Annotated in this window: 103 protein-coding genes, 2 pseudogenes and 1 riboswitch (2 of these 106 cut by a window edge); of the genes and pseudogenes, 69 read left to right on the top strand and 36 right to left on the bottom strand. The window is 36.1% G+C overall.

All coding sequences use genetic code 11. The features are described from left to right. Window positions 1-428 carry the 3' portion of a precorrin-2 dehydrogenase/sirohydrochlorin ferrochelatase family protein gene (locus MKX78_RS12180; protein ID WP_341051108.1) on the top strand. Its footprint begins 178 nt before the window's first position, so the window shows 428 of its 606 coding nt (coding positions 179-606); its start codon lies off the left edge, out of view; the stop codon is at window positions 426-428. 940 nt (window positions 429-1,368) lie between these two features. On the opposite strand, the gene MKX78_RS12175 is transcribed toward MKX78_RS12180, so the two are convergent. Continuing rightward, window positions 1,369-2,622, bottom strand: coding sequence for a cytochrome P450 family protein (locus tag MKX78_RS12175; RefSeq protein ID WP_341051107.1), 1,254 nt, complete (start codon window positions 2,620-2,622; stop codon window positions 1,369-1,371). 198 nt (window positions 2,623-2,820) lie between these two features. On the opposite strand from MKX78_RS12175, the gene MKX78_RS12170 reads away from it, so the two are divergent. The 3 genes from MKX78_RS12170 to MKX78_RS12160 all read left to right on the top strand — a co-directional run bounded on the left by MKX78_RS12170 (window position 2,821) and on the right by MKX78_RS12160 (window position 6,569). Next, window positions 2,821-3,369, top strand: coding sequence for a PadR family transcriptional regulator (locus MKX78_RS12170; RefSeq protein WP_341051106.1), 549 nt, complete (start codon window positions 2,821-2,823; stop codon window positions 3,367-3,369). Window positions 3,370-3,535: 166 nt separating this feature from the next. After that, entirely contained in the window at window positions 3,536-3,661 is a 126-nt protein-coding gene (locus tag MKX78_RS12165; protein WP_341051104.1) for a hypothetical protein, read from the top strand. Between the two features lie 619 nt (window positions 3,662-4,280). Next, on the top strand, window positions 4,281-6,569 hold the full coding sequence (locus tag MKX78_RS12160; protein WP_341051102.1) for a peptidase G2 autoproteolytic cleavage domain-containing protein: 2,289 nt from the start codon (window positions 4,281-4,283) through the stop codon (window positions 6,567-6,569). Window positions 6,570-7,284: 715 nt separating this feature from the next. On the opposite strand, the gene MKX78_RS12155 is transcribed toward MKX78_RS12160, so the two are convergent. Then, window positions 7,285-8,688, bottom strand: a complete 1,404-nt coding sequence (locus MKX78_RS12155; protein ID WP_341051100.1) for a sigma-54 interaction domain-containing protein — start codon at window positions 8,686-8,688, stop codon at window positions 7,285-7,287. A 261-nt stretch (window positions 8,689-8,949) separates the two neighbouring features. Between MKX78_RS12155 and ahlS the strand changes: the two genes are divergently transcribed. The 4 genes from ahlS (at window position 8,950) to MKX78_RS12135 (ending at window position 13,720) form a co-directional block, all read left to right on the top strand. After that, entirely contained in the window at window positions 8,950-9,798 is an 849-nt protein-coding gene (gene ahlS, locus MKX78_RS12150; RefSeq protein WP_341051098.1) for an AhlS family quorum-quenching N-acyl homoserine lactonase, read from the top strand. An 89-nt stretch (window positions 9,799-9,887) separates the two neighbouring features. Beyond that, window positions 9,888-11,336 (top strand): aldehyde dehydrogenase family protein, encoded by a 1,449-nt coding sequence (locus MKX78_RS12145; RefSeq protein WP_341051096.1) that lies wholly within the window; start codon window positions 9,888-9,890, stop codon window positions 11,334-11,336. A 23-nt stretch (window positions 11,337-11,359) separates the two neighbouring features. Continuing rightward, window positions 11,360-12,484, top strand: coding sequence for a zinc-dependent alcohol dehydrogenase family protein (locus MKX78_RS12140; protein ID WP_341051094.1), 1,125 nt, complete (start codon window positions 11,360-11,362; stop codon window positions 12,482-12,484). 1,008 nt (window positions 12,485-13,492) lie between these two features. Continuing rightward, a complete protein-coding gene (locus MKX78_RS12135; RefSeq protein WP_341051091.1) occupies window positions 13,493-13,720 on the top strand; it encodes a hypothetical protein in 228 nt (75 codons plus the stop codon). A gap of 394 nt (window positions 13,721-14,114) precedes the next feature. On the opposite strand, the pseudogene MKX78_RS12130 reads toward MKX78_RS12135, so the two are convergent. Then, window positions 14,115-14,294, bottom strand: a pseudogene (locus MKX78_RS12130) (Tn3 family transposase); the annotation flags it as partial. Between the two features lie 438 nt (window positions 14,295-14,732). On the opposite strand from MKX78_RS12130, the gene MKX78_RS12125 reads away from it, so the two are divergent. The 4 genes from MKX78_RS12125 (at window position 14,733) to MKX78_RS12110 (ending at window position 16,887) form a co-directional block, all read left to right on the top strand. Then, window positions 14,733-14,912: a DUF6440 family protein gene (locus MKX78_RS12125; protein WP_307313880.1), complete on the top strand. Its 180-nt coding sequence runs from the start codon at window positions 14,733-14,735 to the stop codon at window positions 14,910-14,912. A gap of 221 nt (window positions 14,913-15,133) precedes the next feature. Then, window positions 15,134-15,640: a GNAT family N-acetyltransferase gene (locus MKX78_RS12120; RefSeq protein ID WP_341051090.1), complete on the top strand. Its 507-nt coding sequence runs from the start codon at window positions 15,134-15,136 to the stop codon at window positions 15,638-15,640. Between the two features lie 214 nt (window positions 15,641-15,854). Then, complete coding sequence (locus MKX78_RS12115) at window positions 15,855-16,175, top strand: PadR family transcriptional regulator (protein ID WP_224936458.1); 321 nt, start codon at window positions 15,855-15,857, stop codon at window positions 16,173-16,175. Beyond that, on the top strand, window positions 16,168-16,887 hold the full coding sequence (locus tag MKX78_RS12110; RefSeq protein WP_341051088.1) for a DUF2812 domain-containing protein: 720 nt from the start codon (window positions 16,168-16,170) through the stop codon (window positions 16,885-16,887). The genes MKX78_RS12115 and MKX78_RS12110 overlap by 8 nt, the downstream gene beginning before the upstream one ends. 96 nt (window positions 16,888-16,983) lie before the next feature. On the opposite strand, the gene MKX78_RS12105 is transcribed toward MKX78_RS12110, so the two are convergent. After that, window positions 16,984-18,168, bottom strand: a complete 1,185-nt coding sequence (locus tag MKX78_RS12105; RefSeq protein ID WP_224936456.1) for a NupC/NupG family nucleoside CNT transporter — start codon at window positions 18,166-18,168, stop codon at window positions 16,984-16,986. A gap of 239 nt (window positions 18,169-18,407) precedes the next feature. On the opposite strand from MKX78_RS12105, the gene MKX78_RS12100 reads away from it, so the two are divergent. The 15 genes from MKX78_RS12100 (at window position 18,408) to MKX78_RS12030 (ending at window position 35,740) form a co-directional block, all read left to right on the top strand. Then, a complete protein-coding gene (locus MKX78_RS12100) occupies window positions 18,408-20,099 on the top strand; it encodes a methyl-accepting chemotaxis protein (RefSeq protein WP_341051085.1) in 1,692 nt (563 codons plus the stop codon). 290 nt (window positions 20,100-20,389) lie between these two features. After that, complete coding sequence (locus tag MKX78_RS12095) at window positions 20,390-20,806, top strand: PaaI family thioesterase (RefSeq protein ID WP_341051083.1); 417 nt, start codon at window positions 20,390-20,392, stop codon at window positions 20,804-20,806. A 387-nt stretch (window positions 20,807-21,193) separates the two neighbouring features. After that, a complete protein-coding gene (locus MKX78_RS12090; RefSeq protein WP_341051080.1) occupies window positions 21,194-23,314 on the top strand; it encodes an acetate--CoA ligase family protein in 2,121 nt (706 codons plus the stop codon). A gap of 19 nt (window positions 23,315-23,333) precedes the next feature. Beyond that, entirely contained in the window at window positions 23,334-24,569 is a 1,236-nt protein-coding gene (locus MKX78_RS12085) for an acyl-CoA dehydrogenase family protein (protein ID WP_341051078.1), read from the top strand. Window positions 24,570-24,599: 30 nt separating this feature from the next. After that, window positions 24,600-25,364: an SDR family NAD(P)-dependent oxidoreductase gene (locus tag MKX78_RS12080; protein WP_095373281.1), complete on the top strand. Its 765-nt coding sequence runs from the start codon at window positions 24,600-24,602 to the stop codon at window positions 25,362-25,364. A 25-nt stretch (window positions 25,365-25,389) separates the two neighbouring features. Further along, window positions 25,390-26,184, top strand: coding sequence for an enoyl-CoA hydratase-related protein (locus MKX78_RS12075; protein ID WP_341051076.1), 795 nt, complete (start codon window positions 25,390-25,392; stop codon window positions 26,182-26,184). A 12-nt stretch (window positions 26,185-26,196) separates the two neighbouring features. Beyond that, on the top strand, window positions 26,197-26,955 hold the full coding sequence (locus MKX78_RS12070; protein ID WP_340974903.1) for an SDR family NAD(P)-dependent oxidoreductase: 759 nt from the start codon (window positions 26,197-26,199) through the stop codon (window positions 26,953-26,955). A 108-nt stretch (window positions 26,956-27,063) separates the two neighbouring features. After that, on the top strand, window positions 27,064-27,819 hold the full coding sequence (locus MKX78_RS12065) for a carboxymuconolactone decarboxylase family protein (protein WP_341051074.1): 756 nt from the start codon (window positions 27,064-27,066) through the stop codon (window positions 27,817-27,819). Window positions 27,820-27,930: 111 nt separating this feature from the next. Continuing rightward, complete coding sequence (locus MKX78_RS12060) at window positions 27,931-28,992, top strand: LLM class flavin-dependent oxidoreductase (RefSeq protein ID WP_341051072.1); 1,062 nt, start codon at window positions 27,931-27,933, stop codon at window positions 28,990-28,992. Window positions 28,993-29,032: 40 nt separating this feature from the next. Next, window positions 29,033-30,088, top strand: coding sequence for a TRAP transporter substrate-binding protein (locus MKX78_RS12055; protein ID WP_341051070.1), 1,056 nt, complete (start codon window positions 29,033-29,035; stop codon window positions 30,086-30,088). Window positions 30,089-30,159: 71 nt separating this feature from the next. Beyond that, complete coding sequence (locus MKX78_RS12050; RefSeq protein ID WP_341051068.1) at window positions 30,160-30,630, top strand: TRAP transporter small permease; 471 nt, start codon at window positions 30,160-30,162, stop codon at window positions 30,628-30,630. Between the two features lie 13 nt (window positions 30,631-30,643). Continuing rightward, a complete protein-coding gene (locus MKX78_RS12045; RefSeq protein ID WP_341051066.1) occupies window positions 30,644-31,951 on the top strand; it encodes a TRAP transporter large permease in 1,308 nt (435 codons plus the stop codon). A gap of 146 nt (window positions 31,952-32,097) precedes the next feature. Continuing rightward, window positions 32,098-33,039 carry a phosphotriesterase family protein gene (locus tag MKX78_RS12040; RefSeq protein ID WP_341051064.1) on the top strand — a complete coding sequence of 314 codons (942 nt, stop codon included), beginning with the start codon at window positions 32,098-32,100 and terminating at the stop codon, window positions 33,037-33,039. A 58-nt stretch (window positions 33,040-33,097) separates the two neighbouring features. Further along, window positions 33,098-35,017, top strand: coding sequence for a sigma 54-interacting transcriptional regulator (locus tag MKX78_RS12035; protein WP_341051062.1), 1,920 nt, complete (start codon window positions 33,098-33,100; stop codon window positions 35,015-35,017). 171 nt (window positions 35,018-35,188) lie between these two features. After that, the gene (locus MKX78_RS12030) at window positions 35,189-35,740 is read left to right on the top strand and encodes an NADPH-dependent FMN reductase (protein ID WP_095373291.1); all 552 of its coding nucleotides are present in this window, start codon (window positions 35,189-35,191) and stop codon (window positions 35,738-35,740) included. A gap of 625 nt (window positions 35,741-36,365) precedes the next feature. Here the strand turns inward: MKX78_RS12030 and MKX78_RS12025 are convergent. The 4 genes from MKX78_RS12025 to MKX78_RS12010 all read right to left on the bottom strand — a co-directional run bounded on the left by MKX78_RS12025 (window position 36,366) and on the right by MKX78_RS12010 (window position 40,619). Further along, entirely contained in the window at window positions 36,366-37,460 is a 1,095-nt protein-coding gene (locus MKX78_RS12025) for a tyrosine-type recombinase/integrase (protein ID WP_341051058.1), read from the bottom strand. Between the two features lie 658 nt (window positions 37,461-38,118). Then, window positions 38,119-38,610: a 3-isopropylmalate dehydratase small subunit gene (locus tag MKX78_RS12020; protein WP_251161622.1), complete on the bottom strand. Its 492-nt coding sequence runs from the start codon at window positions 38,608-38,610 to the stop codon at window positions 38,119-38,121. Continuing rightward, window positions 38,607-39,851 carry a 3-isopropylmalate dehydratase large subunit gene (locus MKX78_RS12015; protein ID WP_341051055.1) on the bottom strand — a complete coding sequence of 415 codons (1,245 nt, stop codon included), beginning with the start codon at window positions 39,849-39,851 and terminating at the stop codon, window positions 38,607-38,609. Before MKX78_RS12015 ends, MKX78_RS12020 begins: the two co-directional genes overlap by 4 nt. Window positions 39,852-39,857: 6 nt before the next feature. Beyond that, the gene (locus tag MKX78_RS12010) at window positions 39,858-40,619 is read right to left on the bottom strand and encodes an IclR family transcriptional regulator (protein WP_307313937.1); all 762 of its coding nucleotides are present in this window, start codon (window positions 40,617-40,619) and stop codon (window positions 39,858-39,860) included. Between the two features lie 226 nt (window positions 40,620-40,845). Here MKX78_RS12010 and MKX78_RS12005 point away from each other — a divergent pair, with 226 nt between their 5' ends. From MKX78_RS12005 to MKX78_RS11900, 22 genes are all read left to right on the top strand, one after another. Next, complete coding sequence (locus MKX78_RS12005) at window positions 40,846-42,168, top strand: MmgE/PrpD family protein (protein ID WP_341051052.1); 1,323 nt, start codon at window positions 40,846-40,848, stop codon at window positions 42,166-42,168. A 127-nt stretch (window positions 42,169-42,295) separates the two neighbouring features. Continuing rightward, on the top strand, window positions 42,296-43,678 hold the full coding sequence (locus MKX78_RS12000; protein WP_341051050.1) for an FAD-dependent oxidoreductase: 1,383 nt from the start codon (window positions 42,296-42,298) through the stop codon (window positions 43,676-43,678). Beyond that, window positions 43,675-44,385 (top strand): isochorismatase family protein, encoded by a 711-nt coding sequence (locus tag MKX78_RS11995; protein WP_341051048.1) that lies wholly within the window; start codon window positions 43,675-43,677, stop codon window positions 44,383-44,385. Before MKX78_RS12000 ends, MKX78_RS11995 begins: the two co-directional genes overlap by 4 nt. Next, window positions 44,375-45,757, top strand: coding sequence for a dihydroorotase (locus tag MKX78_RS11990; protein ID WP_340974870.1), 1,383 nt, complete (start codon window positions 44,375-44,377; stop codon window positions 45,755-45,757). The genes MKX78_RS11995 and MKX78_RS11990 overlap by 11 nt, the downstream gene beginning before the upstream one ends. A gap of 21 nt (window positions 45,758-45,778) precedes the next feature. Continuing rightward, window positions 45,779-46,981 (top strand): ABC transporter substrate-binding protein, encoded by a 1,203-nt coding sequence (locus MKX78_RS11985; protein WP_341051046.1) that lies wholly within the window; start codon window positions 45,779-45,781, stop codon window positions 46,979-46,981. A 209-nt stretch (window positions 46,982-47,190) separates the two neighbouring features. Then, a complete protein-coding gene (locus MKX78_RS11980; RefSeq protein WP_191811574.1) occupies window positions 47,191-48,060 on the top strand; it encodes a branched-chain amino acid ABC transporter permease in 870 nt (289 codons plus the stop codon). Further along, on the top strand, window positions 48,057-49,070 hold the full coding sequence (locus tag MKX78_RS11975; RefSeq protein WP_341051043.1) for a branched-chain amino acid ABC transporter permease: 1,014 nt from the start codon (window positions 48,057-48,059) through the stop codon (window positions 49,068-49,070). Before MKX78_RS11980 ends, MKX78_RS11975 begins: the two co-directional genes overlap by 4 nt. After that, window positions 49,042-49,770, top strand: coding sequence for an ABC transporter ATP-binding protein (locus MKX78_RS11970; protein WP_341051041.1), 729 nt, complete (start codon window positions 49,042-49,044; stop codon window positions 49,768-49,770). The genes MKX78_RS11975 and MKX78_RS11970 overlap by 29 nt, the downstream gene beginning before the upstream one ends. Beyond that, window positions 49,770-50,480, top strand: a complete 711-nt coding sequence (locus MKX78_RS11965; protein WP_307314796.1) for an ABC transporter ATP-binding protein — start codon at window positions 49,770-49,772, stop codon at window positions 50,478-50,480. Before MKX78_RS11970 ends, MKX78_RS11965 begins: the two co-directional genes overlap by 1 nt. Window positions 50,481-50,526: 46 nt before the next feature. Beyond that, on the top strand, window positions 50,527-51,264 hold the full coding sequence (locus MKX78_RS11960; RefSeq protein WP_341051039.1) for an IclR family transcriptional regulator: 738 nt from the start codon (window positions 50,527-50,529) through the stop codon (window positions 51,262-51,264). 20 nt (window positions 51,265-51,284) lie between these two features. Next, window positions 51,285-52,613: an MmgE/PrpD family protein gene (locus MKX78_RS11955; protein ID WP_341051037.1), complete on the top strand. Its 1,329-nt coding sequence runs from the start codon at window positions 51,285-51,287 to the stop codon at window positions 52,611-52,613. Window positions 52,614-52,649: 36 nt separating this feature from the next. Next, on the top strand, window positions 52,650-53,861 hold the full coding sequence (locus tag MKX78_RS11950) for a CaiB/BaiF CoA transferase family protein (protein ID WP_307313966.1): 1,212 nt from the start codon (window positions 52,650-52,652) through the stop codon (window positions 53,859-53,861). Window positions 53,862-53,873: 12 nt separating this feature from the next. Then, complete coding sequence (locus MKX78_RS11945; RefSeq protein ID WP_341051035.1) at window positions 53,874-54,812, top strand: hydroxymethylglutaryl-CoA lyase; 939 nt, start codon at window positions 53,874-53,876, stop codon at window positions 54,810-54,812. Between the two features lie 441 nt (window positions 54,813-55,253). Next, window positions 55,254-55,358: riboswitch (SAM riboswitch) on the top strand. A gap of 163 nt (window positions 55,359-55,521) precedes the next feature. Further along, window positions 55,522-56,241 carry a phosphoadenylyl-sulfate reductase gene (locus MKX78_RS11940; protein WP_328199409.1) on the top strand — a complete coding sequence of 240 codons (720 nt, stop codon included), beginning with the start codon at window positions 55,522-55,524 and terminating at the stop codon, window positions 56,239-56,241. A gap of 14 nt (window positions 56,242-56,255) precedes the next feature. Next, entirely contained in the window at window positions 56,256-57,410 is a 1,155-nt protein-coding gene (gene sat / locus MKX78_RS11935) for a sulfate adenylyltransferase (protein WP_341051033.1), read from the top strand. 6 nt (window positions 57,411-57,416) lie between these two features. Beyond that, entirely contained in the window at window positions 57,417-58,022 is a 606-nt protein-coding gene (gene cysC, locus MKX78_RS11930; RefSeq protein ID WP_341051031.1) for an adenylyl-sulfate kinase, read from the top strand. Window positions 58,023-58,025: 3 nt separating this feature from the next. Further along, entirely contained in the window at window positions 58,026-59,657 is a 1,632-nt protein-coding gene (locus MKX78_RS11925) for a nitrite/sulfite reductase (protein ID WP_341051029.1), read from the top strand. Beyond that, window positions 59,641-59,844: a DUF3906 family protein gene (locus MKX78_RS11920; protein WP_095373296.1), complete on the top strand. Its 204-nt coding sequence runs from the start codon at window positions 59,641-59,643 to the stop codon at window positions 59,842-59,844. The genes MKX78_RS11925 and MKX78_RS11920 overlap by 17 nt, the downstream gene beginning before the upstream one ends. A gap of 13 nt (window positions 59,845-59,857) precedes the next feature. After that, window positions 59,858-60,634, top strand: a complete 777-nt coding sequence (gene cobA, locus MKX78_RS11915; protein WP_341051027.1) for a uroporphyrinogen-III C-methyltransferase — start codon at window positions 59,858-59,860, stop codon at window positions 60,632-60,634. Beyond that, the gene (locus tag MKX78_RS11910) at window positions 60,631-61,344 is read left to right on the top strand and encodes a sirohydrochlorin chelatase (protein ID WP_341051026.1); all 714 of its coding nucleotides are present in this window, start codon (window positions 60,631-60,633) and stop codon (window positions 61,342-61,344) included. The genes cobA and MKX78_RS11910 overlap by 4 nt, the downstream gene beginning before the upstream one ends. A 19-nt stretch (window positions 61,345-61,363) precedes the next feature. Then, on the top strand, window positions 61,364-61,996 hold the full coding sequence (locus MKX78_RS11905; protein ID WP_341051024.1) for an NAD(P)-dependent oxidoreductase: 633 nt from the start codon (window positions 61,364-61,366) through the stop codon (window positions 61,994-61,996). A gap of 45 nt (window positions 61,997-62,041) precedes the next feature. After that, window positions 62,042-62,923, top strand: a complete 882-nt coding sequence (locus MKX78_RS11900; protein WP_341051022.1) for a sulfite exporter TauE/SafE family protein — start codon at window positions 62,042-62,044, stop codon at window positions 62,921-62,923. A gap of 43 nt (window positions 62,924-62,966) precedes the next feature. On the opposite strand, the gene MKX78_RS11895 is transcribed toward MKX78_RS11900, so the two are convergent. Together MKX78_RS11895 and MKX78_RS11890 are read right to left on the bottom strand one after the other, a co-directional pair. Continuing rightward, complete coding sequence (locus MKX78_RS11895) at window positions 62,967-63,254, bottom strand: SoxR reducing system RseC family protein (RefSeq protein ID WP_095373301.1); 288 nt, start codon at window positions 63,252-63,254, stop codon at window positions 62,967-62,969. An 826-nt stretch (window positions 63,255-64,080) separates the two neighbouring features. Then, window positions 64,081-64,968, bottom strand: a complete 888-nt coding sequence (locus tag MKX78_RS11890; protein WP_095373302.1) for a LysR family transcriptional regulator — start codon at window positions 64,966-64,968, stop codon at window positions 64,081-64,083. A gap of 125 nt (window positions 64,969-65,093) precedes the next feature. Between MKX78_RS11890 and MKX78_RS11885 the strand changes: the two genes are divergently transcribed. From MKX78_RS11885 to MKX78_RS11875, 3 genes and pseudogenes are all read left to right on the top strand, one after another. Further along, window positions 65,094-66,137, top strand: a complete 1,044-nt coding sequence (locus MKX78_RS11885) for an aspartate-semialdehyde dehydrogenase (protein WP_322909322.1) — start codon at window positions 65,094-65,096, stop codon at window positions 66,135-66,137. Between the two features lie 207 nt (window positions 66,138-66,344). After that, window positions 66,345-66,773 (top strand): annotated as a pseudogene (locus MKX78_RS11880) (DMT family transporter); the annotation flags it as partial. Between the two features lie 946 nt (window positions 66,774-67,719). Further along, the gene (locus MKX78_RS11875; protein ID WP_095373304.1) at window positions 67,720-69,057 is read left to right on the top strand and encodes an FAD-dependent oxidoreductase; all 1,338 of its coding nucleotides are present in this window, start codon (window positions 67,720-67,722) and stop codon (window positions 69,055-69,057) included. Window positions 69,058-69,104: 47 nt separating this feature from the next. On the opposite strand, the gene katG is transcribed toward MKX78_RS11875, so the two are convergent. After that, on the bottom strand, window positions 69,105-71,330 hold the full coding sequence (katG, locus tag MKX78_RS11870) for a catalase/peroxidase HPI (RefSeq protein WP_095373305.1): 2,226 nt from the start codon (window positions 71,328-71,330) through the stop codon (window positions 69,105-69,107). Between the two features lie 424 nt (window positions 71,331-71,754). On the opposite strand from katG, the gene MKX78_RS11865 reads away from it, so the two are divergent. The 9 genes from MKX78_RS11865 to MKX78_RS11825 all read left to right on the top strand — a co-directional run bounded on the left by MKX78_RS11865 (window position 71,755) and on the right by MKX78_RS11825 (window position 82,524). Further along, a complete protein-coding gene (locus MKX78_RS11865) occupies window positions 71,755-72,357 on the top strand; it encodes a hypothetical protein (protein ID WP_095373306.1) in 603 nt (200 codons plus the stop codon). 118 nt (window positions 72,358-72,475) lie between these two features. Next, complete coding sequence (locus MKX78_RS11860) at window positions 72,476-73,015, top strand: short-chain dehydrogenase (RefSeq protein WP_341051019.1); 540 nt, start codon at window positions 72,476-72,478, stop codon at window positions 73,013-73,015. A gap of 151 nt (window positions 73,016-73,166) precedes the next feature. Beyond that, on the top strand, window positions 73,167-74,876 hold the full coding sequence (locus tag MKX78_RS11855) for a sigma-54 interaction domain-containing protein (protein ID WP_157733987.1): 1,710 nt from the start codon (window positions 73,167-73,169) through the stop codon (window positions 74,874-74,876). A gap of 229 nt (window positions 74,877-75,105) precedes the next feature. Next, on the top strand, window positions 75,106-76,188 hold the full coding sequence (locus MKX78_RS11850) for a DUF917 domain-containing protein (protein WP_341051017.1): 1,083 nt from the start codon (window positions 75,106-75,108) through the stop codon (window positions 76,186-76,188). Next, window positions 76,185-77,735, top strand: a complete 1,551-nt coding sequence (locus MKX78_RS11845) for a hydantoinase/oxoprolinase N-terminal domain-containing protein (RefSeq protein WP_095373310.1) — start codon at window positions 76,185-76,187, stop codon at window positions 77,733-77,735. The genes MKX78_RS11850 and MKX78_RS11845 overlap by 4 nt, the downstream gene beginning before the upstream one ends. A 28-nt stretch (window positions 77,736-77,763) precedes the next feature. Then, window positions 77,764-78,492 carry an aspartate/glutamate racemase family protein gene (locus MKX78_RS11840; protein WP_095373692.1) on the top strand — a complete coding sequence of 243 codons (729 nt, stop codon included), beginning with the start codon at window positions 77,764-77,766 and terminating at the stop codon, window positions 78,490-78,492. Between the two features lie 16 nt (window positions 78,493-78,508). Then, window positions 78,509-79,819, top strand: a complete 1,311-nt coding sequence (locus MKX78_RS11835; protein ID WP_341051014.1) for a purine-cytosine permease family protein — start codon at window positions 78,509-78,511, stop codon at window positions 79,817-79,819. Window positions 79,820-79,849: 30 nt separating this feature from the next. Beyond that, window positions 79,850-80,944, top strand: coding sequence for a DUF917 domain-containing protein (locus tag MKX78_RS11830; protein WP_307314022.1), 1,095 nt, complete (start codon window positions 79,850-79,852; stop codon window positions 80,942-80,944). After that, window positions 80,944-82,524: a hydantoinase/oxoprolinase N-terminal domain-containing protein gene (locus tag MKX78_RS11825; protein ID WP_095373693.1), complete on the top strand. Its 1,581-nt coding sequence runs from the start codon at window positions 80,944-80,946 to the stop codon at window positions 82,522-82,524. The genes MKX78_RS11830 and MKX78_RS11825 overlap by 1 nt, the downstream gene beginning before the upstream one ends. A gap of 852 nt (window positions 82,525-83,376) precedes the next feature. On the opposite strand, the gene MKX78_RS11820 is transcribed toward MKX78_RS11825, so the two are convergent. The 8 genes from MKX78_RS11820 to MKX78_RS11785 form a co-directional block, all read right to left on the bottom strand. Further along, the gene (locus MKX78_RS11820; protein ID WP_341051012.1) at window positions 83,377-83,850 is read right to left on the bottom strand and encodes a staygreen family protein; all 474 of its coding nucleotides are present in this window, start codon (window positions 83,848-83,850) and stop codon (window positions 83,377-83,379) included. Between the two features lie 202 nt (window positions 83,851-84,052). Continuing rightward, on the bottom strand, window positions 84,053-84,814 hold the full coding sequence (locus MKX78_RS11815) for a hypothetical protein (protein WP_095373314.1): 762 nt from the start codon (window positions 84,812-84,814) through the stop codon (window positions 84,053-84,055). Window positions 84,815-84,888: 74 nt separating this feature from the next. Then, a complete protein-coding gene (locus tag MKX78_RS11810) occupies window positions 84,889-85,281 on the bottom strand; it encodes a helix-turn-helix transcriptional regulator (RefSeq protein WP_095373315.1) in 393 nt (130 codons plus the stop codon). Between the two features lie 33 nt (window positions 85,282-85,314). Continuing rightward, window positions 85,315-85,932, bottom strand: coding sequence for a DUF2812 domain-containing protein (locus tag MKX78_RS11805; RefSeq protein ID WP_095373316.1), 618 nt, complete (start codon window positions 85,930-85,932; stop codon window positions 85,315-85,317). Window positions 85,933-85,945: 13 nt separating this feature from the next. Then, window positions 85,946-86,269 (bottom strand): PadR family transcriptional regulator, encoded by a 324-nt coding sequence (locus tag MKX78_RS11800; protein WP_095373317.1) that lies wholly within the window; start codon window positions 86,267-86,269, stop codon window positions 85,946-85,948. Window positions 86,270-86,515: 246 nt separating this feature from the next. Continuing rightward, window positions 86,516-87,487, bottom strand: coding sequence for an NAD(P)H-dependent flavin oxidoreductase (locus tag MKX78_RS11795; protein ID WP_095373318.1), 972 nt, complete (start codon window positions 87,485-87,487; stop codon window positions 86,516-86,518). Between the two features lie 178 nt (window positions 87,488-87,665). Beyond that, entirely contained in the window at window positions 87,666-88,619 is a 954-nt protein-coding gene (locus tag MKX78_RS11790; protein WP_322909314.1) for an alpha/beta hydrolase, read from the bottom strand. A 13-nt stretch (window positions 88,620-88,632) separates the two neighbouring features. Next, window positions 88,633-90,276, bottom strand: a complete 1,644-nt coding sequence (locus MKX78_RS11785) for a flavin-containing monooxygenase (protein WP_341051009.1) — start codon at window positions 90,274-90,276, stop codon at window positions 88,633-88,635. Between the two features lie 345 nt (window positions 90,277-90,621). Between MKX78_RS11785 and MKX78_RS11780 the strand changes: the two genes are divergently transcribed. Beyond that, window positions 90,622-91,164: a DUF402 domain-containing protein gene (locus tag MKX78_RS11780; protein WP_341051007.1), complete on the top strand. Its 543-nt coding sequence runs from the start codon at window positions 90,622-90,624 to the stop codon at window positions 91,162-91,164. A gap of 287 nt (window positions 91,165-91,451) precedes the next feature. Here MKX78_RS11780 and parC read toward each other — a convergent pair whose 3' ends face one another. The 3 genes from parC to MKX78_RS11765 form a co-directional block, all read right to left on the bottom strand. After that, on the bottom strand, window positions 91,452-93,884 hold the full coding sequence (parC, locus tag MKX78_RS11775; protein ID WP_307314039.1) for a DNA topoisomerase IV subunit A: 2,433 nt from the start codon (window positions 93,882-93,884) through the stop codon (window positions 91,452-91,454). Next, complete coding sequence (gene parE / locus MKX78_RS11770) at window positions 93,881-95,857, bottom strand: DNA topoisomerase IV subunit B (RefSeq protein WP_307314041.1); 1,977 nt, start codon at window positions 95,855-95,857, stop codon at window positions 93,881-93,883. The genes parC and parE overlap by 4 nt, the downstream gene beginning before the upstream one ends. A 329-nt stretch (window positions 95,858-96,186) precedes the next feature. Beyond that, window positions 96,187-96,600, bottom strand: a complete 414-nt coding sequence (locus MKX78_RS11765) for a CoA-binding protein (protein WP_095373322.1) — start codon at window positions 96,598-96,600, stop codon at window positions 96,187-96,189. 314 nt (window positions 96,601-96,914) lie between these two features. On the opposite strand from MKX78_RS11765, the gene plsY reads away from it, so the two are divergent. Further along, window positions 96,915-97,517: a glycerol-3-phosphate 1-O-acyltransferase PlsY gene (plsY, locus tag MKX78_RS11760; RefSeq protein WP_341051005.1), complete on the top strand. Its 603-nt coding sequence runs from the start codon at window positions 96,915-96,917 to the stop codon at window positions 97,515-97,517. Between the two features lie 375 nt (window positions 97,518-97,892). Beyond that, complete coding sequence (locus MKX78_RS11755) at window positions 97,893-99,002, top strand: ATP-binding protein (RefSeq protein WP_095373324.1); 1,110 nt, start codon at window positions 97,893-97,895, stop codon at window positions 99,000-99,002. Between the two features lie 87 nt (window positions 99,003-99,089). Here MKX78_RS11755 and brnQ (MKX78_RS11750) read toward each other — a convergent pair whose 3' ends face one another. Both brnQ (MKX78_RS11750) and brnQ (MKX78_RS11745) read right to left on the bottom strand, forming a co-directional pair. Continuing rightward, window positions 99,090-100,436, bottom strand: a complete 1,347-nt coding sequence (gene brnQ, locus MKX78_RS11750) for a branched-chain amino acid transport system II carrier protein (RefSeq protein ID WP_341051003.1) — start codon at window positions 100,434-100,436, stop codon at window positions 99,090-99,092. A 383-nt stretch (window positions 100,437-100,819) separates the two neighbouring features. Then, complete coding sequence (brnQ, locus tag MKX78_RS11745) at window positions 100,820-102,166, bottom strand: branched-chain amino acid transport system II carrier protein (RefSeq protein WP_341051001.1); 1,347 nt, start codon at window positions 102,164-102,166, stop codon at window positions 100,820-100,822. A 368-nt stretch (window positions 102,167-102,534) separates the two neighbouring features. On the opposite strand from brnQ (MKX78_RS11745), the gene MKX78_RS11740 reads away from it, so the two are divergent. Beyond that, complete coding sequence (locus tag MKX78_RS11740; protein WP_095373327.1) at window positions 102,535-103,194, top strand: GntR family transcriptional regulator; 660 nt, start codon at window positions 102,535-102,537, stop codon at window positions 103,192-103,194. Between the two features lie 87 nt (window positions 103,195-103,281). After that, entirely contained in the window at window positions 103,282-103,572 is a 291-nt protein-coding gene (locus tag MKX78_RS11735; RefSeq protein WP_307314045.1) for a HesB/YadR/YfhF family protein, read from the top strand. Between the two features lie 39 nt (window positions 103,573-103,611). Here MKX78_RS11735 and MKX78_RS11730 read toward each other — a convergent pair whose 3' ends face one another. From MKX78_RS11730 to MKX78_RS11685, 10 genes are all read right to left on the bottom strand, one after another. After that, window positions 103,612-103,905, bottom strand: coding sequence for a hypothetical protein (locus MKX78_RS11730; protein WP_341050998.1), 294 nt, complete (start codon window positions 103,903-103,905; stop codon window positions 103,612-103,614). Window positions 103,906-103,922: 17 nt separating this feature from the next. Further along, window positions 103,923-104,339, bottom strand: a complete 417-nt coding sequence (locus MKX78_RS11725; protein WP_095373329.1) for an acyl-CoA thioesterase — start codon at window positions 104,337-104,339, stop codon at window positions 103,923-103,925. Continuing rightward, complete coding sequence (locus tag MKX78_RS11720; protein WP_341050996.1) at window positions 104,308-104,592, bottom strand: hypothetical protein; 285 nt, start codon at window positions 104,590-104,592, stop codon at window positions 104,308-104,310. The genes MKX78_RS11725 and MKX78_RS11720 overlap by 32 nt, the downstream gene beginning before the upstream one ends. Window positions 104,593-104,679: 87 nt before the next feature. Continuing rightward, on the bottom strand, window positions 104,680-106,641 hold the full coding sequence (locus MKX78_RS11715; protein ID WP_341050994.1) for an AAA family ATPase: 1,962 nt from the start codon (window positions 106,639-106,641) through the stop codon (window positions 104,680-104,682). 127 nt (window positions 106,642-106,768) lie between these two features. Beyond that, window positions 106,769-106,912, bottom strand: a complete 144-nt coding sequence (locus tag MKX78_RS11710) for an acid-soluble spore protein N (RefSeq protein ID WP_095373331.1) — start codon at window positions 106,910-106,912, stop codon at window positions 106,769-106,771. A 60-nt stretch (window positions 106,913-106,972) separates the two neighbouring features. Next, window positions 106,973-107,110 carry an FbpB family small basic protein gene (locus MKX78_RS11705; protein ID WP_095373332.1) on the bottom strand — a complete coding sequence of 46 codons (138 nt, stop codon included), beginning with the start codon at window positions 107,108-107,110 and terminating at the stop codon, window positions 106,973-106,975. Window positions 107,111-107,232: 122 nt separating this feature from the next. Continuing rightward, window positions 107,233-107,724: a TlpA disulfide reductase family protein gene (locus tag MKX78_RS11700; RefSeq protein ID WP_095373333.1), complete on the bottom strand. Its 492-nt coding sequence runs from the start codon at window positions 107,722-107,724 to the stop codon at window positions 107,233-107,235. Between the two features lie 30 nt (window positions 107,725-107,754). Further along, window positions 107,755-108,171, bottom strand: a complete 417-nt coding sequence (locus MKX78_RS11695; RefSeq protein ID WP_307314054.1) for a hypothetical protein — start codon at window positions 108,169-108,171, stop codon at window positions 107,755-107,757. A gap of 201 nt (window positions 108,172-108,372) precedes the next feature. Continuing rightward, window positions 108,373-111,081 carry an aconitate hydratase AcnA gene (gene acnA / locus MKX78_RS11690; RefSeq protein WP_095373335.1) on the bottom strand — a complete coding sequence of 903 codons (2,709 nt, stop codon included), beginning with the start codon at window positions 111,079-111,081 and terminating at the stop codon, window positions 108,373-108,375. A gap of 324 nt (window positions 111,082-111,405) precedes the next feature. Next, window positions 111,406-111,666: a hypothetical protein gene (locus tag MKX78_RS11685; protein WP_095373336.1), complete on the bottom strand. Its 261-nt coding sequence runs from the start codon at window positions 111,664-111,666 to the stop codon at window positions 111,406-111,408. 119 nt (window positions 111,667-111,785) lie between these two features. Between MKX78_RS11685 and MKX78_RS11680 the strand changes: the two genes are divergently transcribed. Both MKX78_RS11680 and MKX78_RS11675 read left to right on the top strand, forming a co-directional pair. Further along, on the top strand, window positions 111,786-111,929 hold the full coding sequence (locus MKX78_RS11680) for a small acid-soluble spore protein P (RefSeq protein ID WP_224936401.1): 144 nt from the start codon (window positions 111,786-111,788) through the stop codon (window positions 111,927-111,929). Window positions 111,930-112,249: 320 nt separating this feature from the next. Then, on the top strand, window positions 112,250-112,555 hold the full coding sequence (locus tag MKX78_RS11675; RefSeq protein ID WP_307314059.1) for an Hsp20/alpha crystallin family protein: 306 nt from the start codon (window positions 112,250-112,252) through the stop codon (window positions 112,553-112,555). Window positions 112,556-112,723: 168 nt separating this feature from the next. Here MKX78_RS11675 and MKX78_RS11670 read toward each other — a convergent pair whose 3' ends face one another. Then, on the bottom strand, window positions 112,724-113,659 hold the full coding sequence (locus tag MKX78_RS11670) for an L-threonine 3-dehydrogenase (protein ID WP_307314061.1): 936 nt from the start codon (window positions 113,657-113,659) through the stop codon (window positions 112,724-112,726). 41 nt (window positions 113,660-113,700) lie between these two features. Further along, window positions 113,701-114,891 carry a glycine C-acetyltransferase gene (locus tag MKX78_RS11665; protein WP_095373339.1) on the bottom strand — a complete coding sequence of 397 codons (1,191 nt, stop codon included), beginning with the start codon at window positions 114,889-114,891 and terminating at the stop codon, window positions 113,701-113,703. Between the two features lie 317 nt (window positions 114,892-115,208). Between MKX78_RS11665 and MKX78_RS11660 the strand changes: the two genes are divergently transcribed. Continuing rightward, a protein-coding gene (locus MKX78_RS11660; protein WP_095373340.1) for an NADPH-dependent FMN reductase crosses the window boundary here: on the top strand, window positions 115,209-115,343 show its start. It continues 408 nt past the right edge of the window; the window shows 135 of its 543 coding nt (coding positions 1-135); the start codon lies at window positions 115,209-115,211; its stop codon lies beyond the right edge, outside the window.

Genomic DNA, 115,343 nt, shown 5'->3' with positions numbered 1-115,343 from the left:
AGGCAAAAATAACGATTGAACGTAAAAATCCAGAGATAGCAGATTATTGTGATGCTTTTATCATAATTGCAGCAACTGATTCAAGTCAGTTGAATGAACAAATCGCATCCGAAGCCAATCCTGGTCAACTTGTAAATGTAGCAAGTAATCATGAACTTGGAAATTTCCATTTGCCTGCATATTTTAACAGAGGAAAGTTGACTCTTAGTGTATCAACGGGGGGAGCAAGTCCTACACTTGCCGTAGAAATTAAGAAACAGTTAATGGAGATTTTTGATGAGTCTTTCACAGAGTATACCGAATATTTATATAAAAAGCGTCAGGGGATTTTACAATCTAATCATTCATCCACTCGTAAACAAGAACTTTTAAGAGAACTAGTGAACGAAGATTACAGATTTTTAAAAAAAGTTGCAGAGCGTCTTTAGACAGGAGATAAGTGATATAAACAACATGAAAAAACGATGCCCTTAATTTCTTGGAAAATGAAGTGACTTCAACGGAAACTGCATGACCATAATCTGTTTCGAAGAATAATGAAAGCCTAAATTCAAAAACAACATAAAAAAAGAAGACGATGTTAGGAGCCTGTTAAGGTTGACATCGGTTAAATAGCCACCGTATTTCTATATCTTTGCTGAAATGATGAATAATGCTGAGATAGCTATACAGTAAATAGAGTAATATTCGTCACATTTGAAGGATGAAAACATGATGAACGACTATGTTACCTTTTTATTATGGTTTTGTCTGCTTTCTGTAAATTGTGTAGTAAAGCAAACCAGCAAAGACCTGCTGTAAGTATGAGGTAATTTAATAAGAAATTCAATATCTCTACTAAGTGTAAAAATGATGCTTTTTTAAAAATCAGGTGGAATACATATGTATGTATTTATAGACGATTAATCTTTTATGGGAAAGTAGTTACCAAAAAAGGATCTTTAGTTATACAAAAATCCTTTTTTGGTCCCCATTTAAAAAATCCCCGTTTTTCAATTAAAATAGTGAATGGGCAAAATCCCTCGTAATGAATGCAGTCAGCGGGTACACCCCATTGATATAGAGTGCCATAAATCGTTTCCATGAAAGGAATCGGTCCATGGAAATAAAAAAGGACTTCTTTTGATGAGATCTTGGATTGTAAAAAACTCTATATCTACTTATCCTTCTTGATCGAAGGATTGGAATGTTCAATCAGCTTCATCCGGGTATCAAAACCATAAATAATTTTAAACTAGTTGGATGATTGTTTGCTAATATAGAATTTAACGGTGTGATTCCGATACCACCACTAATCAACACCATAGTTATATCTGAGTCTTCGAGAACAAAATCACCAATTTTCTTCTAACTAACTTATAATGAAAATTAGAAAGAAATAGGGAGTGAATCAATCCCCTGTGAAGAAAGATTAAATTGCCACTGAACTTCTTCTGTAGGTATTTTCAAACGTAGTTTAGGCATACGTTTCAATAGTGTTGTAAAGGCGACATCTCCTTCTACCCTTGCAAGTGGAGATCCGAGACACATATGCATGCCATAGCCAAAGGCTAGATGACGCTCAATTTTACGGTCTACTTCTAAGTCCTCAGAGTCCGCAAATACCTTTTCGTCTCTGTTTGCAGCTTTGACCATAACCAACATCATATCGCCTTTTTTAATTTTTTGACCTGATATTTCAATATCTTCTTTTGCAAAACGTGGTCCCACACTCGTAGATGGCCCGTTGAAACGTAATAATTCCTCTACTGCAGATGGCACTAAGCTAAGATCATTTTTGAGTAATTCAAGTTGTTCTGGGTGTTCGAATAACATCATTGCCCCAGTTGCTATTAAATTTGATGTCGTTTCATGGCCAGCAAAAATTAATAGAGTGATCATAGAAATCAATTCTGCTTCATTTAGGCGGTCACCTTCTTCTTCGATAGCAATTAACTGGCTAATTAAGTCCTCTGACGGTTGTTTCCTTTTCTTATCAACCAAAAGCTTGGTATATTCTCCGAATTCCTGAAGATGCTTTGCCACAGTGGGATCTTGTTTTCCCCATCCGAGACCTTTAGCAATGGCTGACGACCAAATCTTTAGTTTCTCTCGATCCGCATAAGGTACTCCTAACATTTCTGAAATCACATTGATTGGTAAAGGATAGGCATAGTCCTTTACAAGATCCATCTCCCCCTTCGACTGGACCTCATCCAATAATTCATCTGCAATTTCCTGTATTCGTGGTCTTAGCCCTTCCATAAATCGAGGTGTAAAGGCTTTTGAAACTAACATACGTAAGCGTCTGTGATCTATTCCATCAACAAATAGCATTGATTTACCGGTAAAGAAAGTATCAGGTGCTGTAGTTTGTTCAGTATCATATATTTTTTCCCTGTAGTCATCCTTTTCTTCAATAGTAGTAGGATCAACAGTAAATTGTTTTGAGTTTTTAAGAATTTGAATCGCTTCTTCCATATGTACAACTATCCAAGTTTGATTATCTGTTTCCCCCATGGGGTTAGAAATGGGAATGATTGGCCCCATTTCGCGTACATTTGCAAAGATGTGAAATGGATTTTCCTTACTATTACCACTAAGTAAACCTAAAACCTGGTTAGAAACATTTGATTTGGTCATTATTTACTTCCTTTCAAGGTTTAATTTTAAATATACTCAAATTTGAGTATATAAGTAGCCTACTAGATGGTGGCACATAGTGTAAATGCGATTAAAGTAACCTTTTTTGTTTTAGGTCTTAAGATAGAGATTAATTCACATATTTTAGCGTATTCTTTTATGTTAATATAAATGTATATCTACATAAGGAGTAAGAATATGTCTATTCAAATTTTCATTTTAAGTAAACTTATGGAAGGGAACGACTATCCATATAATATAAAAAAATTAATATCTGATCCGATTCCACTAGATAAAATACGTGGGATTACTGAGAGTAAATTATATTATCATTTTGAGTCATTAGCGAAACAAGGGTTAATTGAGGTTGTAGAAGTGATAAAAGAAGTAAAGCGACCAGATAGGCAAGTGTATAGAATTACCGAAAAAGGAAGATTGGAATTACCTAATAAAATATATAAGGTGTTTACAAATGCAAATACAGTTAACGAAATGATTCTTGGGATTACTAATCTTAAATATGTTGATTCAACGATCGTTATTCAAATTCTAGAAAAAAAGCTAGAAGGAATAAGAGCAATAGAGGAGTCAAGAATAGTTTTGGAAGGACAACCCAATGTAGATAGACAAGAGCCTGCTTATCGGTTTATGAATGATTATTTTTCTGAAAGTTTACAAAGTAATATTTATTGGTTAAAAAAATTAATTAATGGAATAAGAGAAGGAGAATTTAATTCTGAAAAATAAGAAGGAAGTATAGTTAAAACTTTGAAAGAAAAAGAAAAACGATTAGACGGTGTAGACATTCGTCAATCACAAAAGGATAGCCATGAGAGTGGCGGTCCTTTTTCATTTGAATAAAATTTTTACTAACAGCCTACAATACTTCTTGAATAGAAGGGAGTGAAGCGGGTTGACAAAATCACCTAATAATGGAAGTAAAAACCAAAGTTCGCCACAGGGAAATCAAAATGCATTTAGTGGTGATAATAGTAAGGGAAATAAAAGAAATAAAGATCAAAAAAGCAAATCTGAATAGTAAAATTATAAAAGCATGTTAGCTTGATAAAGTTAACATGCTTTTGTATACATTTTTATCTTCGTATTTCTTAAAAAGGGCGTTTGACTGATAATATGACCGTCCTAACTAAATAGAATAAGGAAATGTTATATACCAAATTATTAATAGAAATGAGGGATTAAACGATCATAAACGAACAACGCCTTCTACTTCATTAACGAAAGAAGAAACTATGAATCTATTACTCACTTCCATTCCGATAGAAGAAATGGGACTATCACATATGATAAATACAGAAGGTGAAAAAATTCAATATGCAATGGACACGCTGTTAATAGCCCGTTAAATAATCTAGCGTTCGAGCAATTAACTAAATCCTGAGTTTGATTCTTACATAAAAGATAAAGAAGGATTTGATTGAAGTTGGTAATCTTGGAATGGGACTAATGAATAGACTATGTGGAAACCTGTAAAATCGATTGGTGGATGATGAACCATTAGTATCGAAAGTTTTTTATAGGCTTACTTTAAAATGATTAGTGTTATTCTTTGAAAAAAAGGAGGTAGATGTCCAAGCCATCTTCTTTTTCCTTTCATAGTCTATTACTAGTGATAAATGAAGGGAGTTATTATAAGGATGGAGGAAAAATGCAATCAACAAGCAATAGGTGAATGTTCGACTGCAGAAGGTCTAAATACTACTTCTTATGGGACAGCATCGCACGCAGAAGGCTTCGAAACGATCTCTTTAGGAGATTCATCTCATACAGAAGGTTCTCATACTACAGCAACGGGCAATGCATCGCACGCAGAAGGGTTTATGACTGAAACGGATGAAGATGCGTCTCATGCAGAGGGGAGTCAAACACAAGCGCTTGGAAAGGCCTCGCATGCGGAGGGGTATATGACAAGAGCCACGAACGATTCATCCCATGCTGAGGGGGCAAATACACTTGCTTCCGGTATGACTGCTCATGCGGAAGGAAGTGGTGTTCAAGCCATTGGAGATTCATCTCATGGAGAAGGGTTTCTGAGCAAATCTATCGGTAACGTGTCCCATGCAGAAGGGTCTCAAACGGAAGCCATCGGTGAGGCATCTCATGCGGAAGGATTCCAATCAATTGCCGAAGGAGTAATATCCCATGCGGAAGGTTCGCAGACAGCCGCTTTAGGCGTTGTTTCTCATGCGGAAGGTTACAATACACAGGCAATAGGAGATATTTCCCACGCAGAAGGGAACTTTACGATAGCAAGTGGGAGTGACTCGCATGCAGAGGGAAGGGCAACAACAAGTAGCGGTATCGCATCTCATGCGGAGGGGAATCGGACAATAGCAAGTGGAGATGACTCTCATGCAGAGGGGATTGACACAACAAGTAGTGGCATTGGTTCTCATGCGGAAGGTTGGCGAACAATAGCAAGTGGTAGGTATTCGCACGCAGAGGGATTTGAGTCAATTTCTAGTGATTGGTATTCTCACGCCGAGGGAGCTGGGACAATAGCCAGTGGTTGGGTTTCACATGCAGAAGGAAATCGATCAACAGCCAGTGGTTTGTATTCGCACGCAGAAGGTTCTGATACTAGAGCAGATGGAACTGCATCCCATGCAGAAGGGCTAGAAACAATAGCAAGTGGTTGGGGTTCACATGCAGAAGGGCGAGAAACGCAAGCTACTGGTTTTTTTTCCCACGCAGAAGGGCGAGAAACAATAGCAATCGGCGAAACTTCTCATGCCGAGGGATATAGGACTTTAGCAAGTTTCGGTCCTTCTCATGCGGAAGGGTTTGGCACAACAGCGAGTGGCAGTACAGCCCATGCGGAGGGGAATCAGACTATAGCCAGTGGAGAAAATTCCCATGCAGAGGGGTATCTGACTGAAGCGAGTGGTTATACTTCGCACGCAGAGGGTGAAGCTACTATAGCCTTCGGGACTAGTTCTCATTCACAAAATTATCAAACACAAGCAAATGGTTTCGCTTCTCACGCAGAAGGGTATGGCACAACAGCGAGTGGCGATGTTTCCCACGCGGAAGGAGATTCGACTACATCTGCACATACTGGTGCTCATATAATGGGGCAATGGGGGACTAGCGAAGAAGCATATTCTTGGTTTATAGCTAATGGTACAGATACAGCTAGAGCACTTGGCGCCAAATGGCTAGCAAGCAATGGTCAAATGTACATCGATGGTAGCTCTTACAATACTGGTGGTGCCGATTTTGCCGAAATGTTTGAAACCATCGATGGGAAGGAAATTGAAGTTGGTTATTTTGTCACCTTAGACGGAGATAAAGTGAAAAAAGCCACGTCTACTGACTATATCTTAGGTATCACTAGCGCAACACCGAGTCTGATTGGTAATAGTGCAGGGCTGAGCTGGCATGGCCGTTACCAATTAGATGAGTGGGGGAGAAGAACGTATCAGGAAGTCGATGTACCTGAAGTGAAGAATAAAGAAGGCAAGGAGATCATTCCTGCAAAGAAAGAAATACAGCCTGTTATGAATCCAGATTGGGATAGCCAAAGAGAATATGTTCCCCGTCAGAAGCGACCAGAATGGGTACCAGTTGGTCTGGTGGGTCAAGTTCTTGTAAGAGATGATGGTACTTGTGAAGTGAATGGTTATTGCCAACCTAATGATGAGGGCATTGCTACAAAGGCAACAGCAGGTTTCCGTGTGATTAAACGGACGGGTGAGAACCAAGTGTTGGTCTTAATTAAGCCAAATGACGATGAAAATCGAACGTTAAGAAGAGACATTACAGTGATAGAAGAATTACAAAAGCAAAGTGCTGTGACGATGCAGGAATATCGAATAAAGATACAAACTTTAGAAAAAGAAAACGAAACGATTAGCCATGAAATGCAAGAATTAAAAACTCAATTTGCTTCTCTGATGAGTAAATTAGATAGAGATAGTTTTTAACAAAATTAATACTAGCGGCTTCACTTTTATATGTAAAAAAGTGAAGTCGTTTTTCTTTTTCACCCCTTTATTAAAGAAAAACAGGTTTTTTAATGCGCAGCTGCTATGGACCCCTATAAGAAATCGGAAGCAAAATTAGCCCCTTCATTTTTCTGCCTGTCTGTATCACAACCCCTTCAGAGCATGAGTCATCGGCCGTTTGTGATCGTTAAAATGCGCATAGACCGCAGGGGTGTAGTGACTTCGCCTTTATTCGTTCTACTAATTTTCTACGAATTCACTTGCAACACATAGAATGACGAGCTGTAAGTGAAAAAGGGGAGAAGCCATGTGGTTAAGAAGTCATCAGGAAGCAAAATACGCTGTCTAACTACCCACTAATGGCTTCATTAAGTTCTAATAATCTTAATCTCGGTAGTGTTACTGCATTTTTTGACCATCCGATTACAAATAATCATGCATCTGTGATTGATTATATGAAAAGGAATTATATAGACCGAGTATTGATTGAAATACAACCGACAACTATTTCTTAATCTAAGGAAATTTGAATAAGATTCTATTACTAAATGGTTAGATTGTAAATACGTGGTTAAATCTAGTAGTTCTTTTATCTATAAAAGAATCACTTTCATCATATCTATTCTTTTTGGGATGAACGGAAGGGAGTAAAGTCAAATGGTCGCAATAAATAGTACACTCTTCTATAAGTCTTTTAACATTTCGCTTTAGAAACCACATTATTTTCCTTATTTTTCCACCTTTGCAACTTCTTTAATAATGTAGTATGGTGAATGTCTAGTTCTTTAGCAGCTTTTCGAATCGAATTGTTTCTTTCAATTGCTGCATTTATAATCATTTTTTCGTAGTTTTCAATTTGATTTTTTAAAGAAATAGAAGGTTTATAGGCTGAATGAAAAATATGTCTAGGTAAGTGCTCAGGTTTTATAATCATTTCTGGAATTGAAACAATGATGCTTTCAATGATATTTCTTAGTTCGCGGATATTACCTGGCCAATGGTAATTTTGTAGAATTTGTTTAGTATCAGGTAGCAGTTCTTTTTCAATTCGGTATTGTTCTTTGAAGTGATAGAAAAAATGGTCAATTAATATATCTGTATCTTCTAACCTTTCCCTCAGAGGTGGAATGTCAATATTTACGACAGCTAATCGATAAAAAAGGTCTTCCCGAAATTCCCCAATTTCTACTTTATCCTCTAAATTTTGATTGGTTGCGAAGATAAAGCGGATATCAATTTTTTTTGATTTCGTGCTTCCGATTCTTTGGACGGTTTTATCTTGAATGACTCTTAAAAGTTTAACTTGAATGGAGAGCGGCATTTCTCCAATCTCATCCAATAAAAATGTCCCTCCATCGGCTAACTCTAACAAACCCATTTTTCCTCCCTTTTTTGAACCAGTGAATGCGCCACCTTCATAACCAAAAAGTTCAGATTCCAAAAGCGATTCTGGAATGGCTGCGCAATTGACTTTTATAAATGCCCTTTTGTGTCGATTGCTTAAGTGGTGAATTAAGTTGGCAATTTCCTCTTTTCCTGATCCAGAAGGTCCTGTAATCAGTATACTTGTTGGAAACGGTGCTACCTGCTCCACTTTTTGAACAATTGCCTTCATTTGGGGGGAATTAAAGAGGAATTGGGACTTTTGTTCATTCGCAAAATCGAATGTAAAACGATGATTGTTAAGTTCAGATATGTTTTCAACACGTTCTAAATCATTTTTAAGTTGATTTAAGTGGGTTATATCACGAACACTAGCGACAACCATTTCGATCTTTCCATCTTTATCAAATACAGGTCTTCCTGTTACCATTACATCCTTTTTATTACCTAGCTTTTGCATAATTGAAATCGTTTCTTTCTTTTCTAAAACTAACAATGATGCTGACCGATTGATATAGCCTTCCTTAACTAAATCACCCATATATCTACCTACAAGGTCTCTGCGACCAAAACCAGATAACTTTTCATAGGCAGCGTTAACATACAGAGTTATTCCTTCCGAGTTTACTATATAAACGCCATCTGGAACAAACTCAAGTACGGTCAATAACCTTTCTACAACGACGGAATCTGGATAACGATCTAAGAGACTCAAGTCTTTTCACTCTCCTTTTTATGGTGAAATTTTTCTATTTCCTTCGAAAAATGTAACCACTTTCATTCGATATATAAACATATTGTACCACAATTATAGTAACTTTTTCACTATTCGAAATAGTCAATATAAAAAAACGCAACTCTCCTAATTGGCATGGTTTGTGCATAAACATTATGAAGAGAGGAGGGACCTTACCACCTTTAATTACGAAACTAATCTTATAGTAGTTTTTGAAAAAATATGATAGGAGGAATTAAAATGACAAATATTATCAAGCCTTCTCCAAAACTTTATGTATTAGATACTGGAACAATGAAAATGGACAAAAATTACATGATCGCGATGCATAATCCAGCTAGTATGGATAATCCGAACCCACCTGCAGAGTTCGTGGAATTTCCAGTTTACGCAGTATTAATTGATCATCCTGAAGGTAAAATTTTATTTGACACCGGCTGTAACCCAGAGGGCATGGGGAAGGACGGTAGATGGCCAGAAGGTGTTCAGAAAATGTTTCCATCCTTTCAAGATGAATCATGTTACTTGATTAATCGTTTGGAACAATTAAATACACGTCCTGAAGATATTAAATATGTTGTTGCTTCCCACCTCCACCTTGACCATGCTGGTTGTCTGGAGTTATTTACTAACGCTACTATTATCGTTCATGATACAGAACTTTCCAATACAATGAAGCAGTATGCAATGACGAAAGATATGGGTGCCTATATATGGGCTGATGTAAATGCTTGGATTAACAATGGGCTAAAATGGAAAACAGTTATGCCAAATGAGGACGAATTAGAGCTAGCACAAGGAATAAAGATTTTAAATTTCGGACCTGGACACGCATGGGGGCTGTTAGGGTTACATGTTGAATTACCAGGAGAGGGCGGTATTATTTTGGCTTCAGATGCTGTGTATTCGTCAGAAAGCTATGGACCGCCAATAAAAATGCCAGGTATTATCTATGATTCTATTGGATATTTAAATGCGGTAGAAAAAATAAGGAAATATGCGGAACGAACGAATTCCCAAGTTTGGTTTGGCCATGATTCGGAGCAATTCAGAAAGTTTATCAAATCAACAGCTGGATTTTATGAATAAGATAGTGAGCCAAAAAGAAGCTTAAATCTTACTTCGGATTTCTATAGTATTTGGCCTTTTAGTACTTTCTTGAAGGGGGATCAAGCAACATGATTCAATTAGATACATTGTATTATGGATCAATCATTGATGGGTGCGAACGAAAAAAAGCGGGAAGACAAGATTTGGAGGTATTTAACCCATATAACAATGAAGTGATTGGTAAAATCGCCTGTGCCACGATGGAAGATATACAAGATACGGTAGACACCGCACACCGTGTATTTCAGGATACAATGAAAAATATGCCGGCATATATGCGCTCTGATATCCTAAGAAAAACGGCTGACTTATTAGAGGAGAAGGCGGGGGATTTTGCTGAGTTACTTACATTAGAAGCGGGTAAACCCATTCGTGAAAGCCGTGGAGAAGTGGCGCGGGCAGTTCAAGTATTGCGCTTTGCTTCAGAAGGAGCCAAATCTATTTATGGGGAGCAAATCCCGATGGATAGCGCCATTGGCGGAGAGAATCAAATCGGCATATCGAAACGTGTCCCTTTAGGTGTTATAGCTGCGATTACACCGTTTAATTTTCCGTTAAATCTTGTACTTCATAAGGTTGCTCCAGCAATTGCTGCTGGAAATACAATTGTCTTGAAACCTGCAGAGAAGACGCCATTCTCATCAGTATTTCTTTATCAATTATTCGAGAAGGCGGGATTGCCTAATGGAGCATTCAATATTGTTATGGGATTAGGCCAAGAACTCGTGGAACCATTGGTCACACACCGAAAGGTAAAAAAAGTTACCTTTACAGGAAGCGGTTCTGTTGGCTGGAAAATTAATGACATGGCGAAACGAAAAAAAGTAACTCTTGAACTCGGATCAAATGCCCCCAATATTATTTTTGAGGATGGAGATTTAGATGCTGCTGTTGATGCTATTGTGATGGGGGGATATACATACGCTGGTCAGGCGTGTGTCTCAGCACAACGTATCTATGTACAAAAAAATGTATATCAACAGTTTGTAGAAAAATTAGTTACCAAAGTACAAGCACTTAAAACTGGGAACCCACTGAATGAGGCTACGGATATGGGGCCGATGATAACAGAAGATGCCGCGATACGTGCCCAAGCTTGGGTTAAGGAAGCTGTTGAAGGAGGGGCGACCATTTTAACTGGTGGCGGACGTAATGGTTCAATGCTAGATCCAACTGTATTAGTCGATGTAAGGAGAGATATGAAAGTGGTTTGTGTGGAGGTCTTTGCACCAATTGTTTGTGTCATGCCGTTTTCAGAAGAAGCGGAAGTGGTTGACTATGCCAATGATACAGATTTGGGACTGCATGCAGCTGTCTTTACTAAGGATATAGACCGGGCTTTCCGTGTGGCGGATGCCATTGAAACGGGTGGTGTATGGATCAACGATGTATCAGTCCGTCGTTATGATCATATTCCTTATGGTGGCGTGAAAAATAGTGGGATTGGAAAAGAAGGAGTTAAATATGCTATTGAGGATATGACAGATACCAAGTTTTTAGGGATAAAACTTTTTTAGAAATAAATCGAGGTGAGAATAGGATGAAAATAAGAACTGCCGTATTACGCGAATCAGGTGCTCCATCCCCTTATGCAAAAAGCCAACCGATTAAAATTGAAACTTTAGAGCTAGATTCACCAGAGTCCGGTGAAGTTTTGATTCAGATAAAAGCTGCCAGTCTTTGCCATTCAGATTTATCTGTCATTAATGGGAGTCGACCAAGACCGCTGCCAATGGCATTAGGGCACGAAGCTTCAGGGGTGGTGGTTGAAGTTGGTTCTGGTGTAACAGATTTAAAACCGGGGGATTATGGTGTTTGTATTTTTGTTCCTAGCTGCGGGCATTGTCTTCCATGTAAAGAAGGGCGCCCCGCCCTATGTGAACCTGGTGCACACGCTAATACCGCAGGTACATTAATGGGTGGTGGAATAAGACTACATTCAGATACAGAAGATGTCAATCATCATGTGGGTGTTTCCGCTTTTTCGGAATACGCGGTAGTATCAAGAAACTCATTAATAAAAGTGGATAAGGGGATTCCATTTGAAAAGCTAGCTCTTTTTGGATGTGCAGTTATTACTGGTGTAGGTGCAGTTGTAAATACTGCTAATATTAAATTGGGAAGCACTGTAGCTGTTGTTGGCCTAGGAGGCATTGGTTTAAGTGCACTTCTTGGTGCAATCACAGCAGGTGCAAGCAGAGTGGTTGCGTTAGACATCAATCAAACCAAATTGAAGCAGGCAAAAGAACTAGGAGCAACAGATACATTTAACTCAAAAGACCCTGATATTGTAAAACAAGTTCGTGAAGCAACTGGCGGTGGGCTTGACTATGTATTCGAAACTGCGGGCGCGGTTCCAGCAATGGAAGTTGCCTATGCCATCACTAAGCGAGGTGGAACTACGGTTACAACTGGACTACCACATCCAGAGCATCATTTTTCATTCCCTTATGTCAGCTTAACCGCGGAAGAAAGAAATCTTAAAGGCTCATACGTAGGTAGCTGTGTCCCTGACAGGGATATCCCTAACTTCATCAATTTATTTAAACAAGGCCGCCTCCCTGTTGACAAGTTGATGACGGACTTTATTTCACTCGATGAAATTAATGAGGGATTTGACAAACTGGCAAAAGGAGAGTCTTCAAGAATTATTATTAGATTCTAAGGTTTCACAAGATAATTGTGGTTTGGACATAACTAAATTACCTACTTTAATATGTTTGTTGTAAAAACAAGTTCATTCCAATATAGCTGTAGATTATCGTAGTGTGCGAAGAAGAGGGATTTCAAGTCTTATTTAGTACCGCCACTTAGTATCAACCTTCCCTTTATTACTGGCAGGAATCATACTCTATATCAACACTTTACATTAGTGTTTAAAAACAAGCATCCAACTATTTTGAAATTTATAATTCTAATAGTTTAGATGTTTCGTTAACTTAAATACTTATGGCCTAGCATTTTGTTTAAGAGTCTTCTTTTTATGCATTGAATAATAAAATTTTTATCATACAACTCACGATTAAAAAAGGAAGAATATCAATCATAACGACTACACAAAGTGATATGGAGTAGGCTGCCGCAAACAAATACCCTACTCCATTCTGTGTGAATGCCTGTTCTTTAAAATTGAGAAGAAATATATTAGTGAAGGGAATGTATTATATTGAAGAAACTTTTCATTCTTAAGTTAAAACCCTTATAAACGTGAGCCTAGAGTTATGAAATTGCTCCATTCACAAATGAATGTCACGGAAATAATTACTAAGTTTTGAGGAAAGTAACCAATCCGTTACTCTTTTTTTTCATATTATATTATAAGCATGATTAAGAGGAGGCAATAAATAAATGGATGCTATCATTACGGTATTAATTCCTTTCTCCTGATGATTGGTTTTATCCTAAAACACTGGAAAGTTTAGTAGAAACTGCTACTAGGCAGTCAAAAGATGTAGCTGTAATCAGTGGAAATATCAACATTAATTTTGAAAATGAAAATGGGGAAGTTTATCAATCGTTAGAATTAAAGGGAAGAAACTTTTCTGATCCATTTGATTTTTTATTAGCAAATACTTCTCTTTGGCCTAGATGTTACCGTACATCTATTATGAAAAGTATAGGGGGATGGCCAATTGATGAAAAGTATAAGGGAAGGTATGTAGAAGATATTAGGGTGCTCCTTAAATTAATTCCATTTTATCAATTTGTCTGGATAGACGAGCTTATGTTATATCATCGAAAACATCAAAAAAACAATACGAATCATGTTAAAGAAACAGCAGATTGCTTAAAAAGTACAATTGAAGAGACATTAAGAAATTGGGGAAATGTCTATGCTCCAGTTTTCAGATATGAAGGGGAATGTATAATATTAGACGATTTAATCTATATAGATGTGTGAGATTAAGAGAGCATCTATAGTAAGTAAAGGGGAAACAACATGATTATCGAATAAAAGTGATGTGGAGCTGAAAATGTGATAGATGGATGATTACACGATGAATCTGTTCTCTAAATGAAGAGTGTTACTTCGATACATCCATATATTTCATATTTTCTTATATAACTTATCCGTATAGTTGGTTGTATTAAGGCGGGCCCATTCATATCAAGACGGAAGAGTTTCTGGGTCATTAATGAAGGGGATTTAGGCTCATAGGAAAGAGTAAATAATATAGCTCTTTGAGAGATCGAAGAATAAAAACAAGTTTATTCTTAACTATATAACGAATTCTAAGAAAATTAAAACCAGAAGTGAAATAGGTGGGAGTAATTCTTCCTATTGGGCACTATGTTTTAAATTCTTTTGTCGTTTCACTCAAATACATGGTATTCCAAACGCATATTGCATTGAATATTATATATAAGGCACTAGCTCTTTGTAGCTGATCTTAAACACTACTTTCTCTGAATTTCCTACGTTTAGTTTACCCAAAAAAAGCTCTATCCAATCCATTCATCGCTTCTCCTTTATTTGGAATATAAATTTGATTCAAATAGGCTACCTACTAATATGCTAAGACTCTTAAATAAAAATTAATCTAATACATAATCCAAAGCCTTTAGCCTTCAGGTATTTGGCTTTTTCGTGTCTAAATTTTATTGCGTACAATATTCCCGAAATGTTGGCAGCACCACTTTTTAATAACAGATGTAAAAAGGCAATTCTATCTTGATATATTCAATTAATATTAGGTAGATAAGCAAAGGAATAATCGTGAAAAAGTAGGCTATTGCTTCTCATTTCACATGACCTCCTCTTAAAGCTAGTATAAATGAAATTTTTAATTTAATCTTTAGAAAAATGCATTGTTCAAGAGGTGGTTCTATGGTAAAAATAAGTTAATGAAACTCATATACAGCTCATTACCTCAGAGGAACTTCATTAAAAAAGATGTAGGGAGCGTTGAATGATGGATAATAAACGTTTTGAAACAATTTATTCTCAAGGGAAAATAGAAATTTTTAAGATTATTCGAGATAATGAAACCGGAGTGATGTATATGTTCCATTATGCAGGTCCGGTCAGTGGATTAACTGTTATGGTTGATTCAGATGGTAAACCTTTAATAGATAAGGACTTTAAGAAATAGTGTGTAATTAATTAACTGAAAATTCAGTCCTATTAAGCAGGTATGTGTATTGATAAACATGTGAATAAATATTCGGAATTTCAGTTGTTTCTCTTTGGAACAGTTAAGATACGATTATTTTTCCAAGGGGAGATTTTTCTTATTCAATAGGTTGGACGTTCAATCAATCTGCTTTTATTCGTGCGAGAGGTCACTCTATATCTTGAACAGGAGAGTTCGTGTTGAAGGAAAATGATTTATTTATAAGAAAAATGTGTGAAAATGACTATCAGTATATGAGTAAATGGTTAAGTACGAAAGAAGTGTTGACATTCTACGGAGATGTTAATGAACCTTTTTCTCTAGAAATGGTGAAAGAGAAATACGGTCCTCGTATAGACGGCGAAATTAATGTCCCACCATTTATCGTAGAACTCAAAGATCAACCGATTGGATTTATGCAGTATTATCAGGTAGATAATGAATATTTTGGATTTGGGGACAATGAACTGATATATGGAATCGATCAGTTCATCGGTGAACCAATGCTTTTCGGAAAAGGTATTGGAACAAGAATGGTGAAACTATTTGTTGAATACATTGCGCAAAGAACTGAAGCAAAGATGGTTATTTTAGATACTGCGACAAACAATCATCGTGCTATTGCTTGTTATGAAAAAGTTGGGTTTACGAAAGTGAGGAAAATGAATAAGGATAGTAATTGGTTGATGGTATATCCTTTGAAGTAATGTGCAATGTATGGGTAAAAGAAATTAAAATTGCAAAGATATGTTCGTTGTTAATATTGACTAGAAAGCTTCTTTATGTTGAAGGAAGCTTTTTTTTTTATAAAAATTATATCATTTTATGATATAACTATAGACACTTATATCACAAAATGATATATTATGAATATATCCATTTGTGATATATCAAAAAAGAATACATTAAGGATGATGTAAATTGAAATCAGAAGGGCAGATAACCGATTCTATGTTTTATATTATGACGGCACTAACCCGTCCAAGGCATGGATATGCAATTATGTCTTTGATCGAAGAGACTACACAGGGGAGAATAGCCATTGGACCAGCCTCGATGTATACGATTATAAAGAAGCTCTTAAAACAAGAATGGATTTATTTGCAGGACGGTTCGGATTCAAGAAGAAAAGTATATGAATTGACTAATCAAGGTAAAGTGGTATTAAAAGATGAAATGAATGTGAGAAAGCTAATGGTTCAATTAGCTGAAGAAGGATTGGGAGGAATGGACAATGAGTAAAACAAAGTATATGATGTCTGGTGGATTAGCATTTGCAGAAAGTAAAGATATGGAGAAATTGAGGCAGCAGTCTCTTAAAGGGTGGCATGTTAAAAAGCTAAGTTTTATGGGATATACATTGGTGAAAGGTGAGAAAAAAGAGTATGTATACAGCATTGATTACCGTACAGTAGAAGAAAATGAGGAAGAGGAATACTTAAGCTATTTTGAAGACGCAGGTTGGAACCACGTTTACTCAGAAGCAGGTATTCATTTATTTCGCGCCGATCCTGGTACTGAACCAATTTATTCAGATAAGGAAACACTTGCCCAAAAACATGAAGAATCTTTAAGTAACACGGCAAGGTGGGGAATAGGAGCATTAGTGTTGTTTGCAGTAAGTTCTTGGACGGGTACAATATTTACAACTGGAATGATAGCAAATATACTCACTGTTGTATCAATAATATTAACGATCATAGCAGTACCAGCTGTTTGGACAGCAATGAAAATTCAATCAAATAAATGGAAAGTACAAGGGAAACAAAGAAGTGTATTTTTCATAAATACAATAATCATATTATTTTTAGCTGCATTAACAATTTTTCTGTTATATGGAAGTGGCCCAAATGATGCAATTAAAACGCTCGCTTATATGCTTATAGGTGCTTTTGCACTACCTATACTCATCTGGTCAATTTTATCTTTTTATCATAAGCACTTAGGGCGGTAATCTTACATTTAATCAAAGTAAGTATAGGTTCAGTTGAACAAACTCATGATTTTAACACGAAAAAAAGGCATATATCGCTATGCCTTTTTTTCGTGTTTAACTAAATAAACCGACCATAATGGATGTTAAGGTAGATGCCATGGTTGCTGCTAATAGAATCTTCAAACCAAATTTAGCAACGACTGCCGCTTTTTCACCATTAATAGCTTGAATCGAACCACTAATAATACCAATTGAACTAAAGTTAGCGAAAGAAATCAAGAATGTTGAAATAATCGCAACTGTTTTCTCTGAAAGCTCTCCAATAAGTGGTTGGAATTGTAACATTGCAACAAATTCGTTTGTAGCAAGTTTTGTTCCCATAATGGATCCTGCTGTAATAATTTCATTTGATGGTATACCCATCAACCAGGCAATAGGAGCAAATATATAACCTAGTATTGTTGTTAGATCCATACCAAATATTCCATCAAACATGGCATTAAGTAAAGCCATTAACGCAATATAGGCAACAAGCATAGCTGCAACGATTAAAGCTACTTTACCGCCATCAAGTGCACCGTTAGAAATCGCTTCGAATAATGATTTTGACCCCGTTACGTCTTTTACATCAATTTCTTCTTTTTCGTTGTTTTTGATCGGAGCTATCATTGTCGCGATAATCAAGCCTGAAAGCGAATTCAAAATCATCGCTATTAAAACATACTGAGGAGGAACCATTGTCATGTAAGAGCCCATAATACTAGCTGATACACTCCCCATTGCTGATGTACTAATAATAAATAGTTTGTTATCACTCATTTTTGCCAAATGTGATTTAATCGCCAACAATGCTTCACTTTGGCCAAAGAAAATGGAGTTAATACTATTGAATGTAACTACTGTTGATAAACCGGTTATTTTCGCTAAAAACCCACCAATGTACTTTATAGCTAGAGGTAAAACTCTAATATAAGTAAGAATGGATAATAATGCTGAAGTAAAAATAATGAGCATAAGTACATTCATAAAGAAGACTGTTTGTCCTTCTTGCACCAAGCCACCTAATACAAAATCAATACCTTCATAACCAAAATTTAAAACAGTTGTAACGCCATTAGAAATCCATTCAACTAACTTTAAACCAATGGTTGTTTGGAACATGAATAAAGTAATGATAATCTGTAAGACAACCATAATAGCAATCGCTTTATAGTTGATATTTTTTTTATCATTGGAAATAAGGTATGCTAAGCCGAGAACGAGAAAAAAACCTAAAATTCCTATTAAAATATTTACCATGATGTCTCCCCTTAAAAAGTTTTCTCCAATAGTATTGATGATAAGGTAGTATGACATCTGATGTCAAATGAATATTAAAAAATGACAGAAATTGCATTATTCAATGTATTAAGAATGAGTGCACAACTTATCATTCTCACTACTTTAGTAATGGGTATAAAGAATTAAAACAATTATAACTCATTATTTACATTCTCTTTATATTTCACCCTCATAATGAGAACAAGGGGGAGAGATATATGGAAAATGTTTTAGACGCCATCAAAGGGATTGTTGGAAAACTTTCTTTACAAGCAAGACTCTTGATTATTGTTATTACTATTCTGCTTTTTTCAGCAACGGTAGTGACAATGATTTCTATTAGTAAATCAAAAGAAACTATTATTGGCTTTATGGAACAAAGACTTGATAAGGAAACAAGTTATATTTATGAAATTGCCCAAAATTTATTACTCATATACATAGATGACGAGAATGAGTACACAACAAAACTGAATCAAGTGATCAGAAGACAAGAATCACAATTAGCCCAAGATGGATTCAGTGCATATTTCTTTTTGATTAATCAAAACGGAGCAGACCCTTTTTCTGTCAGTGAAAATCGACCAATTAACTTTCCTGATAACGTTGTTGAAACTATTACTCAACAACAAAATGGAATCATTGAGCGTGACATGAATGGGGAAACCTACACGATAGCATTTCGTAACATTCAAGAATTAAAGGGAATCTACACTATTGCTATACCTCAATCACAGTATCTACAAACATTAACAGAAATGAGCCAGTTTATTGGTGTAACAGTCCTTTTATGTTTGTTAGTAACTGGAGTGATTGTCATTCTTTTAGTAAGAAATTTGACCAACCCTATTTCAAAGTTAACAATAATGATGAGACAGGCTAGTAAAGGACAATTAATAAATGATATAAAAATGGAAAGTACAACACCTGAAATTGTCTCACTTATTAATAGTTATCAAACAATGATTGCTCATATGAGGAAGTTATTAACAAATATAATGGATGCTACAGACAATTTATCCCAATCAGGCAATAGTCTTGATCATATTTCTCATAAAGTAAAATTAGAAAATGAAGAATTATTAGTCGGTATTCAAGTGGTAAAACAGGGAGCAGAGCAAACTGCCATTAGTTCTGAAGAGAGTATTAAGAAGTTTCAATCTATGAAAGAAAAAACCAATAAATTATTTGATAGTATGGATAGTATGATGAAAAAAGCATATACAATGGAATGTACAGCGGTAGATGGTGAAGAGAGTATAAGTAAAGTCATCGCCACATTTGAATCTTTTTCAACTTCATTTTCAAAAATGACTCACACTGTTGCCCAAATGAATAACTATTTTTCTTCTATTGAAAAGGTGACCTCAGTTATACAAGATATTTCAACTCAAACAAAGCTGCTAGCTTTAAATGCTTCCATAGAAGCAGCGCGGGCAGGGGAATCAGGGCGCGGTTTTGCGGTAGTGGCAACTGAAGTCGGTGCTTTGGCAGAAAAATCAGCACAAGCTGTTGAATTAGTCAAAGAAAATATTATTTCAATGAAAGACATCTCATCTAGAACACTCTTTGAATCTGAAGAAACAAATAACCATTTTTTACAATATAAAGAGATCATGAATAAGAATCGAACAGCATTCGATTTGTTAATGAAAGAAGTCCTTTCTGTTTGTAACATTATAGATGAATCAAAACGACAATTGGTTGGTTTACAGACTATTCTACCGCAAATGGAGGACAAAACAGAATACGCTTTAGCGATTTCGCAAGAGACTTTAGCAAAATCAGAGCAAATGGTGATGGATTCAAACCATTTAATGAAGGAAGTGGCACAAAGTCACGAAGAGGGTTTAAAGATTAGCTCACTTGCACGAAAATTAAAGGAATTAAATAAAGAGTATCAAATTTAAGTTTAGCCCAAATTTTAAAAAATAGACCATTGTCCTTGTCCACATTCCCTGCTTGTACATATAGTATAGTAATCCTTCTGAAAAACTGATTCACCTCAAACGGAGAAAAAGACAGCTCGCCCAGGCTGTCTTTTTCATATTTCTATTCAAACAATCCATTGAAGGCAACCAGCTTTTCATCAGTTAATAGTTAAAAATGTATATGGGAAAATCTTTACTTATTAAGATAGGCATATAATTTGCATGATACATAATTGTTTAGATACCTATGTGAGGAAGGGGAGGTTTCGTTGAAAAATGAGCTATGGGATAAAGAAATACACCGGATGAAAAACAATCATTTTCGTCAACTAATCGGGGTGAAGTTGGAAGAAATTGATGATGGTAAGGCGACACTTATTCTACCGGTAAGTAAGAAATTACTACAACCGAATCAAGTTGTTCATGGAGGTGTAATATCAGTTTTAATCGATTCTGTCATTGGGACAGCTGTTAGAACCATTCTCACAGATCATCTTAATGCTATGACAGCTGAAATGAATATTAATTATTTCCGCCCAGTTTCAAAAGGCGTGATAAAAGCAGAAGGCAAAATTATTCATAAAGGAGGGACCCTTGTAGTTGGTGTAGCAGATATACTTGATGAAGATGGAAAGCTATTAGCAACAGGGAGAGCAACTTATGTGTTAAAAAGCAAGAAACAATAGCGTTTATGATTGAGGATCCCTCTGCTTGCAGGAGGGATTTTCAATTAAAAAAAACAAGAATCCAACCTAACCGCCGCCCCATTTATCCAGTGTAATTCAAACCTGTTCAGTTAAAAAAACTAACTATGCGTTTAATAAGACTAACATTCATAAAATTCATGAAAATGATGTTCCCAAATAACAGTATGAAATCTTTTATTTGTTTCATTTTAAAAAGCGAGTATTTTATTTTGAAACACATTCATCGTTTTGATATTTGAATTTCACCCTCCGTCACTTAAGATTCTCTATAACAAGAATAGTTATCTCCATTATTTTAATTATTCTAAATTTTTTGGCACACAAATTGCAACAAGGTTAATAATTACTTCATGAAAGGAGTCTTATATGCGGAATGAATTAAAATCTCTATTTGAGCCTGAAAGTATTGCCATTATAGGCTGTTCCCCTGACAAAAAAAAAATTGGTGGCAGACCGTTAGATTATTTATTGAAATATGGATTCTTAGGAAGCATTTTTCCAGTTAATCCTAATTATGAAATGATCGAAGACATGCAGTGTTATGAGACCATTATGCATGTTCCAAGTGAGATTGATCTAGCAATTATTGCGTTGCCACAAAAATTAGTTCTCCATACATTTCTAGCTTGTATCAAAAAGAATGTGAAGTCTGTTGTTATTTTTAGTGCTGGCTTCTCAGAATTAGGGGAAGATGGCAAAAAAGACCAAGATCAAATTACTGCCCTTGCCAAAAAACATCATATTAGAGTATTAGGGCCGAATTGTTTAGGGTTATTTAATTCAAGTAAAAGAATGTATGCTACCTTTTCCACCATATTAGAAAACGAAGAACCATTACCTGAAGGGAAAATTGGTTTCGTCAGTCAAAGTGGGGCATTTGGATCACATGTTTTTACTTTAGCAAGACAACATCATATCGGTTTTAGTCAGTTTGTTGCCACTGGAAATGAAAGTGATATTGATGTGGCAGATTGCATCGAGTATTTGGTACATGATGATAAAACAAGTGTGATTGCCTGTTATCTTGAAGGAACAAAAGATGGAAAAAAATTAATCAATATGTTTAAGTTAGCTGCGCAAAAGAAAAAGCCAATCGTCTTACTAAAAGTAGGAAAGTCAGATGTAGGTATGCAGGCGGCTATGTCACATACCGGTTCAATGGTCGGCTCTGATTCGGTATATGACACGATTTTTAAACAGTACGGCGTCTACAGGGCCGAGACGATCGATGAGTTTATTGATGTAGCAAACGCATTCGCACAATTACCGCGGATGAAAGGGGACCGCGTAGCCATTTTTACGGTCTCTGGAGGTGTAGGCATTATGCTTTCCGACCAAGTAATAGAAAACGGACTCACTTTACCAGAAACGCCTAAAGAAGTTCAAAGACATTTAAAATCAATTATTCCTATTGCTGGAGTGAAAAACCCCCTCGATACTACAGCACAAGTCTCTTACATGCCGACATTATTAGAAGATTTTATGAAAGCGGTTTTAGAGAGTGGGCAATATGATGCAGCAATAGTGTTCTTAGGCTTTTCAGGATTGAAACCGGATTCATTAGCTACAAAGCTTACATCTCTGATGCATATGAAACAACAATTTCCTGATATTCCTTGTGTCATGGTTACATTATGTAATCCCGAAGCAAAAAAATTAATCCATGAATCGGGAATGGTCTTAAATGAAGACCCAACTAGAGCTGTAAAGATTCTTTCCGCAATGAATGAATTGAGAAAATCTAAAAACCATTTAGAAGAAATGTCTGCTGACGAGGGTGTGAGGATACCGCTTGATCGAATCAATCAATTCATTTCATACTCTAGTAAAAAAGCGTTAACAGAATTTCAAAGCAAACAAATAGTAAGTCATTACAAGATTCCTATAACAGTAGAGCAATTGGCACTATCTCCAACAGAAGCGGTGGAATCGGCAAATTCAATAGGGTATCCAGTAGTGTTAAAAGGCATGTCACCACAAATATTACATAAAACTGAAAAGGGACTAGTGCAATTAAATATTAACAGTGACCAAGAAGTAAAAGAAGTTTTCAATCAAATTAAAACGATTATTCAAAACGAAGAAGAGGCAGCATTTGATGGCGTGTTAATACAGGAAATGATAAACGATCATTCGATAGAAATGTATGTCGGTGCAAAGAGAGACCCTATTTTTGGCCAAATGATACTTGTCGGTTTAGGCGGCATTTTTATAGAGGTTTTTAAAGATGTCTCAATGAGAAAAGCGCCGGTATCGCCAAAAGTTGCGAAAGAAATGGTAGAGGAATTAAAAGCAAGCTTGATTTTAAAAGGGTTTAGAGGAAAAACTCAGTACGATGTTGACTCATTATGTAATCTCATTTCACGGTTTAGTTTTGTAATCAGTATGCAAGAAGGGGTTTTAGAGGAAGTTGACCTAAACCCTATTATGGTGTTTGAAGGTAGGAAAGGTGTAAAGGTTGCAGACGCATTGATGAAATTAAGTTAAATAAGAAGGAGGATTATGCATGAATTTTACTGTACCAGAAGAAACTTTAGAAATTATAAACGGCTTAAAACAATTTATTGATAAAAAGGTCATTCCTTTAGAAGAAGAAAACGCAGAATTACTATACAATGAAAGGAATTATTATCTAGAAAATGGTAGGCGTCATCCAAAGGTTGAGAGCTTAAGAAAAGAAGTAAGAGTGGCTTCAGCAGAAGCTGGCTTTTATACAATGTTCGGGGACAAAGAACTAGGGGGAGAGGAGCTTGGACCTATTACGGCATTATTAACGCAAGAAGCGATTGCAAAAAACTATCCTAATCGAAAACTAATCGACCCTATAGTGATTCCCTCTCCGTTTACCAATGGAATTACACCAGTACTGAGAGGGTTGAAACAAGAATTAAAAGATGAGTATCTAGATGGGATAAGAAAGGGAGAGAAAACATTATGCTTTGGCTTAACTGAACCAGATGCCGGTTCTGATGTTTGGGGGATTAAAACAAAGGCTGTTAAAGTGAACAATGAATGGGTAATAAATGGAACAAAGCAGTGGATAACGAATGCACCTTATGCGGATTACTGTATGTTATTTGCAGTGACAAATCCCGAATTACATGCGAAGAGAAAAGGTGGAATTACTTGTTTCTTTGTTGAAACAAATAGCACAGGCTTCAACGTAGATTCAGTCATTCCAGTTATGGGGGAATTAGGAGGGGATGCTGGAATTATTAGCATCGATCAATTAAGAGTTCCAGAAGAAAATATTATTGGAGAATTAGATCAAGGCTTTACAAAGGCCATGCACGGGATTAATAATGGCAGATTAGGGATGAGCGGGAAATGTATCGGTTCTGCTCAATGGGCATTGAAACAGGCAATAGATTATGCAAATATGCGAAAAACGTTTGGAAAAACAATAGGTGAGCACCAAACTGTTCAAAATATGATCGCAGAATCTGCCATGGATATCTATGCTGCTAGGAATATGGCTTTACATTGCGCATGGAAAATTGAAAACACGAAAAAGCAACCGGTGAAAGAAATTTCGATGGTAAAAGCTTACTGTACGGAAATGTTAGGGCGTGTATATGATAAAGTCATCCAGGTTCATGGAGGAGTCGGCGTTTCAAATGAATTAAAGCTTGAAGCAGGATACCGTTATGCCAGAATCCTGCGAATCCCTGATGGTACATCAGAAATCCATAGACGAACAATAGCTAGAAGCCTATTAAAAGGTGACTTGAACTTTAATTAAACAGAAGGATTATTACAAGGGGGAGCTGAAATGGGGAAACTAAAAAACAAGATTGCGCTCGTCACTGGAGGAGGCTCAGGAATTGGCAGATCAATTGTCGAGCGTTTTGTTCAAGAAGAAGCTCGCGTGATTGTATTAGATATAGACGAACAATCTTTACATGTCACTTGTAATGAAATCAATCATCAAGTTCCTGGTTCTTGCCTACCGAAGATTTGTGACGTCACATCGAGTAATCAAGTGAACAATGTCATCAAAGATTGTTGGAAACAACTAGGTACTATCGATATTTTAATAAATAATGCGGGTGGAGGTTGTATGGAACACCCCATTCATCTATTGGAACTAACAGAAGACATGTGGAATCGTGTATTTGATTTAAATACAAAAAGTATTTTCCTCGTATCTCAATCGTTTATTAGAAATCATGTTGAAAAAGGGACACAAGGAACAATTGTCAATATGGCTTCACAAGCAGGAATCAACCCAAATAATTCGATGAGGCCACATTATAGTGCAGCAAAGGCGGCTGTTATAGGATTAACTAAGCATATGTCAAAAGAGTTTTCCCCATCAGGATTTAGGATTAATGCAATTGCTCCAGGCTATTGTGTTAGTGGTGAGAGAATGCAGAAAATATGGAAGAACCGAGATGTTGGATCTACATTAAGAAATGTTCCAATCGGCAGACCATCCGCACCTCATGAGCAAGCTGCTGCTGTTACATTCTTAAGCTCAGACGATGCATCTTATATTACAGGTGTAACATTGGATGTTAGTGGTGGTGGGTTTTAAAAAAATATATATGGGAGGTCATCAGATGTCAGAATTATCAGTATTACAAGAAAAAAAAGGAAGAATAGCCTATATCATATTGAATCGCCCAGAAAAATTAAATGCTTTAAATAACCAGCTGTTAACAGAACTTGATCAAGCGCTAAACGAAATTGAACAAGATGATTCTATTAGTGTAGTCATTATAAAAGGAAGTGGGAGAGCCTTTAGTGTAGGCTACGATGTTGGTAAGTACAGCCATCCGACTGTCACTGAAGATCGAGATAAATTAGAGGAATTTACGAAAAGATGGTTAAGAATATGGGCCTTTCCCAAACCAATCATTGCTCAAGTGCATGGTTATGCATTGGCAGGGGGTACACAGCTATTAGCTTCATGTGACTTTGTCATCACAGCGGAGAATGCACAATTTGGCTTTCCCTCTCTGCCTCTTGGAGGAGGATTTGTCGGGATTTATTGGGGGTGGCATATTGGGCATCAACGAGCAAAATTACTAGACTTAACAGCTGGAAGTAGAATAACAGGTATTGAAGCAACAGAGTATGGATTTGCCGCTCGTTGTTTTAAAGAAGCTGAATTAGAAGATAAAACATTAGAAATTGCTAAAAGAATTGCCAAAACACCTCTTGATATTTTGAAGTTAAAGAAGCAAGCACATAATCGCGTAATGGACATTCAAGGATTTAGAACGAGTGTAATGTTTGGTCCAGAACAGGATGCAATTATCCATACGACTGAAGGGATTCAATCAATTAGAGAGAAAATAAATGAATTGGGCCTTAAGCCAACCATTCAATGGTTTAATGAACAAGAAATTTAAAAGGAGGAATGGATGCCTATTAGGATGTTCAGAGGGAAAGTGGCTATTATTACAGGCGGTGCAGGGGGAATAGGCGAAGCAACAGTGAAGAAATTGTTGAGTGAGGAAGCAAAAGTAGTTGTTTTTGATTTACAACAAGGAAAATGGCAAGGCTATCAAGACGATATTGAGGAAATAAAAGTAGATATTAGGAATAGAAGAGAGGTTGAAGAAGCTGTAAAGAGTGTATATAAAAAGTTTAATCGCATTGATATTTTGATCAATTGTGCTGGAATATTAAAAGATCATCTAATTGATGATATGTTAGATCATGAGTGGGATACAGTCATTGATGTAAATTTAAAAGGTTCCTTTAATTGTTGTAGAGCGGTTACACCTTATATGAAGAGACAGCAACAAGGAAAGATAATATTAATTTCATCCGTCGCAGCTCTAGGTACACAAGGAAGAGTCAACTATGCTGCTGCAAAAGCAGGCATTCAAGGACTGACAAAATCTTTAGCCATTGAACTTGGTCCCCACGGCATCCATGTTAATGCGGTTGCCCCCGGCTATATCGAAACACAGATGAGTAAAGTGTCTGAAGCCGATGCACATAAGAGGGGAATTGATAATTTCAATCAAATGAAGCGAGCAATACTCAATCGGAATCCAATAAGAAGAATTGGTCAACCAGAAGATGTGGCAAATGTCATTGAATTTTTGGCAACAGAAAAATCCGATTACGTTACAGGACAAATCATCTATGTATCAGGAGCTCCAAATAGTTAACAGACTATAAAAGGGGATAGAAAAATTGATCATGTAGAACAAGTTAAGTCACCAGTTTTGCTTGACGGATCAATCCATCTCTTCGTCCTACGGAAGGAGGTTTTATCGTTGAAAACTAACGGCAATACTAAAAAAACCATCGCAAAAGATCAACTAAAAGAAATGGGTTATTGGGATTCGATAATGGATTATATATCGACTTTCGATACTGACTTTTATCATATATACAAAGACTTCTTATGTACTCCTTATACAAATAGTATTTTTGATGCAAAAACAATTGAGCTGATTCATATCGCAATAAACGCTTCTCCGACAAACCTTTGCCAAAGCAAACTAGAAATGCATATGAAAAACGCAATCAATCACGGGGCAAAAAAAGAGGAAATCTTCGAGGTTCTTAAACTCGTTAGTGTGCTAGGCATGCATACTTGTGCAGTAGGAGTACCCATTTTAGTAGATGAATATAATGCGTACTCAAACGATTCTATGCCTGTACAGTTGAACGAAAGGCAAAAGGAACAAAAAGATCAGTTTATAAAGAAAATGGGCTATTGGAACCATTTTCGTGACATACTTCTAGTTAATGATGAACCATTTTTTGAAAGTTATCTTAAAGTTTTAACAAACCCTTGGGAAAAAGACATCATCAGTGCAAAGCTAAAAGAATTTATTTATATTGCAATCGATAGCTCTACAACACATTTATTCGAGAATGGGATTCGAATTCATATAAGAAATGCATTGAAGTATGGAGCTAGCTTTGAAGAGATAATGGGAATTTTAAAAATTGTCAGTACACAAGGCAGTAGTACTTTTCATATAAGCTTGCCCATTTTGGAAGAAGCGCTTTCAGACATATAAAAAGAAGTCCTTAGATTTAAGGGATTATAAAGATACAATAAATAGTCTCTAGTTAAATTTTTGTAATATTTAGTCAAAAGTTGAAAATCAAATGAAATGGAGTGTTGGATTATGCCTATTTTAGGAAAAGAAATGACATTTGGACTATTCTTCTTGAATTCGGTTGCCCCTTGGAAAACTGATGCAGAAGAGTTACGTGATGGATTAGAACAAATAAAGGTTGCTGATCAATTAGGATTTCATTCAGCATGGATTGCTGAACATAATGCTCGTGCTTACGGTGTTGTTAGTTCTACATCTGTTTATCTGGCAGCAGCAGCCGCACAAACGAATACAATTATGCTAGGCTCTGCCGTTTCTAGATTACCTCTCCATCACCCATTACAATTAGCTGAAGATATGGCATTAGTTGATATTATCAGTAATGGTAGATTGTATTTAGGCGTTGGTAAAGGCTACGATGCATTAGAATATGAAGCATATAATATTGACTTTGATCAACGTCATGAAAAATACTTAGAGTCATTAGATATTCTTACAACCGCATTGAAAAATGAGAAGGTTACTTATGCAGGAAAATTCTTTGATATCAAAGACATTCCTGTTTATCCAAGACCGGTCCGTCGTTCAGGACCACCGATATTTGTAATGGTATCTGGTAATGATTCTTCTATCATTAATGCAGCAAAACAGGGGCATTCATTTGTTCTAGGAGGAATAACGAATGAAGATACGAATCACAAGATTGCTTTGTATAAAAAGTCTGCACTTGAATCAGGTTTAACTCCTGAATATGTTGAAAATGCGGTTGCTCGATCTGGAAAGTTACTTTTCTGCTATGTTGCAGAAACGACTGAACAAGCACAAGAGGAATATAGAAAAGGGCTTGAATGGTATATGAGTGAAAGGGATAACCGACCAACATTTGGTGTGATTGATAGAGAAAGAAATATAGATTACCAACGCTTTTTACAATCGGGGAATACATTAGTTGGATCACCAGAAAAAGTAATACATGATATACAAGAATACAAGAGAATTACAGGTTTAAATAATATGATTCTTTGGATGAATATTGGTGGTCAACCACAACAGCAAGTGTTAAAGTCGATGAAGTTGTTCTCAGAAAAAGTGATGCCATATTTTTCGCAGACAGAACATTCTATTCGATAATGCTTCGTAATGAAAACGTTTACTAAAAAGGGGGACCTTTATGAGATACAAGGCATTAATAGTTACACTGTTCATTTCACTCTTGTTTTTATCAGCTTGTTCTTCTCAAAAAACAGCTTCCGGCGAAAAAATATATCAATTAAACTTAAATGTTTCAGCCGGACCTGTACATCCTTTTACCAAACAAGTAGCAGAGCCGTGGGCAGAAATGGTTGAAGAAGAGACGAATGGAATTGTTCAAGTTAATATTTTCCCTAGTGCTGCTTTAGGAGAGCTTTCTTCTGCCTATGAAGATATAAAATCAGGCCTTTATGAAGCTGGAATTGTATCACCAGGTAGACATATAGATACAGACCTTTTCCCGTTAACTATTGGTGATTTGCCTTTTCTAATTGATGACCCCGCAATCGCAGAATCTGTCCTTACTCAATTCAAAGATAAATATATGAAAGATAATTTTAAAGAAGGGCAATTTATGTCAATTTCTTCCACTGACGCTTATCAATTATATAGTACTCAACCAATTCGTACGATGAAGGATTTGAAGAAACTGAAGATAGCCGATTCCGTTCTTGAAAGAATCGAGTTATTCAAAGAGTTAGACGCCATACCAGTATCTTTGAATAATACAGAATTATATGAATCTGTTGAAAAAGGCATAGTCGATTCCGTTGCTTACACTGCAGTCGGTGCAAATGGATTCAAATTAGAAGAAGTGAGCCCTTATATGACGAAAGTAGATATTGGTGTGGCGACACAAATGTTTATGATGAATCAAGACTTTTTAGAAAGCTTACCTGAAGAGATAAAAGAGATGTTTTATGAAAAATTTGGCCCTGCATACGCTAGTTTGATCACAGACCTTTACACACAAAGTGCCGACAAAGCGATAGAGACTTTTGAAATGAATGTAAAAGAAGATGGAGGGAAAGTGATCGTTCCTACTGAAGAAGAACTAGCTATGTTCAGAAAACCTGCAAAAATTGTCATGGATCAGTGGGTAGAAATTGCAAATAAGAGAGGCTATCCTGGCGAAGAAATGATGGCGTACTTTACAAGTCTACTTGAAGAAAAAGGGATTAACATTCCAGAATAGTGAAAAGGGGCTACCAAGTGAGCCCCGACATATTTTAATAGTAATGATCAATTGTGATTGGAGGGTTCAAGATGTGGGCGAAAATAATTACCAAATGTAATCAAATCAATAAATGGTTGGCATTCCTCTCATTGATAGTAATGATGATAATTGTCGCCTTTTCAGCTATATCAAGAGGATTAGGTAGTCCGATTGTCGGTGATGTTGAGCTTGTCCAATTAACAATGGTTACATTGATTGTCGGTGCCCTATCATATACTGAATATCATAGAGCTCATATTTCGGTAGGGATTCTAGCAGATCATTTCCCAATAAAAGTTCAATATGTGATTGATTTAATTTCTTCTATATTAATTACGATTTTTGCTTTTTTAGTTGCTTATGTTTTTTTCATCAAATTTGATTTCGCCGAAGCCTCTATCATTCTCAGGATACCTTTTTTCTACTTTAAAGCCCTATTAATATTTGGTTTCATCGGCTGGGGATTTGAATCAATCAAGCAGATAGTTGGTCACATTAAGTTGCTCACACAAGGAAAGTAGGGAGGGGATTCGTTTGGATGTATCTGCTATAGGTGTGCTTGTTTTAGTTTTTGTGTTTATTTTAATGTTTTTAAGAATACCGATTGTAGTAGCAATGGCGGTGCCTGCCTGTATAGGTATTTTAGTCTTAAAAAGTGAAAATGCATTGTTTACTGCTATTGAAAGCATCATTTGGCACCATAGTTATAGCTATACATTAAGTACCATTCCTCTATTTGTATTAATGGGACAATTTTTATATGTTGCTGGATTTAGTGACGAATTATTCACCGCATTCAAGAATTGGTTCGGCAAGCTTAAAGGAGGCTTAGGTATAGCAACCATTGGGGCATCGGCTATGTTTGCTGCTTCCTCAGGTTCGAGTTTAGCAACAACAGGTACCATTGGAGTCGTCGCATCAAAAGAAATGCTCAAAGCGGGCTATGCAAAAAGCTTAACAGGTGGATCGATTGTCGCAGGAGGAACATTAGGTATCCTTATACCGCCAAGTACCATGTTCATTCTTTATGGCATGATGACCGAGCAATCTATAGGTAAGTTACTAATGGCAGGCATTGTGCCTGGGATTTTATTAACGCTTTTTTTTATGCTAACGATATGGATTAGTATATTGATAAAGCCTAATTTAGTGTCGGGGATTTATGAGAACAATATACCTTGGAGTGAAAAAGTTAAATCTTTAAAAACGAATATATGGATTATTTTACTATTTATACTAGTTATGGGTGGAATATATATCGGATTTTTCACCGCTACAGAAGCAGCTGGGTTTGGGGCATTAGGTGCTTTACTTGTGGCCTTATTACGAAAAAAACTGACATTCGCTCTATTTCGTGAAGCAATTTTTAGTACAGTAAAAACGACTGGTTTTATTTTCGCTATTGTGATGGGGGCATTTCTCTTAAACTTTATTTTAACGATTACGAGAGTACCTAATCTATTAGCAGACTTTTTATTTAGTAAAGAATTATCACCAACAATGATTTTTTTACTCATTGTGCTTATGTATTTAATTTTAGGAGCTATTATGGATACAATGGCAATGATTGTCGTAACCATCCCGATAATCATGCCAATCATTCAAGCGCTTGAATTTGATTTGATTTGGTTTGGCGTAATTATTGTTCTTCTAGTAGAGATGGCCTTAATTTCACCACCAGTTGGAATGAATTGTTTTGTGTTGAAGGGCGTTGTGGACGACCTTGACCTTCAATCCATTTTTAAAGGCGCACTATTATTCATGATTCCAATCCTATCATTAATAATATTGTTATATATTTTCCCTGAAATCGTCCTATTTCTACCGAATTACGTAAGGTGATTCAATTTGCTTAATAAGAATATCCAACTTGCTTCTACAAAGGAGAAGGTGAAAATGAAAACGTTTACTACATATCTTCTCCCTTCTTTTATATTCAAAATTATCAATTTATGAAATAATTGAAAAAATGAATGGAGGTTGAATATATGAAAGTAATTCATTCGGTTACCGGGCCAATTGAAGTCAACAAACTAGGTAAAACACTTATCCATGAACATTTAAGGACAAGAGCAGAAGAAGTCGCTGTTCAATTCCCCCATTTATACAATCACGATGAAGAATATCGATTAGCTTTAGAACAAGTGCTTGGTGTTAAGAAACAAGGGGTACAGACTATTTTTGATCCAAGTGTAATGGGACTAGATCGTGACGTCAGATTTATGCAAAGGGTTTCTAGGGCATCAGGAGTAAATATCATTGCTGCTACAGGTATCTTTACATTTCATTATTTACCGACACGCTTTATGTTCAATGACATCGACTTTATGGTAGAACAATTTGTAAGGGATATTGAAGTAGGCGTTCAAAATAGTGAGATCAAAGCAGGCTTTTTAAAATGTGCAACGGATGTACCTGGTCTAACTCCTCAAGTAGAAAAAGTTTTAAGAGCAGTCGCTCGGGCACACCTCCGCACAGGAGTACCTATCATGACTCATTCAGTACCCTCCAAAGAAAATGGCCTCACTCAAATTGAAATTTTTGAAGAGGAAGGCGTTCAATTGAATAAAGTCCTAATCGGTCATTGTGGGGACACTGACCAACTGGGTTATCTCGAAAGATTGTTAGATAAAGGGGTTTATATCGGAATGGACCGCTATGGTCTTACCTCTACTTTATCAACAGAAAGACGAAATGCGACAATAAACGCGCTTATTCAAAAAGGATACACTAATAGAATGTTTTTATCACAAGATTATTGTTGTACGACAGATAGATATAAACCTGAAAGTTTAAAAAAGGAAGTATACCCCGATTGGTCAATGACATTTTTATTAGATAAAGTGGTTCCTATGTTGATAGCTGATGGGGTAAGTGAAGAACAAATCCATACGATGCTCTATGAAAATGTGAAAACATGGTTAAATTAATTGAAAATCAACATACCCAAATGTTTCATTAATATTGTTAGATAAGGGGGGGATGAGGATGAAGTTATTTGTAACCGGTTTTTCACCTTTGGATGTGTTTGTCGAAGAAGAAATCTCAATTAGGAAACAAAGTTTTCAAGAATTAGTAGTACAAAAATTAGAAGCAAAAGATATTTTGAAAAACCCTACCTATATACAAAATGATGATGTATTAATTTGTGGTGCTACCATTTATGAAGAGTTTAAGAGGCGTCATGTTAGAGGACATTTGATTCCATTTCGCGTACAAACGAATGAATTTCTAAAAGCATTAAATCAAGCCGTACGACTTGGAAATGAAATTAATATTATTAATTATAAAGAAAAGTTTTTTAAGGAAGATTTATCGGATTTAGAAAATTTATTGAATATAAAAATTAACCAATACTCTTATCCAAATGTAGAGTCCATTGATGATTTAATAGATGAGCTTGTTGCGAACAAACAAAACAGTGTCATAGGTTCTGGCTTAATTGTTTCTAAAGCTATAAAAAAAGGATTAAGCGGGTTCATTTGGTATGGAAGAGAAAGTGTAAAACAGGCAGTCGATATTGCATTTAATGTGTTAACTGGGAGGTTTGAAGAGCAAAGTAATTTAAAACGCCAAGAATATATATTAGAACATTTTAATGAAGGCGTCATTAGTTTAAACGTAACAAACAGAATCCTTCAAATCAATCAAAAAGCAATCGAATTGTTAGATCTACAAAAATATCGAGATTTGAAAGGGATTTCAATCAATGAAATTGGGGAATTTGGTTTTATTTCTAAAAGCTCAAAACAAAATGTTCCTATCAAGGGGAAATTACTTGATTATAAAAACAAAACTTTATTTTTAAACTCCTTCCCAATCTATGTTAAAGATATTTTTGACGGAACGGTTATCATTATTTCGGACACGGACGAGATACAAAAGCATGAAAAGAAAATAAGAAAAAAGTTATATGATCAATCCAATCGTGCCATTTACGACTTTCATGATATTGTCGGTAAGAGTACAGCTATTCAAAAGACAAAAATAAAGGCCAGAAAGTTTGCAAAAACCGATGCAAATGTTTTAATCATTGGAGAATCAGGAACTGGGAAAGAGCTTTTCGCACAAAGTATACATAATGAAAGCTCTCGCTCATCTGAACCTTTTATTGCAATCAATTGTGCAGCAATCCCAGAAAACTTAATTGAATCAGAGTTTTTTGGTTATACAGAAGGTGCTTTTACAGGTGCAAAAAAAGGAGGTAAAGCAGGTTTATTCGAACTTGCTCATAAAGGTACTGTATTTTTAGATGAATTAGGAGAAATCCCATTAAGCATGCAGTCAAAATTATTAAGAATTCTTCAAGAAAAAGTCGTTAGACGTGTGGGAAGTGCTTCAATTATACCAATAGACGTGAGAATTATTGCTGCTACAAATGTGAACTTACTTAAAAAAGTGAGGAAAGGTGAGTTTCGTTTAGATCTATTTTATCGTATTAGTGTATTAAATCTTATTTTACCGACATTAAATCAACGTAAAGAAGATTTGGAAGATTTGGTTTTATCTTATACCGCCAAGAGGTATCCTCATTTTTTACATACGATAAATGAGCACATCTATGAAATGACAGAACTATTAGCAGAGTACCAGTGGCAGGGAAATATTAGGGAATTGGAAAACAATCTTGAACGATTATTTGCCTACTTAGAATCACCAATAAAGTTGACTAGAAAAGAGTTAATGAATTATTTAATTGAAACATTAGAGGATAATGACTTTTCTCAATTAAATGCTGACCTTTATGAGGAAAACACATCATCTCAAGATCTAATAAAAAAGGCAGAGATGAGTACAATCAAAGATGTTCTAAATAAAACAAATGGGAACAAAAGTGAGGCGGCAAAATTACTAGGAATCAGCAGAAGTACATTATGGCGGAAGTTAAATGAAGAAGAATTAATTTGAATATAATCATCGTCTAATCTTAACGCTCCTCATTGTTGCAGAATTCATCATATAGGTTCGAATATGATACATATAAAATAAGCTGTGTCATCTAATCACTACGTTTTAAGTTGGCATAAATATTGCAACTTAATCTTATATTAACAATGCTAAATAAAGGGGAGATTAAGGATGCGATTATTGGGTATTTCTGGAACAATAACAGGCTCGAAAACGTTAGTTGTAGTAAATAAAGTTTTAGATGAATTAAAATCAATTCACCCTGAAATAGAAGTAGAATTACTAGACTTAAAGAATTTTGACCTTCAATTTTGTGATGGAAGACATCCTTCTGATTACAATGATGATACAAAAAAAGTGATTGAAACCATCACTTCCGCTGATTTTTATGTTATCGGATCGCCTATTTTTCAAGGATCTATAACAGGCGTGCTTAAAAATTTGTTTGATTTAGTTCCGCCAGATGTATTTCGTAACAAAGTCATGGGTTTTATTGCGACAGGGGGAACGTATCAGCATTATCTCGTAATAGAAAATCAATTAAAACCGATTGCAGGCTATTTTCGTGCATATGTATCTCCAAGCTATGTGTACGCACATATTGATCATTTCAATCATAAGAACGAATTAATTGATAAAGATGTCTTATTAAGAGTGAAAAACTTAGCCAGTGAACTTGCTTATATGAATCAAGCATTATCCAAAACACAATATATTAAATAGGAAGAGACTCAATAAACGGAGGTTGGAGAAGATAGCGATTACTCAAAATCAAACAGCCTATCTCCGCATGTAGTAGCGCTTATTTTCATCCTATTGTTAGACATCATTATATTTACAATAGAGGTTGGGGACATAAGTATTCTAGCTAAGGATTGATCCGAGTGATTAGGCGTATCTAACATCTAATCATTCGGATTTTTTGTAATGATCTCCTTATATGATGTAAATAGTGAAATGGGAAAGCTGAGACCCCGCAGGCAATGCCGAGGAAGCTCAGCCCCTTCCCGCGGAAAGCGAGTGTCTGTAGCACAATGGAAAGGAATTTTTTTGCAAATGATGTTCTTAAGATCATCATTTGTTATTGTTCGCTTTTAAGGTCAGCTCATTTAGTGATTACCCGGCCCCTTTATTGAGTACAACCGCATAAACGAAGGCAAAAGTTGTAATGAGCTTAACTAAAGGGGTACGGACTGACATGAAATCTGAAGGTAGCAATCGACAAACGAAGCAGGGTGATAGAGAAAAAGCTTACATTCTTTTATTTAAAGATAAGCAGGCGAATAGTCCGAAGCCATTGCCTCAAACATTCAAGAGGGATGGCATGCAAAACAAACTTTATAGGGTATTATTGAAATATAGAAACTTTTTGTAAATGTTTAAATGAATCATCTTGATTAATCCTTTCCAAGTAGATATTGGTAGTCGATATATCTGCATGTCCAGCCCAATCTTTGACAACGGCAAGCGGAACATCGTTTTCGAGCAACATCGTAACAAATGTATGTCTGAACCAATGCGGGGAGATATTTGATTGTTTTCCTGCTAAGGTAACGGCTTCTTTTACAATTTTATATAAGGCAGGATAGGACAAGCGCTTTGGATCTGTCTCAATATCATTTTTATTGTAGAGAGAGAAGAAGAGAGGCGTTGTATCATTGCTATCCCATTCTATCGGTGCACAAATACTTTCTCGATAAGTAAAGAGAACTTCTTTTACTTCTTCTCGAATGGGTATGGAACGATGCTTTTTTCCTTTTCCTAACACATCAGCATAAAGTGCTCCTCTACGGTTAATACGAAAACTTCCCCAGTTCAAGCTTAATAACTCACTAGCACGCATACCTGTTGTATAAAGTAAATATCCAATTAATAAGTTGCGATTTTGCAAGGCCTTCCGATTTTTCTTCGCTTTTACAACTTGGGGAAAGCAGGCTATCAAATGTTCAGCATCTTGAGGTGTTAATTCTCGTACTTGAACGCTATCTGGTTGTGCAAAATGTCCTTTTTTACTAGAAGGTTTCGAAACCCACGTAGATAAATGTGCGGCATAAAATTGTGTCTCATAGCCAAAGTCTAATATTCTCCGAAAAAATTCTAGTTTTCTAATTGCCGATTTTGGTGCATATTTTTCATTAATATAATGATTATAGGCTTTCACTTCTGGAAAACCGATATCTCTAAATCCAAGCTGATGATCATTCATAAAAATTAATAATGTTTTTGCATCTGTACGATAAGCTTTTAAAGTATGGGGAGATAACTCTTTATTACTTGTAAAAATCTTTACGACAAAAAACATTTCAAGTAATTCTTGATCACTGGCATTTTTTAAGCTGAGATTTCGATTGGAATCTAATAAATTACTATATGCTAAACGATTTTGTATTTGACGTAAATAATCTTCATTTGAAATGGTATGTAATAAAATTAATTCATCCACAAGAAGAAACTCCTTTTTAATTAACCATAATTTTATTATGTATAGTAAAGATAATGCGTAATTATCTTTACTTATATATTATCATAGAAATCTATGAAAATAAAATTATATATTTCCAGTAATTAGGATGCTTGAGAATCGCCCTCAGACGAAATTATCTTTTTTTTAATAGGTATTTACTCATTCGTTTCTTATAAAATATCTCTTGGTATAAAGGGATATTATTCAGATAAATGAAAGAATTAGATTTCAAAAATATTATTAGTAAATATAATAAAATATTATAATTAATGAGATTTAGCAAAAAACCACTAGGGAGGGATGAATCAAAAAGAAGTGGCAATGTGATAGGTGCTAGGTATGGAATCGGAAGGCGTCGATTTTGCTTCTACAAAGGAGAGTTTTTTGTTCATTAATTGTACATATGTAAGCCAGGAAATAGTTGGCTATTTTCCCTAATTTCAGTTTTAACATGTATTTTGATTAAAAAAAAACAATGTTTTGCAAAAATGCCCTACGATTCGAGCAAGTGTACCACTGTAAATCAAGAATCCCAGTGGTACATGCAAGCTGCCTTATAAGCGAACCGAAGAAGGCATGATTATATCTATGTCTTTCATCTCTTTCATAATTGTCAATAAAAAGCGCCAAAATGGGATCAAGAATAAGTTTTATGTTCTTTCAAATAAGGAACTAATCCACCTTCATTTAGTATCTTTACCATTACCTCAGGGATTTGTGTCCCCTCATATACTTCATTTTTTGATAAGTTTGTCACTTTTCCATTCTTTAAATCTACTTCTACTTCATCATTCATATTGATAGAGTGATCCTTCACTTCAATAACAGGCAAGCCAATGTTGATTGCGTTGCGGAAGAAAATGCGCGCAAAGGATTGCGCAACAACGGCAGAGATCCCTGCTTTTTTTAACGCAAGAGGGGCCTGTTCTCTTGATGAGCCACAGCCGAAGTTGCTTCCTCCCACGATGATGTCCCCTTGTTTTACTCTTGTGCGAAACTCAGGATCTAAATCTTCAAGGACATGATCGGCTAAGTCTTGTAGATTTAGTGTTTTAGTGTATTTTCCGGGTATAATCCGGTCAGTATCGATATTATCTCCATATACATGCGTTTGACCTTTAATAATCATAAAAATGCCTCCTTTAGTGTTGTAGGGTCAGTGATTTTTCCATTCAAGGCGGAGGCTGCAACAGTTGCTGGAGATGCTAAGTATACATTGGAGTGACGATTTCCCATTCTTCCTTGGAAGTTACGATTTGTCGCCGAAATAACGTTTTCTCCGTTCCCTGGTACCCCTTGGTGCGTCCCAACACATGGCCCGCAGCCTGAAGATATGAAGGAAGCACCTGCTGCAGTTAAGATCTCAACAGTCCCATCCTTTAGTGCATCTAGTAATACCTTTTGTGATGCGGGAGCAATGATTAGACGAACATCTGGATGAATACGCCTCCCTTTTAAAATTTCTGCTGCCGCATGTAAATCTTGCAATCTGCCATTTGTGCAACTTCCGATAAAAGCCATTTGGATAGGTGTGTTAATGGCTTCAGCAATATCTCTTACATTGTCTGGAGAATGAGGGATGGCAATTTCAGGATTAATTTGGCTGACATTAAATAAAAACTCTTTTTCATACGCTGCATCTTCATCACCATATATATGATCAAAATCGTATGGAAGCTCTAATCCTGTAGTATCAACAAAACAAGCTTTAGCTCCCATTTCAATGGCCATATTGGAAAGAGTCATCCGGTCATCAAGTGAAAGTAATTCGACTGCAGGGCCTGTGAATTCGATTGCTTTATAGGTTGCACCTTCAATTCCTAGCTGACCGACGATGTATAAAATTAAGTCTTTAGCAGACACACCTCGTTGCAGCTTTCCATTCAAAGTGATTTTGAATGAAGCAGGTACTTTTAGCCAAGTTTGCCCTGTCAACATGACTCCTGCCAAATCGGTTGAACCCACACCTGTAGCAAAGGCACCCAATGCACCATATGTACAAGTATGGGAGTCCGCTCCTAAAAACAATTGACCTGGCTTCACATGATGATTTTCTACCATCAGCTGATGGCATATGCCTTCACCGATATCGTAAAGCTTTATATTCTGAGCTTTCGCAAATTCTCTCATGAATGTATGAAGATTAGCGATTTTTTCGTTAGGCGCTGGTGCAGCATGGTCAATAATAAGGAAAACCTTTTTTGCATCCCATACCTTCCATCCACCCATATCCTGAAAGGCCTTAATTGTAAGAGGGGCAGTTGTGTCGGTAGCCATCACACCATCGACATTGACAATTGCAATTTCATTTTGCTTAACTTGTTTATTTGCATGTGCTGATACGATTTTTTCAATAATGGTTTGTCCCATAATGAATCATCCTCCTAATTTTTGATAACCCATCATAGCTGATAATTTTTCTGCTGACTGTATGGCTGCTTTTATAAATAACTGTTTATTATTATCTAGCCTTGCTGATAGCCCTGAGATAGAGAGTCCGCCAATTAGCTGCTGCTGGCTATTTAAAATTGGGGTGGAAATCGCAAATGCTCCGATAATTCGTTCATCCATGCTGAAGGCAAATCCCTGCTCCTGGAAAAGTAAGAGGTCTTTTTTTAATTCTGCTGTTTCATTCTTCGTCAATCCGGATCCTTCAATAACTTCTTCAATTAGTTCGTCTTTAGAAAAGGCAAGCAGCAGTTTACCTGAAGCCCCTTTATAAAGAGGGTAAGGAATGCCTAAGTTGATAAACTGTCGAATATCTTCCTTTCCCTCTAATTTCTCAATACATATTCTCGAAGCTCCTTGTATGATATTCAAACTTATTGTTTCTTTCGTAATCTCATTAAGCTCATTCATGATAGGCAGGGCCGTTTTTCTTAAATCTAGATTTTCAGTAACAATCTGGGCGAAATGTATAAAAGGTAGACCAAGTCGGTAAGTATTCATAGCTGCATTTTTATTAATCAGTTCTTTTTTCATCAAAGAAGAGAGTAATCGAAAGACGGTTGTCCGATTCAGCCCTGTGCGTTTGACGATATCATTGAGTGAAAGCTCCGGTGTTCGTGTTGTGAAGCAATATAATAGTTCAATCGCTCTTTCAACAGATTGAACCGTTTCAGTTTCATTTGTTTTCAAATTTTAATCCCCTTATTACATATTATGAACATCATGTTCACGATACGAACATACAAACATCGTAAGGGAAGTATTAGGAGAAGTCAATACAATTATCAGATTTATTAAAATTTAAAATTAATTCAAAACTTTTTAATGAAATTCATTGACTTAAAAATTTAAATAGTGATAGAATTTATAAAAAATAGAACATGTTTCATAATATGGAACAACAGAAGGTGTCTGAATGGAATATCAACAAGTTTTAAGTGAGTACGCAATCAAATTTCAACTTCATAATGCATCAGAAGAAGTAAAACGGAGAGCGAAATTAATCATTCTTGATTCAATAACTGCCATTATCCATGGAAATCAGTCTTCACATATGCTCAAGCTACAAGAGGATATCAGTCAGAATGAAACCAATAAAGGCTACGCAACTATTGTAGGCAGACAAGCTTCTATTAATCCTCAGATGGCAGCCTTTATTAATGGGATTGCAATGGTGAGTGAGGAGATGGATGAAGGTAATCCGATAGCAAAAGGGCATCCAAGTTGTCACTTCTTTCCTTCTTTATTGGCCTATGCTGAAACGAGTCACTGCAATGGAAGAAGTTTTTTAGAAAGCTTTATACTCGCCTATGAGATTGCAACTAGAGCAGGGGCAGCTATTACCTTGCGCGACGACATACATCCCCATGGAAATTGGGGAGTAATTGGGGCTATATTTGCTTTAGGTAAACTGAAAAACTATCATGCAAGTGATTACGAGCGAGGATTTTATTTAAGTAGCTCATTGCCTAATGTATCTTTATGGCAGCCTGTGTTAGAAGGTCATCGGTTACGGGATGTATACATTGGTTTGAACAATATGCATTCATTTTTAATTGACCATCTTATTACAGCTGGTTTTTCGAGCAGTCCTAACGCTATGAAGCAAATTTATGGTGATGGAATATTAGGAAAGCGTTTTCAAAGCGAAAAATTAATAGAAAATCTTGGCGTTGAATACTACTTGCTGAAAACTTATTTCAAATTTTATGACTTTTGTCGTTTTTGCCACTCTCCTATGGATGGAGTAATTAAACTATTAAAAATGGAAACAATCCTCCCTAAAGATGTGGAGAGAGTAGATATCTTTACCTATTCAATGGCAGCTAGGCTAAATAATCAAAATGTGAAAAATCCATATGCAGGCAAATTTTCTATACCTTATGCTGTGGCAAGCTTATTTTATCCAACGGAAAGTCAGAACGAAGAGAGGCTCAATTTTACTAAGAAAGTATTTGTTCATGAGGATGTTAATATGACAAAATTGCTTCCTGACCAACGCGATTCACGTGTTGTACTTAAAATGGTAAATCAACAGCAATTTACGATGACTGTTAGTGGAGCTAGCGGAGATGCTCATGAGGTAGGACTTGAACAAAAAGTAATAGAAAAAAGCGAAAGAACTTTAGGAAAGGTTCTTAGCTGTCAGCGTGCAAAGGATCTTATAGAAAAAATTCTTTCTTTAGAAGAATTGGAAGATATATCAACAATCACAGAATTGCTGAGACCAGCTCATTAATTATTGCAAAATAAAAAATATTGTAAATAAATATGACATCTTAGTTGTCAATTTATTTTATAGTGTTACTATGATAATTAAATGAAACTAGTTTCACAATATGGAACAAATTGGAGGATTCAACATTATGTGGGATGCTGAGTTAGATGTAGTTGTAGCAGGGGCTGGTGGTTGCGGCTTGGTGGCTGCATTAGCAGCAGCTGAAAAAGGCTTAGAGGTAGGAGTTTTTGAAAAAACAGATTTTGTTTTGGGCAATACAGCTGCCAGTGCCGGAATGATTCCTGCAGCGAATACAAGATTTCAGAAAGAGGAAGGAATTTTTGAGACAGCAGAAGAGATGACAGAGGATATCTTAAGGAAAAATCATCATGAAAGTGACTATGATTTAACCTTAGCTTTATGTAAAGAATCGGGCCCATTAATTGAGTGGATTGCAGATACGCTGCAAATTCAGCTTTCACTTGTAAAAGAGTTTAAATATCCTGGTCAAAGGAATTTTCGAATGCATGCACCGCCCTCGAGATCAGGATTAGAACTAATAAAAAAGCTTAAACAAGCTGTTGCAAAGCGGGACAACATATACTTGCTATTAAAATCAGAGGTAAATGAATTAATAACAAATGAGAACAAAGAAGTCATTGGAATAGAAGTAAAAACAGATGATGGTGTCCAGCGAATTAAAGCAAAAAAAGTCATACTAGCAACAAATGGGTTTGGGGCAAATAAAGAAATGGTACGTAAATATATTCCTGAAATAGCAGATGCGCTCTATTTTGGTTATGAAGCAAATACAGGTGATGCTATTAGGATGGGCGAGAAAGTAGAGGCATCATTTGCCTCCTTAACAAGTTATCAAGGGCACTCTGCTGTTGCAAAATCACAAGGTATTTTAGTTACATGGGGAACGGTTATGATGGGTGGATTTATGGTCAATAAAAATGGCGAGCGATTTGGCGATGAATCTCATGGATACTCAGAATTCGCTGTGCAAGTATTAAGTCAGCCTGGCCAATGCGGATATATTATTTTCGATCAGCATATATACGATCAATTGATTAGTATTAAAGATTTTAACCAGCTTGTTGGGATGAAAGCTTTTAAAACAAGTGATTCGATTGATAAGTTAGCGAAGTTGTTAGGTTTGCCTGCGGAAAATCTACAAAAAACTTTCGAATCAGTTGATGTAGCTGTTGATGAAGGCAGAGATGCATATGGAAGAGCAGAATGGCCGAAGAAGCTTACCCCAACTTATTATGCGATCAAGGTATCGCCTGCTCTTTTTCATACACAAGGAGGTTTGCAAATAAATTCCAATGCACAGGTGATAAATAAGAATGGTAATTCTATTAGGAATTTATATGCAGGCGGAGGAGCAGCGGTTGGAATTTCAGGTAACCATTCTTATGGTTATATGTCAGGAAACGGCCTCTTAGCTGCATTAGGTTTCGGGAAAATTGCCGGAGACCATGCGGCACTATCAATTTTAAATGAAGGGATAGAAATATTATGACTAGACCATGGGAAGATTTGTTGACTGAGGTAGATAGAATGGTAATTCAAAAAGGAGGATATGGAAAAAAGAGAGGATTAGGGAAAAAGCCTGCTCTTGTTATTATAGATATTCAACATAACTATGTAGGGGCAAACCTCCCGATAGCAGATCAGCTTGAAACATGGCCAAGTGGGGGAGGTGCAAAGGCATGGGAAGCGATTGAGAAAATAAAAAAAATGAAAAAGCTGTCAGATCAATTAAATATACCAACAATCTATACAAGGAATGTACAGAAGAAAACCATCAATTTTGATTCATTTGCGGTTAAAGCTGAACGAGATAATTCTAAGTACATTGACGGAAGACCTGAGGCACAAATTGTTTCTGAACTTGAGCCAGAAAGCAAGGATCTTGTTGTTGATAAAAGCTATGCAAGCGCCTTTTTTGGTACGCCACTGATTAGTTATCTAGTAAAAATGGGCGTCGATACATTGATTATTGTAGGTGGTTCGACGAGTGGATGTGTCCGTGCAACAGCCGTAGATGCAGTCACGCATAATTTCAATGTGGCTGTTGTGGAGGACTGTGTTTATGATCGGATCGAACTGTCTCATAAAGCCGGTCTACTTGATCTATGGATGAAGTATTGCGACGTATCACCGTCAGAAGAAATTAACGATTATCTAAAACAATTTCAAGAAGGAGGAGTTAAAGTTGAAGGTTAATCAACTGATTAAAAATGGGTTAGTCGTCTTCCCTAAAGAAGGAGTTAAGGCGGTTGATATCGGTGTCATTAATGGTAAAATTGCTGGTATTTATAATCAGAACACAGAGATAGAAGCTGATGAAGTAATTGATGCAAACCGTTTACATGTGTTCCCTGGAGTGATCGATGCCCACCAGCATCTAGGAATCTATAACTCAATTGAAAAAGATTTTCTTGATACGAAACAGCATGCCGTTGGAGGTATTACAACGATTGTCAATTATGATCGGCAACCAGTTAGCTATTTAGATTTTTTTCCTAAAGTACAAGATATCGGTGAAAAACATAGTTATATTGACTTTACATATAGCTTAGGTATTTTGACAGAACAGCACATTGATGAGCTTGAAGAGACGGTTACACGTTTCGGGCTGACATCATTTAAGTTTTTTAGGAATTATGAACGACAATTAAATGATAAATTCAAAATATCCAATGGCATTAACTTATCTTCTTATGACTTAATGCGTCTTCTGGAGAAGTTTAAATCTATCTCTCCTAAACTGCTATTAGCGATTCATTGCGAGAATATGGATATTAATCGCAGTTTGATTAAGAAGTATAAAGAAGAAGGTGCGGAAGAAGGATTAAAAACATGGTCTCTTACAAGCCCTGGTTTTGCGGAAGCAGAATCATTACTAAGTACATTGTATATTAATTCCATTGTTGGTGGAAATGTTTTTATTGTGCATTTGACGTCAGGTGCTAGTATCGATGTGCTTGAAAAGATGCCTTGGCTACTTGAAAAAGGGGTAAAGGTAGAAACTTGTCCCCATTATTTGAACTTAACAGAAGAATCTTCAACTGGATTAAAAGCAAAAGTAGGTCCACCTATTCATGGTCAATACGATTCAGATCGTTTATGGGAGGGGATTAAGGAAGGAATTGTGAATGCAATTGGAACAGACCATGTGCCTGGATCACTTGCAACCAAATTTTCTAAAGGGAATGGAGTATTTGAAGCAGAGTACGGATTCCCAAGTGCTGGTGCACTATTGCCAATGATGATTACTGAAGGTCATATGAAAAGAGGAATTCCCCTTGAAAGAATTGCTGATATCACTTCCTATCAAGTAGCTGAATCGTTTAATTTGGAAAATAAGGGGCGAATTGAAATAGGAGCAGATGCTGATTTCGCCATTGTGGATTTAGCTAAAGCCAAAACGATTTCGCCAGAAGTACTTCATTCGAATTCAGATTATTCTATATTTGATGGATTTGAGACCGTAGGATGGCCAGTGTATACCATCAGTAGAGGAGAAGTAATCGTAAACAATGGAATACCAACAAAGGAAAGTGGTAGAGGTAAATTCGTTAGAAGGTCCATTTAATGATAAAAGTGGGGGATGGAATTGAAAAAAATCGTTTTTCTTATGCTGGCAACGCTGTTCATATTGACAGGTTGTACTGGAGAAGCACAATCAGACGATGAGAATATTGTTAAAATCGGCGCACTTCATCCATTAAGCGGCGCATTGGCTAATGAAGGTCAGGAAATGCGTGATGCAGCAAGACTTGCAGTTGAAGAAATTAATGAAGCAGGCGGAATCGAGTCTTTAGGCGGTGCAAAGGTCGAATTAATAGAAGCTGATCATGAAGGTGCACCAGAAAAAGGGATGTCTGAAATTCAAAGGTTAGATCGTGAAAAAGTAGTTGGTGTTATTGGCGCTTATTCAAGTGGTGTTACATTACCTGCAACCCAAGAAGCTGAAAGAGCAGGAATCCCATTCGTTGTCGATATTGCTACAGTCGAAGAAGTTACAAAGAGAGGCTTTAAATACACCTTCAGAGTTCAGCCGCCAGCATCGACTATGGCAGCGAACTTTTTAGACTATTTTAATGTGCTTAATGAAATGAGTGATTCCCCTCTAGAGACAGTTGTTCTTGTTCATGAGGACTCAGTTTTTGGGACAAGTATTGCTAGTTTGATAGAGAAAGGGGCAGCAGATCACGAAATTGAAGTTCTGGATAACATCCCTCACGCTGCAACAACAGCTGATTTATCATCGACAATCAATAAAATTAATCGGCTCAAGCCTGACGCAGTAATCGCAACAACTTATTTGCGTGACGGCACGCTACTGGTAAATGGATTAAAACAATCTAATTTTCAGCCTAAAGCAATAATCGGCGTTGCTAATGGGGCTTTTAGCAATACGGCATTTATTAATGATGAAACAGAAATCAATCAATATATTATGGATGTCAACTATTCTATCAATCCTCAAAGTAACCTGGCAATTGAAGTTTCAAAAAAGTATGAAGACCAATTTAATAAACATATGGGGCCGAATGCAGCTTATTCTTATACTGCCACGAAAGTCTTAATTGATGCAGTAGAGAGAGCTGGATCAACCGATCGGGCCAAAATTCAAAAGGCTTTATCCGAAACAAATTTAACAGAGCATATCCTTCCCCAGGATTCAATTATTTTTGATGAAAGTGGACAAAATGCAAATGCCCAGGCTGTTTTAAATCAAATTATTAACGGTGAAACTAAAGTTATTTACCCTGATGAATACAAGAATGCCGACGCTGTATTACCAGCAAAGTAATGAAAAGAGGGAACGAAGAGAGAGTACTATGTATAGACAATGTTAACATTTAGGGCCTTCAGTTGTACTTCTTGCCGCTTATATACTCTTACCTCATTTGGAAGCTTGCGTCATATATCGGAATCCACCCCAACTTTCAAAATTAGGATGATTGAGGGAACGAAATGGGTTCTCTTTTATAAAAAACACTAGGTATAGGAGGGAAGTTGATGCTCACTTTGATTTTACAGTCCTTGGTGGACGGTATTTTAATGGGAGGTATTTATGGACTGGTAGCTATAGGCCTCACCTTAATCTTTGGGGTAATGAAAATTATTAATTTTGCTCAAGGGGCATTATTAATGTTAGGTATGTATATTTCATACTGGTCGTTTAGCCTTCTTGGGCTAAATCCATACTTATCAATACCATTAAGCGCCATCTCCTTATTTTTCATTGGAGCGATCATTCAGAAGACAATCTTATCTAAAATGTTAAATGCGCCAGAGCATAATCAATTGCTAGTGACACTTGGAATTATGCTTGTTATCGAAAACCTTGCGTTAATATTATGGAGTCCTGATTTTCGCAGCGTAAAATTAGAAGGTTTTATTCAAACGTTTAATATAGGTGAAGTAGGCGTAAATGTCCCAAAATTAATTGCTTTTATTGCAGCGATTGTATTATCCATAGGCCTGTTTTTATTTCTTAAAAAAACGATGCTTGGGAAGGCGATACGCGCAACTTCAATCAATCGCAACGGTGCAATGCTATCAGGAATCAACACGAACCGCATAAACTATATTGCCTTTGGATTAGGCGCTTCACTTGCAGCAATCGCTGGTTCGCTCATTACTCCATTTTTCTATACTTCGCCTACAGTAGGTGCCACTTTTATATTAAAGGGATTTGTTGTAGTAGTTCTTGGCGGATTGGGCAACTTTATCGGTGCAATAATAGGTGGGCTCATTATTGGCATTTCTGAAGCGTTAGGAGGAGCTTTTTTACCTGGTAGTTTAAAAGAACTCATGACCTATATTATTTTTGTCATTGTCCTAATGGCAAAACCTAATGGTTTATTTGGAGGGAAAGCACGATGAGAAAATCTCCTATTCTAATCATCTTAGCATTACTTATCTTTACTTTCTTTCCACTTGTTGTAAAAGACCAGTACTACATGCACATTGCCATTCTCATTTTGTATTATGCATTGGTGAGCCAAGCATGGAATATATTAAGCGGTTACTCGGGCCAGTTTTCATTCGGGCATGCAGCTTTTTTTGGAACAGGTGCTTATACATCAAGTATATTATTCACGAAGCTTGGTGTATCGCCTTGGATTGGACTTTTTGCAGGGGCCATAATTGCAGCCTTAATTGGTCTATTTATTGGATATCTGTCGTTCAGATTCAAATTGAGAGGTGTGTTCTTTTCGCTCGGAACACTTGCATTTGCGGAAATTCTGCGAATCATTATTCAGAATTTTGACATTTTCAATAAAACACTTGGTGTACTTATTCCGTATAAACCCGATCCCCTTATGTTTCAATTTAGCTCACGCACCACTTATTATTACATCATTCTATTATTTGCTATCGCAGTCACTGTTTTAGTTTATTATATTAGTCGTTCTAAGTTGGGCTATAACTTGGTCGCCATCCGCGAAAATGAAGATGCTGCCCAATCACTAGGTGTAAATACGTATAAGAATAAAATGATTGCTATTGCAATCAGTGCAAGCCTAACAGCAATAGGAGGTACATTTTATGCACAATATATGCTCTTTATTGAGCCTGCGACGACTTTTTCTAATGATGTATCGATTAATATTTTGTTACCGGCTATCATTGGCGGGGCAGGAACGGTTTTAGGTCCTATTGTAGGTTCACTCATTATTATTCCAATTGGGGAGATTACAACCACTTTATTTGGAAACTTTGTCGGAGCGAATTTAATGGCTTACGGGGTCATTTTAATTCTTGTCATGCTGTACTTGCCTGAAGGAATTGTTGGGTGGTTCCAAAATAAATTTGGGAAGGAAAAAAATGAAAAGAAAAAGAAAGATAATAGCATAAATGGGGGTGAAGACGTTGGAACTTTTAAAAATTGAAGGATTGACAAAACGCTTTGCTGGCCTAGTAGCAGTAAACAATGTCAACTTAACGCTCAATAAAGGAGAAATTGTTGGGCTGGTTGGTCCGAATGGAGCAGGAAAGACAACTTTATTCCATTCTGTATGTGGATTTCACATACCGGAGGAAGGATCTGTTAAGTATAATGGTATAGAGATAATTGGAAATAAACCAGAGCATATATGTAAAGAAGGGATTGCCAGAACATTTCAGATTGTGCAGCCTTTTGGCAATCTGACAGTGTTAGAAAATGTCATTGTTGGCGCATTTAATCGAGAAAAAAGTTATAAAGAAGCAGAAAGATTGGCTTTGGAAAACTTAGATTTAATTGGTATTTCATCTCTTGCCTATTCCAGAATGAAAGACCTAACCTTTCCAAATCAAAAGAAAGTAGAAGTAGCCAGAGCTCTTGCTACAAGCCCTGAAGTTCTTTTTTTAGATGAAGTAATGTCAGGGCTTAATCCATCTGAGGTTAATGAATTCATTGAGCTTATTAAGAATATTAGAGACAGTGGAATTTCCATCTTCTTCATTGAACATCTTATGTCTGCGGTGATGGCACTATCTGATCGTCTAGCAGTTATGCATCTGGGAGAAAAAATAGCTGATGGAGACCCGCAGGAAGTAATGAAAATTCCAACTGTAGTAGAGGCGTATTTAGGAGAGGAAGTATCATGATGCTAAGAGTATCGAACCTGAATGCAGGTTATGGAAATTTACAGGTTTTAAGAAATATCACTTTTGAAGTGAACTCCGGTGAATTAGTCAGTATACTAGGAACGAACGGTGCAGGGAAAACTACTTTGTTGAGGACCTTATCTGGATTAATTTCTACTACCAATGGACAAATAGAGTTCAATGGAAAGCATATACAAAAAATGCAACCAGAAAATATTGTCAAGGAAGGATTAATACAGGTGCCAGAAGGCAGAATGTTATTTACTGAAATGACAATACGTGAAAACTTAGAGTTAGGTGCTTATTCTTCAGGGGCACGTAAAAATATGAAGAAAAATATCGAGTACTGCTTTAAGCTATTTCCGATTTTAAAGGAAAGGGAAAACCAGATGGCAGGAAGCTTCAGTGGAGGCCAGCAACAAATGCTTGCAATAGGTAGAGCACTGATGGCTCAACCTAAGATTCTATTATTAGATGAGCCTTCTACAGGGTTATCACCTTTATTAACAAAACAAGTATTTGACATTATTAAGGAAATTAAGCAACAGGGTGTCACTGTCCTATTAGTTGAACAGAATGCACATCAAGCATTATCCATGTCTGATAGGGGATATGTGATTGAAAATGGAGAGATAGTGATGTCAGGTACAGCAGAGTCTTTGCTGCAGGACAATAAACTTAGAGAATCTTATTTAGGTCTAGCCAATTAAGACCCTTGCACCGAATAGTTTTTTGATAGACTGGAGAGTTCACAAAATGAAAATAATTGAAAAAATGGCTAAAATACTATCTTTGTACTCTATGGATAGAACAAGCTTATCTATTAGTGAGGTACAAGAGGAGTTGGGATACCCTAAAAGCACCGTCTTTCGTATCCTCAACGCACTAGAAGAATTTGATTATATTGAAAGGAACAAAGATACGCATAGATACTCTTTAGGTGTTAATTTTTTTAGGCTGGGTAGCATTGTTCAAAGCCAATTGGATTTTAGGCATGTCGCCATACCGATAATGAAAAAAATGGTAGAAGAAACAAGCGAAACAGTAGAACTTAATATTAAGGACGACCTTAATCGAGTATGCGTAGAAAAGGTTGATAGTCCTCAGGATGTCCGAAACTTTGTAAGAATTGGAGAACGAAAGCCACTTCATTTAGGTGCTTCAGGTAAGGTATTGATTGCATTCGAGAAGGAAACCGACAGAGAAAAAACACTTGATAATCTAGCTATGCAAAACAGTCTTATCCCTATTCAAGCACTACGAGAAGAACTCAATCAAATCAACCAACGTGGTTTCTGTGTTACGAAAGGTGAAAGGGTTCCTGGGAGCTTTGCTATTGCTGCACCTATATTTGATCAAAACAAAGAGATGGTCGCAAGCTTAACGATTGCAGGTCCTATCCAGAGACTTACGCCAGAACATGAGGAGGAATTGATTGCAAAAATAAATGAGGGAGCTAGACAAATCAGCAACAACCTAGGTTATTTTGAATAAGAGAAGGAGGAGAAGGCCGATTGATCAAGAAAGCTTCAGCAATATATGATGCAGTTTGGTCAGACTTTAATGAAGAAACAATTGATTCAGCTAAATGGATCTTGTTAGATACATTAGGAGCTTTGATTGCTGGCATGCAGCAACAAGATACGCTCGAACTAGCTAAGCAATTTTCTGGAACGGGTAGCTATCAGCTGCTTGGTACTACCCTCCATGCAGATATGTATAGTACTGGACTTGTACATGGTACGGCATGTGTGGCTACAGAGATGGATGAAGGAAACCAATATAGTAAAGGCCACCCTGCGGCTCATGTGATTCCTGTTATTCTCACGATGCTTCAGAGAAGCAAAAATGTTTCTGGGCAAGAACTGATTAGTATGATTATTAGAGGCTATGAATACTGCTCAAGATTTGGTAGAGCGACTACTCTATTACCAGAAGCACATGCTCATGGTACATGGGGAGTAATGGGGGCTGCAGCAACTGCACTCATGATTGATGGAGCAGATGAAGCAACATTTCAAGAAGGTGTGAACCTAAGCGCTAGCTTCTCATTGCCAACCTTATGGACATCGGCATTAGAAGGTAAATTAATTAGAAATATTTACGCTGGCCATGCGATTGAAATGGGAATGAAGAGTGTGATACTTGCCCGTACCAATCATTTGGCGCCGAAAAATAATGTTTCAACTGTGTTTTCCACTATTCTCGGCAGTGGATTTAATTGGACTGATTTAGAGAGGGGTAAGAATGTGCCCTGGGATATTGAACTCAATTATTTTAAACCCTATGCTTTTTGTCGTTATGTGCATTCACCTATTGATGCCTTTAAGTCTATTCTTGACAAACAGCAACTTGGTCCAGATCAGATAGAAAAAATAAACGTATTTACCTATGCAAGAGCATCCTCTTTATTACATCAGGATTATGAAAATATACTGTCATCGAAGTTTAGCATACCTTTTGCTATTGCTGTACAGCTCTATCATCAAAAAGCGAATCAATCTGTTTTCATAGATCAGCTACACAAGGATAAAGAGATAAAAGAGTTCGCTAAAAAGGTGTTTGTTCAATATTCTGCTGAGCTCGAAAAGGACTATCCTCTTCAAATGCCCGCTCGAGTGGAAATTATAGATTCATATGGAAATATATATAGCGAACGTGTAGACATTGCAAAGGGCGGGCCGGGTAAAAAACTATCTGAAAGCGAATTGATAGAAAAATTTAAGACCTTGACATCTGCCGTCTACAGCAGCAATCAACAGGATAAAATAATTGATTTTATTACTCATTTAGAAACGGAAACAAATATTGAGAAACTATTTGTTTTGTTGGAGTTGAAATAAAAGTATATTTTTTAAACAGAAGAGAGGTTAAAAGTAATGAATAATAAACAGAAATATGGCCCTCTAACTGGTAAGAGAGTGTTAGATTTGTCTACAATGATTGCGGCACCTTTTGGCGCTACATTACTAGGGGATTTTGGAGCTGAGGTTATTAAAGTAGAGATTCCCGGTAAAGGGGATACATTAAGAGGCATGGGTCCTTTTCGTGAGGATGAACCATTAAGGTGGCCAGCTTTAGCAAGAAATAAAAAATCACTTACTTTAGATTTGCATAAAGAAGAAGGGAAAGAAATTTTAAGAAAGCTTGTTAGAGTGTCAGATGTAGTAATAGAAAACTTCAGACCAGGAACGTTGGAAAAATGGGGGGTTGGATACGAAAATTTAAAGAAAGAGAATCCGAACTTAATCATGACAAGGGTTACAGGGTATGGTCAGACAGGTCCAAATGCCAGCAAAGCAGGATTTGGTACACCAGCGACTGCCTATAGTGGATTTACTTATTTACATGGATACACGGATCGACCTCCCATTAGTCCGTCTTTTTCATTAACAGATTATGTGACGGGTATTTACGTTGCTTTTGCAACAGTTACAGGTCTATATCATCGTGATACAGCAGAACAAGGGGAAGGACAATATATTGATATCGGATTATATGAATCTATGTTTAGAATGATGGAATTTCTTATTGCGGAATATGATCAAAAGCAAATCGTGAAAGAGCGTACGCCAGGTTTGAGCGGACACTCCAGTCCGGCAGGAACATTTCAAACAAAAGATGGTCACTGGATGTCTCTTGTCACTAGCTCTGATCGTACATTTGAACGTTTAGCAGCTGCAATGGGCAGGGAAGATATGCTTGAAGATGAGCGATATCATAATAATGCCGCCCGCCTTAGCCGATTTGAGGAAACAAACGGAATTGTTGCCGATTGGGTGAAACAATTTAATAGAGAAGAATTGCAGAATCTGCTAGATGACTATGGGGTCCCAATTAGTCCAATATATAGTATTAAAGATATCTTCGAAGACACTCACTATAAAGAACGACAAAATATCATAGAGGTTGACCACCCTCGTCTAGGAAAAATAAAAATGCCTGGTATCATCCCTAAATTCTCTGAGACACCTGGGGCTGTTCGTAATGTAGGCCCAGATTTGGGAGAGAACAATGAGGAAATCCTTTCTGGCATTCTTAATTATAATCATGAAGAAATTGAGATTTTAAAAGAAAATAACGTAATCTAAGGAGGGAAAAACATGAATTTGAAAGAAGAGGTCATTATTTCTGAAGTTTGCCCCCGCGATGGCTTTCAAAGTCTGGCAGAAATCATTCCTACAGAAGAAAAGGTCGATTTGATTAATTCAATGATTAGCTGCGGTTTCAAGCAAATTGAGGTCACATCTTTTGTTCACCCAAAAGCGATTCCTCAGCTGTCGGACGCTGCTGAAGTACTGCAAAAAATAAAGCGCAAGCAAGGGGTAAAACTACGTGCGCTTGTCCCAAATTTACGAGGATTAGAAAGAGCGATTGAAGCAGAAGTAGATAAAGTAAAACTAATGCTTTCAGCAACAGATTCCCACAGTATCAGTAACGCTAATAGCAAAACGTTCGATGCAATGAAAGGTTTTGAACCTCTATTAAAACGCGCAACAGAAGCTTCTATGGGTGTATCAGGCAGCATTTCTGTCATATTTGGATGTCCTTACGAAGGGGATGTACCTTTGGTAAGAATTGAAGAGATTTGCAAAAGATATATAGATATGGGAATATACCAGTTATCGTTAGCTGATACAACAGGGATGGCGAATCCGGTAAAAGTGAAGCGCATTATTGGGCATCTCACTAGTAAATTCCCAGAATTATCCTTATCCTTACATTTGCATAATACGAGAGGTATGGCTTTTGCCAATGCCGTAGCAGGCTATGAAATGGGTGTTCGGGATTTTGATAGCTCGATTGCTGGACTAGGTGGCTGCCCTTATGCACCAAACGCCACTGGAAATATCTCCTCTGAAGACCTTATTCATGGTTTTGAAGAGATGGGTATTTCAACAGGTGTAGATTTGGATAAAGTCATTAAGCTAGGAAAAAAAATAGAGATTAAATATCCTGAATATTCTGATAGCTTTATTTTGAAGGCTGGTAAATGTTCTGACTTACACCTAGCTCCAAAAACCCAAGAAAAGTTGGGATAAAACTTCTATTCTTATTAATCCTCCTTTAAGAGAATGAAGATAGATTGAATTTTACTTTTAGCTAAGTGAGAAGTATTATGTCTTTAATTTTTCAAGGGCAGCTTTTGGAGGAAATCTTTTAGTTGTAAATGCAGTATATAATTCTCCTAATATGATTATTTTCGATTTTAATTTCAAAGAACAATTGAGACCATCAAAAGAGAAGCTCATACCATGTTTTTTACTATATCTTTAACTAATTATTAACGGCAGTTACATCCTTTATAAAACGTTATTTCTTTTATGAGGATATTTGAGAAGCGCTCTCAGAAGAAATTAACTTTTTCTTAACGTGTATGTATATTCATGAGTTTCAATTAAATAATTCTGACAAATCATAAAAATTAGATTTTTGTATTGACTTTTATTGATAGTATGTTAGGATTTATCTTATCCAATATTTTCTTATCCAGAGAGGTGGAGGGACTGGCCCGATGAAACCCGGCAACCTGCTTAATGCAAGGTGCTAATTCCAGCAAAATGTTGATTCATTTTGAAAGATAAGGTGTCATGAATCGTTATCTCACACCTTTTCTTATTGAAAAGGTGTTTTTTGTATAAGAGGTGATTCTTAAAAAATAATAGTCATTCGCTGATTAGACAACTAAAGGCGGACATTTTCCTTCAATGGGGAAATGCCGTCTTTTTTTATCGGAAAAGGAGGGATGAAATGCAACAGGCGATTACTTATGAGAACTGGCAGGATATTTCTGCAAGCTTTACTACCGATGATCACTCGAAAGGCGCTTTGTCTGTTCTAGAGTGGGCCTATCACACGTACAACGAGGATGAAATTGTGTATGCTTCTAGTTTTGGTGCCGAAGCCATCGTCCTTATCGACTTAATTACGCAAATCAAAAGAGAGGCTAAGTTGGTTTTTCTTGATACGGATTTACACTTTCCTGAAACTTATCAAGTGATTGAAGATATAAAAAAACGTTTTCCAGCGCTTCAAGTTGAAATGAAAAAACCTCATTTAACATTAGATGAACAAGCCGCTCGTTACGAGTCGGCATTGTGGAAAAAAGATCCGAATCAATGCTGTCAAATACGTAAAATACTACCTTTACAAGAAGCAATGGTGGGAAAAAAAGCGTGGATTTCAGGTCTTAGGCGCGAACAGTCACCCACAAGAAAGTATACTAATTTTGTGAACAAGGATGAGAAATTCACAAACATCAAAATTTGTCCACTTATTCATTGGCGGACGAAAGATGTCTGGGATTATATCAAAGAAAAACAATTACCCTATAATGCTTTACATGATGTGAACTATCCGAGTATTGGGTGTTTTCCTTGCACGCAACCAACAAATGAAGACGCTGATTCCCGCGCGGGTCGTTGGCAAGGCTTAACGAAAACAGAATGCGGCTTGCATACTAATTCATAAAAAGGAGTAAACAAATGAGCTTACCTAGTCCACATGGAGGAACATTAATTCAAAAATATGAACCACAATTCGATCTAGCTAAAGTGACAAAAACAATCGCAATCGACCGAATTGCATTAAGTGATTTAGAGTTGATTGCTATTGGCCTATTTAGCCCACTAACCGGTTTCTTAGGCAAAGAAGATTATGAATCTGTCGTGAAAAAAATGAGATTAAGTGATGGCACGGTTTGGTCACTTCCCATTACATTACCTGTTGATCTATCGGTTGCAGAACAACTCGATAAAGGGGAACAATATCGCTTGGATTTCGAGAATACAACTTATGGAGTCATCACAGTGTCGGAATGGTTTAGACCAGATTTAGAGATAGAGGCACATCATGTTTATCAAACTAACGACCATGCGCATCCAGGTGTGAAACGACTTTTTGAAAGAGGCAATCATTACGTAGCTGGTGAGATCACCCTTATAAGAAAACCTGAGAAAAAAGACTTTACAGATGTTTGGTTAGAGCCAAAAGACACTAGGGCTTTGTTTGTAGAAAAAGGTTGGCAATCGATTGTTGGCTTTCAAACACGTAACCCGATTCATCGTGCCCATGAGTATATTCAAAAGGCCGCCCTTGAGACTGTCGATGGCTTATTTGTGAACCCTTTAGTCGGTGAAACGAAAGCAGATGATATCCCGGCAACTATTCGTTTAGAAAGTTATCGCATTCTTTTAAAAGAATATTTCCCTCGTGAACGTGTTCACCTCGGTGTATACCCAGCAGCAATGAGATATGCTGGGCCGAGGGAAGCCATCTTTCACGCTATTGCTAGAAAAAACTTTGGGTGTACACATTTTATTGTTGGGCGAGACCATGCTGGTGTTGGCAATTATTATGGTACATACGATGCCCAAGAAATTTTCCACGACTTTACGAAAGAAGAGCTGGGTATTACACCGTTGTTCTTTGAACATAGTTTCTATTGTCACCGTTGCGAGGGAATGGCTTCAGATAAAACTTGTCCTCATGAAATGGAAGATCGTGTAATTTTATCTGGTACAAAAGTACGAGAGCTATTAAGTAAGGGTGAACAGCCACCTTCCACATTTAGTCGTAAAGAAGTGATTGATGTATTGATTAACGGATTAAAGTCAGATGCAACGGTTACGAGAGGGTGAATGAATATGACGAATCGTAACCTTACTTGGCATGATGCCGTGATTACAAAAGACGAGCGCCGTAGTAAACAGCAACATAGCAGTTGCACATTATGGTTTACAGGATTATCAGGTTCTGGTAAATCAACTTTAGCGAATGCCTTATCAGCCAAACTATTTGAGAAGGGCATAAAGGAATATGTGCTTGATGGAGATAATATCAGACATGGTCTAAATGCAGACTTAGGCTTTACTGAAAAAGATCGTACAGAAAATATCCGCCGTATTGGGGAAGTAGCTAAACTGTTTGTTGATAGTGGAACAATTGTTGTTACGGCATTCATCTCACCATTTTCTGCAGACCGTGATTGTGTACGTGAACAGTTTGCTTCCAATGAATTTTTTGAAATATTTATTGACTGCCCGTTAGCAGAATGTGAGAAAAGAGACCCGAAGAAATTATACGAGAAAGCGCGAAGAGGTGAAATAAAAAACTTCACCGGAATCGATTCACCTTATGAGCCTCCTAAACATCCGGATTTAACTATTAGGTCCGACCGGTTATCAATTGAGGAAGCAATAACTGAAATACTATCGTTTTTGCAACAACAACAAATCATTAAGGAGTTGTAGGCAATGGCTTATTCAAAGCATTGGTCAAATAATGAAAAACTAAACAAAAGCGAAATAGCTAAACTCGAAAAAGATGGACTGAAAATTTATGAAGACATTCCACATTATGCAAAGAATGGCTTCTCGTCTATTCATAAAGACCAATGGGATCTTTTCAAATGGGCAGGCTTGTATTTGCAAAAGCCTAAAGAAGCAGGTTATTTTATGATGCGCGTAAATGTACCTTCAGGAATTTTAACGAAGGAACAAGCGAATATTCTTGCTGGTATTGCCAAAGATTATGGTCGCGGGATTTTCGACATTACGACGCGACAAGCGATTCAATTTCATTGGTTAACAATTGAGGAAATCCCTGATATTTTTACAAGACTAGAAAGTGTTGGCCTTTCCAGTGCTGGTGCATGTGGGGATATAACGAGGAATATAGTCGGAAATCCGATTGCAGGCATCGACCCTGACGAATTATTTGATACGAGAGATATTGTCAAAGAAGTGTATGAGTATTTTCAATTTAATGAGGAATTTTCGAATTTACCAAGAAAATATAAGATGTCTATCAGTACAAACTTACACAACGCCGCTAATGCAGAAATTAACTGTGTCTCTTTTACACCGGCTGAAAAAAACATTGATGGTGAAGTAAAACAAGGCTTTCATTTAAAAGTAGGGGGAGGCCTATCTGCTAAGCCTTTTCTGGCAGAAACCGTTGATATATTTGTAGAAAAAGAGCAAGTGTTGCAGATTGCTATTGCCGTAACGACAATATTTAGAGATTACGGTTATCGAGATAAACGTCATCGTGCTAGATTAAAGTTTTTAATTGCTGACTGGGGTGTAGAGAAATTTAAAGAAAAACTTGAAGAATATACAGGGGAATTGCCTTCTAAAGGAGTTGAACCCGTGAAGAAATGGAATGCAGGGTATTTCTATGGCGTCCATGATCAGAAACAATCAGGGCTTAAGTTCATCGGTTTTAATGTACCTGTCGGCCGTTTAACAGCTGATGAAGTATTTGAACTTGTTCGAATCTCTGATCAATATGGTCAAGGTGAAATTAGAACATGTAATTCACAGAACTTGATTATTCCACATATCCCAGAAGAACATGTAGAATCGCTACTAGCCGAGCCCATTTTTAATAGAATTACAGTGAATCCGAATTCTTTCATCGGACATTCCGTTTCTTGCACAGGTATCCAATTTTGTAACTTAGCCTTAGTTGAGACAAAGGAAAGAATGCGCCAAATTGCAGAAGAACTCGATCGTCGCTTAACTGTTGATGTTCCGGTACGCATGCATATGATCGGTTGTCCGAATTCCTGCGGTCAACGGCAAATAGCCGATATCGGTTTACAAGGTGTGATGGTACGAAACAAGAATAAGGAAATGGAAGAAGCTTATGAAGTGTATGTTGGAGGAACGTTAGAATCTGGCGGAGAGTTTAACAAAAAGTTAAAAGGAAAAGTACCAGCCAACTTCCTCACAGATACACTTGAACATCTACTACATTTTTTTAATAAAGAAAAAATGGCAGGTGAGAACTTTTATACTTTTGTACAAAGAAATGGCACACAATCTTTGCAAGATCAACTAAATATTGTATTGGAGAATCATAAAGATGGCCTTTCTATATAGGTTTGAATTGTCATTGGTAAATAAGGAAATTCCAGCAGTCATTGTAGCTGATTCTGATGATGAAGCATTTACCCAATTAGATATTGAACTAGAAAAATATTATTTAAAATTGCCAGAAATAGACGAGGTCACGTTAAGAGAAAAGAAACGAATAACGAAAAAAATCGGTTTTATATTAGATGAATAATGGAGGCGGATAAATGAAGGGTTATGTTTACCTTGTTGGTGCAGGCTGTGGTGATCCTGAATTACTTACATTAAAAGCAATAAAAAAAATTCAGCAAGCGGATGTAATTTTATATGACCGACTAGTCAATCAGGAAATTTTATCATTTGCGAGAGAAGAGGCACAATTGATTTATTGTGGGAAGCTTCCTCATTATCATACGATGAAACAAGAAACGATCAACAATTTCCTCGTGAAATATGCAAAAAAAGGATTAGCAGTTGTTCGCCTAAAAGGTGGGGACCCCTTCGTGTTTGGTCGTGGAGGAGAAGAGGCCCTTGAATGTGTGAAACATCGTGTTCCATTTGAAGTGATTCCTGGGATTACTGCTGGCATTGGCGCTGCGAGCTATGCCGGCATTCCTGTCACCCATCGGCAAATCAGTCAAAGCTTTGCATTTATTACCGGTCATCAAGCGGGTGACTCAGTTGCTGACCAAAAATGGCATCACTTAGCACATGGGGTTGATACACTTTGTATATATATGGGTGTTTCACAATTGCCTGTCATTGTCGATCATCTTATTAAAAGCGGAAAAAATAGTGATACCCCAATTGCTATTGTGGAGTGGGGAACAACATTAAAACAACGGACGATAACTGGAAATTTAAAATCGATTGTAAAGTTGGCGGAAGAAGAAGCAATCATCAATCCAAGTATGATTATTATTGGGGAGGTCGTTAAACTACGAGACGAACTGAACTGGTATATTGAAAATGGCTCAGCCCTTCAGAAGGTACATAGCGAATGAAAGCCATCCTTTATATTGCTCACGGCACAAGGTCAAAAAAAGGGATACGGGAAGTAGAAGGTTTTTTGCAGACCATCATGAAAGAAGTAAATGTCCCTATACAAGAATGGTCCTATTTAGAAATATGTGCCCCAACGATTGAGCAAGGAATAGAAGCTTGTGTTCATCAAGGAGCACGGGAAATTGATGTCATTCCGTTACTTTTATTAAAAGGAGGACATTACAAGAAGGATATTCCTGGCCTTCTACTATTATTGAAGAAGCGCTTTCCAGCTATTAAAATCAATTTGCATCCACCTTTTGGCGTCCAGAGCTATATTTTAGACGGAATAACTGATTTAATAAACGAAAAATATTCTCCCATTACCGAAAAAGATCATTTACTTGTAGTAGGACGTGGAAGTAGCGATATGAACATTTATAAGGATTTCCACTTAATTACAACTGGGTTAAAGGAAAGGTTAGCTGTGAATAACGTAACCTCCTGCTTTCTTGCTGCAGCCACTCCTCGACTTGAAGAGGGCTACCATTTATCACAGAATCGTACAAATAATAGAGTAATTATTATCCCTTACTTATTATTTTCAGGGTTATTACTAGATGAATTGCAGCAATTCACCGAACAAAAAAGAGCTTTAGGAGATCAAACTTTCATCATTGAACCGTTAAGTCGCATCTCCAACATACAACTTCGATTGATGCAATATTAAATAAAGGGGGCCCAGAAGATTGCAACCACTCGTTATTGATTTAAGTAATAAGGCAATTGTCATTGCGGGAGGTGGGAAGATTGCCGCACGCAAAGCGAAAGTTTTATTAGAACAAGGAGCCAATATTACTTTTATCGCACCTGCATTTTCAAATGAAGTCTTGAAATTAGCGCAACAAAATCATTTTCAATGCATAGAAAGAGAGATCGAATTGGCTGATTTCGAGGATGCGTTTCTTTGTATTCTCGCCACCAATAATCGAGCGATTAATAACCATTTTGGCGAAATATTAACCCAGCAAAAGTTAGTTTGTGTAGTAGATGAATTAACGGATGGCAATACAATCTTCCCCGCTACTGTAACGAGAGGGCATCTGCAAGTAGCGGTTACTTCAAATGGCAGTAGTCCAAAGTTAACAAGAGCATTAAAACAACAATTAAGTAAACAATTTGATGAAAGTTGGACGGAGTATACAGCGTTTCTTGCCGAATATAGGCAGTTGGTTAAAAAATTGCCTATAAGTAAGATTGAAAAAAATGACTATTTACAAGAGGTACTAGCAGATGAATTCCGTGTAAATAATAAACAACAAAGAGAGAGCTTAGAAGCATTACATATAGCTGCTGTTCGGTCAACCGAAGGCAAAATCTAGAAAATAGATTTTGTCTTTTTTTATTTAACGAAAGAGGTGTTACCCATGAAAAATTTATTGCTTTTTATTTTTATTGGTTTATTCGCACAGTTAATTGATGGTGCTCTTGGAATGGCATACGGAGTGACTTCTACATCTCTTTTACTTGCTTTTGGCATTGTACCTGCCGTTGCTTCCGCATCGGTACATCTTGCTGAAGTTGTCACTACTGCCGCTTCAGGTATCTCACATATTAAATTTGGCAATGTAGATAAACAAACAGTATTTAAGTTAATCATCCCTGGTTCCATTGGTGCGTTCTTAGGTGCCACATTTTTAAGTAATATCCCAGGTGATTTAGCTAAGCCATATATTGCCCTTTTCCTTTTACTATTAGGTGTTTTTATCTTTATACGATTTTTATTTAAATATAAGGAAAGTAGCCACAAGTCATCGATCAATCTCAGTAAAAAGCAATCGATTCCTTTAGGTTTTATAGCCGGATTTGCTGATGCCACAGGTGGTGGCGGTTGGGGTCCAGTTACAACACCAGTATTGCTTTCAAAAAAAGGGGTAAGCCCAAGGAAAGTTGTTGGGACTGTTGACACAAGTGAATTTGCGATTGCCCTTTCTGCATCCATTGGTTTTCTTATTTCTTTAGGATGGAACGAGGTAAATTGGCTTTGGGTGGGAGCACTCATGGTAGGGGGTGTGATTGCAGCACCTATCGCTGCTTGGCTTGTACAGAAATTAAATCCACAATTAATGGGGGTGCTTGTTGGAGGATTCATCATTCTCATTAACATTCAAACAATTGTACAAACATGGATTAGTAATGAAGAGATTCATCCCATTTTGTATAGTGCTGTCGCAATCATATGGGTAACAGCAATTATCTTTACAATCATTCGAATCTACCATAAAAAAATGCTACATTTAAACTCTTAAAACACCAGTAAGGCTGGGATGAAATGATCCCAGCCTAGTTTCTTTACTCTTTCTCTTCAATTACCATCGTCAAGCCACCAAACTTTCCAGCTAACCAATTATAAATAACGGTCATGAGTGCAAGTATGCCAAAATAAATGGCCGCATACAATACAGATAATAAAAGCATAAATAAAATGCCAGTAAAGGCGATGACACCATCTTCGGTAAACAATAATAAGGAAGAAAATAATCCGAAAATAATCATTCCAATAATGGGGATAAATAATAAGTACAATGTGCTTTTTACAACACTACCAACAGAAAATCTTTTTATCTCTATCGTCTTCATGTAAATTCTCCTTTCTTATGACATATCCACTTTATGTAAGCGGCAAACCTTTTAGACTATAATACTATAAAAATGGACTAAATACTTTAGAGGATATATTTTATTCAGTTTGACCCTTTTTTTACAATAAGTGTAAATTGTAAACTGATATTAAAGATATTACTACAACACATGTTGAAAAAAGCAAGTATAATTCCTTTGTTTATGGAAAACTACGATGCATAATTATACTTTTAAAAGGATATTATTACAAAATTATCGGGGCTATCATCTAATAAAATTTATTATTATACAAAATTTACACCTAATCCGGTAATTTATCCTTATTTGCTTCACTGTAATAATTTTTTGTATACATGACAATCTGAAGGAGGATTAGTTTACATAATAATTTTATAGTAACTAATATTGATCAAGATACAATAATTTTCAAAGTAGATGAATGATACTGTTATTATTAATAGTGGAGTTGCTCCGATCGAAGTGTTTAAATCATTAGAGATAAAAAATATTTATAGTGATTATAGATGAGAGTAATTTTACATACTCTGAAGTAGATTGGGCTAATTATTATCATATTACTGATTTTTTTGAGTACGAGTTCATTATATTTTAGAGGACATTGGTCTCATCCAAATCAAGGGGGCCTGGTAGCAATACGCGGAAAACATACGCTAAGCAAATTTGATATTAAAAAAGTCGATTTTGGTTATTTAATTTAACGATTTTAAAGAGCCCTACTACATTTTATACATAGTAAGGCTCTTTAAAAATCGTTACTAAATGTTTGAATAAATAATAGTATTTAATCATACATTAAATTGCTCTACTTTTCTAATATACTAAGAAAAGATTGTAGTACTGGAGAGATCCATCTGGATTTATGATAAATCACATTACTTTTAATAAGTTGTGAAGCTTCAATTGGCTTAAAGATTAATTCGTTATTGTTACAATTTTCTTTCACAACAATATAAGGAAGAATAGCAAGGCCCAACCCACACAAAACTGATTGTTTAATAACTTCAATACTTGAACTTTCAAATGTTCTGTCAGGCATCTGTCCACTCATACGTATGTAATTATCCACCATGGATCTGTACCCACAATTTCTCTCTGTATAGATAAACTGATAATCCTTTAATATCTTTAATGGATTTTCACATGAAGCTAAGTCAGCCGGTAAAACCCAACCTAAGGTCTCATCAAACAAAGGAGTCGTAATGAGCTCATCGTACTCCATTGATTGTCCAATCAAAAAAATGATATCTGTTTCTCCATCTCTCAGCTTCTTAATTGCTTGTTCATTTGTTCCCGTCTCAAGAACAATATTCACTTTAGGATTTATCTGTTTATATTTTTGTAGGATATTTGGTAATCGATAAACAGCTAAAGATTCATTCGCAGTAATCGTAAGCGTACCTTCAGGATGGTTGCTATCTTTTGGGATTTCTTGTGCTTTTTCGTAAATCGCAAGTAACTCTAACGCATAAGGATGAAAATGATGCCCTGATTTTGTTAAAAGTACTTTTTTCCCTAACCGATCGAAAAGTGGAGATTGTAAGTCGTTCTCCAAAGCTTTAATATGCGTTGTTACAGTGGATTGTGCATAATCTAATTCACGCGCTGCTTTTGAGAATCCACCATATTTAACAACAGCACAGAAAGTCTTAACATGTCTCATTTCCATAGCTAAACCTCTTTTTAGTATCATAATTTATGAATGATTATATCATATATTTCAATTTATCAAATAATAACTCTTCCATTATAGTAAAAGTAGGAATAAAAAAATGGACCTATTCCACTTCTTAAAATTAATTAACGGAGGAGAATAATATGAGAAAAAAGAGCTATCATATCGCTGTTGTGGGTGCTACTGGTGCAGTTGGCCAGAAAATTATTAACTTACTGGAGCAAATAACTGAATTTAATATAAACGAAATCACTCTTCTTTCATCGAAGCGATCTGCTGGTAAGAAAATTTCTTTTAAAGGTCAAGAAATCATCATTAAGGAAGCGGATGAAGCAAGCTTTAAGGATGTTGATATTGCATTTTTTAGTGCTGGCGGAGAAGTTTCCAGACAATTAGTAAGATTCGCGGTCGAAAGTGGCGCAGTGGTGATTGATAATACTAGCGAATATCGTATGTCAAGTGAAGTCCCACTTGTTGTTCCAGAAGTGAATGCACATACTCTTATTAGACATAAGGGGATTATTGCAGTACCCAATTGTTCTGCTTTACAAATGGTGACAGCACTTCAGCCAATTAGAAGATTATTTGGTTTAGAAAGAATTATTGTCTCTACATATCAAGCTGTATCAGGAACTGGAATACATGCCATCAATGAGTTAAAAGATCAATCAATGAGTTTACTCGCGGGTGAAGAGGCTACCGCTTCTATAATGCCTGCAAAAAAAGATAAGAAACATTATCCAATTGCTTATAATGTAATCCCGCAAGTAGATGTATTTACTGAAAATGATTACACCTTTGAAGAGGTAAAGATAATTCAAGAAACCAAGAAGATATTCGAAGATTCTAACCTAAAAATGGCTGCCACTTGTGTCAGAGTGCCAGTTGTAACAGGACACTCTGAATCTGTTTATATTGAATTAGAACGAGTAGCAACTGTTGATGAAATGAGAGAAGTATTATCTTCGGCACCGGGCGTTGTTTTGCAGGATTCTCCAAGTAATCAACTATATCCAATGCCTATTTACGCGGTCGGAAAAACAGAAACGTTTGTTGGAAGAGTTCGAAAAGACCCTGACAATCCATATGGTTTCCACCTCTGGATTGTATCAGATAATTTATTAAAAGGGGCTGCTTGGAATTCAGTCCAGATTGTATTGACAATGGTCGAAAAAGATATCATTTGATCTCAACCTACTTGAAATGGAACAATAACAATAATAGCAACACCAGAATCTGTTTAATTGTAAATGTTATAAAAAGATTGAGGAAAATACCCTCATAAAGACTTCATCATTTTTTCAATAATCAACAGAACAGGAAGCGTAAACAAAAATCCTCAACCAATTTTCTATTGGAAGAGGATTTTTTATTAACACTTTACTAATTCACGAATGATTCTCTTAGCATCCTTTTCAGAAAGTTTATACTTCGTTTTTCAAAAGCGGTATTTAATAAAGTATGGATTTCTTGCTTTTACTACATATACGATTTGGCAGGTACATTTTTTATGATTTTCTATCTCCCGGGACTGGGTCAGGAAATAATAAGATCCTCCCTATAGCATTTTGTACTTAGGTCTCTTTCCTACGGTTATTCCTTATCTTGCATTAGTTTATGTAACATCTCGGGTAGGAGCTTCAGAGGCGACAAGCTCCCTTTACTTAACACCAGCTCTTACATTTGTGATCGCTTGGGTTTGGCTTGGAGAGGTACCGACTACCGTTTCTGTTATAGGATGAATCTTAACGCTATTTGGGGTTTTGTTCATTCATATAAAGAGAGATAAATTACCGAAAAGAGAAAATGAAATATACAAATAGAAGATTATTTTATTATTGAGTTCAGTCCGGAAAGTCATCTTTTTCTGTAGAAAATATTTTGTAATCTAGTTTTCTATATTTTATTGCAAATAATTCACATTAACTCTGTTAATAAATCTATGTTTCCTTAATACCATTGCATCAAGTTATGGTACAATTATTTTTGGGAATAATTAGAAATGATGGTTCTCTATGAAAATAGTTAGCTTGTCTATCAACTGGTCTTCAGAAGTTGGACTTGCAATAGAGCTTTAAAAAGTCATGGTTGTGAAGAAATCTTAACTGACAAATGAGTGGATTAAAAGAGTAAAGAAAAGGATTTGAGGAATCTCTCCGGAACGAAACCTTATTCAAGAACATTCAGCAAGCTGAAGGATAGCAGCGAAGGTTAGAGGTAGATGAGGCTGAAAATCAGTAAAATTAGAAAGGAAGAAATAGTAATGCAGAAAACAAATTTGGCAAACGGCCTCCCTATAAAGGATGTTGCTTAAATGGGGGGATTTCTTCGTAGAACTATCTATTGTTATTTAGATAAGGAAGCAGGCTAAAAAAGGAAATGAAAAGTGAAACATAAAGACATCCCTGTATCGACATTAATGCCAAGCAATTTTGTAAGATAGTAAAAGAATGTGGTTAAGAGGATGAGCATAGCTTACATCAGAACCAATGTTAGCGTTTGTTAGCATTTCTGATGATATAAGTGAACAAGTTTGCGTTTTGCTACTGGGCCCCATCAATGAGTATAAATTACTCAAGCAATCATTATGGTTTCTTAAAATGAACTAAAGGGTATTCAATTAAGAAATTCACAAGTGCTGGAAGAGGATAAGAAACGATAACGTTAACCCTCATTTAACTTCGTTCAATCGTTTAATTGTAGGTAATAAACGAATCATTGTGTGAAAAACACATTGTTGAGCAAAACTAGTGAAGGGAGGAATGAAAGATGAAAATAATTATTATTGGTGGCGATGCTGCCGGGATGAGTGCAGCGATGCAAATCATTCGCAACAGCAAGGAAAATCACGAAATTACTGTATTAGAAAAAGGAACGATTTATTCTTATGGACAATGTGGTCTTCCCTATTATATTAGTGGGGTAATTCCTCAAAAAGAAGACTTAATTGCCCGTTCTGTAACAACTTTCCGCGAGAAATATGGAATTGATGCCAAAGTACAACATGAAGTCTCTAATATTAATACAGATACGAAAATCGTTGAGGGATATAACTATATTGATCAACAACCATTTCAACTTACATACGATAAATTATTGATTGCCACTGGAGTTAGTCCTGTTATGCCTGATTGGGAGGGGACTGATCTTCCAGGAATATTCACTTTAAAAACCATACCTGACGCAAATGAAATAATCCAGGAAATGAATAATCGAACGATTAAACATGTGACGATTATTGGTGGTGGATACATTGGTTTGGAAATGGCTGAAAGCTTTGTGAGGTTAGGGAAAAGGGTAACCATTATCGAGCGGAATAAACAACTTGCTACCATTTTTGATGAAGATATGGCACAGCTAATCCATCAAAAGGCTAAAGAGCATCAAGTAACTTTAAAATTAGGTGAAGAAGTTCAATCCTTTTCAGGAAAGGCTTTTGTCGAAAGCATTACGACTGATAAAGGGTCGTACAAGACAAATCTTGTCTTAGTGGCAATTGGTGTCAAGCCAAACGTAGCATTTCTCAAAAAAACAGATATTTCACTCAGTCAGCACGGGGCAATACGGGTGAACAATTATATGCAAACCAGTATAAAAGATGTATATGCAGCAGGAGATTGTGCTACGCAATATCATCGAATTAAAGCGTTAGATGATCATATTCCTTTGGGCACACACGCAAATAAACAGGGACAAATTGCAGGTCTGAGCCTATTAGGAATTCCTAAGCCGTTTAAAGGAATCGTAGGATCATCTGTCATTAAATTTTTTAACTTAACATTAGGAAGAACAGGTATTTCTGAAAAGGAAGCTAAAGAACTAAATATTCCTTACGAGTTTGTCGTAACAGACGCTCACGATATTGCTGGGTATTACCCAGATGCAAAAAGAATGAAGGTTAAACTTTTATACCATAAGAAATATCGCACATTACTTGGGGGACAAATAATTGGAGAGTACGGGGTAGATAAGCGAATAGACGTTCTTGCCACTGCGTTATACAATCAAATGTCTATCGATGACTTAATGGATTTAGATTTATCGTATGCGCCACCTTTCAACGGGGTATGGGACCCAGTGCAACAAGCCGCACGCAGAAGCAAATAAGAAGAACGCCGTCTACATAAGTAGCGGCGTTTCTTTTTAGAATAATATTACTTGCTTAATACGGCATCCTTGATTTTTAAATCAAAACGATCGGCATTCATTACTTTAACCCAAGCGGAGATAAAGTCTTTAACAAATTTCTCTTTATTATCTTCTTGTGCATATACTTCAGCGATCGAACGTAATACAGAGTTAGAACCAAATACTAAGTCCACTCTTGAAGCGGTACGAACAACTTCACCTGTTTGGCGATTACGGCCTTCAAAAATACCGCCTTGAACTGGTTTCCATTCTACACTCATATCAAGTAAGTTCGTAAAGAAATCATTGGATAGTGTGCCTACATTTTCAGTAAATACGCCATGGCTTGTGCCACCATGATTTGTACCTAATACACGCATACCGCCAATTAACACAGTCATTTCAGGAGCAGTTAAGTTTAGTAGTTGTGCTTTATCTACCAATAACTCCTCAGAAGCTACACTGTACTCTTGCTTTTGATAATTACGGAAACCATCAGCAATTGGTTCTAATACTTCGAAGTTTTCTACATCCGTCTGATCTTCTGTGGCATCTCCACGACCTGCTGAGAATGGAACAGTGACGTCAAAACCAGCATTTTTTGCTGCTTGTTCAATCGCCGCACTACCACCAAGTACAATTAAATCAGCTAAGCTGACTTTTTTATTTAATCCAGCTTGTAAACCTTCTAATGTATGAAGTACTTTAGAAAGTTGTTCAGGTTGATTCACTTCCCAGTCCTTCTGTGGAGCAAAACGGATTCGCGCACCATTTGCACCTCCACGATTGTCAGAACCACGGAATGTACTAGCTGATGCCCATGCAGTTGTAACAAGCTCACTTATTGATAAACCTGAATCTAAAATTTTGGCTTTTAACTCAGACACTTCAGCATCTGTTAGTTCATAGTCTACTTTAGGGATGGGGTCTTGCCATACTAATTCTTCTTCTGGTACTTCTGGGCCTAAATAACGATCACGTGGACCCATATCACGGTGCAGAAGTTTAAACCAAGCACGTGCAAAAGCATCGGCGAATTCTTCTGGATTCTCATAGAACCTACGAGAGATCTTCTCATAAGCAGGGTCCATACGTAGCGCCATATCAGCAGTTGTCATCATTGTTTTTACACGGACAGAGCTATCTGCGGCATCAGGCGCCATATGTGCTTCATCTTGACCTACTGCTTGCCATTGATACGCACCGGCAGGGCTTTTTGTTAATTCCCACTCATATCCAAATAATTGTTCGAAGAAACCGTTATCCCACTGAGTAGGGTTTGCAGTCCATGCACCTTCAATTCCACTTGTAATTGTGTCACGACCTTTACCACTACCATGTGAGCTGATCCAACCAAGTCCTTGCGCTTCAATTGGCGCTGCTTCTGGTTCTGGGCCAACTTGCGCAGCATCTCCAGCACCATGTGCTTTACCGAAAGTATGTCCACCTGCAACAAGGGCAACTGTTTCTTCATCATTCATACCCATACGTGCAAATGTTTCCCGAATATCTTTACCACTTGCTACAGGATCTGGTTTCCCATTTGGACCTTCAGGATTCACATAAATCAGACCCATTTGTACAGCCGCTAAAGGATTTTCCAATTCACGATCTCCTGAGTAGCGGTTATCACCAAGCATTTCTTTTTCATTACCCCAGTATACATCTTCTTCAGGGTGCCAAATATCTGCTCGGCCACCACCGAAACCAAATGTTTTACCACCCATCGATTCGATGGCAACGTTTCCTGCTAATAGAATGAGATCTGCCCAAGAAATTTTGTTACCGTACTTTTGTTTAATAGGCCATAAAAGACGACGAGATTTATCAATGTTGGCATTGTCTGCCCAACTATTAAGAGGGGCAAACCGTTGTGAACCTGTACCGCCACCCCCGCGGCCATCACCTGTACGGTAAGTACCTGCAGAATGCCAAGCCATACGAATAAACTGTGGTCCGTAATGACCGAAGTCTGCTGGCCACCAATCTTGGCTATCCGTCATTAATTTATGAAGATCTTGCTTTAAAGCATAGTAATCTAGTTTAGTAAATTCTTCAGTATAATCGAAATCTTCACCCATTGGATTAGACTTTTTATCATGTTGGTGAAGAATATTTAAGTTTAATTGATTGGGCCACCAATCTTTGTTAGTCGTTGCTTCAGATTGCTGCTTCGTTACACTTCCATGATGAAAAGGGCAGCCACCTCCGCCTGAATGGTTTGCTTCAGAAATAATATTATTTTCGCTCATACTGATTCTCCTTTATTGTGAAGTGAGGTAATTATCATCATCTACTAATCAATCTCAGATAATAATAATTATTATATAATGATTATAATAAAATATAATAAAAAAAGTAAAGGGAAAAGATGAAATTTACGAGAAAATTATATTCTAAGAGGATAAACAATGGAATATTAGGGTCCTTTTATTCTTGTAAAATAGTAAAAAGAGAAGGAGGATATGAGAAAACGCAAATGAAATTGATAAAATTAATATGTAAATGAAAATAAATCAGTAAAAGGTATTATCAGTTAATAGAGGTCATAAAATAAAGATAGAAAAATCTGACTATTTATCTTTTATTGTAAATGAAAGTAACTAAAATGGAAAGTATTAGCCTTTGATTAATATAATCTTTCTTAATAATCCTTTTAAATAGGTGGGGAAGGCAATGATTCATCAAAAGGAAAACAGCTTCTTAATCATCATCATTACTCTATTACTATTATGTATTACATTGATTCTAGGGGCTTGTTTACATATCATGTTTGAATGGGACTTGACCATTATAGCTGGTTTGATCGGATTTGTTGGAGCGATTATTGGCGGAATGATTACCTTCTACGGTGTTAGAGTAACCATTTGGCATCGTGATAAGGAAATCTTTCTCTCAACCGCCACCTCAAAACTACTTTTAATAACGACGAAGATTGAACCTAAATATAAAGAGATTGCTAATGAAGCATTACTATACTCTAATGTTTTTAATTTAGACATTGATTACCATCTGAAAGCAAAAAGATTACACGAACTAATGAAACGGTTCATCTATACATCATATGAAGATATGGAAACACTCTATGACATTATGGAATATGAAGACATTAAAGGCTTTCATCAATCACTTAAAGAGATGAGAGAAGAAGTAGTGAATGAATCGAATGTGCAACTAAATGATTTAATTCAACTTATTCAGCAAAGCTACCAATATATCTTTGCAACTTCTGCAAAATTAGAAAAGAAATATTTCCAATACAAGAAGCAAGTTCTTTAAACCGTCAAAATTCTTCAATGAAATTTTGTGAAAAAGAGGGTTTAATCGCTGATAAATGGAAGTTTTATGTATGCGCTCGCAGTAACATCGCAGCTAATTAGAAGGAGGGAGAAGCAGTATGAAAAACTTTGGACATACGCTCATTTTTGGAGGAACAGGTATGTTAAAGGAAACAACAAATTGGTTAATTGATCGCACGACTCAAACAAGAATCTATGGAAGAAAGAGCAAATCCCTAGAGCATTCAAATACAACTTATCGCCTTTTAGATTACACAGATACTGACAAACTTATTGAAGAGATTACCCTTGCTCACAAAGATGGCGGTCCCATTCACACTGTTTTAGCATGGATTCACAATACAGCCCCCAACGCTATTCCTATAATGAACAAACAAATAGAGCAATTACAAAATGAACCTTGGACACTCTATCTTGTAAAAGGCAGCAGTTCAGACATCGAAAGTATCAAATCCTCCCAACAAAACTACCAAGACCAATGTAAGCTTAAAATCATCCAACTAGGCTTCAAATATAACGGAACATCTTCCAGGTGGCTCACACACGAAGAAATATCAGCTGGTACAATTGACAGTATGCAATCAGAGAGGGATTTCACCATCATTGGCACACTTAAGCCTTGGGGGGCGCGACCTTAATTCACCTTTATATGAATGGAATTATTTAAACTAAGGTTTATTTTTCATAAGATCATTTAAAGTAACATTGATCTAAATGCGTCAATATACCAATGGGAAATCTAGATTATTTGTTATAATAACTTTAATCTCAGTAAAAGTGGTGATCCTGTTGTTATCTGAATTATACAAAAGTGAAATAACGACAATTGCTATAAGGTTCTTTCGCCACTATTCTTGTAAGATACATATCTATTTTGAGAATTGTGATAGGGAGAATTCAACCTTTAGTGTCCTTATTGAAGAAAAACTCCGGAAAACGAGGAACCATATTGGACAATTATTTAAAGAATCATGTAGCATTTGTACTGACTTATGTACATTAACTGAATACCCAGATGAAGAAATAAGTATGACCCCAATTAGGATAGCGGATCAAATAGTGGCATATCTTGTTATTCAAAATGGTATGAAAAATGAACAGCGATATGAAACATTAGAACTCATTGACTCTCAATTGGACTTATGTAAATCGACGATCGAAATAAAATTACAAAGTCTAGAACTAGAACGTCTTTATCATGAAACGTTAGATGAACTGCAAATCTTTTTACAAACTACAAGCGATGTATTTGTCCTAATTAACAAAGAAGACATCATTGAAACGACCAGTCAAACATTCTCATCTATTAATGAGGAAAGATTAAATGTAGTAGGCTTAAATATTTCGACTTTAATGTACAGTAAAGATTGGGAAAGACTCAAAAAGGATAAAGTCATTGAAGAGGTTGAATTATTAGTGAACAAAGGAAAAGCTACGGTTTCTTTAAGAACAATCAAATCAAATGATGTAACAATCTCCTATTTAATACAAATATTAATGGATAAAGGAACTGTGAAAAAACCGATTGCTAAACAAACGCTCTATACTTTTCAACAAATTAAAGGGACTAGTCATAGTATTCAAAAAACGATTGAAAAAGCACAGAGAGTAGCTAATAGTGACTCATCTATTCTATTAAGAGGTGAAAGTGGTACGGGAAAGGAAATTTTTGCCCAAGCTATTCACCATGGAAGCAATCGAAGTAAAAGGCCATTTATTGCACTAAATTGTGCGGCCATACCGGAATCATTATTAGAAAGTGAATTATTTGGCCATGTAAAAGGTGCATTTACTGGTTCACATACCACAAGAGTTGGGCGCTTTGAGCTCGCAAATGGCGGTACGCTTTTTTTAGATGAGATTGGTGATTTATCTCCTTCTCTTCAAGCGAAGTTATTAAGGGTTGTTCAAGAAAGAAGAATAGAAAAAGTAGGTGATAATCAATCAACCCCAGTTGATGTAAGAATCATTACTGCTACTCATCAAAACTTGGAGCAATTGGTTCAAGTAGGTAAGTTCAGAAAAGATTTATATTACCGTTTAAATGTTATACCGATTGTCATCCCACCTTTAAGAGATAGAAGGGAGGATATCCCGATATTGATTGAATATTTTATGAAAAACTTATCAAAACAAGCTGGAAAAAAACCGAAAAGAATTTCTAAAGAAGTATTGGAGATTTTATTGAAAAACAATTGGAGCGGCAATATTAGAGAGTTACAAAATGTCGTTCACCACTTTGTTCAATTAGAAATCGGTGAATTAGTGACTCAAAAAAGTTTGCCAACGTATCTTAAAGATGAAATACAATCTCAAATACAATTACAACCAAATCAAAAGCGTTTATATAGAAAACAATCCAATGAAAACAAAGAGGAAATCCTCCGACTATTAGATGAATTCGGAAGGGATACCTTGGGTAAAAAAAGAGTAGCAAAATCTTTGAATATAAGTTTACCAACCTTATACCGCAAACTGAATAAATTAAGAATTAAGTAATTTGAGAAACAAAGAGAAAAGTTGAGAAAAAATGAGAAATCAATGTATTTAACCTGTTTTTCTCAATTATCATTCTCAAGTAAATATTTAAAAATCCTCTCACTTGAGAGGATTTTCACGTTTAATCTAGATACATAAAGTTACGAGATTCGTGGTTTTTTAAGTTATTATTTTATTTTTTTGAATTTTGGTACAGAACTTGCAATTAGTAAAGAAAGGAGATAAAGAAATGCCTTGGAAAATAACTAAAGAAGACATTCGATTCATTTCCCTTGGGGCAAGAATATTATCTTGTGGAGGTGGTGGTAATACAAGATCAATTGAAGCTTTAATTTTGTCTGTGATGAAAGACGATGATGTGATAGAGGTGATACCCATTCATGAAGTGAAGGATGATTGGTGGGTAACTGCTATTGGAATTATGGGTTCAACAGTCCTCTTTAATGAAGATTTACCGACAGGCGAAGAAGTGGAAACAGCACTTAGTTTATATGAAAAGGAATATAACAAAAATGTAGATGCCCTCATTTCTATTGAAATAGGCGGTGTGAATGCTTTGGCTCCCCTTTTACTTGCTCTAAAGCGGCACCTTCCTGTGATTGATGGAGATGGAATGGGAAGAGCCTTTCCAGAGCTTTATATGACTACTTTGCATTTAAATGGTATTCCACTTGCCCCTCTTTCACTAGTCACGCAAGAAAATATGAAGTTCATTCCTTCTTCAAACACTTCCGATCAGGCAGTAGATGAAGCGAAATCATTTGCTAAGAATAATGGAGGGCATAGTCACTTAGTTGGCTATGGTGCTAGTGGAGATGAGATCAAAACTTCCATGTTGTCAGGGACACTTTATTTAGCTTATCGTTTAGGGAAAATTATTGCGTCTTATGGCGACGGAATGACCCGATTAAGACAAATAATGAACGCATTTGAAAATTCTATCTACGGAGAATTATCTTTTGTGATTAAAGGATATGTAACAGAAGTCTCTCGTTGGTTTGAAAATGAAGGGATTGTTGGAAAACTATTCATTGAAAGCTATACAAAACAACATAACCAGAAAATTGAAATCCAATTTATGAATGAATTTTTTTTCATTCATAATGGCGAAAACATTTATCGTGTGCCAGATTTAATTGTGTTTCTCCATATAGATTCACTTGAACCAATCAGTGTTGTAGACATTCAAAAGGCTCAATCAGTCATAGTTTTAGTTATACCTGCTCCTAACATATTGCATACTACAGATATGTTAACACTCATACACATGAAAGAATCCTATCAACTATTAAAGAAAGAGGAAGACCAATGAGGTTAGGAATTGATGTAGGTGGAACAAATACTGATGCAGTTATCATTGATGAATCAGACAATATAAAGGCCTGGTCAAAGCAATTGACGACAAGTAACTTGGGAGAAACCATCTATAAAACCGCAAAAGTAGTATTAAATGAGGCCAATGTAAAGTCAGAATCGATAAAAGGGGTCTTCTTAGGCACTACACATGTACTAAATGAATTGTATTATCCAAAAAATTTAGCCAAGACAGCTTTGATTCGCTTAACTAAGAAACCATCGAAAATCAAACCAGGTTTATTTTGGCCAAGTCATTTAAGTAAATACATTATAAAAGAGTTTCATTTAGAAACAAGATATGATTTTACAAGGCAAATACCTCATTATGAAATCGATCATGAAAGTGTATTGAAGATAATGAAGGAAATAGAAAAAGCAAAAGTAGATGCTGTATGTATAGTAGGCGCCTTTTCTTCCTTTTATGAGGATGAAGAAAATAACTTAAAAAAAGTGATCGCCTCTCATATGCCTTCTCTTTCTGTCACTGTATCTAATGAAATAGGAAGTATAGGCTTTTTAGATCGTGAGAATGCCTCTTTGCTTAACTCAATGTTGTCATTTGTGATGAAGGATGCTTTAAGCTCCATTAATGATATCTTAAAAAACTTAGGTCTGCATTGCCCTTATTGGATAACCCAAAATGATGGATCATTGATGAAAGTAGAAGAAGCGATTAAGTTACCTATTTTCACAATCGGTTCTGGCATAACTAATAGTTTACGCGGCGCTTCCAAACTTACTGGTTTAAAGAACTTCATAGCGATTGATGTTGGAGGTAGCACAATTGATATTGGTATGGTAAGTCATGGTCATCCACAAACAGAAGAAGGGCCTGTAAAAGTATTGGATATACCAGTAAATGTTAGGCTTCCAAAAGTACATTCACTTTCAACAGGTGGAGGCAATTTGGTCAATACTCATAAAGGGAATTTATTAATTGAAGATACAATTGCAAGTGATATAACAAAAGATGGGCTTGCATGGGGAGGAGAGCAATGGACAATATCCGACTCGTTTTTAAAAATCTTTCCTCATTCATTCAAGGATAAACACATTAAATATGAAAATCTAGAAGGTATTTCAACAGAAGATTGTTTAAAAGTAGTAAATACGGTATCAAGCAGGATAAGAGAAAAAATCAGACAATTACAACCTAAAGATCAATACATCCCACTCGTTCTAGTTGGGGGTGGAAGTCCTTTACTTCTAAATAATATTTTCACTAAATTTGATAAAGCTATCCAGCCTGTAGGTTATCAAATATGTAATGCGGTAGGGGCTTGTTATGCTCCTCTAAGCTCAAGTCTAGACAAAGTTTTTTGGCTAAATGATCGCACAAAAGAAGAAATTGTAGAAAGAGAGAAAGAGAGAGTAATTAAAGAGTTAATTCATAAAGGAGCAAAACCTGAAACGATCAAAATTAATAGAGTGGAGGAATTTCCATTCGATTATTTAAAAGGTGAAATGTTTCGTTTGAAAATAATGGCATTTGGTGATTTATAATCTTATTTTAAAAAAGAGAGGGCGAAATATGAAAATTAAAGTGATTGCACCTATTATCTCAGACACATTTATGGATGAAATGAAAAAAGAATTTACTGGATTTTCCTATCCTCAAACAACCATTGATGTAACAAACCTAGATTACGGGCCTGCTTCAATAGAAAGTGAGTACGATGAAGCCTTATGTGTACCTGATTTTATCGAAAAAGTAAAACAAGCGGAAGCAGACGGGTACGACGGTGTGATTAGTAATTGTTTTGGAGATCCAGGAGTGAAGCCAGCTAGAGAGGTCGTTGATATTCCAGTGATAGGCCCTTGCGAGGCTTCTATGCTGTTTACAAGCACACTGGCAAAACGTTTCTCTGTTGTAACTGTTCTCCCCAATGTCGTTTCAATGATTAGTAACATTAGTAAAGTAACAGGTGTTTATCATAATCTTGCCTCTATTCGTTATGTAAACATCCCCGTTTTAGAAGTACATGAGAAAGAGAAGTTAAAGAGTGCCCTTTTAGACGAAATGTTAAAAGCGATTAAAGAAGACCAAGCAGAAGCACTAATTTTGGGCTGTACTGGATTTATGGGGGTAGCTAGCGAACTCCAAATGAAGCTAACTGAAAAAGGCTATGACATTCCAGTTGTAGATCCTGGCTTTGCTGCAACTAAATTATTAGAAGCAACAATAAGCATGGGAGTGAAGCAAAGTCGCATTACTTATATGAAGCCGCCAAGTAAACAAAGAGTGATGAATACGAATTGAATGGAGGGATAGGACGTTGGCAAATCATTCTACTATTGGGGACGATTATTCATTAACAAGGGTGCCTCAGGAGGCTAGGCGATCACTGTGGAGTATTACGATCATTCGTGTCGGGGCATTAGCAACCATTTCACAATTTATTTTAGGAGCATCTTTAGGATACGGTATGACTTTCTGGCAGGCATTTTGGGCTACGTTTCTAGGTAGTGTGATTCTTCAAGTGGTTGGTTTCCTTTTAGGGTATGCAGGCGCGAAAGAAGGGTTATCTACAAGCCTTCTAGCTAGGTGGACAGGGTTTGGGCGCCATGGTTCGAGTATAATTGGTGCAGTTATAGCTATTTCTTGTATTGGTTGGTTTGGAGTACAAAATTCCGTGTTCGCTGAAGGAATTGTACAATCTACAAATGGAGCGATTTCTTTACCCTTAGCAGCAACATTAACAGGAATTGGCGTAACAATTTTGGTTATTTTCGGTTTTAAACTTTTAAGTATTACTGCTTCTATCACTGTACCTTTATTTCTAATAGCTGTCAGTATAGGAATTTATCAAACACTAAAAGGACAGAGTTTTTCTGATTTACTAGCAACACAGCCAGCAGGTGAGCCTTTATCAATTGGCGTTGCTGCGACGATGGTTGCGGGTGGATTTATCATAGGTGCCGTGATTACCCCGGATTTTAGTAGGTTTGCTAAGAGTGGAAAAGATGTTTTCTGGATGACTACCATCGGATTATTAGTTGGAGAGTTAGGGATTAATATGATTGCTGTCTTAATGGCTTTAGCAGCAAGAACAAGTGATGTAGCTAATATTATGATGACAACAGTTGGCTGGTTAGGGGTTTTGGTTGTGGTCCTTTCCACAGTTAAAATCAATAATTTAAACTTGTACTCATCATCCCTCGGTTTTACTAATATTTTTGACTCATTATTTCGAATTCAATTAAATCGTGGAATGGTTACGTTACTTATTGGTATTATTGGGACGCTATTATCTGTATTAGGGATACTAGAACGTTTCACTGATTTTCTCGTTTTACTTGGGATACTTGTTCCACCTGTTGCGGGAATTATGGTTATTGACTATTTCATTTTAAAGACACATAGGAAAATACTAGACGAAAGTCGCCAGAAGGGCCAATTACCTGCAAATACCGAGAAACTTGGCTGGCCTACGATTTTAGCCTGGGGATGCGGAGGATTAGCTGGTTATTTTATTACAATAGGTATACCGTCTATTAACTCGTTAGTGATTAGTGCGGTCATTTATTATGTTGCAAAAAAAATGGAGCGATTATATAAAACTGATATTCATGCAGATGCAGCATAAATATTTAGAAACTTCAAAGGAGTGCGCGAAATGAGAAAAATAGGAAAACAAGAAATTGAGGATATGGCAATTGGTGCAGCTTTACTTGGAACGGGCGGAGGTGGAGATCCGTACATCGGGAAGCTAATGGCGCTTCAAGCAATTGAAGAATATGGAGAAGTAATATTATTAGACCCAGAGGAAGTACCAGACGATGCATTGGTTGTCCCATCATCAATGATGGGTGCACCCACTGTTATGTTAGAAAAAGCACCAAGTGGTGAGGAGGCTATTCGTGCTTTTAATCAATTAGAGGAATATTTAGGTGAAAAGATATACGGGACTTTTCCTATTGAAGCGGGTGGTGTAAATAGCATGTTACCTTTTGCATTAGCTGCAAGATTAGGAATTCCAGTAATAGATGCTGATGGGATGGGACGAGCATTTCCAGAACTCCAAATGGTAACCTTTTATTTAGACGGGATATCAGCAACTCCTGCAATAATAGCTGATGAAAAGGGAAATACGGCGCTATTGTCTACAATTGATAATGTATGGACAGAGCGGATTGCTAGATCTGCAACTATACAAATGGGTGGTTCAGTCATGTGTGCGATGTATTCAATGAAAGCTAAAGACCTTAAGAAAAGTGGGATTACAAATATTCTTAAGCTTGAAGAGGAAATTGGTAAAAGTATTAGATTAGCTAAAATAAATAATGTGAATCCTATAGAAAAAATTTTAGAAACAGTCAATGGCTTTGAGTTATTTAAAGGGAAAGTCATTGATATAGATAGGAAAACTGAATCAGGTTTTGCAAAGGGTGTCGCTACTTTCGAGGGGCTTGAACAAAATAAAGGTGAAAATTTAAAACTCCGCTTTCAAAATGAACATCTTATTGCTCAAACGAATGAAAAGGTTTTATGTATGACGCCGGATTTAATAGCTGTACTCGATTCAGAAACAGGTTTACCTATAACAACAGAAGGCATACGCTATGGATCTAGATGTGTTGTAATTGGCATCCCTTGTCATCCAAAATGGAGAACAGAAAAAGGCATAGCAACAGTAGGACCAAACTACTTTGGCTATGATATGGCATATACACCTGTAGAGGAACTTGTAAAAAAAGGAGTGACACAATGATGGCAACATATAGAATTGGAATTGATGTAGGTGGTACTCATACTGACGCGGTCTTGTTAAATGACAAGAATGAAGTCATATCAGAAACAAAAGCTTCAACTACTGAAGATGTAGCTACAGGCATATATCACGCAATGCACAAAATTGTTTCTCATGCGAATGTGCCAAAAGAAAATATAAAATATGCAATGCTAGGAACAACTCATTGCACGAATGCGATTGTTGAAAGAAAGAGACTAAATCAAGTGGCGGTAGTACGAATTGGTGCGCCAGCGACACTGGCAGTCAAACCTTTAATAGGTGTCCCAAATGACCTTAGAGAATTACTAGGTGAACATGTCTTCTTAGTGCGAGGGGGTCATGAATTTGATGGAAGAGAAATAGTTGAACTTGATGAAAATCACTTATATGAAATCGCAAATGAATTAAAGGAAAAAGTGGATTCCATAGCAATTACTTCTGTTTTCTCTCCAGTATCAAAGGCACATGAAGAAAGAGCAGCAGAGATTTTTCAAGAAGTATTGGGAGACTCTATCGCATTATCGTTATCTTCTGAGATTGGTTCTGTAGGGCTTTTAGAAAGGGAGAATGCGACCATATTAAACGCTTCAGTTATTAATGTCGCAAAGATGGCTGCAGAAGGGTTTATCGATGCATTAAAAAATGAAGGGATTCAAGCGAAAGTATTCTTTGGACAAAATGACGGAACATTGATGTCTGTAAAATACGCTATGAAATATCCTATTTTCACAGTTGCATGCGGACCTACTAATTCTTTGAGAGGAGCTTCATATTTAAGTGAATTATCGGATGCCATAGTCGTAGATGTTGGAGGAACAACATCTGATGTAGGTGTGCTAGTGCAATCATTTCCACGAGAATCTTCTCTTGCAGTTGAGATTGGTGGAGCAAGAACGAACTTCCGTATGCCGGATTTAGTTTCTATAGGCTTAGGGGGCGGAACAATTATAAAGATAGAAGACGAACACTCTTTTACAATCGGTCCTGAAAGTGTGGGATATCGATTACCAGAGAAAGGATTGGTCTTCGGTGGAGATACATTAACTACTACTGATGTTGTTGTGGCACTTGGGAAAAGTAATTTAGGAGACGTTAAAAAAGTGTCACATCTTGATAAAAATTTATTAGAAAAAATATACGTAAGAATGGTTGAGATGGTCGAAGAAGCAATAGACAGAATGAAAACAAGTGCTGATCCAGTTCCCGTTATTCTTGTTGGAGGAGGTAGTATTTTACTACCAGAAACCCTTAAAGGTGCCTCACATGTTATCCGCCCGAACCATTCAGGAGTAGCAAATGCTATTGGCTCAGCCATTGCTCAAGTGAGCGGGCAAGTGGAAAAGATATTTGTTTTAGATGAGATTGGCAGAGCTGCTGCGTTACAAAGCGCAAAAGAACAAGCAATAAAAGAAGCTGTGCAAGCTGGAGCCGAACCAAGTAGTGTAGAGATTGTAGATATTGAGGATGTCCCATTGGCCTACTTGCCAGGAAATGCAACGAGAGTAAGAGTAAAAGCGGCAGGGGACTTAAAATATCAAAGCGAGGTTGCTATCAATTAATATGCTTTTAACAGAGTGAAATTCAAAAACCAGTCATCAACACTATAGATGACTGGTTTTTAGCTTTAGAAAAAAATAGAGATGATTAAGGTACCTCAGTATCTAAAACAAATTATTAGTTGATAATCCAGAGCATTCAAAAGAATAAGGATTATGAAAGTTTAAAGAACTGGCATAAAAAAAATAAACATAGAGTTGCTATTTTTCGGTTAGATGGCGGTGAAGTCGTAGGCGAGAAATCGCAAATGAAAGTAACTACTATTCTTATCATTTTTATCTAGTTTACATAATATATATTATAGGAAGTTAAATAATTATAATCATTTTTGTCTCAATATCCAAGTATACTTAAAACATTGAGACAAAATAAAATTTTATGATTCTGATCTTATTCTGCGATAAATTGCAAATCAATATGTCATCTTTAATAAATATAACAAAATGATTGATTCGCATATGATTCAAGTTTTAGTGTATTTATAAATCTATTATCCAATAAAAAAATCCAGTTAACTCAATAATTTTATTTACGTTCTTGCTCTAGCTATGTTGTATACGATTAGAATATCGTATTAGCTCTTTCTTAGCTACCTTTTCTATTTTTCCTCTAATCGTACTCTGGCTCTTGCTCCAGCATTGCCAGCTGCTGAATGCTCATAATTAAGTTTGGATGTAACAGAAAAATTGCTTTATCTATTATCATGTCTTTCTGCATGATATAAAAATAACTCCTTGATCACTAAGATTATTCACGAATTTAATTAACTGCAACATATTTCTACTTTATGAATTTTAAATAGAAAAAGTTATAAACCATGCTATGATTTATAACTTTTAGTTTACATAATAATATTATTGTCTTTGTAAAGCTTTGCTTAAAAACTGTCTTACATTTCCGTAATATTGTATCTTATTAAACGCAGGATAATCAGATTGAAACTGTACGTAGATTGGAGAATCAAGTAACCATGGATAATGCTGTAAAAATTGTTGATCTCCAAAAACCAGCGCTGTTAACCAATTCTTGATTTCTCTTTCATAAATAAGATATCGTATCTTAGCATACGGTTCGGTATATTCTCCTTTGCTAATTTGAAATCGGCAGAACAATACATATTGCCCCATTTGCGGTATCCACTGTGCCTGAAGCGCGTCAGAATGATTGTTCTCATTGCCTTTTACGCTCTCAATAGAAATGCTTAAATAAGCTTGTTCATCTCCATAAGGCTGTCGAAAGTAATAATTTCTATATTCAACTGGCTTAACATTTGTAGCAGGAGCAAGAATATCAACCTTTAATTTTGTTAAATCTAATTCTTGATTCATTGAATCCTTCCCCTTCATTAAAAGATTGTTACTTCTATACATCATATGCCCATTAACTAAAGTTGTGCTAGCTAGAGATTTGTACCTCATTCTTACCATAAAGAAGAAAACTCAATGCTCCTTGAGCTGCCCTTATCATAAAAAATAGCTTATAGTTTATCTTTAAAAGAAGATAAACTATAAGCATTTTAGCAATAACCGCTTATTTGTTTCTTACATCTAAAATTTCTACGTTCACTAATTGCCATTTTTCATCTTCTCTTTTCCAAAAAGATTGCAAATAAGCTATAGTATCATTTTGGTCTATACCTGTGACCCTTTGCATTCCCTTCAAGCCCTTTTCCCCCTTTGTATTTTCAAAAGGAGTAAGCATATTGTATGAGTTAACAGTTAGTTCAAAAGGTTCGTTTAATTTTCCTTTATGATATAAACCGAGTTTTTCATATGCTTTTGCATTCTCAGCCAAATCAAAAGTTACTTCTCTATTTTCATTTTCTACTGCGATAACAGCTTCGTAATTATCCTCTAATTGCGCAGTAGAAGTGACTGGATCAGGTACACCTAAGTTAATTAGTTTTCCATCTTGATAACTATAAAGATAGAATGAAGCATTTTCTCCACTATCTTCGCTGTTGATTTTCACTAGCAATTCCTTATTACCATCATCATTAAAATCAATTATTTTTAATCGTGGGTCAAACCCTGGTTCTAAATCTACTTTGACAGTTTTTTTAAGATCATCTTCTACTTCTAATGATAATTCTTTAAAAAAACCAGCTTCTTCTTCATAACGGATACCTTTAATCTTTATCGTCTCTTTTATCTCTTTTCCAGAAAGCTCTGCTTCTTGGGTAATGACTGTTTTTTGCTCTTCATTCTTGTCTACACCGGCATATACAGCGGTCATCGTGGATAAACTCATCAAGAAAAAGGCAGTTAATGCGACAAGCACTTCTTTCTTCATTATAAAGACCCTCCTAACATTATTATAAGGATGCCCTTTATTGGAAGAATAATGCAAAAATAGACTTGAAAAATTTATTTTCTTTTTATTGGTCCATAATGATCACTCATGGCCTGATTTAGCAGTCCTAAACAACGGTCAAACTCCACTTTCATTTGCTTTCTATATAGCTCGTATTCTTGCTTCCCCTTATCCGTAAGATGATAAATAATAATTTCTTGAAAATCTACACCAGGTTCACCAAGTAACTTTTTTTCTCTTCTCACCCATCCCTCTCTCGTTAATTCATGTAATGTTTTATAGATTTCGGAATGAGTAGGATGATATCCATATGGTTTAAATTCGGTTCTAAGATCATCTAAAAACTGAGTACCATAACGCTTATTCGCTTCAATCATTTTTAGTAAATACAACTTCAAAAATGCTCTTTGTCTTACAAGAAAGCCCCTCTTTAATTCTGATTCCATTGTTCTCTCCTACCTTTGCTATGAAGAATCATGTTATTTTTTTATCATTGATTGAATATACCGTTTATTTGCTTTATAACTAAAGAATAAATAGGATAGAACAGATAGTGGAATGAATGTCCAAGCTGCCCCTCTTAACAAGGCAAAAGGTGTCTCAAAAATAAACGAAAACCAAAATGACATTCCACTTTTGTCCCATAGCCCCGGAGTTAAGTAAAGTTCACTTGGTCGAATGAAATAGGCTGGATCAATGATGCCTGTATAATAAAGAAAGACTATTAGTGGGAAATTACCAATGGCAAGCATGAGAGAAGAATGAGCGTAACGTTTATACCTTTTTGCCTTTGAAACATTATCAGAAAAAATATCATCTGTGGCTTGATCATCGATTTTCTCAAAATATTGAATCCCTGAATATTTTGATCCAGCAATATGTCTCCAACCACTATCCTCGAACAATGTAATATAATCCAAAAAGTCTGCTGAATGCTTGAACTTTCTGAAATCTATTTTGATTTTCTTCTCTTTTGCCTCAACTAACCGAAATTTGTAGCCGAAATAAGTGCTTTCTAATTGGTACCCTTCACTCGCCATTCTCTCTAACCATTGTTCCTCTTTATCAAAGTCAATAAAAACCTTGAATTTGCGCATCTTCTCCCCTCCACTAAATATCTGTATTAGAGAATAAGTTATCAGTAATGTGAATCATATGGCTCATCCTTTTATAATCTTGTCTTAGTACCTCAATTCCTTTCTCTGTGATCACATACGTTTTTCTACGTTTATCATCACTTTCCACAGATTGTATTAACCGTTGTTTCACTAAATTTTCTATTGCTCCGTACATCGTTCCTGCCGCTATTTTCACTTTGTTGTCACTTAATTCCTCCACTTTTTGCATCATGACATATCCATGGGAAGGTTCAATTAATGATAATAGAATGTAATAGGTTGTTTCGGTTAATGGAGAATATTTATTTATGTCCATTGAATCACCCCGACACTATATATACAGTTAAACTATATAGTTCAATTATATACAGTCTAACTGTATATTGCAATAAGTCACTTTTTATACTTTCGGCCTTTCTTACTTAATCGCATTTTTTGTTTTTTCTTTATCTATTGAATATTTGGAACATAGTTCTGTTAGAATTATTTTCGTTAATTTTTGTATGCTTATAACTTCGAACATTAAAAAAGCCACCTAAAAGGTGGCTAAAAGATTCATTGTTCACGTAAATTGTTTGCTATAAGCGAACAAGTCTTCTTGTGCTTGTTTATATTCCTGTTTTAGTTTATTGACATAATTAGCGGTAGTTGTCACCGCGGAAATAGCAGCAATACCTTGTCCACTTCCCCAAACATCTTTCCATGCTTTTACTCGATTTTCCCCAAAATTCATTTTGCTTGGATCACTATCTGGTAGATTATCAGGATCCAAACCAGCAGCTTTTATGGATGGTTTTAAATAGTTACCATGAACCCCAGTAAATAGATTACTATAAACAATATCATCGGATGAACCATCAACAATAGCTTGTTTATACTCTTCTGAGGCTCTAGCTTCCTCTGTAGCGATAAATGGCGAGCCGATATAGGCTAAGTCTGCTCCCATCGCTTGCGCAGCTAAAATGGCTTGTCCGTTCGCAATAGAGCCAGATAGCGCTAATGTTCCATCAAACCATTGTCTAATTTCTTGAATGAGCGCAAACGGACTTTTATCACCAGCATGGCCACCCGCTCCTGCAGCAACAGCAATTAAACCATCTGCGCCTTTTTCTATCGCTTTATGTGCAAAAGTATTATTGATTACATCATGGAGTGCAATACCACCATAACTATGAGTAGCGGAGAATACTTCCTCTCTCGCTCCTAGAGAGGTAATTATAATTGGCACTTTATATTTCACGCATAGCTCCATATCTTTTTCTAATCTTTGATTTGATTTATGTACGATTTGATTAATTGCAAAGGGTGCAGCCGGTTTATCCGGGTTTTGTGCATTATAATCAGCAAGCTCTTCTGTAATCTGCGCTAACCATTCATCTAACTGAGAAGAAGGTCTGGCATTTAATGCTGGCATTGATCCAACGATACCAGCTTTACATTGTTCAATAACTAGCTTTGGGTTACTAATAATAAAAAGTGGTGATCCAATGACCGGTAACTGTAATTGCTGAAATTGTTTTGGTAAACGAGACATTTTCTTTTCTCCCTTCAAAGAACGAATGAAAACGGTAACACTTATTTACATCTGTTTTCTATATGTCCAATTTAACCCATATTTCTGTTACCCGTCAATTAAATATCAGATATTTCTAAATTAACAATATTATTTTTCGTGAAAATAAGCTGCGATTCAATCTCGCAGCTCATTTTTTTTATTTCATGATTTTTACTTTTGGATTAAGCGCTTTCTTTAATGCTTGTATATAGTTGTGAATGGCTGCACTACCCAAATCAGAAGTTGGATTTAATAATTCAAAGGCATGATAAGCGCCAGGATAAATATGAAACTCTACATCGACTCCATCTTTCGCAAGTCTCGAGACATATTCAATTGTTTCATCCCTAAATGGATCCAATTGACCCACACATGTATAGGTTGGTGGTAGGCCAGAATAATTTTTTGCTCTTGCCGGCGCAGCATACGGTGAAATCTCACCATTGATATTTTTACCTAAATACATCCTCCATGCTGCTAGGTTATTGCCACGATTCCATATTGCTTTTTCATCGGTGATTTCATAGCTTGATGCAGTCGTATTACGATCATCTATCATTGGATAAAGTGGCATTTGAAAGGCTATTTTCGGACCGCTTCTATCTCGTGCTAACAATGAGAGGGCAGCTGTTAATCCTCCGCCCGCACTCTGACCAGCTACTGCGATTCTACTTCTATCAATCTTTAATTCTTCACAGCTCTCATGCATCCATAACAAGGCAGCATAGCAATCTTCTATTGCACAAGGATAGCGATGCTCTGGAGCTAACCGATAATCGACTGACACAACCACACATTCAGCTTCTTTTACAAACGCTTGACAAATAGCATCACTACCATCTGGATGACCAGTTACATACCCTCCTCCATGTATGAAAAGAACAGCTGGAAGTGCCTCTTCATTTCTATTAGAAGGTTCATAGATCTTCACTAACATTCTTTGTTTATCTCCACCTTGAATAGATAATTGATTGATTCTTACATAAGGGGATGTTTCGACTGGGACGAATGCAGCCTGCCTTGCTGCTTCTAATCCCTCTGGTAACTTAAATGGTGGGAAAACCTCACAGATTTCTCTTATTTCTTCTGCTACTCTACTGATAAAATCCATTAATAGCACTCCTTTACATATTTTTTGTGATGGAAGAATGTTGGTCAAACCCACTATACTCACTAGTAGCACAATTCTCGAGGATTTTCCCGTATTGTCCTAGCCCACCTAGATAAATTAAAAATGCTTCAGGCTTTCCTTCTACATTTGCTCCAGAATACCAAGAAGGGGTTTTACTATATAATGTTTGTCTATATACTTCTTCACAGTGGATACGCCATGTTTCTTCTTGTTGCGCATTAGCTTCTACCATTTCGATTCCCTCTGCCTCTATATAAGCAATAAAACGGTCAATCCAATCCACATGCTGTTCAATACTTGTCGGCATATTTGTTGCTACAGATGGACTTTGTGGTCCAGTAATCATAAACATATTCGGGAAGAGGTTAGTGGCAACACCTAAATAAGTTGATACATTAGCTCCATGTTCCCATTTCTCCTTAAGTGATTCTCCTCCACGTCCTTTAATATCCATCGTTAATAATGGTCCGGTCATTCCATCATAACCTGTAGCGAACACAACCATATCTAAGGGATACTCTCTGCCTGTTGTGCAAATACCCTTTTCACTGAATTGTGTTATAGGCGCAGATTTTACATCGACAAAATGGACATGTGGCAAATTAAATGATTCATAATAATTTGTATCAAGAACTAGACGTTTAGTGGCAATTGGATAAGTGGGTAACAATTTTTCTGCTAACGATTGATCCTTAACAACTTGTTTTATCTTATCTCGAACAAATTGACTAAGTGTTTCATTAGAGGTTTCATTAATTAATAAATCATTATAAGTGGCACTTATCTCAAAGCCACCTTTCTTCCATGCTGTTTCATAAATTTCCTGCCGTTTAAATTGATTTTCCTCTAAGGCAGAAATCGGTCGTGAAAAAAAGGGATAACCAGTATGAGATTGAAACATTTTCTTTCTTGTATCTAATCGATTTGCTTTATATTCATTGATTTCTTCTTCTGTGTAAGGGTGATTTTGTGCAGGAATCGCATATTGAGGAGTTCTTTGGAAGCTATATACTTCCGCTGCTGTTTCTGCAATAACCGGTAAACTTTGAATTCCACTTGAACCATTACCAATAATCCCTACTTTCTTGCCATGAAAATCTACTTCGTGATGTGGCCAAGTACCTGTGTGATAGCTTTCACCTTTATACTGACTATAACCTGGTATTTTCGGGATATTCTTCGCATGTGCTGACAGACAACCGACAGCTGTAATGAAATATTTACATATCAATTGTCGACCATCTTGTAAATACACTCTCCATTGTGTAATTTCTTCATCAAAATGAGCCGCTCTTATTTCTGTTTCTAACTCAATATCCTCTCTCAGTTGTAAGCGATCTGCTACAAAGTTTAAGTATTCGAGAATTTCTGGTTGAGTCGGATAACGAGAACGCCAAGACCATTCTTCATATAACGTTTCAGAAAAGGTAAAATTATACGTATGGCTCTCTGAGTCACACCTCGCACCAGGGTAGCAGCTCCAATACCAAGCTCCCCCTACACCAGCTCCCTTTTCAAACACTCGGACACTTAAGCCACGTTCTCGTAATCTGTAGAGCATATACATGCCAGAAAACCCAGCACCAACAATGATTGCATCATAGGAAGGGAAATCTTGATGATTGTGATTGTCCATCAATTACTCACACCTTTCTACTTAAATGATTGCGCTTACATTTTATAGGTTTTGTCGAAAATATTCTGACTATTAATAGTATTAGACCTCCTATTGTAAAATTCCTCTATCCTCAATTAAATTTTTTCTCACTAATATAGCTCAGTAAAAGGAAGCATATTAATTTTAGAGGTAACAGCATTACTTATGAAATATCTTCGGTAGTATCTAATATTTCAAATAAAAGTGATGATATGTTGAATAAATCTTTAATATAGAATTTCATCCAATAATTTTGTTTAATATAAGTAAACTCGTTACAATCAAATGCTATAATTCGCATAAAAACTTGCGTGGGGGATGATGATGCTAAAGAGGAAGTTCGGAGATCGTTCAGATTGGAAAAGAATTGATAAAAGGAAATATTCACAGGCTTTCCTCAATACCAAAAACTTTAAGGGTCACATAACTTTATTACATGCACTATCCGTTACCTCACCATTATGTGTAAGTTATGGGAGAAAGAAATTATGTATAGTGGATGATGGATATATGTGGCTTCAACAATTTCCTTTAAGAAAAAACCATTCAGTAACTACGATGTTCGATTCTAAAGGGAATATCATTCAGTGGTATATAGACATATGCCTCCATTATGGAATAGACAATAATATTCCATGGATGGACGATTTATTCTTAGATATTGTTATATTACCAACCGGGGAATTATATGTTTTGGATGACGACGAACTTGAAGATGCGCTAAAAAATAATATTATTAATCAACCTCTATATGATTTAGCTTGGAAAGAAGTAAAAATCATTAAAAGTTTAGTTAGAGCTGGAAACTTTAATTTGTTAAAATTGTCGAACACCCATAAAAAAATTCTATCTAAAATTTTGAAGTAACTACGATTAAATGAACAGAAGTTCTGTCTATTTCCGTTCATTAATCATGAAGATTAGATAACTAGAAGACTTAACATTAATAAAAAAATTATTTACTTTACACAGTAATCTTCCCTGTTGACCAAGAAACGTTAGAGGGATGCCTTCAGTGTTTTTTCAATACTAAAATGATCAACTAAAAGAATGATAATGCACATTAAAAAAGTACATCACTTTTATGAGTGTGTACTTTTTTAATAATGTGTCATTAAGTTAAATACAACCTTTCAACTTTTTGAAGAAATCGTTTATGTTTGTTCCTTTGTCTCAGTCCATAAATGAATAATTGCACCATTTTCTTCTTCATCTAATATAAACGATCCGTTGGAGTAGCGATCATTGTATCTAAGTTCATTCATTGCTATGGACTCAATTGTCCCTTTTTCACTTTCAACAAATGCTGTTTCATGATTATTTGTTATAACCATACCAACAATGCGATGCGGATGTTTTTTCAATTCGCGTAACATCACTACACCTCGTTTTGCCCTTGATGTTTGTTCAAACTCTTGCAGTTTCATTTTTTTCACTGCCCCGCGTTGCGTCGCAATGACAACTGCTTCTTCTTTCTCATTACTAATCATTTTTCCAGAAACAACATAGTCATCATCTTTTAGATTGATTCCTTTTACACCCGCAGCTCTTGGGCCTACTAAGTTTACTTCTTTCTCATGAAACCTGAGACCATAACCTAAATGAGTTGTGAGAAACACATCATGCTCGCCATGTGTTAGGTGAACATCGACAACCTCATCATCACCTTTTAGGTTAAGTGCAACGAGCGCTTTTGAAAAGCGTTGAGCTTTATATGATTTTAATTCGGTTTTCTTCACCATACCGTTTTTCGTAATAAATAATAATGTTGCATTCTCTTGTTCAAAATCAGTAATAGGGATTGCGTGAATGATACATTCATCACGATCGATGGCAATGATATTGGCAATATGTTGACCCATGTCCTTCCAGCGGATGTCAGGTAATTGGTGCACAGGACAATATAAGTAGCTGCCTTTATTCGTAAATAGAAGTAGAACATCCGTTGTATTCATCTCTAGCTTTGTTAATAAACGGTCGGATTCCTTCATCGCTAAATCTTGTCCATTTGAAGCTGAATAAGAACGCTGGCTTGTCCGCTTAATATACCCATCTCTTGTGACAGTAACAATCACATCTTCATTTGCTACAAGAACTTCTAGGTTAATTTTAATTTCTTCTATTTCTGCTTCAATTACTGTTCTTCTATTGTCTTCAAATTTCTTCTTCACTTCACGAAGTTCTTTTTTAATCACTGATGCGAGTTTCTTGTCACTGGCAAGAATCGATGTGAGTTCCTCTACTTTGGCCGCTAATTCCTCTGCTTCTGCACGCAATGCAGTGATATCTGTATTCGTCAAACGATATAGTTGTAATGAGACGATCGCTTCTGCTTGAGGCTCTGTAAATTGATACTCTCTCATTAAATTCTCTTTCGCGTCACGCTTATCTTTTGAAGCACGAATCGTCGCAATGACTTCGTCTAATATAGATAATGCCTTGATTAGGCCTTCAACGATATGCTGACGTGTTTGAGCCTTTTCTAAATCGAATTGTGTTCTACGTGTGACAACCTCTTTTCGATGGTCAATGTAGGCATCTAGTAGGGGGACTAGACCCATCGTTTTCGGATGACGGTTATGAATAGCCACCATATTAAAGTTATACGGGATTTGCAGATCAGTATATTTATATAAATAATGTAAAACCCCTTGTGGGTCAGCATCCTTCTTTAATTCAACGACAATTCTTAGCCCTGTACGATCCGTTTCATCACGGACTTCAGCGATTCCTTCGATTTTACGATCGAAGCGAAATTCATCCATTTTCTTCACTAAGTTCGCTTTATTTACTTCATAAGGGATTTCAGTAATGACTATTTGCTTTCTACCACCACGAATATCCTCGAAATCTACTTTACCACGGATAATAATTTTACCTTTGCCCGTTTCATAGGCTTTCTTAATGCCTTCTACACCTTGTATGATTCCACCGGTAGGAAAATCAGGTCCTTTTATATACTGCATTAAATCATCGACAGTACTTTGTGGACGATCCATACGATGAATAACAGCATCAATAACTTCTCCAAGATGATGAGGTGGGATTTCCGTTGCATATCCGGCAGAAATCCCTGTTGATCCATTTACAAGTAAGTTGGGATAACTAGCTGGTAAAACGGTTGGTTCATTCGAAGTATCATCAAAGTTCGGAATAAAATCAACCGTTCTTTTTTCAATATCATTTAAGAGTGCAGAAGAAATAGAAGATAATCTCGCCTCTGTATACCTCATCGCAGCAGGTGGATCATTATCGATACTACCATTATTGCCGTGCATTTCAATAAGAAGCTTGCGCAACTTCCAATCTTGACTCATACGCACCATGGCATCATATACAGAGGAGTCACCATGTGGGTGAAAATTACCAATCACATTACCGACCGTTTTTGCCGATTTTCTAAAACCTTTATCATGCGTATTACCTTCAACATGCATGGCATATAAGATACGACGCTGCACGGGCTTAAGCCCGTCTCTCGCATCAGGTAATGCTCTATCTTGTATAATATATTTACTATATCTGCCAAATCGGTCACCAAGGACATCTTCTAACGGCAGATCACGAAATTGTTCTGCTTTGTTCATGAATCTAACTCCTCAAGCGTCGAAATGTTTTCATTTTCTAAAATACTGCCATCTTCTTCTAATCCGAATGCGACATTTGTTTCAATCCATTTCCTCCGTGGTTCAACTTTATCACCCATTAAAGTGGTAATTCTACGTTCCGCTCTCGCAGCGTCATCAATTTTCACACGGATGAGCGTTCTCGTTTCTGGATCCATCGTTGTTTCCCATAATTGGTCAGCATTCATCTCACCAAGTCCTTTATAACGCTGAATAATATAGCCTTTACCAACCTTTTTAATCGTATCAGGAAGCTCTTCATCACTCCATGCATACTCTATTACTTCTTTCTTTCCAGAACCTTTACTCACTTTGTACAATGGTGGTAAAGCAATATAGACTCTACCTGCTTCTAGTAACGGTTTCATATAGCGGTAGAAGAAGGTCAGTAAGAGCACTTGAATATGGGCTCCATCGGTATCAGCATCCGTCATAATAATCACTTTATCGTAATTAATATCTTCAATCGTAAAGTCACCACCGACACCCGCTCCAACAGCGTGTATAATCGTGTTTATCTCTTCATTTTTAAAGATATCTGCGAGCTTTGCCTTTTCAGTATTTATTACTTTACCTCTTAATGGCAATACTGCTTGAAACCTTCTATCGCGCCCCTGCTTTGCTGAACCACCCGCAGAGTCACCTTCTACTAAATATAATTCGTTTCTTTCTGGGTTACGTGATTGAGCAGGTGTCAATTTCCCTGACAGAACCGCTTCAGCCCGTTTCTTCTTCTTTCCGCCTCTAGCGTCTTCCCTTGCTTTACGTGCTGCTTCTCTTGCTTGAAAAGCTCTAATTGCTTTCTTAATTAATAAAGAGCTTGTATCTGGATTTTCTTCAAGGAAGTAAGAGAGATACTCTGATACAACAGCATCGACAGCTGAACGCGCTTCGCTTGTTCCGAGCTTGCCCTTTGTTTGTCCTTCAAATTGTAACAGTTCTTCGGGTACACGTACTGAGACAATCGCCGCAAAACCTTCTCGTAAATCAGTTCCTTCTAAGTTCTTATCTTTCTCTTTTAGAAGCTGAACTTTACGGGCATATTCATTGAACACCCTAGTCATCGCTGTTTTAGCTCCAGCTTCATGTGTCCCTCCATCTTTCGTACGAACATTATTAACAAAAGAAAGGACATTTTCTGAAAAACCATCATTAAATTGGAAGGCAAAATCAACTTCAATACCATTATGCTCCCCTTCAAAACTAACTACTGGATGGAGCGTATCTTTTTCTTCATTTAGGTACTGAACAAATGCTTCAATCCCATTTTCATAATGATAAATCTCTTTAAGATCATGACGTTCATCCGTTATCTCGATTTTCATCCCTTTTAAGAGAAAAGCGGATTCACGTAATCGTTCACTTAGCACTTCAAAATTATATGTAGTTGTTGAGAAAATTGTCGGATCTGGTTTAAAGTGGATCGTTGTCCCTACTTGATTCGTTTTACCAACCTTCTCAAGCGTGGTTACTGGCTTTCCGCCGTTTTCAAACCGCTGTTCATAAACAAGTCCATCGCGTTTAATTTTAACGACTAACCATTGTGATAAGGCGTTAACAACTGAAGCACCTACACCATGAAGTCCACCACTTGTTTTGTATCCACCTTGGCCAAACTTTCCTCCAGCGTGCAACACAGTCAATATGACTTCGGTTGTAGGTTTGCCCATCTTGTGCATTCCGGTCGGCATTCCTCGACCTTTATCTTGAACACTAATTGAATTGTCTTTATGTATTTTGACAATGATATGATCGCCGAAACCTGCAAGTGCTTCATCTACAGCGTTATCGACTATTTCGTATACAAGATGGTGTAGCCCTCTTGCATCCGTACTTCCAATGTACATTCCGGGACGTTTTCTAACAGCTTCTAATCCCTCAAGTACTTGTATGGCATCATCATTATAGTCAAATACTTCCTGATTTTTTGCCACAAGCATTCCCCTTTCATCTCTTCAAAAACCATCTATTGTCTATCAATCCGAGTCGGCAATAGAGTTTGATTATATCATAACCGCGCCTTTATGCACCTCTCTACAATAGATATCGGTTTATTATTCCATTCTTATTCACTATATTCCTTCTTATCATGCGAGTCGTATGCATATATGTTCCCCATTGTAACATGCATTAAGATCATGTATATACTGTTGCAAGAGGTGAATAAGAACAAACGTTCTAATAATTATATCATATTTATACGTCTAAACCGCATATGAAAGAAAAAGCATGAAATCAATGTCATGATCCCATGCTACAAATGTTATTTTGTTAGCGCATGCTCTACTTTAATGCATCGATCCATGATCACGGTATAACCAGCATCACTTAACTGCTGAAATACGTCTTCATCTACAACACCTAGCTGAGTCCAAAAAATGGGACAATCAATATTTTGAAATTCACTCGCAAGACTTGGCAAATATTCCGAACGTCTAAAGACATTAACAATATCCACTTTGCCTTCTATTTCAGCTAATGATGCAACCGCTTTTACACCTAATACTTCCTTAACTTTGGGATTAACAGGGATGATTTCGTAACCACTTTTTTGCATGGCTTCACTTACCATATAGGATGTACGATTAGGTTTATCACTTAAACCTACGACGGCAATCCTCTTTGCTTGTTTTAACATCTTTCCGATTTCAGTTCTTGATGGGTTTTCTATACTCAATACATTCACCTCTTATTTTGAACTCTACACTATTTTATCTGAATTAAAGTATAAATGCGAATAGATCGCAATGCTGTTCTTTCTGACATACAGCTTCATCTTTTTTATAAAGCTTTCCTTTTCGCTAAATATCACGTAATCCACTTAACAAAAAAGTTCTTTTCTACTAATTTTAATCATATATCTATTTAACATTCGTTTCATACTAGGGTAATCTTTGCAATTGAAAAGATAATTTAAAAGCAACATAGTACATTCACTTATTTACGTGGTACAATATAAGAACTGTATTTTTATTCCGTGGGGGAGAGTTTATGACATTTGAAGTAATCATCGTTTTTCTTATTGCTTATTTAATTGGTTCCATTCCATCTGGATTAATCATTGGTAAAGTGTTTTATGGCATTGATATTCGTGAGCATGGTAGTGGTAATCTTGGTGGGACAAACACTTTCCGAACGCTAGGAAAAAAAGCAGGTTTTACCGTTACACTGGCCGATATCCTGAAAGGTACCATAGCTGCTGGATTATTACCAATCTTCTTTGATATAGATATACATACAGTAATTATAGGAATTTTTGCTGTTATTGGCCATATGTACCCGATATTTGCAGGATTCAAAGGTGGTAAAGCTGTTGCTACATCTGCAGGTGTTGTGCTGGCGTTCGTGCCCGTCATGTTTGTGGTAATATTAGCTGTATTTTTCATCTCACTTCTCACTACTAAATATGTTTCATTATCATCAATGATTGCTGGTATTGCAGGATTGATTTATTCACTCATTCTTGGTGATCCAATTTTAATCATAGTGATTGCCTTAATGACATTGTTCATCATTTATCGACATCGTACAAATATTAAAAGGATTATCAATAAAGCCGAACCAAAAGTCAATTTATTTAAAAAGAAAAGTTAACATTCAAAAGACAGCGTTATAGAATGCTGTCTTTTCTTATTTATTCATTTCTATACTAGGTAGATCGAAGCTATAATTTTTTCTAGTAATCTATCTTTTTTACAATTCCTAAAAAATTCCTTTAACGAATGAAAACGGTGATTGAAAGCCATTGAATGACTTTGGTATGATAAGATTAATAAGTCCATCATTGCGATTTAATTAAAAATATGACATTTTAACTCATATACATAACAAGAAAAGTAGAGATGATTCGTGTTTTTTTCTCAATATACATGTTTTTCTAACATATAATGCAATTTCTTCTAATAGAATAAAAGAGAATGACATTAGATACTACTTCCACATGACAAACAATGGTAAGGATGATAAGAAATGAAATTAACTGAGATTGTCTTAAAAGAACTACCATTTCCATACTTCTTAATTGACAACAATAATCACGTGGTTTCAACATCTATAGTTAATCAGCATACAATCATTGGTACCCCATTCACACAATTAATGAATTACGAAGATGTCGAACAATTTAATGAAATACGCAAGAAAAAAGCAGTTCTTAATTTACAGCTATTTTTCGGAAACGGTTATCACAATTATCGCGTCTATACGATTCCTGAGGAAGAATCATGTCATTTATTTTGCTACCCCTTATTTCATTCATTATCTACTGATCATAATTATCAAACACAACAATTAGAGCAGAAACTCCTCAGATTTAGCTTAGAACTAAATGAAAAAAAGAAAATCATTCATGAAACTGCGTCTCAGATTAATGAAGCTAATTTCACAAATGAGTACGCACAAAATTTAAGTACACTTGCAGCATCGATGGCACATGAAATACGTAACCCGCTTACAACAGTTAAAGGTTTTTTACAATTGTTAAAACCCTATCTCAATGAGTCAGGGAAAAATCAATATGTTGATATTGCTCTAGATGAGATTAATCGTGCCAATGATATTATTCATGAGTTTCTAAATGCAGCAAAGCCAACAGACAATATTAAAGAACGTATTTCTATTAATAAACTTGTTCACGATACTTTCCTGTTGTTTCAGAGTGAAGCGATTTTAAAGAATACTGCACTCTCCTTCCAATTATCAAAAGACGATCCATATATTTATGGTAATGCCAAACAATTAAAACAAGTACTAGTCAACTTAATTAAAAATGCACTGGAATCATTTGATACACAAGAGCAGCATCAAGAAAATACGATTAATATCTCTGTTAGAAGGACAGCTGAAACATGTTTAATCGTTATAAAGGATACTGGTTTCGGAATGAATGAAGAGACATTAGAAAAGCTTTTTCAACCTTTTTATTCTACTAAATCGACGGGCACAGGCATTGGGTTATCCATTTGTAAAAGAATTATCGAACAACATAATGGCTGGATTAACATTTCATCTGAAATGAATGTTGGTACAACGATTAAGATTACTTTACCGCTCGATAAAGAAAATACATACAGCAATTGAGAGATTAACTTCACATATCCGAATGATCTGGCATCGTTTTATAGCAAAAAAAGAAGCCTCCGTTTTAGTCGGAGGCTTTTTTTCTTATTAAATTAATTGTTCTTTTTCATCCTCAACTTTTTTATTTTGAAATAAACCAATGATTATTCCTAGAACCGCTCCTAAAAATGCAGGTACTAACCAACCTAACCCTACATCATATAATGGAAGAATACTAGTGAATAGATTATCTACTGAGGCAATCGTATATCCTGCTGCTTTAAAGCCATCAAAGATACCAATAATAAACGTAAATAACATACTCATTTGGTAAACAGATTTCTTACCATTAAACAATGGGTGTAAAAACGTAAGGATTAATAATACAATCGCTAATGGATAAATAGCTGTTAATACCGGTACTGAAATAGCAATCAATTGACTTAATCCAAAATTAGCAATCGCTGCACTAAATACTGAGAAAACAATAACAAACGTATTATAGGAGACTTTAGGAATGATTTTACTAAAATAAGCTGCACATGAAGAGATTAAACCAATACTAGTCGTTAAGCATGCGGCTATGACAATAACACTTAGTATAACTCCTCCAAATGAGCCGAAATAATGCCCGGAAACTTGAGATAAAACCGCCCCACCGTTTCCTAATATACCTAATTGAGAAACACTACTAGCACCAATATAAGAAAGTGAGCCATAAATCACAGCAAGCAAACCGGCTGAAATTAATCCTGCTTTAATCACTGAAAGCATCACTACTTTAGTTGATTGAACGCCTTTAGAACGAATGGCATCAATTACGATAATTCCGAATACGAAAGCAGCAAGGGCATCCATTGTTAAGTAACCTTCAGTAAAGCCGTTAAAGAAAGAGTTAACAGTATATGCCTCACTTGGTGCTTGTAGAGATCCTAGTGGATTAACAAATGCTACTACAATTAAAATTAAAATAAATAATAGTAGAATAGGTGTTAAAACTTTACCAACAATATCAACAATTTTCGATGCATTCAGAGAGAAGAATGCGGTAATTCCAAAGAAGATGATAGAGAAGATAACTAATCCAATCGTACTCCATTCATCAGAAATGAATGGTCTAATACCAATTTCATAAGAGACCGTACCAGTTCTTGGTATCGCAAATAATGGTCCGATAGATAAATATAGAACAACTGTAAAAAGTAGACCAAAGAGTGGACTTACACGACTTGCAAGCGATTGCAAGTCACTTTTACCAGAATAACCTAAAGCGATTACACCCAATAAAGGAAGACCAACACCTGTTATAATAAAGCCCGCTACTGCGGCCCATACGTTCGTTCCTGCTTCTTGACCCATCATTACTGGAAAAATTAAGTTCCCAGCACCGAAAAATAATGAAAATAACATAAAACCTACTGCAATAATATAAGAAGACGGAACCTTTTGATTCATATCTTCTACCCCCTTCTGCCTCTACTGTTGTAGTTAACAATCTTCAATTACTATAATTTACTAATTCTTCAGAAAATTCATATTTAAATATAATATTGTATGAATTACAATCTCTGAAAAAATTCAAGCAATATATTGCATTATTAAAGTAACATATCCATGTAATGAATGCAATATATTATTTTAAAAAAATATAGTCATATGTAATATATTAATAGAATTATTCTTACTTAATTTACTAGTAGAGACCTCGATAATTTTACATTCTTGATTGGAATGACTAAGAATAATCCTTCTAGTTATCAAAAAAATAGTGAATATTATTATAGGTTACATAAAAAAACCCTTACAAAAGGAAAATCTTTTGTAAGGGTAAAAAACAGTTAAATTACTTCTTCATTCTCTTTTATCTTTGTCTCTCTTTTAAACAGATCTATTACAATACCTAAAATCACACCAATGATAGCTGGTACAATCCAACCTAATCCCACTTCATACAACGGAAGAATGTTTGCGAATAAATGATAAACAGGCTCTATTTGAACTCCTGCTTCTTTTAAACCGTCAAAAACACTAACAATAAACGTTAAAATCATACTCACTTGATAGACAGTCTTCTTCCCATTAAAAAACTGATGGAAAAATGTTAAAATTAATAATAAAATCGCCAAAGGATAAATCGCTGTAAGTACTGGAACAGAAATAGCTATTAACTCTGTTAAACCAAAGTTCGCAACTGCAGTACTGAAAATAGCAAATGCAATTACATATGTCTTATAGGAAAATTTAGGCATGATCTTATTAAAATAGCTAGCACATGAACTGATCAAACCTACACTTGTTGTCATACAAGCAATAATCATAACAGCACTTAGAACGATTCCTCCATAAGAGCCAAAATATGCATAGGCAACACCCGAGAGAACAGCTCCACCATTTTCAAGGATACCTAATTCCGCAACACTACTAGCACCCATATAAGCCATCGCACTATAAAAGAATGCTAATAAAACCGCAGCAATCAAACCAGCCTTCATCGTAGCAAACATAATAGAGCGATTTGACTCTATACCTTTTGCCCGCAGTGCATTAATAACAATTACACCAAAGACAAATGCAGCCAGTACATCCATAGTTAAATAGCCTTCTGAGAAGCCATTAAAGAATGAGTGTTGTGAATAAGCTTCTGTTGGCTCCCCAAAAGATCCTAGAGGATTAAAAACAGCAACAAGAATTAATAGTAGTATAAAGCTAATTTTAATAGGCGTTAAATATTTACCAACAATATCAACAATCTTTGATGAATTTAATGATAATATCGTCGCAACACCAAAGAAGCAGATTGAGAATATTAATACACCAATCGTCAGTGAAGATTCTGGCAATAATGGTCGAATTCCAATTTCAAATGAAACACTTCCTGCTCTCGGAATGGCAAATAATGGACCAATAGCTAAATACAATATAATAGCGAAAATCAGTCCAAATGTTGGATTCACTCGACTTGCAAGCGATTGCAAATCACTCTTACCTGAAAAGCCAAGAGCAACAACAGCTAATAATGGCAGTCCCACACCAGTTATAATAAACCCAGCTGTCGCTGCCCAAACATTTGTACCCGCTTCTTGCCCCATCATAATCGGGAATATTAAATTACCCGCTCCAAAGAACAAAGAGAATAACATTAAACCTAATACAACCACATAAGAATTTGAAGATTTTTGATTCATATTTACAAGTTTACCCCTCTCAATTACAACTAGCAGATGATTTTTTCACCGCTAGTATTTTTCAGAATATTTATTCTTCATAAAATTAAATATTCTGAAATAATTTTTAAAAATTCTGTCACTTATCTAATTCCCGTTAATATATTGCATTAATAAGATAACATATCACTATAATGAACACAATAAATTATCTTAAGAAACTAACGGAAGAGGTGATATATTGCATTAAAAACTATATTATTATATAATTTTTTCTATATATTACTAATATGGATAGAATATTTCCGGATTTCTTTCAGCAATTTTGAAAAATCACACTATACTAACAGAGTAATTTACAGATATTTGATACGCAAAGGTGGTTTATTATGCCAATTCCAAGTAATTTTTCAACTCCACAACGACTTTCAGCTAAAAAACGAGCATTCTTGCAAATTCAAGAATGGATTATTGATGGCACGTTAAAACCAAAAGAAAAGCTGAATGATGCTGATCTTGCGGAAGCTTTAGGAGTCAGCAGAACACCCATTAGAGAAGCATTACAATTATTAAATTCCCAAGGATTTGTAGAAATGTATCCGGGTGTAGGGACACAAGTTACTGCAGTAAATCACGAAGATATAACGAAAATCCTTCCTCCATTAAGTGTCCTGCAAGCATTGTCTTCTGAATTAGTAGCAGGCAATCTGGGGCAAGAGGTAATTAATCGTTTAAAAGAAATTAATCAGAAATTTGCTGAAGCTATTAAAACTGAGGATTCATTCTCTGCTCTTAAATATGACGAAGAGTTCCATCAATTAATAGTAGATGAAACAAAAAACCCTTATATAACTCAGGCGATTGAAGGTCTCCAACCTCACGTTATGAGACTTTACTATTACAAAGCCATTATCTTAACAGAATCATCTATCGACGAGCATGAACGGATCATACAAGCGCTAGAAGCAGGTGACAAACAAACAGCCTCTGATGTAACAAGAATCAATTGGATTCGTGCCATCAATGAATATTTTTCTGAGCATAAATAAGGTTCCCTTCTCTTTCCAATCAAAATCTTAGCAGTGTGTTTCGCTTTCGTATACAATAGTCTTATAAAGATAAAAGGAGTGGGGACCTTGGACATTCGATTGAGTGACAAAGCCATTAACTGGTTTAAAGATGAGATGCTTTTAACTGCCGGAGATTACGTTCGTTTTTTTGCCCGGTATGGAGGTTCAAGCCCGATACAACAAGGATTTTCTTTAGGTATTTCTAATGAAGAACCGGTCAATCCTGTCGTTACGAAAGAATCTGACGGTATCCAGTTTTTTATCGAGGAAAAAGACTTGTGGTACTTCGATAATCATCATTTGATTGTGCAATATGACGAGGACTTAAACGAACCGCAGTATAAATATGAAAAATAAACATCACCCCTAGCTCTATAAAACTAGGGGTGATGTTTATTATCTCCAAATATGCTCTTCTTTTCCCTCTAACTTCATAATTTCAATTTGTTTATCTCCTAATAAATCAAAATGAGAGTATCCGTCTTTACGATGATGAATCCACTCCGGCTTCAATCCGTACTTCTTCCCCCATAAAATGAGCTGATTCAAATCGGACGCTCCCACCTTCGTGACCGTCTTACACGTGGGAAAACGATCATCAAGCCAATAATGAGTAAGAAAGGAGATCTTTCCAGCATCTATATCAGATTTCCACTTTCTTACATCAACCCTAGTAATACCGAACGCCATTTTTAAGCCTTCTTTCTTTATTTCTTTGCTTTTTCGTATGCTTCATGCCAATCTGGAAACTTCCTCCGAAGTGAAATCGGTCGAAAACTATCCTTCTTCACACAAGTGTGTAATGAAGACCCACTAACAGCGAGAATGCCTTCTTGGTTATATATTTCATATCCATAAGTTGTCCTTAAACCATCATAATCCTCTACCCAAGTCTTGACTGTAGCTGTCTCTCCATAATGGAGAGGTTTTTTATAAGATGCTTGTATGTCAAGTACAGGTGATAATACACCTTGTTCTTCTAATGCCGCATAATTAAAACCCAGGTCTTTTACGAATTGCGTTCGACCTAGTTCCATCCAAATAATATAATTGGCATGATAGACCACACCCATTTGATCTGTTTCCGCATATCTAACTTCTATCTCTTTCGTTGAAACTAGCACTAGTCTTGTCTTCCTTTCTATTCGCACCAATTGTATTTATAAAATCTCTCTCTGTTAATGTGGATAACGATGACTCACTTGTATGTGAATCTTCCATAATTCTTCTTGCTTGATTCTGAATGGCCCCTTCAGCAAGATTCACAACTAAACGACCATTCCCTTCTGTTACTGTAGTCGTAAAATACTCCAGCAGTAATTGTTCAGCCGCCTTCGTTAAACTCATTTCATATCTTGTTAAAAATGCTTTCATCATCTTCAGCATCTCTTCAGCAGTATAGTCCGGAAAATGTAAAAACTTTTTAAAACGCGACCTTAGTCCAGGATTACTTGCCAATAGCTTTTACATTTCCACTGGATAGCCTGCTAATATCACTACCAAGTTTTCGTTATGCTTAGTCATTTCATCTACAAGCGTATCTATCACTTCTTTTCCGAAATCAGTAGTGATATCAGATAAAAGAGAATACGCTTCATCAATAAACAAAACACCACCTAATGCTTGGCGAATAAGTTTTCTTGTTTTTAATGCTGTCTGGCCAATATAACCAGCAACAAAGTCGGCTCTACTCGAAACAATAAGATGGCCCCGTTTGAGCAAGCCGCATTCTTTTAATAATTGTGCGAAGATTTTCGCTATCGTCGTTTTCCCAGTACCTGGATTCCCTGTAAAAACTGAGTGTAGCTGCACAGGAATGGCCGGTAATCCTTGTTGCCCTCGCATATGCTGTACTTGTACAAATGACACTAAAGTCTTTACTTCTTCTTTAACATGCTCCAATCCAATCATTTCATCCAGTTGCTTCTGCGGTTGATCAATAGACTCTTCCTCATCGATGGTAAAATCATCTTCTTCTAATATGGTTAGTTCTCTAATATCTGCTTGATCACCCTTAATACCTTTAGAAAATATCGCATCGAGAATGACATCATGTACAGCTCTTGCGTTACCAAAGGTATCATCAACACGCTCTCTTTCTATTCTCTTTAACAACGCCCTTTCTCCTGAACTAGTTAGCACATAATCATTATTTAAAGCGATTCGCTTTCCTATCTCTAACAACTCGTAGTCATTGTAATCTGAAAGATGGAGATGGTTTGCTTGCGGGAAACGACTGCGTAATCCCGGGTTTACTTCAAGAAACTGTCGCATTTCATCAGGATAGCCTGCCAATATTACTGCCAATCGTCCACTATACTTTTCACTTGTCATTAACGAAACAAGGGTATCAATTGCTACTTGTCCATAATCGTCCTTTGACTGATCTGATCGATTCAATGTATAAGCCTCATCGATAAATAATACTCCACCTAGCGCTTTTTCGACTAATTGTCCAACATTCTCTTCGGTTTGCCCAACATATGCACCAACTAATTGTGAACGATTAGTTTCTATGACATTCTCCCTTGGTAAGACACCCAAATGATTGTATATACGCGCAAGTGTTCTCGCTAAAGTTGTTTTACCTGTTCCAGGATTCCCTGTAATCACCATATTGAGACTCATTTGATCTCGCTGGTTAAAACCTAAAGTACGACGTCTATGTTGATACTGTAAAAATTGATAATAAGCTTTAATTCTCTTCTTTACATTTATCATACCAACCATTTCATCAAGTTCATTTAAAGGAGTCACATGTTGCTTTTTCTGTATTTCGTAGGCTTCAATTCTTTGTTGCCACTTTTCTTTCACTTTCAAAAGTTGCTCAATTTTTCTCTTTACTTCATCATAATGTATCGCTGTATGAAATACGCCAGATATCGACTGCTCATATGCTTCGGCAACCTCAACTAATTCACCGCCAATGGATAGAGCGTCTTCGAGGATAGCATATAAATCGTTTACAAAAGGACTCAATTGATCATTTTTATACTTACGTAGTTCCTCTTTTTGTCGTTTTAAATGTTCTTTTGCTTTATGAGTTTGTTGCATAAAACGGTTTGTGATGGCTATCATTTCTTCTGCAGCATATTTTTTTGTTGCACGATTATCAGTTTCACGAATAATAGGATATTGAAGTTGATCCATGAATTCTTTGTTAATCATCCATTTTGTTTCTGCGAGCGCTTCTTTTGCTCTGAGATTCTGCGGTGATAATTCAATCGCCTTTTGTAACCATGCAACTGGCAATTGAACATCTGTTTTGTCCCTTATAGCAGACAATTGCGCTGCTTCTGTTAGCAACTCTGATAATTGTTCAGCATCCGTTTTTTCATCTAAATGAGAGATTTGTTCAAATATATTTCTTTCAGTATGTACTTGCTGGGAACCATTTTTATCAATATCTGTTTTCTTTTGTTTCATTCTATTCACATCACTTTATTCAATGGTTTAAACTAACTATACCATATTTTTTTCTTCATATTGAAGTAAAGCCGCTTACATACAAAAGGATGCTTAGGTACGGCTTACCTAAGCATCCTTTTGACATTTATTCACCTTTTGTTTGAATCACATCAGGTTGTTTGCCTGTTTTATCCTGCATTTGTTTACCTTTATTGCCACCAAAACCTCTTGATTGTGTACCAAGGTGATTGGGGACAAAAGCTTTACTGTTCTTTTTTGGATTACCCATCACTTATCCCTCCTTCATTTTATTATGTTCGGAAGTTAAGTGAAATAGTCAGGTAAAAATCTACTCTGCCTTTAGGTGACTAGCATGTTTTTCTTCTAATCGCATTTCTATTTTATCCATTGCAGACTGATCTTTCATTAATTGAAGCTTATTCTCTAATACCAGATCAGCAAACGTTCTTCTTTTAGGTTTTCTCATAAAATTCTTCACCCACCATTTCTTTCTATTTTATAAGCAGTATGCCCCATTCAATAGAAAGTTATTACAAATTTTAGAAAATTTAATAATGGGCTTAGTTATTGAATTATAAAAGAGATAGATTAAAACTGTTTTAACTTTTCTTTAATTAATGATAAAGGCATAGCACTATAGTATTTATCCCTTATGACGCCCTTTTCATCAATGAAATAAGTAGTTGGTATTACCATCACTTGATAAATTTCATTTACTTGATCATTCTCGTCTAATAAAACCGGAAAAGTAATACCTAATCGCTCAACATATTTGCTGACATTACTTTTTGTATCAATGTTAATGGCAATGATCTCTATATTAGTATCCTTTTTATTTTGATAAAATGATTGGAAATCACGCATTTCTTGTTTACATGGCGCACACCAAGTAGCCCAAAAATTGAGCATCACTTTTTTTCCGCGAAATTCCGTTAAACTGACATTTTTACCTTCAATAGTCTGAAGCTTAAATTCGGGTGCTTTTGTGCCGATCTTCAAACCAGGTAATTGATCTTCTGCTGCAGTTTCTAGCGGGATAAATAGTAAAAGGCAACAAAGGAATAATAAGGTTTTTTTCAACTAGAACACTCCTTCCTTTCATTATTGTTCCTAATAGAAAAGAAAATATAGTGTTCTGATCATCCAAAATGAAAGAAAATACGTAAATAAATAAACGAAAGCGATACACATCCATTGAATCATAGAGAAATGCGAGTGATAGGCTTTAATAAATAAATAAATTACCATGATAACTAAAGCGAAGAATAGACCTTTCAGTCCACTATTTGAATAAACAATTATAAGAGGGTTTTTTATTACATCTGTAAACCTCGTTATTAGTGGTAGCCCTTTATAACATAGGAGAAAAATAATTAGACCAGTCACCAGACTAGAACTAACTTCATCTTTTATCTTCCCATCAACTTTAAACAAAGTTTTTAAAAGAAAATATGTGATTACAAACGCTATCGCAAGACTTAACTGATTCACAGTAATTAAAAACGGACCAATCATCCATGCTTTCAATTGTTATCTCCTTTTGTTTTACTATGCTCAATCATTTTTACTCATTTCATTTAGTTCTAAGGTTTTTTTAAACTTTCACATCGTGATTCTATGTGTATTGAATGGAGGCAAATTCCTTCCTAAAAGGGGTGAAGTTTGTTGAAGTTTGGAAACTAAAAACCCTCTACACATCTAGAGGTGTAGAGGGCAGGAAAGCTACAATTATTTCTTCAATCGATTACGAAGAACCATTTGCAAGATACCACCATGACGATAGTAATCAATTTCCACTTCAGAGTCGAAACGAACAAGTGCTTCAAAAGTAGTTATAGTGCCATCTTCTGCAATTGCTGTCACTTTTACAAAGTCGCGAGGTCTCACGTCTTCTCCAATTTCAACACTAATTGTTTCCTTACCAGTTAATCCTAGTGTATCAGCACTCTCACCAGCTTTAAATTGAAGTGGTAGAACGCCCATTAACACAAGGTTAGAACGGTGAATACGCTCATAGCTTTCGGCAATAACTGTTTTAATACCGAGTAAATTTGTTCCTTTTGCTGCCCAGTCACGAGATGATCCCATTCCGTAATCCTTACCAGCAAGTACAACTAATCCAGTGCCATCTTCTTTATATTGCATACATGCATCATAAATGGATGTCACTTCACCAGTTGGCCAGTACGTTGTGAATCCACCTTCAGTACCTGGTGCAATTTGGTTACGAATACGGATATTAGCAAATGTACCACGCATCATAACTTCATGGTTACCACGACGAGAACCATAAGAGTTAAAGTCACGAACTTCTACGCCATTTTCGCGAAGGTATTTACCAGCTGGTGTATCTTTACCGATTGCACCTGCAGGAGAAATATGGTCAGTTGTAACAGAATCACCAAATTTACCAACTACACGTAAACCATTTAATGGTTTTACTTCTTCTGGATCTGGTTTTAAACCTTCAAAGAATGGTGGGTTTTGGATATAAGTAGATGACTCATCAAAAGTATATAATGGTTCATTACTTGTTTTAATTTCATTCCAACGCTCATTATCATCGAATACACGCTCATATTCAGCACGGAATAAATCAGGTGTAACCGTTTGTTTAACGACTGCATTGATTTCCTCTGTTGTTGGCCAGATGTCTTTAAAGAATACATCGTTCCCATCTTTATCTTGACCAAGAACATCATGTTGAAGATCAACATCAACTGTTCCAGCTAGAGCGTATGCAACTACTAACGGTGGTGAAGCAAGGTAGTTACCTTTCACTAATGGATGGATACGACCTTCAAAGTTACGGTTACCAGAAAGAACAGAAGTAACAAGTAAATCACTGTCAGCAATCGCTTCTTCAATTTCTTCTTTTAAAGGACCAGAGTTACCGATACATGTTGTACATCCATAACCTACTAGGTTAAATCCTAATTGCTCTAAATAAGGAAGTAAACCAGAGTTATTTAAGTATCCAGTTACAACTTTTGAACCTGGTGCTAAAGATGTTTTCACATATTTAGGAACTTCCAAACCAAGTTCTACTGCTTTTTTCGCAACAAGACCAGCACCAACTAATACATAAGGATTAGATGTGTTTGTACAGCTAGTGATTGCAGCAATTGCAACTGCACCCGTTTTCATTGTCGTAGAATCGCCATTTTTGAAGTTAACTGTTGCTGTTTTATCAAACTCTTTCTCATCATAACCAAAACCTTGGTTACCTTGAGGAGCAGTAACAGCTTTATTAAATTCTTTTTTCATAGCAGAAAGCGGAATTAAATCTTGCGGACGTTTTGGACCGGAAAGGTTCGGTTCAATATCAGCTAAGTTAATTTCTACTACATCTGTATAAACTGGTTCTAATGAAGGATCGAAGAATAAGCCATTTGCTTTAGAATAAGCTTCAACAACTTTGATTTGTTCTTCTTTACGTCCAGTTAGACGCATGTATTCTAAAGATTCACCATCAACTGGGAAGAATCCACATGTTGCACCATATTCAGGTGCCATGTTCGCGATTGTTGCACGATCAGCTAGTGGAAGTGCAGGAACACCTGGTCCGAAGAATTCCACAAATTTACCTACAACACCGTGTGTACGTAAAACTTGTGTTACTTTTAAGGCAAGGTCAGTAGCTGTTGCTCCATTAGGTAGCTCACCAACAAGTTTCACCCCAACAACTTCAGGAACTGGGAAATATGAAGGCTGTCCAAGCATACCAGCTTCCGCCTCAATACCACCAACACCCCAACCAAGTACACCGATACCATTAATCATCGTTGTATGAGAGTCAGTACCAACAAGTGTATCAGGGAATGCTTCAAAATCTCCTTCTGTTGTTTCATTTGCAATTACAACATCAGCAAGATATTCTAAGTTTACTTGGTGAACGATACCTGTCGCAGGTGGAACAGCACGATAGTTATCAAATGCTTTTTGTGCCCAACTTAAGAATTGGTAACGTTCTGCGTTTCTTTCAAATTCTAAAACCATATTTGCATCTAGTGCATCTGGTGTGCCATATTTATCAACTTGTACAGAGTGGTCAATAACAAGATCAACTGGTTTTTCAGGGTTGATCATATCTGGATCTCCACCCATATCAGCCATAGCTTTTCTTAAAGAAGCTAAGTCTACAACTGCTGGTACACCTGTAAAGTCTTGAAGGATAACACGTGAAGGTTTAAATGGTACATCCACTTCCTTCACATCTGCTGTTCCCCATTTTGCTAAGTTTTCAACATGCTCTTTTGTAATTACACGACCGTCATATTGACGTAGTACAGATTCAAGTAGGACTTTAATAGAATATGGTAATTTAGATACCTGTCCTATACCTGCATTTTCAAGTGCTGCTAAGTCATAGTAATGATAACGTTTCCCATCTACATCAAATGATTTACGGGAATTAAACACATCATTTTTCGCCATAGTATTACCCCCTAATTCGAACTACAAAGTACTATAATACCACTTAATGGTAATCAATCGAAAAGTTTGAATTTTTACCCATCCTCACTTTTCTCACAATTTCTATAATAATACAACATTCAACATAAGTAAATAACAAGAAAGTTATTGTTATTGATAAGTTTTTCTTATGGTATTTCTAATAAATGATACGATAAACATAAAAACACCGCAATTGAGAGAGGTTATCAATTACGGTGTGAAATGCACTTCATTTAATTATTATATTAAGAAAATAAACCAATCGCGTTTAATTGACTTTTTTCGACTTTTTTAGCCCTATTTTTATTTTTCTGATTGCACTTGGCTTGTGATGGCATCCAAATCCGTTTGAAATTTAAGCAATTGCTCTTTTTGATGCTCAGATGCAACTTCTAAAGCATTTTGGATTTGTTCATAAGTTTCTGCTATTTCTTGAGACAGATGTTTGAGTTGTTGGCCATACGTACTAGCATGTTTATCTATTACATGATACTGTTCTTCTACATCTTCCATACTTTGTTGGGCTGCTTGAAATGCTTGCTGTTTATTTTTATGATAAGGCATAACTTGTTTTCACCTCTTTTGCTTTTCTTACAATTAAATTGTTCAGAGTGAGGATAAAATATACCGTATAAAAAATGGGGATTCTTTCATCCTATAAACAAAAGGAGGGAAATGAAAAAATGAATAAAAATGATGGTAAAGATATGAGAAAAAACGCTCCAAAAGGGGATAACCCAGGACAACCTGAGCCTTTAAGTGGCTCTAAGAAAGTAAAGAATAGAAATCATTCAAGACAAAAGAATCACTCTCATCATGATATGTAGAAGTTTGTTCGATACAATTGAATAAATGATCAAAATAAAAACCTTAATGAAATAACTCTGCATTCTTGAAATGAGTTCGGTATTGTACCGGACTCATTTTACCTTATCCCCGGACTGTTATTAATAAAAATAATACATCATTCATTTCCTTAACTTGATTAAGTAGCTTCATACAAATATATTTTATAAACTGTAGTTCTTGTACAGTTATCATCAATTATGGAAGAAAATATAATTTCCACATTAACATTTAAAAAAATCGATTGTACGATTCACATTATTTGTGTATACGCATACATTATCATACTGGGGTGATATGTATGAATATGGAGTGGCAGAGTTGGTTTGAAAGCATGTTTCTTGATCCGTTAACATCTTTTTTAGACGAGTCTATCTTTCGTATCGATGTATTTGATACAGAATCAGCTTATATAATTGAAGCCTTAATTGAAGAGGATCGTTATCATCATGTGCAAGTTATACCAACGGGAGATGAGCTTATTATCAGTGCTGTTGCAAAAAGTGATGGTGGAACATATAGCAGAAAACTTATGCTTCCTCATATTACAACTCCACTACGAATCGTTCACCAGCATTCTATTTTGGAAATTTTCATAGACAAATAATGATGCAATATTTAGTTGACATAATAAAATTATGTGAACCTTTTATCGTCTCAGGATTCGAACTAAAATAAACAAATTTACAATATGATAACTCCTGCATGGATATACTAAAATCTATTTTAACTTAAAGAAAAACGCCCGCGTAACAAAAGGGCGTTTTCTTTATCTTTATTTTAGTTTATTTAACATATCCTCAGTCATTCTTGCGAGATCATACTCTGCTTTAAATCCCCATTCTTCTTTTGCGGCTGAAGCGTCAATGGCATTTGGCCAACTATCAGCGATTGATTGGCGAACTGGATCGACATCATACGTTAAGACGAATTCTGGTATATGCTTACGGATTTCAGCAGCGATTTGCTCCGGTTCAAAACTCATTGCTGTCACATTAAATGAATTACGATGTAATAATTTTGCTGGATCAGCCTCCATAAGGTTGACTATCGCATTTAAGGCATCAGGCATATACATCATATCCATATAGGTACCTTTTGCAATATAAGAAGTATACGCTTTGTTTTTCATCGCTTCGTAATAAATCTCCACAGCATAATCGGTCGTTCCGCCTCCTGGAGGTGTTACGTAAGAAACTAATCCTGGGAATCGTAAACCGCGTGTATCCACACCAAATTTATGATAGTAATAATCAGAAAGGAGCTCTCCAGAAACTTTATTTACGCCGTACATTGTTGTTGGTCGGCAAATCGTATCTTGTGGTGTAAGGTCTTTTGGTGTAGAAGGTCCAAAAGCGCCAATGGAACTTGGTGTAAAGAATTGCGCACCCGTTTCTCTTGCTGCTTCAAGTGCGTTCATCAATCCACCCATATTTAAATTCCAAGCAAACACTGGATTTGCTTCAGCTGTTGCTGATAATAAGGCAGCCATATGAATAATAGAATCAACTTGATGCTTTTTCGCCACTTCTAACATCGTTTTTCCATCTGTAACGTCTACCATTTCAAAAGGTCCTGATGTAGCTGCCTCTGAGTCATTGCTTCTAATATCTGTTGCAATGACATGGTCCGTTCCATAGATTTCTCTTAATTTCAGTGTTAACTCTGAGCCAATCTGGCCAAGTGCACCAGTAATCATAATTTTTTTCATTTTTTCTCCTACCCTTTTCAACCCTCTCTAAAGGGGTGATTTTATATAATCTCTAATTCTTTTCCTACCGTTTCATATATAGTTAATGCTTGATCTAGCATTTCTTTCGTATGTGCAGCAGATGGCATATTACGTACACGACCTGTTCCTCTTGGTACCGTTGGGAATACGATGGACTTTGCATACACTCCAGCTTCATTAAGTTTCTTACTAAATTCTTGCGTCTTCACTTCATCCCCAATGATACAAGGTGTAATCGGTGTTTCACTTTCACCGATATTAAAGCCTAATTTCTTTAAGCCTGCTTTTAAGTATTCACTGTTTTCCCATAACTTTTCATTGAGCGCTGTGCTCTCCATTAACATCTCAATCGCTTTTTTACTTGCAGCAGCATCAGCAGGTGTAACAGATGTAGAAAATAAGAAAGGTCTACTTCTCACCTTTAACCAATCGATTAATTGTTGTTTACCAGCTACATAACCACCAACTACTCCGATTGCCTTCGATAATGTACCAATTTGGAAATCCACTTTATCAGAAAGACCAAAATGTTTTACCGTACCAGCACCTTTACCTAATACACCAGAACCGTGAGCATCATCTACATATGTTATTAGATCAAACTCTTCAGCGATTTTAACGATTTCTGGTAATTTAGCAATATCACCATCCATTGAAAATACGCCATCTGTAATGACCATTACTTTATTGTATTGCCCAGATTCTGTTGCTTCCTTTGCTTTTGCTCTAAGATCGTCCATATCAGAATGATTAAATCGAATGATTTTTGCTTTGGATAAACGGCAACCGTCAATAATTGAAGCATGATTAAGCTCATCTGAAAGGATGGCATCATTTTTATCCATAACTGCAGAAATCGCCGCCATATTACAATTGAATCCAGATTGATAAGCAATTGCTGCCTCTGTATGCTTGAATTTTGCAAGTGTTTCTTCAAGCTCTACATGGATTTGCAACGTACCATTAATCGTCCTAACTGCCCCTGCACCAACACCATATTTATCAATCGCTTCTTTAGCAATTGTTCTTAACGTATCATTTGTTGCTAAACCTAAATAATTGTTCGAAGATAAGTTAATTAACTCTTTCCCGTTAATTTTAATGATTGGACCATTCGCACTTTCTAACGGGTCAATTTCGTTATATAATCCTTTATCTTTTAAATCCTCAAGATTTTCACTTAAAAATTGATTTAGAATATTGCTTGACATATTCCTTTTCCTCCTAGTGTTTCATCTTCATTTTCTTTTCAAAATAGACAACTGTCCTCTGTAAAAATACAACTATTTTCTAGTTATACATTTGCTATGTATAGGTTTTACAAATTATACTTTACCACATTTTAAATAATTGTACACATATAGAGGACATATTTTCAAAAGAACTTTATTAGTTAATTTACCCATCTTACTTAAAAAATGTTCAAATTTAATGGAAACGTTTAGATTTTCTGAGCATTTATAACAGATTTCAAATAGGTCTATGCTATGATGGAAACATTAATTATTACATAATGGAGGCATTTATTATGAAAATAGCTGCATTTGTCGGAAGCAATCGCAAAGAATCAATTAATAAAAAGTTAGCCTTATTAATGAAAGAACGTTATAAAGAAGAGCTCGAGATAGATATCCTCCCTCTTGAAGTATTACCGATGTATAAT

The organism is Cytobacillus sp. FSL R5-0569, assembly GCF_038007265.1.
In the GTDB taxonomy this organism is placed as follows: domain Bacteria; phylum Bacillota; class Bacilli; order Bacillales; family Cytobacillaceae; genus Cytobacillus; species Cytobacillus kochii.
The sequence above is the reverse complement of the archived record's forward strand: the minus strand, read 5'-3'. Positions and strand labels throughout refer to the sequence as shown.

Bases quoted from the DNA above. Each gene is read 5' to 3' on its own strand.
- MKX78_RS12175 (WP_341051107.1), bottom strand. From the start codon at position 2,622: ATGACCAAATCAAATGTTTCTAACCAGGTTTTAGGTTTACTTAGTGGT.
- MKX78_RS12170 (WP_341051106.1), top strand. From the start codon at position 2,821: ATGTCTATTCAAATTTTCATTTTAAGTAAACTTATGGAAGGGAACGAC.
- MKX78_RS12160 (WP_341051102.1), top strand. From the start codon at position 4,281: ATGGAGGAAAAATGCAATCAACAAGCAATAGGTGAATGTTCGACTGCA.
- ahlS (WP_341051098.1), top strand. From the start codon at position 8,950: ATGACAAATATTATCAAGCCTTCTCCAAAACTTTATGTATTAGATACT.
- MKX78_RS12145 (WP_341051096.1), top strand. From the start codon at position 9,888: ATGATTCAATTAGATACATTGTATTATGGATCAATCATTGATGGGTGC.
- MKX78_RS12140 (WP_341051094.1), top strand. From the start codon at position 11,360: ATGAAAATAAGAACTGCCGTATTACGCGAATCAGGTGCTCCATCCCCT.
- MKX78_RS12125 (WP_307313880.1), top strand. From the start codon at position 14,733: ATGGATAATAAACGTTTTGAAACAATTTATTCTCAAGGGAAAATAGAA.
- MKX78_RS12110 (WP_341051088.1), top strand. From the start codon at position 16,168: ATGAGTAAAACAAAGTATATGATGTCTGGTGGATTAGCATTTGCAGAA.
- MKX78_RS12105 (WP_224936456.1), bottom strand. From the start codon at position 18,168: ATGGTAAATATTTTAATAGGAATTTTAGGTTTTTTTCTCGTTCTCGGC.
- MKX78_RS12100 (WP_341051085.1), top strand. From the start codon at position 18,408: ATGGAAAATGTTTTAGACGCCATCAAAGGGATTGTTGGAAAACTTTCT.
- MKX78_RS12090 (WP_341051080.1), top strand. From the start codon at position 21,194: ATGCGGAATGAATTAAAATCTCTATTTGAGCCTGAAAGTATTGCCATT.
- MKX78_RS12085 (WP_341051078.1), top strand. From the start codon at position 23,334: ATGAATTTTACTGTACCAGAAGAAACTTTAGAAATTATAAACGGCTTA.
- MKX78_RS12080 (WP_095373281.1), top strand. From the start codon at position 24,600: ATGGGGAAACTAAAAAACAAGATTGCGCTCGTCACTGGAGGAGGCTCA.
- MKX78_RS12075 (WP_341051076.1), top strand. From the start codon at position 25,390: ATGTCAGAATTATCAGTATTACAAGAAAAAAAAGGAAGAATAGCCTAT.
- MKX78_RS12070 (WP_340974903.1), top strand. From the start codon at position 26,197: ATGCCTATTAGGATGTTCAGAGGGAAAGTGGCTATTATTACAGGCGGT.
- MKX78_RS12060 (WP_341051072.1), top strand. From the start codon at position 27,931: ATGCCTATTTTAGGAAAAGAAATGACATTTGGACTATTCTTCTTGAAT.
- MKX78_RS12055 (WP_341051070.1), top strand. From the start codon at position 29,033: ATGAGATACAAGGCATTAATAGTTACACTGTTCATTTCACTCTTGTTT.
- MKX78_RS12050 (WP_341051068.1), top strand. From the start codon at position 30,160: ATGTGGGCGAAAATAATTACCAAATGTAATCAAATCAATAAATGGTTG.
- MKX78_RS12040 (WP_341051064.1), top strand. From the start codon at position 32,098: ATGAAAGTAATTCATTCGGTTACCGGGCCAATTGAAGTCAACAAACTA.
- MKX78_RS12035 (WP_341051062.1), top strand. From the start codon at position 33,098: ATGAAGTTATTTGTAACCGGTTTTTCACCTTTGGATGTGTTTGTCGAA.
- MKX78_RS12030 (WP_095373291.1), top strand. From the start codon at position 35,189: ATGCGATTATTGGGTATTTCTGGAACAATAACAGGCTCGAAAACGTTA.
- MKX78_RS12020 (WP_251161622.1), bottom strand. From the start codon at position 38,610: ATGATTATTAAAGGTCAAACGCATGTATATGGAGATAATATCGATACT.
- MKX78_RS12015 (WP_341051055.1), bottom strand. From the start codon at position 39,851: ATGGGACAAACCATTATTGAAAAAATCGTATCAGCACATGCAAATAAA.
- MKX78_RS12005 (WP_341051052.1), top strand. From the start codon at position 40,846: ATGGAATATCAACAAGTTTTAAGTGAGTACGCAATCAAATTTCAACTT.
- MKX78_RS12000 (WP_341051050.1), top strand. From the start codon at position 42,296: ATGTGGGATGCTGAGTTAGATGTAGTTGTAGCAGGGGCTGGTGGTTGC.
- MKX78_RS11995 (WP_341051048.1), top strand. From the start codon at position 43,675: ATGACTAGACCATGGGAAGATTTGTTGACTGAGGTAGATAGAATGGTA.
- MKX78_RS11980 (WP_191811574.1), top strand. From the start codon at position 47,191: ATGCTCACTTTGATTTTACAGTCCTTGGTGGACGGTATTTTAATGGGA.
- MKX78_RS11975 (WP_341051043.1), top strand. From the start codon at position 48,057: ATGAGAAAATCTCCTATTCTAATCATCTTAGCATTACTTATCTTTACT.
- MKX78_RS11965 (WP_307314796.1), top strand. From the start codon at position 49,770: ATGCTAAGAGTATCGAACCTGAATGCAGGTTATGGAAATTTACAGGTT.
- MKX78_RS11960 (WP_341051039.1), top strand. From the start codon at position 50,527: ATGAAAATAATTGAAAAAATGGCTAAAATACTATCTTTGTACTCTATG.
- MKX78_RS11950 (WP_307313966.1), top strand. From the start codon at position 52,650: ATGAATAATAAACAGAAATATGGCCCTCTAACTGGTAAGAGAGTGTTA.
- MKX78_RS11945 (WP_341051035.1), top strand. From the start codon at position 53,874: ATGAATTTGAAAGAAGAGGTCATTATTTCTGAAGTTTGCCCCCGCGAT.
- MKX78_RS11940 (WP_328199409.1), top strand. From the start codon at position 55,522: ATGCAACAGGCGATTACTTATGAGAACTGGCAGGATATTTCTGCAAGC.
- sat (WP_341051033.1), top strand. From the start codon at position 56,256: ATGAGCTTACCTAGTCCACATGGAGGAACATTAATTCAAAAATATGAA.
- cysC (WP_341051031.1), top strand. From the start codon at position 57,417: ATGACGAATCGTAACCTTACTTGGCATGATGCCGTGATTACAAAAGAC.
- MKX78_RS11925 (WP_341051029.1), top strand. From the start codon at position 58,026: ATGGCTTATTCAAAGCATTGGTCAAATAATGAAAAACTAAACAAAAGC.
- MKX78_RS11920 (WP_095373296.1), top strand. From the start codon at position 59,641: ATGGCCTTTCTATATAGGTTTGAATTGTCATTGGTAAATAAGGAAATT.
- cobA (WP_341051027.1), top strand. From the start codon at position 59,858: ATGAAGGGTTATGTTTACCTTGTTGGTGCAGGCTGTGGTGATCCTGAA.
- MKX78_RS11910 (WP_341051026.1), top strand. From the start codon at position 60,631: ATGAAAGCCATCCTTTATATTGCTCACGGCACAAGGTCAAAAAAAGGG.
- MKX78_RS11900 (WP_341051022.1), top strand. From the start codon at position 62,042: ATGAAAAATTTATTGCTTTTTATTTTTATTGGTTTATTCGCACAGTTA.
- MKX78_RS11895 (WP_095373301.1), bottom strand. From the start codon at position 63,254: ATGAAGACGATAGAGATAAAAAGATTTTCTGTTGGTAGTGTTGTAAAA.
- MKX78_RS11890 (WP_095373302.1), bottom strand. From the start codon at position 64,968: ATGATACTAAAAAGAGGTTTAGCTATGGAAATGAGACATGTTAAGACT.
- MKX78_RS11885 (WP_322909322.1), top strand. From the start codon at position 65,094: ATGAGAAAAAAGAGCTATCATATCGCTGTTGTGGGTGCTACTGGTGCA.
- MKX78_RS11875 (WP_095373304.1), top strand. From the start codon at position 67,720: ATGAAAATAATTATTATTGGTGGCGATGCTGCCGGGATGAGTGCAGCG.
- katG (WP_095373305.1), bottom strand. From the start codon at position 71,330: ATGAGCGAAAATAATATTATTTCTGAAGCAAACCATTCAGGCGGAGGT.
- MKX78_RS11865 (WP_095373306.1), top strand. From the start codon at position 71,755: ATGATTCATCAAAAGGAAAACAGCTTCTTAATCATCATCATTACTCTA.
- MKX78_RS11860 (WP_341051019.1), top strand. From the start codon at position 72,476: ATGAAAAACTTTGGACATACGCTCATTTTTGGAGGAACAGGTATGTTA.
- MKX78_RS11850 (WP_341051017.1), top strand. From the start codon at position 75,106: ATGCCTTGGAAAATAACTAAAGAAGACATTCGATTCATTTCCCTTGGG.
- MKX78_RS11845 (WP_095373310.1), top strand. From the start codon at position 76,185: ATGAGGTTAGGAATTGATGTAGGTGGAACAAATACTGATGCAGTTATC.
- MKX78_RS11840 (WP_095373692.1), top strand. From the start codon at position 77,764: ATGAAAATTAAAGTGATTGCACCTATTATCTCAGACACATTTATGGAT.
- MKX78_RS11830 (WP_307314022.1), top strand. From the start codon at position 79,850: ATGAGAAAAATAGGAAAACAAGAAATTGAGGATATGGCAATTGGTGCA.
- MKX78_RS11825 (WP_095373693.1), top strand. From the start codon at position 80,944: ATGGCAACATATAGAATTGGAATTGATGTAGGTGGTACTCATACTGAC.
- MKX78_RS11820 (WP_341051012.1), bottom strand. From the start codon at position 83,850: ATGAATCAAGAATTAGATTTAACAAAATTAAAGGTTGATATTCTTGCT.
- MKX78_RS11815 (WP_095373314.1), bottom strand. From the start codon at position 84,814: ATGAAGAAAGAAGTGCTTGTCGCATTAACTGCCTTTTTCTTGATGAGT.
- MKX78_RS11810 (WP_095373315.1), bottom strand. From the start codon at position 85,281: ATGGAATCAGAATTAAAGAGGGGCTTTCTTGTAAGACAAAGAGCATTT.
- MKX78_RS11805 (WP_095373316.1), bottom strand. From the start codon at position 85,932: ATGCGCAAATTCAAGGTTTTTATTGACTTTGATAAAGAGGAACAATGG.
- MKX78_RS11800 (WP_095373317.1), bottom strand. From the start codon at position 86,269: ATGGACATAAATAAATATTCTCCATTAACCGAAACAACCTATTACATT.
- MKX78_RS11795 (WP_095373318.1), bottom strand. From the start codon at position 87,487: ATGTCTCGTTTACCAAAACAATTTCAGCAATTACAGTTACCGGTCATT.
- MKX78_RS11790 (WP_322909314.1), bottom strand. From the start codon at position 88,619: ATGGATTTTATCAGTAGAGTAGCAGAAGAAATAAGAGAAATCTGTGAG.
- MKX78_RS11785 (WP_341051009.1), bottom strand. From the start codon at position 90,276: ATGGACAATCACAATCATCAAGATTTCCCTTCCTATGATGCAATCATT.
- MKX78_RS11780 (WP_341051007.1), top strand. From the start codon at position 90,622: ATGCTAAAGAGGAAGTTCGGAGATCGTTCAGATTGGAAAAGAATTGAT.
- parC (WP_307314039.1), bottom strand. From the start codon at position 93,884: ATGAACAAAGCAGAACAATTTCGTGATCTGCCGTTAGAAGATGTCCTT.
- plsY (WP_341051005.1), top strand. From the start codon at position 96,915: ATGACATTTGAAGTAATCATCGTTTTTCTTATTGCTTATTTAATTGGT.
- MKX78_RS11755 (WP_095373324.1), top strand. From the start codon at position 97,893: ATGAAATTAACTGAGATTGTCTTAAAAGAACTACCATTTCCATACTTC.
- brnQ (WP_341051003.1), bottom strand. From the start codon at position 100,436: ATGAATCAAAAGGTTCCGTCTTCTTATATTATTGCAGTAGGTTTTATG.
- brnQ (WP_341051001.1), bottom strand. From the start codon at position 102,166: ATGAATCAAAAATCTTCAAATTCTTATGTGGTTGTATTAGGTTTAATG.
- MKX78_RS11740 (WP_095373327.1), top strand. From the start codon at position 102,535: ATGCCAATTCCAAGTAATTTTTCAACTCCACAACGACTTTCAGCTAAA.
- MKX78_RS11730 (WP_341050998.1), bottom strand. From the start codon at position 103,905: ATGGCGTTCGGTATTACTAGGGTTGATGTAAGAAAGTGGAAATCTGAT.
- MKX78_RS11720 (WP_341050996.1), bottom strand. From the start codon at position 104,592: ATGATGAAAGCATTTTTAACAAGATATGAAATGAGTTTAACGAAGGCG.
- MKX78_RS11715 (WP_341050994.1), bottom strand. From the start codon at position 106,641: ATGAAACAAAAGAAAACAGATATTGATAAAAATGGTTCCCAGCAAGTA.
- MKX78_RS11710 (WP_095373331.1), bottom strand. From the start codon at position 106,912: ATGGGTAATCCAAAAAAGAACAGTAAAGCTTTTGTCCCCAATCACCTT.
- MKX78_RS11705 (WP_095373332.1), bottom strand. From the start codon at position 107,110: ATGAGAAAACCTAAAAGAAGAACGTTTGCTGATCTGGTATTAGAGAAT.
- acnA (WP_095373335.1), bottom strand. From the start codon at position 111,081: ATGGCGAAAAATGATGTGTTTAATTCCCGTAAATCATTTGATGTAGAT.
- MKX78_RS11685 (WP_095373336.1), bottom strand. From the start codon at position 111,666: ATGCCTTATCATAAAAATAAACAGCAAGCATTTCAAGCAGCCCAACAA.
- MKX78_RS11680 (WP_224936401.1), top strand. From the start codon at position 111,786: ATGAATAAAAATGATGGTAAAGATATGAGAAAAAACGCTCCAAAAGGG.
- MKX78_RS11675 (WP_307314059.1), top strand. From the start codon at position 112,250: ATGAATATGGAGTGGCAGAGTTGGTTTGAAAGCATGTTTCTTGATCCG.
- MKX78_RS11670 (WP_307314061.1), bottom strand. From the start codon at position 113,659: ATGAAAAAAATTATGATTACTGGTGCACTTGGCCAGATTGGCTCAGAG.
- MKX78_RS11665 (WP_095373339.1), bottom strand. From the start codon at position 114,891: ATGTCAAGCAATATTCTAAATCAATTTTTAAGTGAAAATCTTGAGGAT.